85 protein-coding genes and 3 pseudogenes (2 of these 88 only partly in view) are annotated in these 115,343 nt (G+C 59.8%); 42 read left to right on the top strand and 46 right to left on the bottom strand.

Annotation, left to right across the window (positions count from 1 at the left end; translation table 11 throughout):
- Positions 1–266, bottom strand: partial view of a HAMP domain-containing methyl-accepting chemotaxis protein gene (locus PSPTO_RS13535; protein ID WP_046463299.1) — the 5' portion only. It extends 1,660 nt beyond the left edge of the window; 266 of the gene's 1,926 nt are visible here — the first part of the coding sequence; the start codon lies at positions 264–266; the stop codon falls past the left edge of the window.
- A 189-nt stretch (positions 267–455) separates the two neighbouring features.
- Here PSPTO_RS13535 and PSPTO_RS13530 point away from each other — a divergent pair, with 189 nt between their 5' ends.
- Positions 456–953, top strand: coding sequence for a GAF domain-containing protein (locus tag PSPTO_RS13530; RefSeq protein WP_005762795.1), 498 nt, complete (start codon positions 456–458; stop codon positions 951–953).
- A gap of 38 nt (positions 954–991) precedes the next feature.
- On the opposite strand, the gene PSPTO_RS13525 is transcribed toward PSPTO_RS13530, so the two are convergent.
- Positions 992–1,243: a hypothetical protein gene (locus PSPTO_RS13525; protein ID WP_007245964.1), complete on the bottom strand. Its 252-nt coding sequence runs from the start codon at positions 1,241–1,243 to the stop codon at positions 992–994.
- A gap of 90 nt (positions 1,244–1,333) precedes the next feature.
- On the bottom strand, positions 1,334–2,173 hold the full coding sequence (locus tag PSPTO_RS13520; protein ID WP_007245963.1) for a TauD/TfdA dioxygenase family protein: 840 nt from the start codon (positions 2,171–2,173) through the stop codon (positions 1,334–1,336).
- A gap of 300 nt (positions 2,174–2,473) precedes the next feature.
- On the opposite strand from PSPTO_RS13520, the gene PSPTO_RS13515 reads away from it, so the two are divergent.
- The 4 genes from PSPTO_RS13515 to PSPTO_RS13500 all read left to right on the top strand — a co-directional run bounded on the left by PSPTO_RS13515 (position 2,474) and on the right by PSPTO_RS13500 (position 4,952).
- A complete protein-coding gene (locus tag PSPTO_RS13515) occupies positions 2,474–2,923 on the top strand; it encodes a hypothetical protein (RefSeq protein ID WP_005762799.1) in 450 nt (149 codons plus the stop codon).
- 82 nt (positions 2,924–3,005) lie between these two features.
- Positions 3,006–3,509, top strand: coding sequence for a GNAT family N-acetyltransferase (locus PSPTO_RS13510; protein WP_005762801.1), 504 nt, complete (start codon positions 3,006–3,008; stop codon positions 3,507–3,509).
- A 327-nt stretch (positions 3,510–3,836) separates the two neighbouring features.
- Positions 3,837–4,418: an ATP phosphoribosyltransferase regulatory subunit gene (locus tag PSPTO_RS13505; protein ID WP_011104109.1), complete on the top strand. Its 582-nt coding sequence runs from the start codon at positions 3,837–3,839 to the stop codon at positions 4,416–4,418.
- 75 nt (positions 4,419–4,493) lie between these two features.
- Positions 4,494–4,952, top strand: a complete 459-nt coding sequence (locus PSPTO_RS13500; RefSeq protein WP_005762812.1) for a metallophosphoesterase family protein — start codon at positions 4,494–4,496, stop codon at positions 4,950–4,952.
- A gap of 238 nt (positions 4,953–5,190) precedes the next feature.
- On the opposite strand, the gene PSPTO_RS13490 is transcribed toward PSPTO_RS13500, so the two are convergent.
- Complete coding sequence (locus tag PSPTO_RS13490) at positions 5,191–5,685, bottom strand: copper chaperone PCu(A)C (RefSeq protein WP_161797763.1); 495 nt, start codon at positions 5,683–5,685, stop codon at positions 5,191–5,193.
- Positions 5,679–6,284 carry an SCO family protein gene (locus PSPTO_RS13485; RefSeq protein WP_003376950.1) on the bottom strand — a complete coding sequence of 202 codons (606 nt, stop codon included), beginning with the start codon at positions 6,282–6,284 and terminating at the stop codon, positions 5,679–5,681. Before PSPTO_RS13485 ends, PSPTO_RS13490 begins: the two co-directional genes overlap by 7 nt.
- A 393-nt stretch (positions 6,285–6,677) precedes the next feature.
- Here PSPTO_RS13485 and PSPTO_RS13480 point away from each other — a divergent pair, with 393 nt between their 5' ends.
- Positions 6,678–9,176 (top strand): TonB-dependent receptor plug domain-containing protein, encoded by a 2,499-nt coding sequence (locus PSPTO_RS13480; protein WP_005762818.1) that lies wholly within the window; start codon positions 6,678–6,680, stop codon positions 9,174–9,176.
- Here the strand turns inward: PSPTO_RS13480 and PSPTO_RS13475 are convergent.
- Positions 9,173–10,111: a helix-turn-helix transcriptional regulator gene (locus PSPTO_RS13475; RefSeq protein WP_005762820.1), complete on the bottom strand. Its 939-nt coding sequence runs from the start codon at positions 10,109–10,111 to the stop codon at positions 9,173–9,175. The genes PSPTO_RS13480 and PSPTO_RS13475 overlap by 4 nt on opposite strands.
- Positions 10,112–10,257: 146 nt before the next feature.
- On the opposite strand from PSPTO_RS13475, the gene PSPTO_RS13470 reads away from it, so the two are divergent.
- The 11 genes from PSPTO_RS13470 (at position 10,258) to PSPTO_RS13420 (ending at position 38,093) form a co-directional block, all read left to right on the top strand.
- Entirely contained in the window at positions 10,258–12,261 is a 2,004-nt protein-coding gene (locus tag PSPTO_RS13470) for a TonB-dependent receptor (protein ID WP_044389891.1), read from the top strand.
- Between the two features lie 154 nt (positions 12,262–12,415).
- A complete protein-coding gene (locus tag PSPTO_RS13465; RefSeq protein ID WP_005762824.1) occupies positions 12,416–14,197 on the top strand; it encodes an ABC transporter ATP-binding protein in 1,782 nt (593 codons plus the stop codon).
- Positions 14,194–15,939: an ABC transporter ATP-binding protein gene (locus PSPTO_RS13460; protein WP_005762826.1), complete on the top strand. Its 1,746-nt coding sequence runs from the start codon at positions 14,194–14,196 to the stop codon at positions 15,937–15,939. The genes PSPTO_RS13465 and PSPTO_RS13460 overlap by 4 nt, the downstream gene beginning before the upstream one ends.
- A 60-nt stretch (positions 15,940–15,999) precedes the next feature.
- On the top strand, positions 16,000–22,173 hold the full coding sequence (locus PSPTO_RS13455) for a non-ribosomal peptide synthetase (RefSeq protein ID WP_011104107.1): 6,174 nt from the start codon (positions 16,000–16,002) through the stop codon (positions 22,171–22,173).
- Positions 22,170–23,396 carry an MFS transporter gene (locus tag PSPTO_RS13450; protein WP_005762833.1) on the top strand — a complete coding sequence of 409 codons (1,227 nt, stop codon included), beginning with the start codon at positions 22,170–22,172 and terminating at the stop codon, positions 23,394–23,396. Before PSPTO_RS13455 ends, PSPTO_RS13450 begins: the two co-directional genes overlap by 4 nt.
- A complete protein-coding gene (locus PSPTO_RS13445) occupies positions 23,383–32,904 on the top strand; it encodes a type I polyketide synthase (protein ID WP_011104106.1) in 9,522 nt (3,173 codons plus the stop codon). The genes PSPTO_RS13450 and PSPTO_RS13445 overlap by 14 nt, the downstream gene beginning before the upstream one ends.
- Positions 32,901–33,983 (top strand): thiazolinyl imide reductase, encoded by a 1,083-nt coding sequence (locus tag PSPTO_RS13440; protein WP_007245945.1) that lies wholly within the window; start codon positions 32,901–32,903, stop codon positions 33,981–33,983. The genes PSPTO_RS13445 and PSPTO_RS13440 overlap by 4 nt, the downstream gene beginning before the upstream one ends.
- 16 nt (positions 33,984–33,999) lie before the next feature.
- Entirely contained in the window at positions 34,000–34,770 is a 771-nt protein-coding gene (locus tag PSPTO_RS13435; protein WP_046463300.1) for a thioesterase II family protein, read from the top strand.
- 12 nt (positions 34,771–34,782) lie between these two features.
- Positions 34,783–36,351, top strand: coding sequence for a yersiniabactin biosynthesis salycil-AMP ligase YbtE (gene ybtE, locus PSPTO_RS13430; RefSeq protein ID WP_011104104.1), 1,569 nt, complete (start codon positions 34,783–34,785; stop codon positions 36,349–36,351).
- A gap of 15 nt (positions 36,352–36,366) precedes the next feature.
- Positions 36,367–36,687, top strand: coding sequence for an isochorismate lyase (locus PSPTO_RS13425; RefSeq protein ID WP_005762840.1), 321 nt, complete (start codon positions 36,367–36,369; stop codon positions 36,685–36,687).
- A complete protein-coding gene (locus tag PSPTO_RS13420) occupies positions 36,684–38,093 on the top strand; it encodes an isochorismate synthase (protein WP_011104103.1) in 1,410 nt (469 codons plus the stop codon). The genes PSPTO_RS13425 and PSPTO_RS13420 overlap by 4 nt, the downstream gene beginning before the upstream one ends.
- A 36-nt stretch (positions 38,094–38,129) precedes the next feature.
- Here PSPTO_RS13420 and PSPTO_RS13415 read toward each other — a convergent pair whose 3' ends face one another.
- Positions 38,130–38,684: a TetR/AcrR family transcriptional regulator gene (locus tag PSPTO_RS13415; protein ID WP_011104102.1), complete on the bottom strand. Its 555-nt coding sequence runs from the start codon at positions 38,682–38,684 to the stop codon at positions 38,130–38,132.
- Positions 38,685–38,864: 180 nt separating this feature from the next.
- On the opposite strand from PSPTO_RS13415, the gene PSPTO_RS13410 reads away from it, so the two are divergent.
- Together PSPTO_RS13410 and PSPTO_RS13405 are read left to right on the top strand one after the other, a co-directional pair.
- Positions 38,865–40,025 (top strand): efflux RND transporter periplasmic adaptor subunit, encoded by a 1,161-nt coding sequence (locus PSPTO_RS13410; RefSeq protein ID WP_011104101.1) that lies wholly within the window; start codon positions 38,865–38,867, stop codon positions 40,023–40,025.
- A gap of 33 nt (positions 40,026–40,058) precedes the next feature.
- On the top strand, positions 40,059–43,202 hold the full coding sequence (locus PSPTO_RS13405) for an efflux RND transporter permease subunit (protein ID WP_011104100.1): 3,144 nt from the start codon (positions 40,059–40,061) through the stop codon (positions 43,200–43,202).
- A gap of 29 nt (positions 43,203–43,231) precedes the next feature.
- Here PSPTO_RS13405 and PSPTO_RS13400 read toward each other — a convergent pair whose 3' ends face one another.
- Together PSPTO_RS13400 and sfnG are read right to left on the bottom strand one after the other, a co-directional pair.
- The gene (locus PSPTO_RS13400; RefSeq protein WP_011104099.1) at positions 43,232–44,818 is read right to left on the bottom strand and encodes a sensor domain-containing diguanylate cyclase; all 1,587 of its coding nucleotides are present in this window, start codon (positions 44,816–44,818) and stop codon (positions 43,232–43,234) included.
- Positions 44,819–45,140: 322 nt separating this feature from the next.
- A complete protein-coding gene (gene sfnG / locus PSPTO_RS13395) occupies positions 45,141–46,241 on the bottom strand; it encodes a dimethylsulfone monooxygenase SfnG (protein WP_011104098.1) in 1,101 nt (366 codons plus the stop codon).
- A 323-nt stretch (positions 46,242–46,564) separates the two neighbouring features.
- On the opposite strand from sfnG, the gene PSPTO_RS13390 reads away from it, so the two are divergent.
- Positions 46,565–46,900 (top strand): hypothetical protein, encoded by a 336-nt coding sequence (locus PSPTO_RS13390; protein WP_005762856.1) that lies wholly within the window; start codon positions 46,565–46,567, stop codon positions 46,898–46,900.
- A gap of 208 nt (positions 46,901–47,108) precedes the next feature.
- Complete coding sequence (locus tag PSPTO_RS13385; protein WP_005762859.1) at positions 47,109–48,146, top strand: LLM class flavin-dependent oxidoreductase; 1,038 nt, start codon at positions 47,109–47,111, stop codon at positions 48,144–48,146.
- A gap of 574 nt (positions 48,147–48,720) precedes the next feature.
- Here PSPTO_RS13385 and PSPTO_RS13380 read toward each other — a convergent pair.
- The 5 genes and pseudogenes from PSPTO_RS13380 to glnT form a co-directional block, all read right to left on the bottom strand.
- The gene (locus tag PSPTO_RS13380; protein WP_011104096.1) at positions 48,721–50,046 is read right to left on the bottom strand and encodes an ammonium transporter; all 1,326 of its coding nucleotides are present in this window, start codon (positions 50,044–50,046) and stop codon (positions 48,721–48,723) included.
- Positions 50,047–50,579: 533 nt separating this feature from the next.
- Complete coding sequence (locus PSPTO_RS13375) at positions 50,580–51,920, bottom strand: FMN-binding glutamate synthase family protein (protein WP_005762863.1); 1,341 nt, start codon at positions 51,918–51,920, stop codon at positions 50,580–50,582.
- Positions 51,921–51,935: 15 nt separating this feature from the next.
- The gene (locus tag PSPTO_RS13370; RefSeq protein ID WP_005762866.1) at positions 51,936–52,619 is read right to left on the bottom strand and encodes a protein glxC; all 684 of its coding nucleotides are present in this window, start codon (positions 52,617–52,619) and stop codon (positions 51,936–51,938) included.
- Positions 52,616–53,536 carry a class II glutamine amidotransferase gene (locus PSPTO_RS13365; protein WP_005762867.1) on the bottom strand — a complete coding sequence of 307 codons (921 nt, stop codon included), beginning with the start codon at positions 53,534–53,536 and terminating at the stop codon, positions 52,616–52,618. Before PSPTO_RS13365 ends, PSPTO_RS13370 begins: the two co-directional genes overlap by 4 nt.
- 160 nt (positions 53,537–53,696) lie before the next feature.
- Positions 53,697–55,030 (bottom strand): annotated as a pseudogene (glnT, locus tag PSPTO_RS13360) (type III glutamate--ammonia ligase).
- Positions 55,031–55,328: 298 nt separating this feature from the next.
- Here glnT and PSPTO_RS13355 point away from each other — a divergent pair.
- Positions 55,329–55,934, top strand: a complete 606-nt coding sequence (locus tag PSPTO_RS13355) for a helix-turn-helix domain-containing protein (protein ID WP_005762869.1) — start codon at positions 55,329–55,331, stop codon at positions 55,932–55,934.
- Positions 55,935–55,982: 48 nt separating this feature from the next.
- Here PSPTO_RS13355 and PSPTO_RS13350 read toward each other — a convergent pair whose 3' ends face one another.
- From PSPTO_RS13350 to PSPTO_RS13335, 4 genes are all read right to left on the bottom strand, one after another.
- Positions 55,983–57,149, bottom strand: a complete 1,167-nt coding sequence (locus tag PSPTO_RS13350; protein ID WP_011104094.1) for a DUF1624 domain-containing protein — start codon at positions 57,147–57,149, stop codon at positions 55,983–55,985.
- Between the two features lie 51 nt (positions 57,150–57,200).
- On the bottom strand, positions 57,201–57,761 hold the full coding sequence (locus tag PSPTO_RS13345) for a carbonate dehydratase (protein ID WP_005617714.1): 561 nt from the start codon (positions 57,759–57,761) through the stop codon (positions 57,201–57,203).
- A gap of 11 nt (positions 57,762–57,772) precedes the next feature.
- Positions 57,773–58,678 carry a GTP cyclohydrolase FolE2 gene (gene folE2, locus PSPTO_RS13340; RefSeq protein ID WP_011104093.1) on the bottom strand — a complete coding sequence of 302 codons (906 nt, stop codon included), beginning with the start codon at positions 58,676–58,678 and terminating at the stop codon, positions 57,773–57,775.
- Positions 58,679–58,862: 184 nt separating this feature from the next.
- The gene (locus PSPTO_RS13335) at positions 58,863–59,771 is read right to left on the bottom strand and encodes a LysR substrate-binding domain-containing protein (RefSeq protein ID WP_005762877.1); all 909 of its coding nucleotides are present in this window, start codon (positions 59,769–59,771) and stop codon (positions 58,863–58,865) included.
- Positions 59,772–59,967: 196 nt separating this feature from the next.
- Between PSPTO_RS13335 and PSPTO_RS13330 the strand changes: the two genes are divergently transcribed.
- The 8 genes from PSPTO_RS13330 to PSPTO_RS13295 all read left to right on the top strand — a co-directional run bounded on the left by PSPTO_RS13330 (position 59,968) and on the right by PSPTO_RS13295 (position 69,719).
- The gene (locus PSPTO_RS13330) at positions 59,968–61,488 is read left to right on the top strand and encodes an ABC transporter substrate-binding protein (protein WP_005738493.1); all 1,521 of its coding nucleotides are present in this window, start codon (positions 59,968–59,970) and stop codon (positions 61,486–61,488) included.
- A gap of 102 nt (positions 61,489–61,590) precedes the next feature.
- Positions 61,591–62,508 (top strand): ABC transporter permease, encoded by a 918-nt coding sequence (locus PSPTO_RS13325; RefSeq protein ID WP_005617711.1) that lies wholly within the window; start codon positions 61,591–61,593, stop codon positions 62,506–62,508.
- Between the two features lie 8 nt (positions 62,509–62,516).
- Positions 62,517–63,425 (top strand): ABC transporter permease, encoded by a 909-nt coding sequence (locus PSPTO_RS13320; protein ID WP_005762883.1) that lies wholly within the window; start codon positions 62,517–62,519, stop codon positions 63,423–63,425.
- A 16-nt stretch (positions 63,426–63,441) separates the two neighbouring features.
- Positions 63,442–64,443, top strand: coding sequence for an ABC transporter ATP-binding protein (locus PSPTO_RS13315; RefSeq protein ID WP_005762885.1), 1,002 nt, complete (start codon positions 63,442–63,444; stop codon positions 64,441–64,443).
- Positions 64,440–65,453 (top strand): ABC transporter ATP-binding protein, encoded by a 1,014-nt coding sequence (locus tag PSPTO_RS13310; protein WP_005762887.1) that lies wholly within the window; start codon positions 64,440–64,442, stop codon positions 65,451–65,453. Before PSPTO_RS13315 ends, PSPTO_RS13310 begins: the two co-directional genes overlap by 4 nt.
- The gene (locus PSPTO_RS13305; protein WP_005762889.1) at positions 65,450–66,877 is read left to right on the top strand and encodes a M20 family metallopeptidase; all 1,428 of its coding nucleotides are present in this window, start codon (positions 65,450–65,452) and stop codon (positions 66,875–66,877) included. The genes PSPTO_RS13310 and PSPTO_RS13305 overlap by 4 nt, the downstream gene beginning before the upstream one ends.
- A complete protein-coding gene (locus PSPTO_RS13300) occupies positions 66,874–68,025 on the top strand; it encodes a M20 family metallopeptidase (protein WP_011104091.1) in 1,152 nt (383 codons plus the stop codon). Before PSPTO_RS13305 ends, PSPTO_RS13300 begins: the two co-directional genes overlap by 4 nt.
- A 170-nt stretch (positions 68,026–68,195) precedes the next feature.
- Positions 68,196–69,719, top strand: coding sequence for an amidase (locus PSPTO_RS13295; protein ID WP_005762891.1), 1,524 nt, complete (start codon positions 68,196–68,198; stop codon positions 69,717–69,719).
- A gap of 62 nt (positions 69,720–69,781) precedes the next feature.
- Here PSPTO_RS13295 and PSPTO_RS13290 read toward each other — a convergent pair whose 3' ends face one another.
- The 26 genes from PSPTO_RS13290 to PSPTO_RS13165 all read right to left on the bottom strand — a co-directional run bounded on the left by PSPTO_RS13290 (position 69,782) and on the right by PSPTO_RS13165 (position 99,613).
- Positions 69,782–72,148 carry a glucose/quinate/shikimate family membrane-bound PQQ-dependent dehydrogenase gene (locus tag PSPTO_RS13290; RefSeq protein ID WP_011104090.1) on the bottom strand — a complete coding sequence of 789 codons (2,367 nt, stop codon included), beginning with the start codon at positions 72,146–72,148 and terminating at the stop codon, positions 69,782–69,784.
- 154 nt (positions 72,149–72,302) lie between these two features.
- On the bottom strand, positions 72,303–73,052 hold the full coding sequence (phnP, locus tag PSPTO_RS13285) for a phosphonate metabolism protein PhnP (RefSeq protein WP_011104089.1): 750 nt from the start codon (positions 73,050–73,052) through the stop codon (positions 72,303–72,305).
- Positions 73,043–73,609 (bottom strand): phosphonate metabolism protein/1,5-bisphosphokinase (PRPP-forming) PhnN, encoded by a 567-nt coding sequence (gene phnN, locus PSPTO_RS13280; RefSeq protein WP_011104088.1) that lies wholly within the window; start codon positions 73,607–73,609, stop codon positions 73,043–73,045. Before phnN ends, phnP begins: the two co-directional genes overlap by 10 nt.
- Positions 73,609–74,754, bottom strand: a complete 1,146-nt coding sequence (locus PSPTO_RS13275; RefSeq protein WP_011104087.1) for an alpha-D-ribose 1-methylphosphonate 5-triphosphate diphosphatase — start codon at positions 74,752–74,754, stop codon at positions 73,609–73,611. Before PSPTO_RS13275 ends, phnN begins: the two co-directional genes overlap by 1 nt.
- Positions 74,748–75,464, bottom strand: a complete 717-nt coding sequence (gene phnL, locus PSPTO_RS13270; protein WP_011104086.1) for a phosphonate C-P lyase system protein PhnL — start codon at positions 75,462–75,464, stop codon at positions 74,748–74,750. The genes PSPTO_RS13275 and phnL overlap by 7 nt, the downstream gene beginning before the upstream one ends.
- A gap of 32 nt (positions 75,465–75,496) precedes the next feature.
- Complete coding sequence (phnK, locus tag PSPTO_RS13265; protein WP_011104085.1) at positions 75,497–76,318, bottom strand: phosphonate C-P lyase system protein PhnK; 822 nt, start codon at positions 76,316–76,318, stop codon at positions 75,497–75,499.
- The gene (locus tag PSPTO_RS13260) at positions 76,315–77,202 is read right to left on the bottom strand and encodes an alpha-D-ribose 1-methylphosphonate 5-phosphate C-P-lyase PhnJ (RefSeq protein ID WP_011104084.1); all 888 of its coding nucleotides are present in this window, start codon (positions 77,200–77,202) and stop codon (positions 76,315–76,317) included. Before PSPTO_RS13260 ends, phnK begins: the two co-directional genes overlap by 4 nt.
- The gene (locus PSPTO_RS13255) at positions 77,199–78,278 is read right to left on the bottom strand and encodes a carbon-phosphorus lyase complex subunit PhnI (protein WP_011104083.1); all 1,080 of its coding nucleotides are present in this window, start codon (positions 78,276–78,278) and stop codon (positions 77,199–77,201) included. Before PSPTO_RS13255 ends, PSPTO_RS13260 begins: the two co-directional genes overlap by 4 nt.
- A complete protein-coding gene (gene phnH / locus PSPTO_RS13250; protein ID WP_011104082.1) occupies positions 78,278–78,874 on the bottom strand; it encodes a phosphonate C-P lyase system protein PhnH in 597 nt (198 codons plus the stop codon). Before phnH ends, PSPTO_RS13255 begins: the two co-directional genes overlap by 1 nt.
- The gene (gene phnG / locus PSPTO_RS13245; RefSeq protein WP_007246944.1) at positions 78,874–79,338 is read right to left on the bottom strand and encodes a phosphonate C-P lyase system protein PhnG; all 465 of its coding nucleotides are present in this window, start codon (positions 79,336–79,338) and stop codon (positions 78,874–78,876) included. The genes phnH and phnG overlap by 1 nt, the downstream gene beginning before the upstream one ends.
- 14 nt (positions 79,339–79,352) lie before the next feature.
- Entirely contained in the window at positions 79,353–80,072 is a 720-nt protein-coding gene (gene phnF / locus PSPTO_RS13240; RefSeq protein WP_011104081.1) for a phosphonate metabolism transcriptional regulator PhnF, read from the bottom strand.
- A gap of 38 nt (positions 80,073–80,110) precedes the next feature.
- Positions 80,111–80,899, bottom strand: coding sequence for a phosphonate ABC transporter, permease protein PhnE (gene phnE / locus PSPTO_RS13235; protein WP_007246946.1), 789 nt, complete (start codon positions 80,897–80,899; stop codon positions 80,111–80,113).
- A gap of 27 nt (positions 80,900–80,926) precedes the next feature.
- On the bottom strand, positions 80,927–81,937 hold the full coding sequence (gene phnD / locus PSPTO_RS13230) for a phosphonate ABC transporter substrate-binding protein (RefSeq protein ID WP_007246947.1): 1,011 nt from the start codon (positions 81,935–81,937) through the stop codon (positions 80,927–80,929).
- A gap of 37 nt (positions 81,938–81,974) precedes the next feature.
- The gene (gene phnC, locus PSPTO_RS13225) at positions 81,975–82,808 is read right to left on the bottom strand and encodes a phosphonate ABC transporter ATP-binding protein (RefSeq protein ID WP_011104080.1); all 834 of its coding nucleotides are present in this window, start codon (positions 82,806–82,808) and stop codon (positions 81,975–81,977) included.
- 277 nt (positions 82,809–83,085) lie between these two features.
- Complete coding sequence (gene tssM / locus PSPTO_RS13220; RefSeq protein WP_011104079.1) at positions 83,086–86,592, bottom strand: type VI secretion system membrane subunit TssM; 3,507 nt, start codon at positions 86,590–86,592, stop codon at positions 83,086–83,088.
- A gap of 13 nt (positions 86,593–86,605) precedes the next feature.
- The gene (gene icmH, locus PSPTO_RS13215; protein WP_046463302.1) at positions 86,606–87,496 is read right to left on the bottom strand and encodes a type IVB secretion system protein IcmH/DotU; all 891 of its coding nucleotides are present in this window, start codon (positions 87,494–87,496) and stop codon (positions 86,606–86,608) included.
- Complete coding sequence (gene tssK, locus PSPTO_RS13210; protein ID WP_010213774.1) at positions 87,478–88,809, bottom strand: type VI secretion system baseplate subunit TssK; 1,332 nt, start codon at positions 88,807–88,809, stop codon at positions 87,478–87,480. The genes icmH and tssK overlap by 19 nt, the downstream gene beginning before the upstream one ends.
- Entirely contained in the window at positions 88,806–89,297 is a 492-nt protein-coding gene (tssJ, locus tag PSPTO_RS13205) for a type VI secretion system lipoprotein TssJ (protein WP_007246952.1), read from the bottom strand. Before tssJ ends, tssK begins: the two co-directional genes overlap by 4 nt.
- Positions 89,298–89,540: 243 nt before the next feature.
- Positions 89,541–91,070, bottom strand: coding sequence for a sigma-54-dependent Fis family transcriptional regulator (locus PSPTO_RS13200; RefSeq protein ID WP_011104077.1), 1,530 nt, complete (start codon positions 91,068–91,070; stop codon positions 89,541–89,543).
- Position 91,071: 1 nt separating this feature from the next.
- Complete coding sequence (gene tssH / locus PSPTO_RS13195; RefSeq protein WP_011104076.1) at positions 91,072–93,675, bottom strand: type VI secretion system ATPase TssH; 2,604 nt, start codon at positions 93,673–93,675, stop codon at positions 91,072–91,074.
- A gap of 9 nt (positions 93,676–93,684) precedes the next feature.
- Positions 93,685–94,692 carry a type VI secretion system baseplate subunit TssG gene (gene tssG, locus PSPTO_RS13190; RefSeq protein WP_011104075.1) on the bottom strand — a complete coding sequence of 336 codons (1,008 nt, stop codon included), beginning with the start codon at positions 94,690–94,692 and terminating at the stop codon, positions 93,685–93,687.
- Positions 94,656–96,443, bottom strand: coding sequence for a type VI secretion system baseplate subunit TssF (gene tssF, locus PSPTO_RS13185; RefSeq protein ID WP_011104074.1), 1,788 nt, complete (start codon positions 96,441–96,443; stop codon positions 94,656–94,658). Before tssF ends, tssG begins: the two co-directional genes overlap by 37 nt.
- Positions 96,444–96,540: 97 nt before the next feature.
- A complete protein-coding gene (gene tssE / locus PSPTO_RS13180) occupies positions 96,541–96,948 on the bottom strand; it encodes a type VI secretion system baseplate subunit TssE (RefSeq protein ID WP_011104073.1) in 408 nt (135 codons plus the stop codon).
- A gap of 15 nt (positions 96,949–96,963) precedes the next feature.
- Complete coding sequence (gene tssC / locus PSPTO_RS13175) at positions 96,964–98,439, bottom strand: type VI secretion system contractile sheath large subunit (protein WP_011104072.1); 1,476 nt, start codon at positions 98,437–98,439, stop codon at positions 96,964–96,966.
- Between the two features lie 29 nt (positions 98,440–98,468).
- The gene (tssB, locus tag PSPTO_RS13170) at positions 98,469–98,969 is read right to left on the bottom strand and encodes a type VI secretion system contractile sheath small subunit (RefSeq protein ID WP_011104071.1); all 501 of its coding nucleotides are present in this window, start codon (positions 98,967–98,969) and stop codon (positions 98,469–98,471) included.
- 35 nt (positions 98,970–99,004) lie between these two features.
- Positions 99,005–99,613 carry a type VI secretion system domain-containing protein gene (locus tag PSPTO_RS13165; protein ID WP_226992694.1) on the bottom strand — a complete coding sequence of 203 codons (609 nt, stop codon included), beginning with the start codon at positions 99,611–99,613 and terminating at the stop codon, positions 99,005–99,007.
- Positions 99,614–99,645: 32 nt separating this feature from the next.
- Between PSPTO_RS13165 and PSPTO_RS13160 the strand changes: the two genes are divergently transcribed.
- The gene (locus PSPTO_RS13160) at positions 99,646–100,623 is read left to right on the top strand and encodes an IS5-like element ISPssy family transposase (protein ID WP_007247571.1); all 978 of its coding nucleotides are present in this window, start codon (positions 99,646–99,648) and stop codon (positions 100,621–100,623) included.
- A 143-nt stretch (positions 100,624–100,766) separates the two neighbouring features.
- On the opposite strand, the pseudogene tssA reads toward PSPTO_RS13160, so the two are convergent.
- Positions 100,767–101,744: pseudogene (tssA, locus tag PSPTO_RS13155) on the bottom strand (type VI secretion system protein TssA); the annotation flags it as partial.
- Between the two features lie 500 nt (positions 101,745–102,244).
- Here tssA and PSPTO_RS13150 point away from each other — a divergent pair.
- The 6 genes and pseudogenes from PSPTO_RS13150 to PSPTO_RS13125 all read left to right on the top strand — a co-directional run bounded on the left by PSPTO_RS13150 (position 102,245) and on the right by PSPTO_RS13125 (position 110,455).
- Entirely contained in the window at positions 102,245–102,760 is a 516-nt protein-coding gene (locus PSPTO_RS13150; RefSeq protein ID WP_007246961.1) for an Hcp family type VI secretion system effector, read from the top strand.
- A gap of 75 nt (positions 102,761–102,835) precedes the next feature.
- Positions 102,836–104,878, top strand: a complete 2,043-nt coding sequence (gene tssI, locus PSPTO_RS13145) for a type VI secretion system tip protein TssI/VgrG (RefSeq protein WP_011104070.1) — start codon at positions 102,836–102,838, stop codon at positions 104,876–104,878.
- Positions 104,871–105,753, top strand: a pseudogene (locus tag PSPTO_RS30660) (DUF4123 domain-containing protein). Before tssI ends, PSPTO_RS30660 begins: the two are co-directional and overlap by 8 nt.
- On the top strand, positions 105,743–109,141 hold the full coding sequence (locus PSPTO_RS13135) for a toxin VasX (RefSeq protein WP_164923175.1): 3,399 nt from the start codon (positions 105,743–105,745) through the stop codon (positions 109,139–109,141). Before PSPTO_RS30660 ends, PSPTO_RS13135 begins: the two are co-directional and overlap by 11 nt.
- A complete protein-coding gene (locus PSPTO_RS13130; RefSeq protein WP_011104066.1) occupies positions 109,138–109,818 on the top strand; it encodes a hypothetical protein in 681 nt (226 codons plus the stop codon). The genes PSPTO_RS13135 and PSPTO_RS13130 overlap by 4 nt, the downstream gene beginning before the upstream one ends.
- Positions 109,819–109,879: 61 nt before the next feature.
- Positions 109,880–110,455 (top strand): GNAT family N-acetyltransferase, encoded by a 576-nt coding sequence (locus tag PSPTO_RS13125; RefSeq protein ID WP_011104065.1) that lies wholly within the window; start codon positions 109,880–109,882, stop codon positions 110,453–110,455.
- Between the two features lie 69 nt (positions 110,456–110,524).
- Here PSPTO_RS13125 and PSPTO_RS13120 read toward each other — a convergent pair whose 3' ends face one another.
- Positions 110,525–112,093: a TerC family protein gene (locus PSPTO_RS13120; protein WP_011104064.1), complete on the bottom strand. Its 1,569-nt coding sequence runs from the start codon at positions 112,091–112,093 to the stop codon at positions 110,525–110,527.
- 665 nt (positions 112,094–112,758) lie between these two features.
- Between PSPTO_RS13120 and PSPTO_RS13115 the strand changes: the two genes are divergently transcribed.
- The 5 genes from PSPTO_RS13115 to PSPTO_RS13095 all read left to right on the top strand — a co-directional run.
- The gene (locus PSPTO_RS13115; RefSeq protein WP_011104063.1) at positions 112,759–113,043 is read left to right on the top strand and encodes a hypothetical protein; all 285 of its coding nucleotides are present in this window, start codon (positions 112,759–112,761) and stop codon (positions 113,041–113,043) included.
- A gap of 137 nt (positions 113,044–113,180) precedes the next feature.
- The gene (locus PSPTO_RS13110; protein ID WP_007246648.1) at positions 113,181–113,522 is read left to right on the top strand and encodes an FKBP-type peptidyl-prolyl cis-trans isomerase; all 342 of its coding nucleotides are present in this window, start codon (positions 113,181–113,183) and stop codon (positions 113,520–113,522) included.
- A gap of 130 nt (positions 113,523–113,652) precedes the next feature.
- Complete coding sequence (locus PSPTO_RS13105; protein ID WP_003383427.1) at positions 113,653–113,880, top strand: hypothetical protein; 228 nt, start codon at positions 113,653–113,655, stop codon at positions 113,878–113,880.
- A 41-nt stretch (positions 113,881–113,921) separates the two neighbouring features.
- A complete protein-coding gene (locus PSPTO_RS13100) occupies positions 113,922–114,626 on the top strand; it encodes a YoaK family protein (RefSeq protein WP_044393213.1) in 705 nt (234 codons plus the stop codon).
- Between the two features lie 65 nt (positions 114,627–114,691).
- Positions 114,692–115,343: the 5' portion of a class I SAM-dependent methyltransferase gene (locus tag PSPTO_RS13095; protein WP_011104060.1), read on the top strand. It continues 311 nt past the right edge of the window; 652 of the gene's 963 nt are visible here — the first part of the coding sequence; it begins with the start codon at positions 114,692–114,694; its stop codon lies beyond the right edge, outside the window.

The following is a 115,343-nucleotide window of genomic DNA, read 5'->3' as shown; positions in this document are numbered from 1 at the left end:
GCCTTCAACCAATCGCTGGCACGTTCGGCATCGTAGTTAATCCAGTACGCCAGACGTGCGATGCGCACATCGCGAGTCAAGGTGCTCATCTTGCCAATGTCGGCAATCCTTTCGCTTCGTTCGCTCAGCGAAGTGATACCGGTCCAGCCGGTCAGCGCAATCAGCACCGTCAGCACGATGACCAGAGCAAACCCAAGCGCTAGCTTGGACCTGACAGAAATATTGCTCAGAGTGTTTTTCAAAGTAATTTGCTCTTGGTAGGCCAACGAGTGGATATACGAGGCTGATCCCTGCCTATACAACATACGTATGTCGGCAGCCCGATCTCAAACTTTAAACTTGGCGTCAATATTCTTGCTCACAAATAATCCGCAACTGCTTGTAACGCATCTAGCTTTTTCATCCGGGTCAGTTAGCATGGGCAGCCGCACACACAAAGTATTCCGGAGAATGGCATGCAGTTGACAGCCTCAAAAGGCACCTTGACCAACGAGGAGCGTTCTGCAATTGCCGAGATCGAAGCAACCACCAACGTTTTGCGGTTGGTTACCCGTCTGACAGGCATGCGCTTTGCGAGTATTGCGAAGTTTACCGACGAAGACTGGATAGCCTGTTCGGTATATGACCCCACTGACTTTGGGATAGACGAAGGTGAAGTCTTCGCGCTGGAGACAACGCTGTGCGGTGAGTTTTGTATCAACCCCCAGGCGTTGTTCATTCCGCAGATCAGTAAAAGCGGCCGGTACGCGAACTTCCCTGTTGTGAAGCGGTTTGCTATCGAGAGTTATGCTGGCGTGCCGATCTTTCTTCCGGACGGCAGGCTGTATGGCGCGATGTGTGCGCTGGACTCACGCGTGACGCTGTTTGACGATCCGGAACTTGCAGAAACGCTGACCCTGTTCGCGCGGCTGATCGGGTGTATTTTCTTCGCCAACATGAGCGAAGCAGACTAGCCGCAACGGCCAGCAGTTGCGGCGTTGGCCAGGTCAGGTTACGGCCTGGCGGGTTCATCCACCAGCGCGTACATCGGCACGGGTTCGAGCATGGCGCTGGTAAATCGGTTTTCGTCGAACTGCACCCTGTAACGGGAAGAAACAGTCCTAGCCGAGCCCGCTGCGTTCAGCAACGTCTCTGCAGACACATCAATCCCGAAATGAGGGAACGGCTCCTGAGCCACCCAGCCTCCGGCAGCCAGCACCAACAGTAGAAATACACCCGCGATGGGCTCTTTAGGTCCGCACATATCGCTTCTCCACTCAGGTAAAACGATTCGGTTCAAGATGAGCGACCGCTATACAGGCCGGGCCGTCGCTCGCGTGTTGCCACCCTCGGCTCACTCGAAAGGCTCCTCGCCTTGCAGCTTGGTGCGGTGCATCATGCGCCCGCATTCAGGGTCGTACGCCTCTGCGCGGTGCATGGTGCCGGTGTTGTCCCATATCACCAGATCACCCACCTGCCACGTATGGCTGTAACTGAACGCCTCTGCCGTGGCCCACTCGCGCAAACCCACCAGAATCTGCGCGCTCTGCGCCAGACTGTTCCCCACGACATGCTGCGCCGTACACCCCAGAATCAGCGACTTGCGGCCGGAACGGTGCTTCCACACCAGCGGCAGCTCCTTTTCGCCGATAGCCTGCATTGCCTTGAGCATGGCAAGACCAGGTTCCGGATTGTAATAGAGTAACGATGCCCATGGCGCGTGAATAACTCGCAAGCTTTCGTAACGATGTTTGTCAGCATCGCCAAGCGCCTCGTAAGCCGCGTAGGTATTACAAAAGCCGGTGTTGCCTCCCCAACTGGCGGGCACCTTGCAAGACAGCAGCGAGGCTAGAATTGGCGCGTCACTGCTCGTACCGTCGATGTGCCAGTAAAGCGAACCCTTGAGAAACTCGGCTCCCGCCGGGTTCTCTTTTACATCGAGACTGATTTTGGTGATGTTCTGGCCATCGCTGGCTTCCGGGGAAAAAGTCCCGAGCGTGCGAGTGAAAGCGATCTGTTCAGCATCGGAAAAGTGAATCTTCGGGAACACCAGCACGCCTCGCTGCTCCAGCAGTTCTCGGATTGCCCCGGCGAATTGACCCGACAGCAACTCCTGCTTGCTGTTGAAAATACGCGCGCCAATAGCTGGCTTGATGGATTCCTGCGACAGCTGGACGACCGAAGTGGCTAACATGATGCGACCCTCTTCATAAGTGAACACAACGGTACACTTATGAGCAGGCAGAGGCAACTGCTTATTTTTGATGGAGCCGCGCAATCGATGCTGCAGATAATCGCCCGGATGATGGTGTAAATAGAGCGCGAGCAATGCCCCATAAACAGGGCCGCCACGTCCAGTACTTCGGCCTTGAACCATAGCGGCGCCCGTTCACGGAACCGAACTGCCAAGGGCCCGTTGCTTGCAGTCATGGTAATCCGCTGCCAGAGTGGTTCTGAAAAATCGACAGGAATTCCCATTTCCAGCGGAGCAGCAATGAAATACGACGACGCCTCATGGCACTACAACGGCAATTTCCCCAGCGATCTTCCAAGCGCAGCCGGTGCGACGCACATCGGTATGTTCCTGGCCTGGATGCTGCTGAACAAACTTGCCAGCGAGGAACTGCTTGAAGACGCCGAGAGTGAAGTCGCCGCGCTCACAAAACGCGAGCTTACCGGCAGCGCTTTCGTAATATCGATGCTCGACGAGAAGCTCACCGATCAAGAATTCAACGACATCGGCAATGCTTTCGCGCTGGCTTACTACGAGGGTCTGAACAATGACAGCCGCTACATTGACGACTACCTGCTCGCATTCAGCGTGACCCAGGATGAGGTTTACAGCGTTCCCGATACATGGGCCAATTTTGACAAACTGTCCCCGCTCATGGATGCCCGATTTGCCGAGTGGCAAGCAATGGGCAAGCCTGAGTACATCGTCTGACCCGCTTGTCTCGGCTACAAGTCAATGTCGAGAGGCTTTATCTGACATGCTCGACCCGTTTCACTTCAAGGAATGAATCAACGTGCACGCTCCTGCCCCGCAAATCGTCATTCAGCGCATGGCTGAAACCCACCTTGAAGGTGTGACCGCGCTCTACAACGAGCCAGCGGTCTGCCGTCAGGTTTTGCAAATGCCTTATCAGTCCATCGAGGTCTGGCGCCAACGCCTGGCCAACAGCACTGAACGACAGGTAAAACTGGTCGCGCTGAACGGCGGCGAGGTGATCGGCAGCATCGGCCTGGAACAATACTCACGCAGCAGGCAAAGCCATGTCGGCGCGTTCGGCATGGGCGTCGCCTCGGCCTGGCACGGCAAAGGCATTGGCTCGAAGTTGCTGGCAGCGGCGCTGGACGTGGCAGATAACTGGATGAACCTGCACCGGGTAGAACTGACCGTGTATGCCGACAATGAGGCCGCACAAGGTCTCTATCGCAAGTTTGGTTTTGAAGTCGAAGGCCGTCTGCGCAACTACGCGGTACGCGATGGCGCATATGTCGATGCCTTGAGCATGGCGCGCCTGAGATAAGCCCGGGCGATCGATCGCCGCTTGAGCAATAGCTGAAAGCATGCAAGGATCAGCCATGAATCAAATTCCTCATAGCAACCGACATCACCATCACGGCCCCATCTCAAGGTGCTGCGGTTGCTTGTGCTCATCGATTGGTCAGGCTTAGGTTCATGCTCTGACCATCAGTGAAACAGACCAAGGCGCCCACGGCGCCTTTTTTATTGCCTGGTTTTATTGCCCGGTTACTCACCAAAGAATCAGTTACCCGAAAATCAGTGGAGATCACATCTATGACCATGCTACGCGGAACCCGCATCGTGACCGGACCAGAAGCTGCAATTCTGCGTGAAACGGAAAACCGTTTCCGGAGCTATCTTCATCGCAGCGGGCGCTGAGGAAGCAATCGTCCCGGCTTTATGGGGTCAGGACACGTTTATCGAAAAAGCCGGCGGCAGCGAAATCATCGGCCAGATGTGGGCCTTCAACGACAAGGCCGGGCGCGCCTGCTGCCTGATCCCCGAGGCAACTGCGCTGTTTCAGGAGCGCAGCGAATTGCTGTTGAACGGACGATGCGAAGCGCTGTTTTTCTATGTGGCGCGCTGTTACCGGTATGAACGGCCCCAGGCTGGGCGCTATCGGGAATTTACTCAGTTGGGGCTGGAAATTCTTGGCCACTCGCCGCAGCAATCATTACTGCGCAGCCAGGCAATATGCACTGGCTTTCTCGACTTTCTGGGGCTGGATTATCAGCTGAACATTGCCGTCAAACGAGGCCTGAGTTATTACCTGGAAGGCAATGGCTTCGAGGTGCGCTGCCCGAAATTGGGTGCGCAGCAACAGGTGGTGGGTGGCGGGGCCTATCGGGAGGGTGCCGGGTTTGGCATAGGGCTGGAGCGACTGGTGCTGGCGCTTGGGCCTGATCAATAACCATAGTCTTAATCGGTTGGGGGAAACGCAACGGGTTACACTGCGCGCCCACCCTGCCCAGACCCGAGGCATTGCATGAAAGTTGGCGTGATTTCCGACACCCACGGGCTGCTCCGACCCGAAGCCATCGCGGCGCTTGAGGGCTGCGAAGCCATCATCCATGCGGGTGACATCGGCAGCCAGGATATCGTCGAGCAACTCGCCGCCATCGCCCCGTTGCACATCGTGCGCGGCAACAATGATGTAGACGCAGAATGGGCAAAACCCATCGCCGATCATCTGCGCTTCGACATCCAAGGCTGGCAAGTCCTGCTGGTCCACGACATCGCCGACGTTCCTGCGCTGCTGGATGACAGCGTAAAACTGGTCGTTACCGGCCATTCCCACAAACCCCTCATCGAATGGCGCGGGAACACGCTGTACCTTAATCCGGGTAGTGCCGGAAGAAGACGATTCAAGTTGCCGGTAACGCTGGCGCTGCTTGAGGTAAGTTCGGATGCGATGGAGCCGTGGCTGGTGCAGTTGCTGGACTGATCGTTGCCGTTGCGGCGCGATGTACTTCGTCCTACGCGAAACTCGTTGAATCTCGTACCGATGCTCCGCGTCCGATCTTGATTGCGCGGCGTGGCGCAGATCTGTGACGCAGAGCGTCACCCACTGCATTCCTACGCTGGAGCGTAAGGAACGATAGTTGTCTGGGCGACTATCATGCCGACGCTCCGCGTCCGATCTTGAATGCGCGTTTGCTCAGACACACGCACCAGCCAGCACATCAATGACCGCTGTGGTCACCGTGCCCGCCGTGTTCGTCAGTGGTCAGCGATTTGGCCACTGCGGTAACCTGAATCGACTCCTTCACTCCCTTGGCATCTTCAACGATCAGGGTCAGTGGCACCTTGTCGCCCTCTTTGACCTGCGCCAACAGGCCCATGAACATGACGTGGTAGCCGTTGGCATCGAACACCACCGGTTTGCCCGCCGGCAGGTCGACCGAGCTGACACGCTGCATGCTCATCACATCGCCTTTCATGCTCATCTGGTGGATCTGCACGGTTTTGGCAACAGGTGATGTAACGTCCACCAGTTTGCTGTCGGTGCTGGACGTGATGTGCATGAACGCGCCTGTGGCAGGCTGGCCCGGCACGGTGGCACGCACCCAGGCATCATCGACTTTGGTGTCGGCCAGCGCCTGAGCGCTCAGACCGAGCAGCGAAAGGGTCAGCAACAGTGGCTTTACGGCGTTACGAATCAGAACGGTCATCAGCATACTTCCATCAAAGTGAGCAGATCTTCGGTGCATTGTGGGGCGGACAGTCTGTGCGACAAGCCCAGACGCAGGACGCCACGGGTGTCGTAGACGTAACTGGTGGCGGTGTGGGAAATCGTGTAGGTATCGCCCAGCGGGACTTTCTCGAAAAACACGCCGAACTCCTTGGCCGTCGCGACGGTTTCTTCAAGCGTACCGGACAAGGCGACGAAGGTCGGATCGAAAGCCTTTACGTAGGCGTCGATCACATCAGGCGTATCGCGCTCCGGGTCCAGAGTGATGAACACCACCTGGAGCGTCTTGCCCTCCTCGCCCATCAGCTTTCTAATCTGCGCTGCGCGCGCCAGCGCCGTCGGGCAAATGGCCGGGCATTGGGTAAATCCGAAGAAAATCATCGGCATCAGGCCGCGAAAACTCGAAAGCGTCTTGACGTTGCCTTGCGAATCCTTAAGCCGGAAGTTGCGGCCAACAATCTCGTTGCTCATGTCCTTGCCATGCTTGAACGGCAAGGCATTGGAATTGCCGCAGCCAGTCAGCAGGCCAAGGCTCAGCAACGAGAGGCCTGTGACCACCTCGCGGCGGGTCGGTCGGTACGTCATGTCTTACGTCCCCTGGAGGATAAGGCGCGTGGGTTCAGACAAATTCAAAGGCGGCGAATTTACCACTCAAGGGCGGTGGGGAATACCGACAATCCTGTATCAAACCATGAGCAGGCGCGCAAACGTCGGCCTCATGGGCTGCGCTGCACGGTGCGACAAAACAGCACAGGCGGTTCGACAATCACCAAGCCTTCGCAGACGCCACAGGCACGTCTGGCATTAAATGCAAAACATTCATGTAACAGACTTATATAATTCAATACATTTATAATTAACATATAACCAAAAGGCCTTTCCCAGCCTGCTTTCATAACTCTATATTCGCCAGCAGACCGACCCTGACCTGTGGAGGTGCCCAAGACCTTTCTCAATGCTCACAAGGATCACCGTGTTATGGCCCTCCCTGCTCGCGCCATCTGCCACACCCTGCGCACCCCGTTGATCAAAGGCATGGCGCTCGCCAGCCTCGGCCTGATGAATCCGGCTCAGGCCGCCGAAAAATCCACGCAAGAGGAAGCCCGCCTGGAGAAGGTCACGGTGATCTCCACCGGGGTGCGTGGCACGCAGCGCACCGTCACCGACAGCCCGGCCCCGGTAGACATCGTGACCAGCGATCAACTGCTCAAGACCGGCCGCGCCGACCTGACCGAAGCCATCGCCAAACTGCTGCCGTCCTTCAATTACGGCACCAACGTCGCGGGCTATAACTCGACCATCCGCCCGCTGTCCAACCGCAGCCTGGCACCGGCCTACACGCTGGTGCTGGTCAACGGCAAACGTCGCCACAACAGCGCCCTGCCCGCCAATGGCTCGACCGACAGCAGCGGCGCGAACTCGGTGGACATCGACATGATCCCGATCAGCGCGGTGGAGCGAATCGAGGTGCTCAAGGACAGCGCCGCTGCGCAATACGGCTCGGATGCGATTGCCGGGGTGATCAACGTGATTCTCAAATCCGGCGCCGAGGGCGGTCATCTGGGGCTGACATACGGCAAGCTGTACAGCGGCGAAGGCGAAGTCAGCAAGTTTGAAGGCGACACTGGTTTCGAGCTGGGCGATGGCGGCTTTCTGCACCTTTCAGCCGACGCCCGCAAACGTGGTGATGCCAGCTGGAACGACAAAGCCACCAATACCGCCTACTTTCCCGGCGACCCCAGGGAAGCGACGTGGGATCGGGTCGGCGTCAAGAATGGCGACCCGCAGATCAAGGCATTCAACCTGGCCTACAACGCCGAACTGCCGCTGGATGACCAGACAACGCTGTATTCCTACGGCACCTATGGGCAGCGCGACGCCATCATCAATAACTACTTCCGCTACCCCAACGGCAACGCCAACATTCCCGAGCTGTTTGCCGACGGCTATTACCCGCTCAACAACCTGGACGACACTGACTATCAGTACCTGATCGGTGGCAAGGGCCAGGCGCTGGGCTGGAACTGGGACCTGAGCACCACTTACGGGCGCAACAACAATCATCAGTACAGCGACCTGACCATCAACCCGTCGCTGGGACCGGCCTCCCCGACATCATTCGATGACCTGGCGACGTATCGATTCGAGCAATGGGTCAACAACCTCGACATCACCCGCGCCTTCGACGGGCTGTTTGGCGTGCCGCTGCAAGTGTCCGCCGGGCTGGAACATCGGTGGGAGCGTTTTCGGACGTTCTCCGGCGACGCGCAGGCTTATCAGGTGGGCGGTTATCGCTTTCCGGCGAGCCTGCCCAACGGTCAGGCCAGCCCGCTGGCCGGGCAACTGGCATCGATTGCCGCGCAGGCCGCCGCGGTCATCTCGCCGCAGGACGCCACCCGCCTGCAACGCAACAACTATGCGGCCTACGTGGATTTCGGCATCACCCCGATCGAACCGCTGTTTGTCGATCTGGCGCTACGCGCCGAGCACTTCGACGATGACTCGGGCAACACGGTCAGCGCCAAGCTCAACTCGCGCTATGAATTCACCGATACCTTCGCGGTACGCGGCACCGTCGGCACGGGCTTTCGTGCGCCCTCGCTGACCCAGACCGGCTACAGCATCTCGGATAACCGGGTCGGTGCTGCGCCGGATGGCACCATCGTGCCCGCCGTGACGCGCATCGCGCCGGTCAACTCGGCGCTGGCCCAGGCACTTGGCGCGACCACTCTGGACCCGGAAAAATCGCGCAATCTGGGCGTTGGCGTGACCTGGCAACCGGCACCGCGTACCAGCCTGACGGCAGACGCCTACTGGATCGAAATCGCCGACCGCATCGCGCGCACCGAAAGCCTGTACGGCCCGGCGCTGGCACCGACGCTCACTGCACAAGGTGTCGACACCAGCACCTGGACCTCTTATTACGCCAACGCCTTCGACACCCGAACCCGCGGCCTGGACATCGTCCTCGACCACTCCAGTCAGTACGGCGCGTGGGGCGATGTGCGCTGGAGCGCCGGGTTCAACTACAACAAGACCGTCATCACCGACGTCAAAGATGCGCCGGCAGCCTTGCAGGGCCTGGGCAGCAACCCCGGCGGCAGCCTGACCTGGGTCGGCCGCGCCCGCGAAGGCGACCTCACCGACGCACAGCCAAAAACCAAATGGGTGCTGGGCGGCAAATGGACGCTGGGCGATCTGGGTGTGAACCTGCAAACCACCCGCTACGGCAAGGTCAAGACCCTCCAGCAACTGGAAAGCGGCGACCGCAGTTTCGGAGCCAAATGGATTACCGACCTGGATGTGTCGTACACCCTCTACGACAACATCACGTTGAGCCTGGGCGGCACCAATATTTTCGACGTGCGCCCGGACAAACACGCAATCCCTTCCGCCGTCGGGCTGAATCTGTACGGCAACTCACCGTTCTATCCGGGCGGCGGCTTCTGGTACAGCAAGATTGCCTATGATTTTTAGCCTGCGGGCAGGACCACAGCCTGTTCATGGACCTGTTCGGCAGCCATTGCGCTGAAGTGCAGTGGGTTGATGCCGTAGTAGCGGCGAAACACCTTGGCGAAATGGCTGGCACTGGAATAACCCACTGCCGCCGCCACTTCGCTGACCGCCCCCTGTTGCTTCAACAGTTGCGCCGCCCGCTCGATGCGGACTTTCTGCAGATAGCCGTAGACGCCGCTGTCGTAGCTCTGACGAAACCCCTGCTTGAGCTTTTTGGTGTTGAGTTCCACCGACTGGGCCAGTGATTCGATGGTCCAGTCCTGCTCGGGGTGCGCCTCCAGCAGCTTGCGCGCCCGTTCGACGCGCATCAGGTCACGGCCCCCCGCGTTGAGCCCGGTGAAATGGGCCAGGTCCTGAATATGAGCCGTCAGTTGGCCAAGCATTTCATAGGCCTTGCCACGCAGCAGCAAATCCCTGGCGATCCCTTCAAGCTTGCAGCCGAGCATTTCCTGGCCGATCCGTCTTACCACCTGGGGTGCCGGAAACTGCACAAGCCGGGCCGTGCGATCCTGAGAACGGGTGTTTTCCCAAGGCCCCTGATAATCGAACAGTTGCCCGGCCAGATCGAGCATGCCCAATCGGTGCGCGGCAAAACTGATATTCACACCGCGCCAGCAGGTGCCAGCGGGTACGAAACCCTCGCCTCTGACCGGAACCGTCGAATGGAACAGGCAGCAGTGATCTTCACGCCAGCTCAGGGGCGAGGTGTCGGCGAAATAACGCCAACCCGAGCAGTTGGCGTGGTACGAGACGGTCAGCGACGCTTCGCAGAAAGCATCCAGATGCCGGTCTTCGTCGACCTGCCAGTCAATGAGCCGGATATCAAGCTCATCACCCACTTCATCGGTCAGAACCTTGGGCAGCTCGTAGTCAGCGCAATAATGATTGAGGCTCATCGGCATGCACTCGTTTGGGAATCAGACTCAAATGATAACACTTATCAACTAAAGTACCGATTGCGCGCATTTCGACCCTGATCGCACGCGCAATGAAACGGTTAAGTCCAGAGAATACGGCCACTCCCTTTCACCCGAGTCTTTTCATGCAACGTTCCCTACTCAGCCTGGCAATCATGCTCGCGGTTTCCCATCAGGCGCTGGCCGATAATGTAATGACCTTGCCTGACATGCAGGTAACGGCCGGCAAGCGCGTGCAGTCTCAGGACCAGACCGACCTGGCGTTGTCGGTGGCAAGCCAGGCGGATCTGGAACGCGCCAATGTCTATGCCAGCGGCGACCTGGAGAGAGTATTTCCGGAACTATTGATGCGCAACACCGGCGCAAGCGTATTCCCCAGCCTGAGCCTGCGCGGCGTTTCATCTTCTGACCCCTACAATGCGCCTGTCGGCATTTATGTCGATGGTGTGCCGCAATACCTGGGCACCTTCAATCAGCAACTGCTCAACATCGAACACATCGAACTGCTCAAAGGCCCGCAAGGCACGCTTTACGGGCGTAATGCCCACGCCGGGGCACTGAATATCCTCACCCGTCAGCCGGACAACACGCCGACCGCCACGCTGCAAAGCCGCTTCAGCAATCTGCACCAACAAGTATCGGCGACCGGCTCGACGCCGCTGGTGGACGACAAACTGTTCATACAGGGCACCGTGTATCACGACGACACCGACGGCGAGCTGACCCGCAGCGAGCATCACGGCGACAGCGACAACGGGGGCGGCAATGTCGGTCTGACCTTCAAGCCCAACGAAGACTTCAGCCTCAAGCTGGCCTATGCCCGTGATCGCCTGACCTCCTACAACGAGCAGTATCTGGCAGACGCCACGTATGAAAAGCGTCGGGCAAGTGTTCCGCTGCTGGAGTCGGTCTATGTGCGCCGCGTGGAAACCAGCAGTGCAACGCTGGACTGGAACCTCAGCGATGCGCTCAAACTGACCTCCATCACCTCTTTGCAGAACTATCGCCACGAGCGACTGTACGGCGATCTGGGTTTTCACTGGCCCGAAACCCAGCGCACCGTCAGCCAGGAACTGCGTCTTTCCACTCAGGGCGACGACCGTGCCTGGGACGCGGTAGGTGGCCTTTACTGGCAGAAGAGCCGCAGCCACTCAGAGCGCGAAACTGACAGCAGCGCCCCGCTGTTCGGCGTGTATGGCGTGGCCGACAGCCGCATCGATAGTTCCGAGAAAGCAGTGTTTGGCGAATTCACCTGGCACCTGGCACCGCGCTGGGACCTGACACTGGGCGCGCGGCACAGCGTGGAAAAAGCCGAAACCGATTACACCCAGGTCGATGCAGCCTTTACGCCAGGCTTCGTTTACAGCGGTAACGACACGTTCACCAGCACCACGCCCAAGATTGCCCTGGGCTTCCAGGCGACTCCGGACATGCGGCTGTATGCCTCGGTCAGCAAGGGCTATAAGGCCGGTGGCTACAATCGTATTGGCGCCATTACCCCAGGTGCCGTGGCGTATGCGCCGGAAAAATCGCTGAACACGGAGATCGGCGTCAAATCCAGCCTGTTCGATCAGCGCCTGTGGCTCAACGCCGCGCTGTACCGCATCGATATCGACGACGTGCAGCAATTCATCGGCGCCGCTGGCACCGGCACCCAGTCGCTGAGCAACATCGGCAAGGCCCGCAGTGAAGGTGCGGAGCTGTCCATGGACTGGCATGCAGATGAGGCCACCCTGATTCGTCTGGCGGGCACCGTCAACCGCAACCGCATGCTTGACTCCGAACGCCAGGGCAACAGCCTGACCTACACGCCCGGACGCACCTTGCGCGCATCGGCCGAACACAGCTTCTACTTCGACGGCCTGCTGGGCGAGGTGCGACCCAGCGTCGGGATCAGTTACACCGGCAAGCATTATTTCGACGTCGACAACGAGGTGTCGCAGGGCGGCTATAGCCTGGTGGACGCCCGACTGGCATGGCTGCCCACACCTGATCTGGAGGTTGCGCTGTACGGCAACAACCTCGGCGACAAGGACTACCGCACCTATTCCTATCTGTCTGGCGGCGCGCAGTTCAGCCAGCCCGGACAGGGCCGGGAACTGGGGCTGAGTACCAAAATCAGCTTTTGATCTGAACAGACTCGACCAGGCTCGCGCACACGTGCATGAGCCTCATCGAGAAGCCACCGAACCCATTCATCGGCAACAGCGTCGGCCGCCCTTTCGGGTGCTCGTCAGCCGCTGCATGGCGAAATGACCGGTACAGATACCCAAGGAGTGCCCAATGACGCGCAATCATGATGCTGCCGACAGGCCCACAACCCGCCCCCTCAACCATACCGGGCTGCTCAGACTGGCACCGGGCATGTTTGCCCTGGCGATCGGTTGCGCTGTGGTGTCAGCGCTGCTGAGCCTTGTACCGCTGTGGTGCATCTACAAAATCGCGCAGGTCTTGCTGAGCCCCTTGCCTGATGCACATGCGGCATTGGTCTGGGGCCTCTGGGCGTTGGCGGCGGTGCTGCTGCGCTGGTTGATCATGACCCTCAGCCATGTGAGCGCACATCTGGCAGCCTTCGAGCTGCTGCGTCAGTTGCGCAGCCGGATTGCCCGGCATTTGGGCGAAGTGCCACTGAGCTTTTTCAGCCAGCACAGCAGTGCCGACCTGCGTCGCACAATAAGTGACGATGTCGGTGCGCTTGAAGGGTTCTTCGCTCACTCGCTGCCCGACTCTATTTCAGCCGCAATCATGCCGCCGCTGACCCTGGCGGTGCTGTTCATCATTGACTGGCGGCTGGCACTGGCCTGTATCGCCCCGCTGCCGCTGGCGTTTCTTGCACAGATGCTGATGGTGAAGGGCTCGGCCGAGCGCATGGCGCAGTGGCAAGGCATGCAGCAACGTATTTCACAAAGTTTCAGCGAGTATCTGCAAGGCATTCAGGTGGTGAAAAGCTTCGGCCTGACCAGCCTGCGCTTCGGCTCGCTGAGCAACGACATACGCGGTGCGGCAGAGTGGGTGGCCGGGTTTGCCCGCAAGAGTTCGCTGTTCTGGGTGGTGTTCTCAGGGCTGCTGAGCGCCAGCCTGATGATCGTTGCACCGTTGGGCGCCTGGTTGCTGCTCAACGGCACTGTCACGCTGGAAACCCTGCTGTTGTTTCTGCTGCTGGCACCTGCCGCCCTGATGCCCTTGTTGCGCCTGACCTACATGCTCGGCGATCAGGTGCAGCGTAATGCAGCGCTGGCGAGGATCAACAGCGTGCTGCTCAGCCTGCCGCTGAGCGACAACGCCGATGCGCAAAGCCCTGATGCCCCGCTGGACCTGTGCCTGGAAAACGTCTGCCACGGCTATGGCGAAAGACAGGCGCTGGATCACGTCAGTTTCACTGCCCAGGCAGGTCAGTTGACCGCCCTGGTCGGCCCCAGCGGTTCGGGCAAAAGTACCTTGGCGCAACTGGTCAGCCGGTTGTTCGACGCCGACAGCGGCAGCATCACCCTGGGTGGCACCGAGCTGCGCGACTGGCCACTGCAGGCCCTGCTTGATCGGGTCGCGACGGTGTTTCAGCACGTGCACCTGTTTGACGGATCGGTGCTCGACAACCTGCGCCTGGCAAACCCCGACGCCGATCAGGCGAGTGTCGAAGCCGCAGCACGTGCCGCGTGCGCCCATGATTTTATCGAACGCCTGCCGCAGGGTTATCACACAGCCATTGGCGAAGCCGGCGCGCAACTGTCCGGCGGCGAGCGCCAGCGCCTGTCTATAGCCCGCGCCTTGCTGAAAAACGCCCCCGTGCTGATCCTCGATGAAGCCACGGCCTACGCCGACAGCGAAAACGAGGTGCTGATCCAGCAGGCGCTGGCCAATCTGTGCCGGGGCCGAACCGTCCTGATGATTGCCCATCGCCTGCACACCGTCATCGACGCGCAACGCATCGTCGTCCTCGATCAGGGCCGGGTGCTCGGCATCGGCCGCCATGAGCAGTTGCTCGAAAACTGCGAGCTGTATCAACAACTCTGGCAAGACCACACCCGCATTCGCCAATGGCAACTGAGCAGTGGAGAACCCGCATGATTTCCAGTCTGATGCGCGCGGGCGAACGCCTCGCAGGGCAACGCGATCCACGCCTGAGCCAAGGCTTGCGCCTGGCAGTCCTTGAAGGTCTGTTGAGCGCAGCGCCGTACCTGCTGCTGTACTGGCTGCTGGCGAGCCTGTTCGACAATACGCTGCAGGGCTGGAGCCTGATCTGGCTGGCGCTGGGCATGCTTGCCTGTTTGATCGGGCGAATTGTCGTCGGCGCCCTCGGCACACCGCTGATATTCACCGGTGCCTACGCAATGATGGCAAATGCCCGCCTGCGTCTGGTCGACCATTTACAAAAGCTGCCGCTCGGCTGGTTCGCGACTGCCCACAGCGGTGAAATCAGCGCTCAAGTCACCAGTGATCTGGCCATGGTCGAGCACCTGTGGTCGCACTTTCTCGGTGTGTTCGCGCTGTCGCTGGCTGAACTGACGTTTATTCTGCTTCTGCTGTTCTGGCTCGAACCCCTCCTCGCCTGCACGGTGTTGGTCACGTTGCCGCTTGCAGCGCTGGCAATCTACGTGGCAATCCGCAAAACGCTGCTGCACGCCGACCCTATGCTCGCGACCAGCAACCGCACTCAGGCAGCGCTGCAGGAATACATTCAGGGCATTGCAGTGATCCGCAGCTTCGGCCGTTTCGGCAGTGCCCTGAAGCGCTTGAATCGAGCGCTGGACGAGCAACACCGGGCCATGGTCAGTATCGAACTGAAACCGGCAGCATGGGTCGCCCTGTTCGGTCTGGTCATCGAGGCCGGTTTCATCCTCATGGTGCTGCTGGGCTGCAACCTGCTGCTCAACGGACAGATGAGCATTCAGCACCTGATGATCTTCACCGTGCTGGCCTGGCCGCTGTATCGCAAGGCCATCGATCTGGGGTTTTCCATTCTGTTGCTGCGCTTCGGCCACCGCGCGCTGTCGCGCACCGAGCAGTTGCTCGACCAGCAACCGATGCCCGAGCCGGCGCAGCCACGCAGCCCCGGACATTTCGATATCGACCTCAAAGAGGTGTGTTTTAGCTATGCCGGACGCGAAGCGCCGGTTATCGAAGGGCTTTCGTGCCATCTGGCCGCTGGCACCCTGACTGCACTGGTCGGCCCCAGCGGCGCGGGGAAAAGCACCCTGGCGCAGCTGGTCGCCCGCCTGTGGGACATCGACAGCGGTCAGTTACAGATTGGCGGCATCGAGGCGCGAGACATCGGCAGTGATCACCTGCAAAAGCACATATCGATGGTCTTTCAGGACGTCACCCTGTTCTCCGGCACGGTGCTCGACAACCTGCTGGTCGGCAAGCCCGACGCCAGCGAGCAGGAGGTCATTCACGCTGCACGTCTGGCCCATGCTCACACGTTCATTGAGGCGCTGCCCGACGGCTATGCCACGCGCATCGGCGAAGGCGGCGGCTGGCTGTCGGGCGGTGAACGGCAACGCCTTTCCATCGCCCGTGCGCTGCTGAAAAACAGCCCGATCCTGCTGCTCGACGAAGCCACCTCAAGCGTCGATCCGTCTTCGGAAGCCGCCATTCAGCGGGGCCTTGATGCGCTGGTACGTGATCGCACGGTACTGGTCATCGCCCATCGCCTGCACAACATCCAGCACGCCGACCAGATTCTGGTCATGGATCGCGGACGCATCGTGGAACAGGGCCGCCACGATGAACTGTTGGCGCAGCAAGGGCTGTACGCCCGCTTGTGGAACCGCCAGAGCCAGGCTCGGAACTGGCATCTGCACACCTGAACCCCCTGGGCCGCGCCATCCTGAGCGCGGCACGAGTACTTGTCTGGATGGAGTCTCACCATGTACACATCGACCAGAAAAGCCTCGACTGCTCGCGGTACGCCACCTCAAGCTTTCGACCCCGCCCTGCTGGGCGAGGACATCGCCAGGCAACTGCGTCTGTCCCCGGAGCAGCTGGCGGATGACGCCAACCTGTTGAAGCTGGGCATGGACTCGATGCACCTGATGGCCTGGCTCAACCGGTTTCGCCGTCTGGGTTTCAAAGTGACCCTCAGCGACCTCTATGACCAGCCGACACTGCAGGGCTGGCAGCAACTGCTGAGCAGCGCGCCCGTTCAAGTCAACAGCGCCGAGGTCGCCAGCAACGACGAGCCGCTTGCGCTCATGAGCGACGGCCAGCCGTTCGCCCTGACCAGTGTGCAGCATGCTTATCTAGTGGGGCGTTCCAGTGAACAGCCGCTGGGTGGCGTGGGTTGTCATCTTTATCAGGAATTCGACGGTCGCGGCCTGACACCACAGGTGCTGGAAGCCGCCATCTATCAGTTGATCGAACGGCATCCGATGCTCAAGACGCGCTTTCTGGCCGACGGCCGTCAACAGTGGCAAGCGCATTCGACCTGGCCGGGCCTCAAGGTTCATGACCTGCGCGATAGCGATGACACGCTTCGCCAGCAGCGCCTGGGGGACCTGCGCGAACAGCTGGGCCATCGTCGCCTTGACGTCGAAAACGGCGAAACCTTCGACTTCCAGCTGTGCCTGTTGCCCGACGGTGGAAACCGGCTGTTGGTCAACATTGATCTGCTGGTTGCCGACGCAGCCAGCTTCAATCAGTTGTTCGAAGAACTGATCGCGTTGATCGAAGACCGGCCGTTGCCGCCGTCGCCTGTCGATTACGATTTCTGCAGTTACCTGACGCAGGTAAGGCGCAATGATCAGGCCCGCGTCGAGAAGGCCAAAGCCTGGTGGCTGGCACGTCTGGACGACCTGCCACTGGCACCGATTCTGCCGCTGGCGCAAGACCCTGAGCGCATCGCGCAGGTTCGCATCAGCCGCCGTCGCGGACAACTGGACGCAGCGCAATGGCAGGCATTCAAGGACCACGCCGGAACCGCTGGCGTTACGCCGACCATGGCGCTGGCCACGCTGTTCAGTGCAGTGCTGGGTCGCTGGAGCGGGCAACAGTCGCTGCTGCTTAACCTCACCCTGTTTGACCGCCAGCCGCTGAACCCGGCAGTCGCCAGCATGATCGCCGATTTCACCAATATTCTCGCGTTGCCAGTGAGCTGCTGCGGGCAAGCCTTCGCAGAGTTGGCGCAAGCCAATCAGCAGTCGTTTGCCGAAGTTCACGAACACAGTGCGTGGTCGGGGGTCGAGGTGCTGCGCGAATTGAAGAAACGCCAGCGCCACCCGCACGGTGCGCCGCTGGTGTTCACCAGCAATCTGGGCCGCCCGCTGTTTGGCGAAGCCGCAGAGAACACGCTGGGCGCACCCGGCTGGGGCATTTCCCAGACGCCGCAGGTGTGGATCGACCACCTGGCGTTCGAGCATCAGGGGCAGGTCTATCTGCAGTGGGACAGCAATAACCAGTTGTTCCCCGAGGGGCTGACCGACACCTTGTTCGACGTCTATTTCGAACACGTGCTGGCGCTGGTCGCAGACCCCGCGCACTGGTCACACCCCTTGCCCGACCTGATGCCTTCCGCCCAGCGAGCCGTCCGCGAACAGGTCAATGCCACCGCCCGGGCCATTCCTGACGGGCTGCTGCACGACGCCGTTTTCCTCCAGGCCGAACGCACCCCGCAAGCCACCGCACTGATTCAGGACCAGCGCCGTCTGAGCTTCGCCCAACTGGCCGATCAGGCCAGTCGCCTGGCCGGCTGCCTGCAAGCCCTGGGTGTCACAGCGGGCGACACCGTGGCGGTCAGCATGACCAAGGACATCGGCCAGATTGTCAGTGTGCTGGGCATTCTCAAGGCTGGTGCGATCTATGTGCCCGTACCGCCGGACCAGCCATTGGCGCGGCGTATCGGCATTTATCAGGGTGCGCAGGTGAAATGCGTGCTGACCAGCGCCGATGAGCCTGAAGAGCACGACATCGGCACGGTCCTGACCTGGCAGCAGGCAATCCTCAGCGAACCGCTTCAGCACCAGGTCCCGGTCAGCGCACAGCAACCGGCCTATATCATCTACACCTCAGGCTCGACCGGTGAACCCAAGGGCGTGGTGATCAGCCATCAAAGCGCCTTGAACACCTGCGTGGACATCAGCCAGCGCCACGCCGTGAGCCCCGAAGATCGTGTGCTGGCGCTGTCGGCGCTGCATTTTGACCTGTCGGTGTATGACATCTTCGGAGTGCTCGGCGCAGGCGCTTCGCTGGTGCTGGTCAACGACCGGCAACGTCGCGACCCGGCGCTGTGGTGCAGGCTGATCGATGAACACGGCATTACCCTATGGAACAGCGTACCTGCCCTGCTGGACATGTTGCTGACCTACAGCGAAGGCTTTGATCTGCACAGCCCGGCGAGCCTGAGGCTGGTGATGCTGTCCGGCGACTGGATCGGCCTGGACCTGCCGGGGCGCTATCACCAGTACCGCAGCGATGGTCGGTTTGTCGCCATGGGCGGTGCGACGGAAGCGGCCATCTGGTCCAACACCTGCACCGTGAGCCGGGTTGAGCCGCACTGGCGCTCGATCCCCTACGGCACGCCGCTGACCAACCAGCGTTATCGCGTGGTTGACGAAACAGGACGCGATTGCCCGGACTGGGTCGCCGGCGAGCTGTGGATCGGCGGCGCAGGTGTTGCACACGGCTATTTCAACGATGCCGAACGCAGCGCCCGGCAGTTCGTCGAAGTGGCCGGTGAACGCTGGTATCGCACCGGCGACATGGGCTGTTACTGGCCGGACGGAACGCTGGAATTCCTCGGCCGTCGTGACAAGCAGGTCAAGGTCGGTGGCTACCGCATCGAACTGGGTGAAATCGACGCAGCCTTGAACCGCCTGGAAGGTGTCAAGGCAGCCATCAGCATGGCACCGGGCGAACGGGAAAAAAGCCTGGTGGCTTTTGTCGTGCCGCACGGTTCCAGCCTGTGCAGCCGCGTCGAAGCCGACCCGTGCACACCCGCCAGTTACGCCGACTGGCTGACGCCTGTCACTGTCGCGACTGACACAACAGACGGTCTGCTGGCCGATTTCCTGCTTGAGCATCTGGCGTTCAACGGCATACCGTTCAGCCCCTCTCTGACGACCGACCAGGTGTTACAGACCTACGGCAGCGAGGCGCGCTGGCACCCGCTTCTGACGCGCTGGCTGGAGTGGCTCGCAACACAGGATCGCCTGTGCTGCGACGTCGAGGGCGCGTGGCATCTCAATCATTCGAGCACAAAGGCCACGTCGCACGACGTTGCTTGCGATGCACTGACACACGCCCTGCAGGCGCACCACGACGCCCTGCGCGACATACTGTCAGGCAAGCGCAGCCCTCAGACCCTGCTTGAGCATCCGTACTGGGCTCCAGAACAGCTGCTGATGCACGCACCCGGCAGCCGCGAAACGCTCAGTGCACTTGCGACATCGCTGGCGGACCTGAGCAAGCGCTTGCAACGCCCGGTGCGCCTGATCGAAGCCGGTGCCCGCAGCGCTGTCACCGGGGCATTTCTGCTGGGGCGACTTGACGCAGAGCAGTTGCACTACACCGCCCTCGATACGTCACAGGCAATGGTCCTCAAGGCCCGCGAACGCCTCGCAGGTTTTATTCATGGCAGTGCACGCCGCGACACCGACAGCGAGCGCCAGGCGCTTGTTCACAGTGCCGACGTGCTGCTGATCAACAATCAATTACATCGTCTGGATATGCCGCAAGCAGCCTTACAGCAGTGGACGCCACTCTGCGCGCCAGGCGCTGCGGTCTATGTGCTGGAGCTGGCGCAAGCCTCGGCGCTGGCACTGGTCAGCGCCGAGTTGCTCAACGAAGGCCGCAGTGCAGCCGAACAATTGCGTAACAGCGAACACTGGACGGCGCTGCTGATGCAGGCCGGGCTTGGCGCCCCTGAAACGGATCGATCGGGCGCCCTGCAACGCCTGATCCTGCGCGCGCCCGATGTGCTGCAGCGCCCCGACTCTGCCCGGCTTGCCAAGGCGCTGGCCAACGAACTGCCCGGCTACATGATTCCGCAGCGCCTGTATTTTCTCGACGCACTGCCGTTGACCGCCAACGGCAAGATCGATCATCAGGCACTGATGCAGCGGTGCAAACCTGCCGCCACACAAGCCGACCAATGCCAGCCCCCTGAAAACGTCCGCGAACAGGTTCTCGCACAGCTCTGGCAGGAGTTGCTGCAAAGCGGCGCGGTGCACCGCCACAGCCAGTTCTTCCAGCTTGGCGGCGACAGCCTGCTGGCAACCCGCCTGATCGGCGAACTGGCCGGACGTGGCTATCACGCCCGGCTCGACGACCTTTTCAACTTCCCGAGCCTGCACGCCTTCGCGGCGACGCTGGTGGAGCACAATGCTCCGGCAACCGTGCGGCTTGAACACGACCCGGCGGGTCGTTATCAGCCCTTTGCCCTGAGTGAAGTGCAGCAGGCTTATCTGGTCGGGCGTCAGCCAGGATTCGTACTGAGCGGCGTGGGCGCGCATTTCTTTGTCGAGTTCAGCGTCGAACGACTTAATGTCCAGTTGTTTCAAAACGCCTGGCAGCGCCTCATCGAACGTCACGACATTCTGCGTGCTGTGGTCCGTGACGGCATGCTGCAGGTCCTGAAACAGGTCCAGGCCTTCATTCCCCGGCGGCATCGGGTGGCCACGCTGGAGGGCAGCGAAGCCCATGCACTGCGCGAACGGCTTTCCCATCAGGTGCTCGATGCCGGGCAATGGCCACTGTTCGATGCGCAGATCGTCGAAGATGGCAGCCCGCACAGCCGCATTTTCGTCAGCCTCGACAACCTGCTGCTCGACGGCATGAGCATGCAAATACTGTTGGCCGAACTTGAGACGCTGTACCTGCACCCCGAACAGACGCTGGAACCGATCGCTATCGGCTTTCGCGACTACCAGTGCCTGCGCGCCAGCCAGCCGCCCTCGCCCGGCGCTCGGGCGTACTGGCAGCGGCGTATCGACAACCTGCCGCCAGCACCGCGCCTGCCACTGCGCTGCGCCCCAGCCGACGTCGGCATACCACGCTTTGTGCGCCTGGCCGAGCGTCTGCCAGCAGACCGTTGGGAGCGTTTGAAAGCCCAGGCCAATCAGCGCCAGTTGACGCCCTCAGGGCTACTGCTCAGCGCTTTTTCCGCCGTGCTGTCGGCCTGGAGCAGCGCGCCGGAGCTGACCCTCAACCTGACCTTGTTTGACCGTCAGCCGCTGCACACGCATATCGACCGGGTGATGGGCGATTTCACCTCGCTGCTGCTGCTGGCCTGGCACCCCACCGCTGACTGGCTTGGCAGTGCGCAAAATCTACAGCAGCGGCTATGGCGCGATCTGGCCCAGCGCGATCACTCGGCGATCCGGGTCATGCGTGAACTGGCCAGCCGCCATGGCCTGGCTGCCGCGCAGATGCCGGTGGTCTTCACCAGTGCGCTGGGGTTCGACAAGGGCCGCTTCATGGCCCAATCGTCATGGCTCAAACCGGTCTGGGGCATCTCGCAGACGCCGCAGGTCTGGCTGGATCATCAGGTGTATGAGTCCGAAGGTGACCTGTGCCTTAACTGGGACGCGGTCGAGGCGCTGTTCGATCCCGACGTGTTGCGCGCCATGTTCGACCAGTACGTCAGCCTGCTGGAACGGCTGGCCGAAGACCCGCAGGCTTGGGGATTGTCCCTGGCGCAACTGGTTCCCCACGGACATCCTGGCGCTGACGTGGCTCCGTTGCCTCGCCCGCAACCGCTGCCATTACCACTGCCGCACGAGCCCGAACAACAGGCCGATGAACAGCTCGTCGACCAGATCCGGCATGCCTTTCATGAGGTGGTCGGCCTGAAACTGCAGGACTGTCGGCAGAACTTCTTCGACGCAGGCGCCAGTTCGTTGAAACTGGTGCAGTTGCACGTGAAGCTGACCCAGCAGGGCCATCGGCAGTTGCAGGCCACTGACCTGTTCGGCTACCCGAATGCCCGCGCACTGGCGCGGCACTTGAGCCAGACGCAACCGGCAAACGACACGCGGGACCAACCCCGACAGGCGCAACTGACGCAAAGAAACGCCAGAAGATTACGGCGCAACGGAGGTGGCTCATGAGCCGCTACCTGCCTTATTGGTGTTACTACCTGCATCAGGGCATGCTCACCGCGCTTATTTTGCAGGGTGTGGTCGGTTATTTCCGCCATCAAGGGCTGGATCTGGCCAGCCTCAGCCTGCTGTCGCTGACATTCCTGCCCTGGATAGGCAAGTTTCTCTGGGCACCCTGGTGCGAGCGCCACAGCCTTAGACTGCGCGGCAATCACTACTTGGGCAGCCTGGTGCTGCTGCAACTGTGCATGGCGCTGACGCTGCTGGCGATCGGCTTTCTTGCCCCGGAGCACTCGCTCTATCCGATCATGGCCGGGCTGATGCTGCTGGCGCTGTTATCCGCCAGCCATGACATCTATGCCGATGGCATCACGATCACCACCTGCGACGCCGCCAGCCGTCCGTTCGCCAACACCGCACAAGTGGGTGGCAGCTACCTGGGGATCGTGTTCGGCTCGCTGGTGTTCCTGTTTCTGGCCGAGCACTGGGGCTGGCGCACCGGTTTCATCGGTATGGCGACAGTCTCGTTGCTACTGCTGCTGCCGGTCGGGTTGCTGCCGGCCAGCAACAGCATCGACGAACCGGCAGTCAAGCCAAAGCTGGACCGCAGCAGCTTTACCGCGTTGTGGCCCGCCCTGTGCCTGACAGCCATTTACTACCTCGCCATGCGCGGCCTGATGGCCATACAAACCGTGTTGTTGATGGACAACGGAATGAGCCTTGCCCAACTGGGTCTGGCTTCGACGCTGTACAGCACGGTGGCCAGTGCCATCGGCGTGCTGCTCGGCGGCTGGATGGCCAGACGCTTCGGTGCCTGGCGCTGCCTGCTGCCGGCCATGCTGCTGCACGCGCTCATCGCCCTGGCGGCCGCGCTTGGCGCACGCGTCTACGACCTTGCCGCCTGGCTGGTGGTGTTCAGCCTGGTCAACATCGCCGCCGCGATCGGCTTCGTCACCCTTTACAACCTGCTTATGGGCGTGGTCCGCCCGCACCAGCCCGCCTCGGATTACGCCTTGCTGCAATCGGTCGATGCCGCCATTGCCATGCTGGCGTCGATAGCCGCCCTGCAATCGGCCCACTACCTGGGCTACCCGCCACTGCTCGCGGTACTGGCGAGCATTGCCTTTATCTGTCTGTGGCCCGCGTGGCGCCTGTGTCGCCATCTTGAGCGCGCCACGCCCGCCAGCCCGTCATTCACGCCTGCCCACGAGGTCATCCATGCCCACCTTTGAACACACCTACGGCGCCAGCGAGCCCATTGCGGTCATCGGCCTGGCCTGCCGCTTCCCCGGTGCCCGCGACAGCACCGAGTATTGGCAAAACCTGCTGGCCGGTCGCGAGTGCAGCCGTCACTTCAGCCGTGAAGAACTGCTCGCCGCAGGGCTGTCAGCAGAGCTGATCGACAACCCGGACTTCGTCAATGTGGCAGCAATCATCGACGACCCTGACCGCTTTGACGCGGCTCTGTTCGGTTACTCGCGTCAGGAAGCCGAATCCATCGACCCGCAGCAGCGGCTGTTCCTGCAGACCGTCTGGCACGCGCTGGAACACGCCGGTTTCGCGCCTCGCGACGTGGCGCACAAAACCGGTGTGTTTGCCTCGGGGCGCATGAGCACTTATCCGGGGCGAGACGCTATTCGCGTCACCGAAGTGGCGCAGGTCAAGGGCTTGCAGGCGCTGATGGGCAACGACAAGGATTACCTGGCCAGCCGCGCCGCCTACAAACTTAACCTGCGCGGCCCGGCCATGAGCGTGCAGACCGCCTGCTCAAGTTCGCTGGTGGCGGTGCACATGGCCTGCGAAAGCCTGCGCAGTGGCGAGTGCGAAATGGCCGTGGCAGGCGGCGTGGCGGTGTCGTTTCCGCAGCATGCCGGTTACCTGTACCAGCCGGGGATGATTTTCTCACCCGACGGTCGCTGCCGCCCGTTTGACGCCAGTGCCCAGGGCACCTTTGCCGGTAACGGCGTCGGGGCCGTGACCCTGCGTCGCCTGGAGGACGCCTTGCGCGACGGCGACCCGGTATTGGCCGTGTTGCGCGGCAGCGCGATCAATAACGACGGTCATCACAAGGTCGGCTACACAGCGCCCTCGGTGATCGGTCAGCGTGAAGTCATCCAGGATGCGCTGCTGCTGGCCGACATCGATTGCGCCAGCATCGGCATGCTCGAAGCGCATGGTACCGGCACGCCACTGGGCGACCCCATCGAGGTTCAGGCACTGCGTGATGCCTTCGCACACCGCACGGACATCGGTGGCTGCGCGCTGGGCTCGGTGAAGGGCAACCTCGGCCACCTGGACACCGCCGCAGGCATCGCCAGCCTGATCAAGACCGTTCTGGCGGTCAGCCACGGGCGCATTCCGCCCAGCATCAATGTCGAGCGGATCAACCCGGCGCTGCAACTGGAACAGAGCCCGTTTTACGTTCCGATCCAGGACCGTTCATGGCCGGCCGGACCACGCCGCGCCGGTGTGTCGTCATTCGGCATTGGTGGCACCAACTGCCACGTGATTGTCGAGGCGCTGCCCGACGCATTGCGCAGCTCAGGCCCGGTCGCGCAGGCCAGTGCCCTGCTACTCAGTGCTGCCAGCCAGCACTCGTTGCGCCAACTGGCGGGCCGTTACGCTGAACGCCTGCACGCAGCAGACGCTGCCGCCGATCTTGCACACACCGCGTTACAGGCCCGGCAACTGGACCTGCCGTTTCGTCTGGCGGTGCCGTTGCACGAAGAAACCGCCCCGGCGCTGCAGGCGTTTGCCCAAGGCGGCAGCGATGCCTTGCTGTATCAGGGACAGGCAAGCCAGGGCGCGCAGCTATGGCTATGCAGCGGACAAGGCAGCCAGTGGGCCGGAATGGGCAAAAGCCTCTACGGTCAGTCGAAGGCCTTCAGCGAAAGTCTGGACCGCAGCTTTGCAGCCTGTGCCGCGCACCTGCAACCCTCGTTGCAATCGGTCATGTTCGGCGAACATGAAGGGCTGATCGACCGCATGGATTACGCGCAGCCGGCCATCGTCGCCTTTGAAGTGGCGATGGCGGCTCACTGGCGCGAAGCGGGCCTGAGCCCGGACCTGTTGATCGGCCATTCGGTGGGTGAATTCGCTGCCGTGGTCATCGCCGGGATCTATCGACTGGAAGACATTCTGCCGCTGGTGATCATCCGCGGCCGGCTGATGAATCAGTGCGCAGCGCAAGGCTCGATGCTCGCGGTGTTCTGCGACGCGGCAACGCTGCAGCCTCTGGCGCTTGAACACGGCGTGGAAATCGCCGTGCATAACGCAGCGCAGCATCTGGTGGCCTCCGGTGAACGCCACGCCATCCGCGCACTGGCGCAAACGCTGCAACAGCGAAACCTGCGGCATAACCACCTGAGCGTGGCCGGCGCGGCGCACTCGCGCTTGCTGGACCCGATTCTCGATGAATTCCAAAAAGCCAGTGCAGCTTTGCGCCCGGCCCAGGCGAAAATACCGCTGATCTCGACCCTGACTGGCCAACCGCTGAGCCATGCCGAGCTTGAGCGCGGCGATTACTGGCGCAGGCACCTGCGTCAACCGGTGCGCTATCACCAGGCACTGACTCACGCCTTGCAAACCGGCGTGACGATCGCGCTGGAACTGGGTGCCGATGCACCATTGACCGGCATCGGCACGCGCCTGGAACACGCCGGCGTGCACTGGATCGCCAGTGCACGCCGCCATAAACCGGCTACCACCGTCTTGCAGGACAGCCTGCTGCGCCTGTTCGCCGCCGGCGCCGCCTTGCCCTGGCGCACCCTGTTACCCTCGGTCGGCAAGCGCATCCATGCCCCGCTGTATGTTTTCGACGAGCAGCGCTACTGGTGCGATGCGTCACAGCAGCCGAGCACGCAAGCACAGGACCTGTTGCTGGAGGCCGGTCGCAAGGTCGTGTTGCAGGAAGGCGCCAATCTGGACCTGCCACGTCTGGAGCGCCTGTATCACTGCGTGACCCAACTGCATGCCATCTACGTTGACCAGATGGTTCGTCAGTGTGTGCCCGAGAGCATCGATCAGGGTGCCGAACCGCTGAGTATCCTGCGTGGGGGCCGGTTGCTGCCGCGCCATCGGCAACTGCTTGTGCGCCTGCTCAATGCCTGTGTCGAGGATGGCTATTACACCCTAGAACACGGCCGTTACCGCAGCGCCCGGCCCATCCCCTATGAACAACGCCCGGCATTGCTGACTGAGCTGCGCAGTTGCTGTGAAGGGCTGGACGTGATCGCTGACACCGTCGAGCGGGCGGGAGAGCAACTCTTCGCCATGATGAGCGGTGCGGTAGAGCCGGTGTCGGTGATCTTCCCGCAAAGCACCTCCAGCGGTGTTGAAGTGCTGTATCAGCAATTCAGCTTCGGCCGCTATTTCAATCAGATCGCAGCAGGTGTGATCACCGGTCTGATCCAGGCACATCAGCACTCCGGACACGGGCCGCTGCGCATTCTGGAAGTCGGGGGCGGCACCGGTGGCACCACCGCCTGGCTGCTCCCGGAACTGCGCAACGTCGCCGATGTGCGTTATTGCTTCACGGACATTTCCGCGCTGTTCAGCCGCCGCGCCGAAGACAAGTTCAGCGAGTACGATTTTGTCGAGTATGCTCAGTTCGACCTGCAAAAACCCGCCAGCGAGCAGGGTTTCCAGGCCGGGCACTACGACCTGATCGTAGCCGCCAACGTGATCCACGCCACCCAGCACGTGGGCCAGACCCTGCACAACCTGCGCCCGTTGCTCAAGCCGGGCGGCGCGCTATTGATGCGCGAGATTACCCGTCCGATGCGCCTGTTCGATTTTGTCTTCGGTCCGTTGGTATTGCCGCTGCATGACGAGCAAGCGCGCGGCGGCGAACTGTTCCTGTCCACCGCACACTGGCAGCAACAATGCCTGGAAAGCGGCTTTGAACGCCTCGACTGGCTGCCCGACGATGGCAGTGCCACCGCCGGTATCAGCGAACACATCCTGCTGGCACGCACCCAGGCAGCCAACGTTGCGCCAGCCCTGCTCACTGCCGGGCACGACAGCGGCAGCGCGGTGCTGGGCAGGCAACTGGGCGAACACCTTTACCAGCCCGACTGGACAGATTGCGCAGGCCAGCCGCAACGCTGGAAGACACGCTTGCAGGAAGCCTGCGAACAACTGGCCGCACGCCACGGCGATGCTCGCCGCCCTCCCGTATTTAGCCGCGTTGTGCCGTTACCCGAAACCCTGACCGGCCTGGCGCTGCACTGGAGTGCCGAGCCATTTGGAGTGGCCAGCGTCGAGCTCAAGCAGTGCAATGATCAGGGACAATGGCAGCGGCTCGGCAGTGCCGACAACCGTTCCGAGCGCCTCACCACGCTGCCCGCCGCCAACACTGCATCCGGCACCCATTACGTCTGGCAATGGGCGCCAGTGAATGCGCAGGATACCCCGTTGGCAAGGCTGCGCGTCGAGCCGGCCAGCGTCCGGGCGGCATTGGCCGCCGTTGGCGTGGCCCATGACCCAGAGGCTTCGGCGTGCCTGCTGATTGTACAAGGCGGCTCGCTGGCGGAGGTCGCCAGCCAGGTGCTCGATGCAGTGAAGACGGACACCGGGCAGCCTCTGCTGGTGGTCACCCGCAACGCGTGGTCACTGGCTGCCGATCACACGGTAAATCCCGAGCAACGCGCACTGTGGGGCTTGCTGCGGGTTGCCTGCGCCGAACAACCAGAGCGCGCACTGGCTGTCATTGACCTGGATAGCAGCAAGCTCAACGGTAGCGATGACTGGCAGGCGCTGCTGCCGGGCTTGAAGGCGGCGCAAAGCGGTGAACGCTGGATTGCCGTGCGTGACGGCGTCGCGCAGGTGCAGACGCTGAGCGTGCAGCGTCATCAGAGCGCCAGCCTGCCGGCACAAAGCTTCAAGGACACCGGCTGGCACATCGTGACCGGCGCATTCGGCGGCCTGGGTCGCCTGAGCAGCCATTGGCTGGCCGATCAGGGGGCGTCGCGCATCGCCCTGTTCGCGCCGCGCTGCCCGCATGACGGCGAGCAATGGATAGACACCCTGCAACAGCACTACGGCTGTGAAATACGCTGGATGGCCTGTGATATCAGTGATCAGGCTGCGCTGGCGGCCTGCATCGACGCGTTGCGGGCCGAGGGCGGCCTGAGCGGCGCGATCCACAGTGCCGGCTTGCTGGACGACACGCCGCTGAGCAACCTCGACGCCGCGCGCATGCAGCCACTGCTGCAGGTCAAATGCTCGGCAGCCCGCCAACTGCACACGGCGCTGGCGGATCAAGGTCGCTACCTGTTGCTGTACTCCTCGGCTGCCGCCAGCCTCGGCGCAGCGGGCCAGGGAGCTCATGCGCTGGCCAGTGCCTACCTGGACGGGCTGGCCGAATCGCAAACCGACACCCGCCTGCACACGGTCAGTATCGCGTGGGGCGCCTGGGGCGAAACCGGACGTGCCGCCGAGGATCAACTGCATGCGCGACTGGCACTGGGCGGCATGGGTACGCTGGCAACCGGCGAAGGCTTGTGGCACCTGGAACAGGCAGTCATGCGCAATTCGCCGTGGCGTCTGGCGATGCGTATAGACCCTGAGCGCATCGATCCGCGCCGGCGTCTGCTGACCCGGCACATCGAGCAACCCGCGACGCGCGCGCCGGTAAAAAGCACCCGCCACAGCGATGCGCTCCCGGCACCGACCCTGACCGGTGATCCGCAGGCAGATCAACACGCGCTCAGCCAGTGGTTGAGCGCATCGATCTGCCGTCAGTTGCGCCTGAGCCCTGACGCTGCACCTGCGCACAACCAGGACCTGATGCAACTGGGCCTCGACTCGTTACTGTTCCTTGAGCTGAGCAGCGACATCCAGCGCCAATTGGGCGTTCGTCTGGACGCCGAACAGGCCTATCGCGACCTGAGCATTCGTGGCCTGAGCGCACTGTTGCTGTCCAGCACCGAAAAAGCGCCGCTTGCAGCCCGTGACAATTTCATCGTGCCGCAACCCGATAGCCGCTTCGAGCCTTTCCCGCTAACGCCGATCCAGCACGCTTACTGGCTGGGCCGTACCGACCTGATTGATTACGGCGGCGTGGCCTGCCATGTGCTGTTTGAATGGGACAAAGCTTACGCCGACTTTGACCTGACCCGCTTCGAGCAGGCCTGGAACGCGCTGATCGCCCGTCATGACATGCTGCGCATGGTCATCGACAGTGACGGCCGCCAGCGCATTCTGCAAAACACGCCCTGGTATCGCCTGCCGCGTAACGACCTGCGCGAGTTGCCTGCCGAACAACAGCAGCAACGCCTGCTGGACATTCGTGAAGACATGTCCTATCGCGTATTGCCCACCGACTGCTGGCCGCTGTTCGAAGTCACCGTCAGCGAACTCGACGCCGGTCATTGCCGCCTGCACATGAACCTCGACCTGCTGCTGTTCGACGTGCAGAGCTTCAAGGTGATGATGGACGATCTGGCCAGCGCCTACGCCGGCCAGACACTCAAGCCGCTGGAACTGACCTTCCGCGACTACGTGATGGCTGACCTGGCGCAGCGCGACAGCCTGCAATGGCGACAAGCCTGGCGCTACTGGCAGGACACGCTGGAACAATTGCCTGGCGCCCCGCAGTTGCCGCTCGCGGACAACCCGCCCAAGGGCCAGCCACGTTTCCGCACCGTTCAGGGCAAGCTCGACGCGGCGCAATGGAACCGTTTCAAGGCGCACTGTCAGCACGTGGGTGTGACGGCCTCTGCCGCGCTGCTGGCGTTGTTCGCGCAGACACTGGAAAGCGTCAGCCGTACGCCGGAATTCACCCTGAATCTGACTTACTTCAACCGTCGCCCCCTGCACCCGCAGGTTCAGCAACTGATCGGTGACTTCACGTCAGTGTTGTTGATCGATTTCCAGCTGGGGCGTGGTGACAGCCCAGGCCAGGTCATGGCCAACACGCAGGCCAGGCTCTGGCAGCGTCTGGCACACACTGCCGTGAACGGCGTGGAATTGATGCGTGAACTCGGCCGCCGTCAGGGGCAGACGCGTCAGCCGGCCATGCCGGTGGTGTTCACAAGCATGCTCGGCATGTCGCTGGACGGCAAAGCCATCGACCAGGCCATGACCTCAACCCTCGGCGACCCGGTGCACGTCTTCACTCAGACGCCGCAAGTCTGGCTGGACCATCAAGTGATGGAAATCGACGGCGAGCTGGTGTTCAGTTGGTATTGCATGGAAGACGTACTCGCCGACGGCCTGATCGACAGCCTGTTTCAGAGCTACTGCGACCTGTTACAAACGCTGGCCGACCAACCACAGGGCTTCGACAGTCTGCCCGAGTTGCCGCGCCATGACTGGTCGGTGAACCTGGACGGCGAGCGTTTCGACCCGCAGCGGCTCGAGGCGCAGTTGCGTCGTGAGCCGGGCGTGCAGAGCGCGCGCGTCAGCGTGGATCGCGAAGGTCGCACGCTGCTTGGCGAGTTGGTCAGCCAGTCACCGAGTGCGGTCGATGAAGCGTTGCGCGCCCCGCTGCCGCTGCTGCTGCCGCTGAGCGAGTTGCCGCAACTGAGCGACATGCAACGCCAGGAAGTTGACCTGACCTGGCAGGCACTGGAAAGCCGCGCTCGTGAAGGCATTCTGAGCACCCTGCAAAAACACGGGCTGTTCAGCGGCGCCGGACAGCGTCACGACCTGGCACAGGTGATGACCCGACTGGGCGCGCAGCCGCAATTTGCGGGCTTGTTGCGCCAGTGGCTGGCAATGCTCTGCCAGCAAGGCTGCTTGCAGCAGGACGGCCAGCACTATCAGGCCCTGCCCGCGCAGGCGCTTCAAGCCGCTGGCCAGTTGCTCCCCGACGCCGAGTGGAGCCAGACGCTCGGCACGTACCTGGACGCCTGTATCGAACAGCACGCAGAACTGCTGCGCGGTGATTGTTCGCCGTTGAGCCTGTTGTTCGGTCACAGCGATGCCGTCGTTCAGGCCCTCTACAGCAATAACCCGGTGCTGCACTGCCTGAACAGCGCACTGGCGCAAACTGCCAAAGCGCTGGCGGGCACACGTCGCGATCTGCGGGTGCTGGAAGTCGGTGCTGGCACCGGTGCGACAACCCGGCACCTGTTGCCGATGCTTGAAGAACACTTGAGCGAGTACCGCTTCACTGATGTGTCCAATCTGTTTCTCACCCAGGCCCAGGAGCATTTCGCTGCCTGGCCACAACTGACCTGCTCGATGCTCGACGTCAACCAGCCGGTGGATTTCAGTCAGCACCCGGCACAAGGCTACGACCTGGTCGTGGCGGTCAACGTGATGCACGACGCCGCGCATGTCACACGCTCGCTCAAGCGTCTGCACCGCCTGTTACGCAGCGGCGGGCATTTGCTGTTGCTGGAAGCCACCGAACGCGACAGCGCGCTGCAACTGGCGAGCATCGGCTTTATCGAAGGGCTGAGCAACTTTGAAGACGAGCGCAGTGAAGACGACAAGGCCATGCTCGATCTGCCGCGCTGGCGCACTGCCGTGCAGGCATCGGGGTTCAGTTGGGTCATGAACTGGCCACAGCAGGCCGACGACAGCATGCGTCAGCACTTCATGCTCGCCCGGGCCGAAGGCGTCAGCCATCTGGACCTGGCTGCCGTGGCCGGTCACCTGGAGCCACACCCTGCGCGATGGCCACTGGCATTGCGTCAGGTGGAACAAGTGGTTACAGCGCCTGCGGCCAGACAAAATCCGCAACAGACCTGCGACTCCGGGCCGGCCCGGGAGGTTGATCCGGCATTGCTGGAGGCCGTCTCGCAACTCTGGCAGGAACTGCTCGACCAACCTATCGAGGCCGACAGCGACTTCTTCCTCAGCGGCGGCGACAGTCTGATCGCCACTCGCATGATCGCCCGCCTGAACCGCATGGGGCATTCCGGCAGCAGCCTGCGCAACCTGTTCGACAACCCGCGGCTGAGTGATTTCTGCGCCACCCTGCTCGACCACAGCGTGCAGACCGATGACAACCCGCTGGCGCTGGCCAGAGGGCGTAACACGCTGTCGCTGTTTGTGTTCCATGCCTCGGATGGCGAGGTCAGCGCTTATCTGCCGCTGGCCCAGGCCCTGGACATGCAGGTGTTCGGGCTACAAGCGACGAATGCGCTGGGCAGCGCTTCGCTCAAGGCGCTGGCCGCCCAATACGAACAGGCCATTCGTCGCCAGCAGGCCAGCGGGCCTTACGTGCTGCTGGGCTGGTCGTACGGCACCTTCGTCGCCGAAGAAACCGCGCGTCTGCTGCTGCGCCAGGGTGAGCAGGTACGACTGATTCTTCTAGATCCGGTGTGCCGCGCGGACTTGCGCTTCGATGATCGCCCAGGCTTGTTGCGCCTGATGGCCGAGGGCGCAAAAAGCATCGCCCTGCCTGACGACCTCGAACAATTGCCGGCCGCCGAGCAGTTGAACGTGTTTATGAACAACGCCACGCAGGCCGGCGTGCTGAAAAACCCGCCGCAAGCGCAGCAGGCCGAACAGTGGCTGCAGCGCATCGAGCACCTGATGACACTGCTGGCGCAACACTCGCAACCACGACAACTGGACCTGCCCTGCCTGTGGCTGAGCGCCGAAGGCCGCCCGCAGCACTGGCTGCCCGCCGAGCAGGACTGGCAGGAATGGGCCGCTACGGCGCGCCGCGAATCGATGCCGTGCGATCACTGGCAACTGCTGCTCGACAGCGATCAGGTTCAGCGTACTGCGGCGTCGATCAGCGCCTGGCTGGCCGCCACCCACAAGGAGAGTCATCCATGAAAAGGCCATTGAAGGTGCTGGTTGTCGGGGCCAAGTTCGGGGAGCTGTACCTCAACAGTTTTCTGCTCGAACAGCCCGGTTTGCAGCTGGCCGGGCTGCTGGCCAACGGCAGCCCGCGCGCCAGAGCGCTGGCCAACGCGTTCGGCATCGCGCTGTATACCGATATCGAGCAACTGCCGGACGACCTGGACATTGCCTGCGTGGTGGTGCGCTCGGCAGTGGTCGGCGGGGCCGGTGGGCAATTGACCGAGAGCCTGCTGCGCCGAGGGTTGCATGTCATTCAAGAGCACCCGGTGCACCCGGATGAATTGGTTCGGCATCAGCAACTGGCCACCCGGATGGGCTGCCAGTACATCGTCAACAGCTTCTACCCGCACACCGAGGCGGGCCGCTGCTGGGCCGGCACGGCGCAACGCATCTCGCGGCTGCTGGAGGGCCGCAAGCCCAACCTGGCACAGCTGACCACCAGTCGCCAGTTGCTCTACTCGGGCCTGGACCTGCTGTTTCAGGCGCTCGGCTGCGACCTGGCCAGGCAAGTCAGCGTCAGCCTGCTCGACGGCGACGATGACTTTCATACCCTGTCGCTGAACCTGCCGGACAGCCGCGTACTGCTGCGCCTGCAACGCTGGATGGCGGCCGACGATCCGGACCTGCACAGCCTGGTCATGCACCAGCTCAATCTGGCGTGGCCCAGTGGCTACCTTTCGCTGGACGCCACTTACGGCCCGGTCAACTGGACACCTGCGCTGCACGCCGAGGCCCATGACGACGATCGTCAGACCCTCTACACCAGCAACGCCGACTATCTGCAGCACGCAACCGCGATGCCGCTGCACCCGGCAGCCAGTCACTGGCGTAGCGCCCATGAAATCGAAGGGCCTGCCGGTGTCGGCTGGCTGCTGCAACAACTGCTGGCTGTCCTGCAAGGCCGGCCCCGCGCCGACGGCCTGCAGGCTGATTATCAGTTGGCCGTGGCCAGGCTCTGGCAAGACATCCTGCGCTGCGCCGGACCCGCCGAGCAGCGCATGGCCAGCGCGCCGCTTTTCATTGATGCCGCGCAATTGCGGGCGGAGGGTTGATCGCATGGATGTGGGTATGGATGCAGGTATGTTGCGCCCTTTTCTGCGCGCCGATCAGTGCCAGCCGCATGTGCTGCTGTGCCCGTTTGCCGGGGCCAGCGGTGGCGCCTTTCATCACTGGCGCGAGCTCGACGAGCCGGGCCTGAACCTGACGCTGGCGATCTATCCGGGGCGTGACCAGCGCATGCACGAGCCCTGCCTGCGTCAGGTTCAGCCACTCGCCGACAGCCTTGCCGCAGACATTCAGGCCATGCCGGATGCACAACGCCGCCCCCTGATACTGGCCGGGCACAGCATGGGCGCGCAGGTCGCCTTCGAAACCTGTCTGTTGCTGGAACAGGCCGGTACGCCACCCGCAGGGCTGGTGTTATCGGCCTGCCATGCCCCCCACCTGACTGGTAGGCGCCTGCTCAGCCATCTGGATGACCGGCGCTTCATCGAACAACTGGTTGCCATTGGCGGTGTCAGCGACGCCTTGCTGGCGAATCCGGACCTGCTGGCGTTGTTCATGCCCTTGTTGCGGGCCGATTTCCAAGCCACGGAAAGCTATTACCGCCCGCTGCAGGCAGATCGTCAGCGCTTGCAGACACCGACGCTGTTGCTGCACGGCAGTCACGACCCCGAAGCCGATCAGGAGGAAGTCAGCGCCTGGCGGCAATGGCTGTGCGGCGACTGTCGGCAACAGGTCATGGCCGGCGACCACTTCTACCTGACGCAACGCCCCAGAGCCTTCGCTGCACAGGTCCTGAACTTCATCGAACAGAGCATCAGCCCTTTCCATCCGTAACGGGAAACGACCATGCACACCGAACACACGTCTCACGACCCGCTGCACCCCTTCGCCGACCAGACCCTCCCTCAACGCCTGCGTCGCTGGGCGAACCAGTACGGCGCGCACACCGCGCTGGTCGCAGGCGACGTACGCCTGAGCTACGCGCAGCTGGACCAGCGGGTTGATCGCCTGGCCGGGGGCCTTGCAGCGCTGGGCATTACGGCAGGTGACCGGGTCATGCTGCAACTGCCCAACGGTGTCGGCTTTGTCTGCGCATTGTTTGCCGTGATGCGCATCGGCGCGGTACCGGTATTGGCCATGCCCACCCAGCGTGCAGTGGACATTGCAGCGCTGTGCCGGTTGGCCGAACCTGTGGCCTACCTGATCCCCGATCGCCTTCGGGACTTCGATTACCGGGGCATGGCAGCCGGCATCGTCGAGCAGCAGCCCTCACTGGCGCACGTCATTGTCGATGGCGAACCCGGGCCTTTCATCGCCTTGTCGGCGCTGGATGCCCCCTGCCCGACCGATCCGCTGGCCGACCCGCGCGGGCTGGCCTTGCTGCTGCTTTCAGGCGGCACCACCGGCACGCCAAAACTGATCCCGCGCAGCCACGCCGACTACGCCTACAACTTTTCCCACTCGGCCAGGCTCTGTGAACTGGACAGCGATAGCGTGTACCTGGCCGTGTTGCCGACCGCGCACAATTTCACCCTTGCCTGCCCCGGCGTGCTCGGCAGTCTGGCCGCCGGTGCGACGGTGGTAATGGGCGACAGCGCCAGTTGTGATGCGGCCATGCCGTTGATCGAGCGCGAAGGCGTCACCCATGTGGCGCTGGTCCCGCCGCTGGCGCAACTCTGGGCCCAAGGGCGCGACTGGGAGGACAGCGACCTGACCAGCCTGAAGCTGCTGCAAGTCGGCGGCTCGCGACTGGACCCGGCACTGGCAGCCCACCTGCTTGAAGCGCTGGACTGCCAAATACAACAGGTGTTCGGCATGGCCGAGGGCCTGCTGTGCTACACCCGCCCGGACGATCCGCTGGAAGTGGTGCTCAATACGCAGGGCCGTCCATTGTCGCCGTTCGACCAGGTTCGTCTGGTGGACACCGACCTGAATGACGTTGCTCATGGCCAGACCGGCGAACTGCTGACCCGCGGCCCCTACACCATTACCGGGTATTACCGGGCGGCAGATCACACTGCGCGCAGTTTCACCGCCGATGGCTACTACCGCAGCGGCGACCTTGCGCGCTGGACGCCGCAAGGCAACCTGATCGTCGAAGGGCGCATCAAGGAACAGATTCAGCGCAGCGGTGAAAAGATCTCTGCGGCACACATCGAAAATCACCTCACGGCGCTGCCCGACATCGAATCTGCCGTCGTGGTGGCGGTGCCGGATCCGCTGCTGGGCGAACGCATCTGCGCGTTCATTCTGGGCGACCCGCCAACGGGTGCCGGCCAATGCATTCGCGACCAACTGCGTCGGCAGGGGCTGGGTGAAGACAAGCTGCCCGATCAGTTCGAGTGGGTTGCCGCATGGCCGCTGACGGCCGTGGGCAAGATCGACAAACGCCAACTGGCCGCTCTGGCCCAGTGAACCCGGGAGTAACCCATGAATGTTGTGAAGTCTGCACCTGAGTGTGAAAACCTCGGCGACATACGCCAGGGCATCGATGAACTCGACCGGCAGATTGTGCAAATCCTTGCCCGGCGCCTGACCTACGTAAAGGCCGCGACCCGCTTCAAGGCCAGCCAGCAGGCCATTCCGGCACCCGATCGGGTGCGCGCAATGCTCGAAGAGCGACGTCAATGGGCCAATGATGCAGGTTTGCCCGTCGATGAAACAGAGGACTTCTTCAAGGACCTGATCCACTGGTTCATCAACCAGCAGATCACCCATTGGCGAGCGCTGCACCCGGAGGCTCAGCCATGAACCCGCTGCCATCATTCAGCGATCTGCAGGGATGTTTGACGGGAGGCCTGATGGAATGCCTGCACAGCGCGCGGGCGCAGGTCAGCACAGCCCGGCCTCGGGTACTGGCCTCGTTCTCCACGCCTTCACCACACGTGGAGCCGTTCGGGTTGTTCACGGCCAATCGCGAGCAGGTCCAACCGGCCTGTCTGTGGCACGTTCAGGCACAAGGGCAATACCGTTTAGGCCTGGGCCTGGCCCATGAATTCAACGCCGGGCCTGCAGACAGTTGGCAAACACTCGAGAACCGCTGGCGGGACATGGCAGCCACTGCGGTGGTTCGCGGCGACCATCGCCCGACGCTGTTCGGCGGTTTTGCCTTCGACCGTCGGCAGCCCAGAACACGCCTGTGGCGCGACTTTCCCGACGCCGCGTTGACGTTGCCGCGCTTTGAATTTCACGAGTCCGATGGCCAGACCCGGTTGATCGTCAATGTGCTGATTGACGAGCACAGCCAGTGCGCCGCACTGGCAGAAGCGCTGGCTGGCGAATGGGCAGAAATTCTCGCCCGGCCTTTGCCTGGCGCACCGGCAAGCGGCGATCAGTTCGTGCGTTTGTCGATGGCACACCTGTGGAAACAGGACGTGTTTCACGCGGTAAACCGGATCAAGCGTGGCGGGCTGGAAAAGGTCGTCCTGGCCCGCTCGCAGAATGTCGCAGCGGCCAGCCCTCTGGAACAGGTCATGCAGCGCTTGATGCACAAGCAGCCCAATGCCTACCTGTTTGCTTTCGCGCGGGGCAGCAGTTGCTTCATGGGTGCATCACCCGAATGCCTGTTGACCGTGCGCGGTGATCAATTGCACACCATGGCCCTGGCAGGCACCGCACCACGCGGGGCAAACTGCGCTGACGATGCGCGTCTGGGCGAGCAATTGCTGCTGAGCGAGAAAGACAACAGCGAACACGCCATGGTGATCGACTGCATCAGGCATGGCCTGGCTGAGCACTGCCTGGTACTGGACATCGCGTGCCGGCCGCGACTGCACAAACTGCCGCATATCCAGCATCTGCTGACCCCCGTTAAGGGCACCCTTGCTCCGAACGCCAGCCTGCTGGGCATCGCCCAAAGCCTGCACCCGACGCCTGCGGTGGGCGGCCTGCCGCGTAATGAGGCGCTGGACTACATCCGCAGCCATGAACAACTCGACAGAGGCTGGTACGCCGGACCGATCGGCTGGCTTGACGATCAGGGCAACGGCGAGCTCGCTGTCGCCCTGCGCTCGGCATTGCTCAATGGCCATAGGGCCACGCTGTTCGCCGGCTGCGGGCTGGTCAGCGGGTCGGAGCCGGAAAGCGAATACCGGGAAAGCGACCTGAAGATGCAGACGATGAGGGAAGCATTGTCGGGAAGCGGCCTGTCTGGTTAGAAACAGTGAGCCCGCCTCCAGGCTGGTACGGCGCCTTCACGCACCGCTTCGCGCGCCCTGCATGAACATCTGCAGCAACACGGCATCCATTCCCGTGCGCGCAACGCGGCCCCGGCGTTCTGCATCGACCAGCCCGAACAGCAGGGAAGCGAAGGTTTCGGTCAGTACCGGGGCGCTGATGTCGATACGGAACAGGCCTTCACGCTGGCCGCGCAGAAAAAACGCATCCAGAGCGTCTGAATAGGGCAGCCAGCGCAGGCCACCGCAGCTTTCGTCCATGGTGTCCGGACGCCATTGAAAAACCAGAAATACCAGCATTTCACGATGGGTCAGGTGGTTGTCGATCAGACGTTGCAGCGCCTCAAGCGGTGGCGCGTTCTGCAGATCGGCGTCGGCAATCATTTTGTTCATCAGCTCGGAAGCGTGGATGAGCAGGATCTCGATCAGGTTGGCGCGGGTGCCGCAGAAGCGATTGAGCGTGGCCTTGCTCACCCCCGCCGCTTCGGCGATGTCCTTAAAGGTGCCGGTGGAGTGGTCGACCAGCGCAACGGCCAGCGCTTTCAGGAGTTTTTCGTCAGCAGGTACGTCCATCAGGTGCGTCTTTACCTCGTCATAGAGTGCGTGCGGCGCATTGTGCAGAACGCCTGTTTGTTCGCAAAGCATATACACAATTAGTCACGAAAGTCTCATATGAGCCAATATTGACTCAAAGCCGTACAAAAGTGGATCATTCGCGGCTTTAGCGTCTGATGGGCTGCGGCCGGGTGAATGATGAGTAATTTGAGCGATTGGCGTGTGATGCCTGCGATAGCGCTGCTGGCAGCGTTGGGTCTTGCCGGTTGTGAACAGAAGCCGCAGCAGGATCACGCCGCCTCGGCAGCGCCCAAAGAGGTTGAAGCGGTTGCGGTCAAAGCCGAATCGTTCACGGTGGTCGACGAACTGCCCGGCCGTATCGAGCCGGTTCGTGTGGCACAGGTGCGTGCACGGGTGGCTGGCATTGTGCTCACTCGCAATTTCGAGGAAGGCGCCGACGTGAGAGCCGGCGCAGTGCTGTTCCAGATCGACCCGGCGCCCTTCAAGGCGGCATTGTCCAAGGCGCAGGGTGATCTGGCGCGCACCGAAGCCACGTTGTTCGAAACCCAGGCCACGGTCAAACGTTACGAGTCGCTGGTGGAGATCGAAGCGGTCAGCCGCCAGACCTTCGACACCGCCCGCTCCGCACTGCAAAACGCCGCCGCCGCCAAAAAATCGGCCCAGGCTGATGTGGAAACGGCCAGGCTGGACCTGGGCTACGCTACGGTCAGAGCGCCTATTTCAGGGCGCATCGGGCGCGCGATGGTCACCGAAGGCGCGCTGGTCGGTCAGGGCGAAACCACGCTGCTGGCGACCATTCAGCAACTCGACCCGGTCTACGCCGACTTCACCCAACCGGTCGCCGACGCCTTGCAGATGCGCGCCGCCATTCAGGAAGGCCGCTTGCCCAAGGGCGGCGAGGACGCCTTGTCACTGAGCGTCGACGGCACCGACTATCAGAGCAGCGGCACCCTGCTGTTTACCGACGTGGCAGTAGACCGGACCACCGGCCAGGTGTCATTGCGTGCCCGCTTCGCCAACCCCAAAGGCGTGTTGCTGCCGGGCATGTATGTGCGGGTGCGCACGCCGCAGCGGGTCGATGCCAACGCCATTCTTGTCCCTCAGCGTGCCGTGCAGCGCTCCAGTGATGGTGCGGCCCGCGTGCTGATGATCGCTCAGGACGGCACGGCAGAAGCGCGTCCGGTCAAAACCGGCGCCATGCAGGACTCGCGCTGGCAGATCACCGAAGGCCTGAAAGAGGGCGAACAGGTCATCATCGGCAACATGACTGGGCTCAACCCCGGTGACAAGGTCGTGCCCAAATCGCCGTCCGCCCAGCAGCAGGCCAAGGCTCAATAACGCCGCCTTCAGCGCGATCGAGGATCACTGTCCATGTCTCTGTTTTTTATCAAGCGGCCCAACTTTGCCTGGGTGCTGGCCCTGTTCATTCTGCTCGCCGGGCTGATGGCGCTGCCCGCCCTGCCCGTGGCGCAATACCCGAACGTGGCACCGCCACAGATCACCATTACCGCGACTTACCCTGGCGCGTCCGCCAAGGTGCTGGTGGATTCGGTGACCAGCGTCATCGAGGAAGAGCTCAACGGCGCCAAAGGGATGCTGTATTACGAGTCGACCAGCAACTCGACCGGCAGCGCAGAAATCAACGTGACGTTCGTGCCCGGCACTAACCCGGACATGGCCCAGGTCGAGGTTCAGAACCGCATCAAGAAAGCCGAAGCGCGCCTGCCGCAGACCGTGCTCAGCCAGGGTTTGCAGGTCGAACAAGCCAGTTCCGGCTTCCTGATGATCTACACCCTGAGCTACACGGGCGATTCAGCCAACAAGGACACGGTCGCGCTGGCCGACTACGCCGCGCGTAACGTCAACAATGAAATCAGCCGGGTAAACGGCGTCGGCAGGCTGCAATTCTTTGCCGCGGAAGCTGCCATGCGCGTCTGGATCGACCCGCAGAAGCTGGTTGGTTTCGGGCTGTCCATCGATGACGTCAACGCTGCCGTGCGGGCGCAGAACGTGCAGGTCCCGGCAGGCAGTTTCGGCAGCAGCCCGGGCTCGTCGCTGCAGGAGCTGACGGCCACCCTGGCGGTCAAAGGCACGCTGGACAACCCGGAAGAATTTGGCCGCATCGTGTTGCGCGCCAACGAAGACGGCTCGACGGTGCACTTGTCCGACGTCGCGCGGGTGGCCATCGGCAGTCAGGATTACAGTTTTGAATCCCGCCTCAACGGCAAACGTGCGGTGGCCGGTGCGGTTCAGCTGTCACCGGGTGCCAACGCGATTGAAACCGTCAAGGCAGTCAAACAGCGGCTCACCGAACTGTCGGTGAATTTCCCGGAAGGCGTCGAATTTTCCGTGCCGTATGACACCTCACGCTTTGTCGATGTGGCCATCGACAAGGTGATCTACACCCTGATCGAGGCCATGGTGCTGGTGTTTCTGGTGATGTTCCTGTTTCTGCAGAACATCCGCTACACGCTGATCCCGACTATCGTGGTGCCGGTGTGCCTGGCCGGTACGCTGGCGATCATGTACCTGCTGGGCTTCTCAGTGAACATGATGACCATGTTCGGCATGGTGCTGGCCATCGGTATTCTGGTCGACGACGCCATCGTGGTGGTCGAAAACGTCGAGCGCATCATGGCCGAGGAAGGCCTCTCCCCTGCGGCAGCGACCGTGAAGGCGATGCAGCAGGTGTCAGGTGCGATTTTCGGCATCACCCTGGTGTTGGCTGCGGTGTTTCTGCCGCTGGCGTTCATGGGTGGCTCGGTCGGGGTCATCTACCAGCAGTTCTCACTGTCGCTGGCCGTATCGATTCTGTTCTCCGGCTTTCTGGCCCTCACGTTTACCCCGGCGTTGTGCGCCACGCTGCTCAAGCCAATCCCGGCGGGTCATCATGAAAAGCGCGGTTTCTTCGGCGGTTTCAATCGGCTGTTCGGCAAGTTCACCGACCGCTACGAGCGCGTCAGCTCCAGCATGATCAAACGCGCTGGCCGCTACATGCTGCTGTATGTCGGTATCGTCGGCTTGCTGGGCTTTTTCTACCTGCGTCTGCCAGAGTCGTTTGTGCCGGTGGAAGACCAGGGTTATCTGATCATCGACGTGCAGTTGCCGCCGGGAGCCACCCGGGCGCGCACCGACGCCACCGCGCAGTTGCTGGAAATCTACATGTTGTCCCGCGAGGCGACCGGGGCCGTGACCATGCTGCTGGGTTTCAGTTTTTCCGGCATGGGCGAAAACGCCGGTCTGGCGTTCCCGACCCTCAAAGACTGGTCGGTGCGCGGCGACGGGCAATCGGCGGGTGAAGAAGCGGCGGCGTTCAATCAGCATTTTGCCGGTCTCAGCGACGGCACGGTCATGGCCGTGACACCGCCGCCTATCGACGGGCTGGGCACTTCAGGCGGTTTCGCGCTGCGTTTGCAAGACCGTGCAGGTCTGGGCCGCGAAGCCCTGCTTGCGGCGCGCAACGAGTTGCTGGGCAAAGCCAACGGCAACCCGAAGATTCTCTACGCGATGATGGAAGGGCTGGCCGAAGCACCTCAATTACGCCTGAACATCGACCGCGAAAAAGCGCGGGCGCTGGGGGTCAGCTTCGAGTCGATAAGCAACGCGCTGTCCACCGCTTTCGGCTCCTCGGTGATCAGTGATTTCGCCAACGCCGGACGTCAGCAGCGGGTTGTGGTGCAGGCCGAGCAGAGTTCGCGGATGACCCCGGAAAGCGTGCTCAAGCTGTACGTGCCCAACAGCAGCGGCACGCTGGTGCCACTGAGTGCATTCGTTTCCACGCACTGGGAAGAAGGCCCGGTGCAGATCGCCCGTTACAACGGCTACCCCACCTTCAGGATCGCGGGTGACGCACCACCGGGTGTCAGTACCGGCGAAGCGATGGCGGAGATTGAAAGAATCGTCTCCCGGTTGCCACCCGGCATCGGTTACGAATGGACCGGCCTCTCCTACCAGGAAAAAGTAGCCAGCGGCCAGGCGACCGGGCTGTTTGCCCTGGCCTTGCTGGTGGTCTTTCTACTGCTGGTCGCGCTTTATGAAAGCTGGGCGATCCCGCTGGTGGTCATGCTGATTGTGCCGGTGGGCGCACTGGGTTCGGTGCTGGCAGTGACCGCGGTCGGCATGCCGAACGACGTTTACTTCAAGGTGGGGCTGATCACCATCATTGGCCTGGCGGCGAAAAACGCGATTCTGATCGTCGAGTTCGCCAAGGAGCTGTGGGATCAAGGCCATTCGCTGCGTGATGCAGCGCTTCAGGCCGCAAGACTGCGCTTTCGGCCAATTGTCATGACCTCACTGGCGTTCATCCTCGGCGTGGTGCCGTTGACACTGGCGACCGGCGCAGGCGCTGCAAGCCAGCGGGCCATCGGCACCGGAGTGATCGGCGGCATGCTCAGCGCGACGCTGCTGGGGGTGGTTCTGGTGCCGATCTTCTTCGTCTGGGTGCTGTCAGTGCTGCGGCGCAAGCCCCACGAGACGAAACAGCTTGCTGACGCCGAGCAGCCCGACAAAGACTGAACGCGCCGCACATGACGGGCACGCTGGAATCAATCCCGCGTGTCCGCCGTCGGCCCGTAGGGCGGGTCAACAGAGGTATTGACCTGCGTCCAGGCCGGGACCGTGTTGAAGGCGATTTCCGACGCCACATTCACCCGGTTGCGGCCCTGCGACTTGGCCGCGTACAGCGCGCGGTCGGCCAGCTCGATCAGGCCTCGCTGGCTGATCTGGCGGTTACTGCCAACGACCGTTGCAACGCCCAGGCTGACCGTCACGATGCCGAACGGGCTGGCGGGGTGCGTGATCTGCTCGTCACGAATGGCCTGCAGGATATTCTCGGCGACTTGCCGAGCGCTCGCCTCGTCAGTGCCAGGCAACACGACGGCAATCTCCTCACCGCCATAACGAGCAGCAACATCGCCGGGGCGACGGATGCATTGCTCGACCAGCCGAGCGAGCGCCACCAGGCATTCGTCACCGGCCAGATGACCGAAATGGTCGTTGTAACGCTTGAAATGATCGGCATCCATCAGGATCAATGACAGCATGTTGCGCTCGCGTCGGGCGCGTTTGAATTCGACATCCAGAAACTGATCGAAACGTCTGCGATTGGCCAGCCCGGTAAGCTTGTCTTCCGAGGCAATGAACTCCAGATGCTGGTTCAACTGAATGAGGGCTGCCTGGGATTCCAGCAACTGATCCTCTGCACGTATACGGCTGTGTATGTGCTTGATCAGGCGAACGCCAAGCCCGATCACCAGCCCGAGCAGCACCAGCATGACCAGCACCGACTGTTTGGTCTGCCCCAGCCAGTCCAGCATGGCCTCCCTCTGACCCAGCGCGACGACGGTCACAATCGGGTAGACCTCGCTGCGTTTGAACGCATAAAAGCGCGGGATACCGTCGATTCTGGAGACGAACCGGGTGGTGCCGGAGGGTTTGTCACGTTCGGACGTGAAAATCGGCGTCGATGACAAGTCGCGCCCGATTTCCGCCTCAAGATGGGGATAGCGCACACGCAACTGCCCAGCCGCCGATGTCAGGCTGATGATGCCGGTGTCTCCAACCTGAATGCCTGAGTAGAACTTCAGCAGATGCTCGACACCGATGGTCACCACCATCAACCCGGCAAAACTCGAGTCAGGATGATTGATAGGCCGACTGACCGATATCACCCACTCGCCAGAGGCACGACTGCGAATGGTCGGCCCGATGTAAGGCGCGCGGCCAGGCGTCTGCAGGTGGTGCTGGAAAAACTCGCGTTTGACACTGTTGACGCCCACCGCCTTGGGGTTGGTCGAAAAGATGCAAATCCCTTCGACGTTGTACAACGAAACCGTATCGATCTGCGGCAGCGCGCCCATTTCACGGGCAATCACCGACCTCAGACGTTCCACCTGTGCAGGCCCGGTGCCGTCCTTTTCGACACGCTCTGTCAGGCCGATAAGCATCAGCTCGCTCTGTTTGAAGATACCGTCTGTGTAAGTGCTCAGCGCCGCAGCCAGATTCACCGTGCTGGTCTGGATGTTATCCATCGTGTTGCGGCGCGCGGTCCATGCCTGCCAGACCATCAACATCACCACGCAGGCGCACACTACGAAGATCAGCCATGACGCAAGCCGAAGGTCGCGTTTCAAAACTTGCCTCCACAACAGGTGAGAACCAGTGCATCTGGTTTTTCTGAAAACCGGACCTGGTTGCTCAGGGGCCATCGACAATCCTTTCACTATCAATTGCCATTGTCGGCAAGAACTCGGCCATACCTGAGGGCCTGGCATGGGATCAGAGCATGCCAGAGAGTGGCATCATAGTGCCACTTACAGACATCTGTTGGTTGTCAGGGGTTCAACATACGCAGGCAGGCGCACACTGGATCACAGTGGCGCCTGATTTTCTGGCGGGCCCTTAAGCGAAGTGCGCTTAGGGCGTCATGGCGGGGTCAAGCGGGTTGCAGGGTTGTCAGGCCGTGGCGGCGACGGGCTTGCGCTGCGCGGCGGCCTCCAGCTCGCGTACCAGCGGCAGCACATGCTCGCCAAAGTAGGCAACTTCTTCCTGGAAATGCAGAAAAGCGGAAAGCACCAGGTCTACGCCAATCGACTTGAGTCCGACGATTCGCTCGGCAATCTGGCGCGGCGTGCCGATCAGGTTGGTCTTGAAACCATCGTTGTATTGCACCAAGTCCTGAAAAGTCGATTTGGCCCAGTTGCCCTCGCCTTCCGGGCTGGCCTTGCCTGCCTGTTTCGCGGCATCACCAAACGCATTGACGGCCTCGGGATCGGCCTTGTCGACGATCTCGGCCAGCACGGCACGCGCCTCTTCTTCGGTATCGCGGGCAATAATGAAGGCATTGACGCCGATCTTCACCGAATGGCCGTTCGCGGCAGCTTTGGCGCGAATATCATCGACCTGAGCCTTGATACCTTCGACGGTGTTGCCGTTGGTGAAATACCAGTCCGACACACGGGCCGCCATGTCCCGCGCGGCACGCGAGCTGCCGCCCTGGAAGATCTCCGGATGCGGACGCTGAATGGGCTTGGGTTTGAGGGTGTAATCGTGAAAGCGGTAGAAATCGCCCTTGAACGTGAAGTTGTCGGTGGTCCAGATTCCCTTGAGGGCGCGAATGAATTCTTCGGACCGTCGATAGCGCTCGTCGTGTTCCAGCCAGGGTTCACCGATGGCCTGAAATTCGCCCTTGAACCAACCGCTGACAATGTTCACCGCCACACGCCCGGCGGTAAGTTGGTCAATGGTCGCCAGCTGTTTGGCCGCCACCGATGGCGTCCACGGCCCTGGCAAGATAGCCGCGATGACCTTGAGCTTTTCGGTGGCGGCCAACAGCGCGTGGCTGAAGGCCACGGATTCATGCTGAAACTCGGCACCGTAACCAGCGGTGAAGCGGATTTGCGTCAGCGCGTATTCAAAACCGGATTGCTCGGCGATCTGCGCCAGCTTGCGGTTGTAGTCGATGGTCCAACTGGTGCGTTGCTCGATCTTGCTGACGACCAGTCCTCCGCTGACGTTCGGCACCCAGTAGGCAAATTTTATCGATGAATGGCTCATGTCGGCACTCCTCTGACTGCAGGCTCCCGAGCGCGGGAATCGAACGGGGTTACAATTACACAGAGCAGCAACCGTGCCAGCCGCTTAAATCAATACAGATCAATGGGTTAAAAGTGCCACCAGGCAGTGTCAACTGTCCGTGCGCCGTCAAGGTGTCGATGTGCTGTTGGCAGAACAACAGCGATTGCCGGAATCAACCCGCGCCAGGCAAGGTCAGCCAACATGACAACCCGACGAAAGGCCACTGGCACCCGCTAGTCAGAGGCACGCGACTGGAGTAACTTTTGGATCCAATGAAGTCATATTCATCCGCAGGAGCACCGATGAAATTTCATGCCATTTTTCTGGCCTTGATGATCCCCGCCTTCTCGGCGCACGCCGAAGCCAAGGCCATCCCCATCCCCCATGATCCGACCGGGCAGCACGCGCTGGTGGAAAAAAGCGGCAGCGCCCAAGAGCGCGTCGTGGTCACCCGCCGTGATGGTCTGCTGGGGGTGATTTATTCCAAACGCGTCTATAACTGCGCCAATCATACGGTGAACCTGGTAGGCACCGGCTCTACGCTGGAGATCATGGAGCAGGCTCGTGCGGTCAGTGGCATGGGGCCAGTGATTCGCGATTCCACGGCTGAATATATCCAGACGGAAGCCTGCAGTTAATCCCGCTCTGATCTAACACCCTCGCACCTGAGCTACACCCTCCCTGGAAGCGCCTCTCATGAGGCGCTTTTTTCGTTTTGCCTGCATTGTCATGTGCCCGTGTGCGCTGCTAAAAAAAGACTTGCACGGCGAGTATTACGGTATACCATCAGACAAACAACAACTCACCACGCCCGTGCAGGCGTCATGGATCAAGCGAGGTAGCGTCATGAAGTTTTCATTGTTCGTGCACATGGAGCGCTGGGATGAAAGTGTCAGCCATCGCCAGCTTTTCGAAGACCTGACAGAACTGACGCTGATGGCCGAAAACGGTGGCTTCAGTACGGTATGGATCGGCGAACACCATGCGATGGAATACACCATTTCGCCAAGCCCCATGCCGCTGCTGGCTTATCTGGCCGCCAGAACCACCCGTATTCATTTAGGCGCAGGCACGATAATCGCGCCGTTCTGGCACCCGTTGCGGGTGGCCGGAGAATGCGCGCTGCTGGATGTGATCAGCAACGGGCGCATGGAAGTCGGGCTGGCACGCGGTGCCTACCAAGTGGAATTTGACCGGATGGCGGGCGGCATGCCGGCCTCCGAAGGCGGCAAGGCGCTGCGCGAGATGGTGCCGGTGGTGCGCGCTCTGTGGCAGGGCGATTACGCCCACGATGGCGATATCTGGAAATTCCCTACTTCGACGTGCGTGCCAAAACCGATTGGCACCCCGCCGATGTGGATCGCCGCGCGCGACCCGGATTCGCACAATTTCGCGGTGCAGAACGGCTGCAATGTAATGGTCACCCCGTTGATGAAGGGCGACGAGGAAGTGGTCGATCTGAAGAGCAAGTTCGAGGCAGCGCTGGCCAATAACCCTGACGTGCCCCGCCCGCAATTGATGGTGCTGCGCCATACGCATGTGCATGCGGCGGACAATCCTGAAGGCTGGAAAGTGGGCGCGAGCGCCATCGCGAAGTTCTACCGCACGTTTGATGCCTGGTTTGGCAATAAACAGACGCCGGTGAATGGTTTTCTTGCGCCGAGCCCTGAAGAGAAATTCAAGGAGCGCCCGGAGTTCGAGCTGGAGAATATCCGCAAAAATACAATGATCGGCACCCCGGAAGAGATTATTCCGCGTATTCAGTACTATCAGGAACTGGGTGTCGACGAGTTCAGTTTCTGGTGCGACAACAGTTTGCCGCACGCCGAGAAGAAGAAATCGCTTGAGTTATTTATCAAGCACGTAGTGCCGGCGTTTCGTTGAGTGTTCAGATTGTCTGAGAGCACTGAAAAGCGCTGCCCAGACCACGATAATGATCGTTCCACTGTGTGTGACCGGGGCCTTCGGCCAGAATCAAAAGCTGACTTTGATTATCGTGCCGATGCTCCGCGTCGGCAGGCCGTTCTGGACGCTCTGCGTCCTCTGTGTGGCGCTCCTCGCCACAATAGGGTTCTGCGCTGTCAGGTGGATTTATATAATACTCAAGGCACCTTTTCGCCCCTCGGCGAGTGACTTTGACGGATCAAAGTAACCAAAATCCCGGCTCCGTTTCCGGCCCGACTTCGTCGGATTCCTTCGTCTTGACACTGATCCGGGGGCCGCCGCAACGGGCCATCCATGGCCCGGTGCGGCCTGCTCGGCGTCCTGCCTCGCATCCCCCGGATCAGCGCCACGACTCAGCCGTCACTTACGTCGCAATCGGCGTCGTCAGTGCCATCGTGGTAAAAAAGCGCTTTTATGTTCAGTGATTGCGGGTAAGGCATGACATTGCGCTGCAACACAGATGTGACGCAGAGCACTACCTAGCCTATGCAAACGCATTGCCACGACAATCATCTCAGTGGTTGTAAGCCCGCTCATTATGCTCGGCCAGGTCCAGGCCCATCTCTTCTACTGACTCGTGAGCCCGCAGGCCGATCAGTGCGTTGACTGCTTTGAGGATGATCCAGCTGACCGCAAAGCAATACACGGTGGTGAAGAGCACGCCTTTGACCTGTGCAATGACTTGCGCACCCATGGTCACCTCTGGCACCAGCCCGCCCAGTGCCGGTACGCAGAAGACGCCGGTGAGTACCGCGCCGATCATGCCGCCGATGCCGTGCAGGCCGAAGACATCGAGGCTGTCGTCGTAGCCCAGGCGTTTTTTCAGGACGGTCACGCTCAGGTAGCAGAACACTCCGCACAGGACACCAATCGCCAACGCGCCGCCGACGCCGACGTAAGCACAGGCAGGCGTGATGCCGACCAGACCGGCCAGCGCACCACTGGCCAGGCCCAGTGCACTCGGTTTGCCGACCTTGAACCATTCGGTGAACATCCAGCCGAGAATCCCGGCGCAGGCACCCACTTGGGTGTTAAGCATGACGATGCCGGAAGTGCCGCTCAGGCCGCCGCCAGAGCCGATGTTGAAGCCGAACCAGCCGACCCAGAGCATCGCCGCGCCGGCCATGGTCAGGCTCAGATTATGAGCCGGCATGGGTGTGTTCTGATAACCCTTGCGTTTGCCCAGCACCAGACAGGCTGCCAATGCTGCAACACCGGCATTGATGTGCACCGCAGTGCCACCGGCAAAATCCAGCACGCCCCAGTTGTGCATCAACGCACCCGCCCCGCCCCAGACCATGTGCGCGACCGGCGCATACACCAAGGTGAACCAGAGCGCCATGAACAGCAGCGCGGCAGAGAATTTCATGCGCTCGGCAAAGGCTCCGGCAATCAGTGCAGGCGTGATGATGGCGAAGGTCATCTGGAAGGTCACGAACACGCCTTCCGGGATTTCACCGACCAGGCTATCGGGGGTCATGCCCGCCAGAAAGGCGCGACTCAGGCCACCGACGAAGCTGTTGAACGTTACCTGCCCTTCGACCATGTTGCTGGTGTCAACCACCATGCTGTAGCCGTAGATCACCCATAGCACGCCGACTACACCGGCGATGCCAAAACACTGCGTGAACAGCGAGAGCATGTTTTTGGCCCGCACCAGTCCGCCGTAGAACAGTGCCAGCCCCGGAAGGCACATGAACAGCACCAGGACTGCTGCGGTGATCATCCATGCGGTGCTGCCGGTGTTCAGGACTGGCGTTTCGGCCGCCTGCGCCCAGGGCGCCAAGGCACTGAGAGTCAGTAAAGCCAGTAGGGATTTGCCGTGTAGACGATTGACCATGTTCAAAGCTCCCGCGAATGAATGGAAAGTGTCTGGCAGCAAGGAAGGTCATTGAGACAGGCGAGGCTCTTCGGCCTCTTGAGGATTAAGCTCTCGTTCCCACGCTCCGCGTGGTAATGCCTTTCGTGATGCCCTGCGTCACACAGCGGTTCTGCGATGTCAGGTGGATTGGAGTTCGACTCAGGGCACCTTTTCGCCCCTCGGCGAGTGACTTTGAAGGATCAAAGTAACCAAAATCCCGGCTCCGTTTCCGGCCCGACTTCGTCGGGTTCCTTCGTCCTGACACTGATCCGGGGGCCGCCGCAACGGGCCATCCATGGCCCGGTGCGGCTTGCTCGGCGTCCTGCCTCGCATCCCCCGGGTCAGCGCCACGACTCAGCCGTCACTTACGTCGCACTCTGCGTCGTCAGTGATATCGCGGTAAAAAAGCGCTTTCGTTTATGTGCAGTAACTGCGTGCAAGGCAAGACTTTGTGGCGCATTTGAGACCTTTGATGCGAAGCGTCGTGAGACGCGTGCCAATTCACATTGCAATCAATACCCCGACCCCGAACCCGGTATCCACGACGTCCCTGCCAATGGCACGCGCGCCATGGCCGCAGACTCGACGGTCAGTGCCACCAGATCTTCCGGGTCGAGGTTGTGCAGGTGTGATTTGCCGCATGCGCGGGCCATGGTCTGGGCTTCGAGGACCAGAACGCGCAGGTAGTTGGCCAGACGCCGCCCGCCTTCGACCGGGTCGAGGCGCTTGGACAACTCTGGGTCCTGGGTGGTGATACCGGCCGGGTCACGGCCGTTCTGCCAGTCATCGTAGAAACCCGCTGCCGAGCCGATCTTTTTCAGCTCTTCGTCCAGACGTGGATGGTTGTCGCCGAGTGCGATCAGCGCTGCCGTGCCAATCGCTACCGCATCCGCGCCGAGTGCCATGGCCTTGGCGACGTCGGCACCGTTGCGAATCCCGCCGGAGACGATCAGTTGTACCTTGCGGTGCATGCCCATCTCTTGCAGCGCCTGAACCGCTTGCGGGATGGCGGGCAGAATCGGGATGCCGACGTGTTCGATGAACACTTCCTGAGTGGCCGCAGTGCCACCCTGCATGCCGTCGAGCACGATCACGTCTGCACCGGCTTTCACTGCCAGCTTGACGTCGTAGTAAGGACGGCTGGCACCGATTTTCACGTAGATCGGTTTTTCCCAGTCGGTGATTTCACGAATTTCGGCAATTTTGATCGCCAGGTCATCAGGGCCGGTCCAGTCGGGGTGACGGCACGCCGAACGCTGATCGACGCCGACCGGCAAGGTGCGCATGCCAGCCACGCGCTCGGTGACTTTCATGCCCAGCAACATGCCGCCGCCACCGGGTTTGGCGCCCTGCCCCAAGACGATTTCGATGGCATCGGCCTTGCGCAGGTCGTCCGGGTTCATGCCGTAACGCGACGGCAGGTATTGATAGACCAGATGCTGCGACTGGCCGCGCTCTTCCGGGGTCATGCCGCCATCACCGGTGGTGGTGCTGGTGCCCGCGATGGTTGCGCCACGGCCCAGCGCTTCCTTGGCATTGGCCGACAACGCACCGAAGCTCATGCCTGCGATGGTCACCGGGATTTTCAAGTACAGCGGCTTTTTGGCAAACCGATTGCCAAGCACCACATCGGTGCCGCACTTCTCGCGGTAGCCTTCCAGCGGGTAGCGCGACACGCTGGCGCCGAGCAGCAGCAAGTCGTCGAAATGCGGCAGTTTGCGCTTGGTGCCGCCGCCGCGAATGTCGTAGATGCCGGTTTCTGCGGCGCGCTGGATTTCCTGAATGGTCAGGCGATCGAAGGTGGCCGACTCGCGCAGGACTGGAGCTGGTTTGTTGTTTGTTGGGTCGCTCATGGTAGTGCTCCTGGATCAGTACGCGGAGGCGTTATCGACTTTGAAGTTGTACAGCTGGCGAGCCGAGCCGTAGCGCTTGAAATCCTCGGCCTTCTCGTTGAAGCCTGCGCGATTGAGCAGTTCCTGCAACTCTTGCAGGTGCTCGTCGCGCATCTCCTTGGCGATACAGTCGGAGCCCAGCGATTCAACCTTGCCTTTGACGTAGATCCGCGTTTCGTACAGCGAATCGCCCAGCGCATCGCCTGCATCGCCGCACACCACCAATCGACCGGCCTGGCCCATGAAGCAGCTCATGTGGCCGATGCTGCCGCCGACCACGATGTCGATCCCCTTCATGGAAATCCCGCAACGGGCACCGGCATCGCCTTCGATCACCAGCAAACCGCCATGCGCCGTGGCACCTGCAGCCTGTGAGGCGCTGCCCTTGACCCGCACGGCGCCGGACATCATGTTTTCCGCACAACCGACGCCGACGTTGCCGTGCACGGTGATCGAGGCTTTCTGGTTCATGCCCGCGCAGTAATAGCCGGCATGGCCCTGAATATCGATGGAGATGGCTTCGTTGACGCCGACCGCCAGGTTATGGGCGCCGTCGGGATGTGTGACCAGCCATTCACGGTCCTGCAGGTCCTTGACCTGATCGTGCAGGGCCTGATTGAGGTCGCGCACGCTGGCGCTGGAAAGATCGACAGTTTTCATGGGCGTGCTCCCTGCGCTGGTTCGCGTTCCCAGATGTACATAGTGGCCGGGACCGGTTCCCAGACCCTGGCGTTTTCAATCCCCGGCAAGCTGGACAGCGCCTGGTATTCCGAGGCCATGGCAACGTAATCGTCAGTTTCGGCAAGAATCGCCGGCTTGCAGGCTATTGGATCGCGAATCACCGCAAAGCCGTTGCGCGTGCCGATGGCGAAGGTGAAAAAGCCATCGAGGTCTTCCAGCGACTTGTCGAGCGCCTGCTTGAGGCTGTCGCCCTGTTGCAGACGCCAGGCCAGATAACCAGCGGCGACTTCGGTGTCGTTATCCGTCTCGAAATGAATGCCTTCACGGCGCAGGTTCTGACGCAGACGGAAGTGGTTGGACAGCGAGCCGTTGTGCACCAGGCACAGGTCGGAGCCCGTGGAAAACGGGTGACTGCCTTCCATGGTCACCGCACTTTCAGTGGCCATGCGGGTATGGCCAATAATGTGGCTGCCCTTCATGGAAGCGAGACCAAAGCGGGCGGAAATCTCCCTCGGCAGGCCCATGCCCTTGAGAATCTCGATGCTCTGCCCGGCGCTCATGATGCGCACGCTCGGTGCCAGTTCCGCCAGCGCAGCACGCACAGGGGCTTCTTCTGCCTGAATCTTCAGCACCACGGCGCTGGCGTTCTGGAACCAGTCCAGCGGCGCATTCAACGTGCCTTCCAGCGCCGCTATCAGCGCCTTGAAATCATAGTGCTCGGTGGTGGCTTGCAAGGTCAGCTTGACCCAGCCATCCGCCACCTCATCGCCATAAATCGCAAACCCGGCACTGTCTGGTCCACGGTCCGTCATAGCCTCAAGCATCGGCTCGAACAGCTTGCCGAGCTGCGACTCCAGCGCCGGGTTTTTCAGGTACAAACCAACGATTCCGCACATAAGCCTCACCTTGTTCGGGAGCGGCAAGCTTTTAGCTACAAGCTGCAAGCTAGAAACCAACCGCATAGACAGAAAAATCAAATACGCCGCAATCCAGCTTCTGCTTGCCGCTTGAAGCTTGAAGCTTGAAGCTTGAAGCTTGAAACTTGCAGCTGCTCCACTAAAAGAATTCGATATAGCGCTTCACTTCCCAGTCGCTCACGTGGCGGCTGTATTCCACCCATTCCATGCGTTTAAGGCGGATGAACTCGCCAACGATCTCGTTGCCCAGCACTTCGGCGAACAGCGGGTCGGCTTCCAGCGCATCGCAGGCTTCCTTGAGCGACTGCGGCAGGGTCTTGATGCCCCGTGCGGCGATCTCTTCAAGGCTCAGCTTGTAAAGGTTCTCGTTGCAGACGTGATCGATTTCCAGCTGGCGGTCGATGCCGTCCAGCCCGGCGGCGATGATCGCGGCGCTGACCAGATAAGGGTTGCAGCCGGCGTCCGGCAGACGAAATTCCAGGCGGCCATACGGCACACGCACCATCGCCGAGCGGTTGTTGGCGCCGAAGGCGATGAACGCCGGCGCCCAGGTCGCGCCGGACAGCGAATTGCCCACCACCAGGCGCTTGTAGGAGTTGACCGTGGGTGCGGCGAAGGCACACAACGCAGGGCCGTGAGCCAGCAACCCGGCCGCGAAGTGATAGGCCATCTTCGACAGGCCCATGCCACTCGGGTCGCTGGCGTCGTGGAACAGGTTCTTGTTGCTGGCGCTGGCAATCGACAGGTGAAAATGCATGCCGTTGCCCGCTCGCTTGGGATCGGGCTTGGGCATGAACGAGCAGATCATGCCCATGTCATTGGCGATTTCGCCGGCGGCCATGCGGAAGAAGGTAAAGCGGTCCGCCGACTCCATGGCATCGCTGTAGGTGTAATTGATCTCGAACTGGCCGTTGGCGTCTTCGTGGTCAATCTGATAGATGTCGAAACCCACTGGCTGCAAGGCTTCGGTCAGGCGCTCAAGAAACTCCCGGGAGCGCGACAGCCCTTTGTAGTCGTAACACGGCTTGTCGAGGTTATCGCTGGCATCGACCATTTGCAGGCTGCCAGCGGCATCGCGCTTGAACAGGCTGAATTCGGGCTCCAGCCCGGTGTTCAGGGTCCAGCCGCGCTGGCTGAGGCGTTCGACCTGTTTTTGCAGCACGTAGCGGCTGTCATAAGGCCAGGGATGCCTTCCACATGGCCGATGCACACCACTCGCCCATAGCCCGGCTGCCACGGCACCGGCGTCAACGAAGACAGGTCGCCCTTGGCCATGAAGTCCGGGCCGTGAGGCTCCATGCCCATGCCGCAGATCGCGAAACCGGCGAACCCTGCGCCGTCTTCGGCAACCATTGCCAGGCCCGTGACAGGAACCGATTTGGTCTTGGACGAACCATGAATATCCACGAACTGAGCCAGCACGTACTTGATGCCGTGCTGTTCGATCAGACGCTGCGTTTCGGGTGGCAACATGGGACGTGTCTCCTGGCATGCGCAAAAGGTTTCAGGAAGGGACCGCTGTTCACTGCCTGCCGTTTTATTCCGAACAGGAAATTTACTTTCCCTTAGGGAATGCAAAGCGCTTGCCAATCCGCTACGCCAGAAATTGACAACACGTCCAACCGGGCAATCCAGCTGTTTATAAGGGCTGTTTATGTGGGAAGCTTGTTTCCTTGAGGGAATAATCCAGAACCGCAGCTACAGTTACAGGGCTGGAACGCACATTCCCAGTGCGAAATAAAAATTATTGAACGGAAACCGTGCACAGCCGATGAATATGCCGAACGAACCGCATCCCAAATTGAAGCTCGAGCAATACCTGGGCATTCAGATCAAGCGCCAGCGCCAGGCGCAGGAGCTGAAACTGGCCGATGTCGCGCGTATCGCCGGTATCAGTCAGGGCATGTTGAGCAAGATCGAGAACGCGCAGGTGTCCACCAGCCTCGACAACCTCAGCCGTCTTTGCGACGTACTGGGCATGCCCATGTCAAAGCTGTTCAGCCAGTACGACCAGCAAGGCAGCAGCGCGCTGCTGGTCAGGGCCGATGAAGGGCTGGAGGTGGTCCGGCGTGGCACCGAGAAAGGCCACACCTATCACCTGCTCAACCACACCCGTGGGCCGAAGAAGAGTTTCGAGGCGTACATGGTGACTATGGACGATGCCAGCGAGGAGTTTCCCACCTTCTCGCACCCTGGCACCGAGTTTCTTCACTTGCTGGAAGGCGAGCTGATCTACCGGCATGGCAATCAGCTGTACCCGATGCAGGCCGGTGACAGCCTGACTTTCGATGGCGACATCCCCCACGGCCCCGAGCAACTGGTGCAAGTGCCGATCAAGCTGCTGTCGATCATGAACTACGGTGCGCAGGGGGATTGAAATCAGGCGGGAGGCGGCACACCTTTCGGCATGCCGCCTGTGCAGCAGTTACAAGTATTTCAACCAACTGATATCCCGGCGACGCGCCTTGAGTGCGGAGAACCAGCGCACGGCCGGAAACAGCACCACGGCCAGCACGACCGACGTCAGCCAGACGCCCCACATGTGGTCGAAGCCGAAGTATTTGCCCTGGTTCGCCCCCCAGATGGCCAGCGCGATCAGGTACAGAATCTTCAGCACGTACAGGTGCAGCAGGTAGAAAAACATCGGTGCCGAACCCAGCACCACCAATGGTCGCAACCAGCTTTTCTCCTGACTGCGCTCGAACGCGATCAGGATCAGCATGCCGATGCCCAGCGTCAGGCTGATGAACAGCAGCGATGGCGGGTACTTGGTGATGTTGAAAAAGCTCATGACCGTTTGCGTAGCCGTCTCACCAACGCTCCACGGCTTTTCGCCATAGCCGTTGATCATGCGCAGCACCACAAATCCCAACAGCGCGCCCAGCCCGCAGGCCCACAGATTGCTCCGCCGCTTTGCTGCGTCAAAACCTGCCACAAACCATGGCCCGGCAGCGTAGCCCAGCGCAATGATGCCGATCCACGGCAATAACGGATAGGACGTGCGCAAGCGCAGGTTATCGGACACCTCGATCCAGCCGCGATCATGAAGAATCGCCCACGGAATGTGCATGGCAGACTCGACGCCGAAATGCAGTGAGTCCAGCAGGTTGTGCCCGGCAATGATCACCACACCGATGACCACCAACGCCCAGCGCGGCAGGTACACCATCAGCGACAGCGCCACCATGCTCAGGCCGATAGCCCAGATCACTTGCAGGTAGATGACGGTTGGCGGGAACTCGAAGGTCCAGGCGAAGCTCACCAGCGTGAATTCCAGCGCGATCAAAAACAGCCCGCGCTTGAGCAGGAACGCCGAAACGTCGCTTCTGCCCTGATATTTCTCGCCATACAAGTACGCCGAAAGCCCGGTCAGCAGCACGAACAACGGCGCACACAAATGCGCCAGTGTGCGACTGAAAAACAGGGCGGGCTCGGTGCTCGCGATCTCCATTGGGTCGAGGACTTGGCGATGCAGGAAGAACGTTTCCCGCACATGGTCCAGCAACATGAAAAGAATTATCAGCCCGCGCAGAGCATCTATAGAGCGAAGCCGGGATGCCGGCGCGCGGGTTGGTTGAACAACTGCTGTCATGAAAAATCCAGATCCGTAGCCGGAAGTGCAATGAGTCGATTGTGTTCTGTGTCAGAACTCGTTCTGAAGTGCCTTGTAGCCGCGCACCAGGTCAATGTTGGTGTGCGCCACGTCTTCGGAAAACTCCGAAGCCGAAATGCTCACCGGTGGGAATTGCGAAAGATCAGTATTAGGCCCGATCCGGGTAGTGGACGGCACGTAAAAATTCTCCGGCAAATCGCGACCGTCGACCACCGAGTTGTGTCTGACCACACTGCCGTTGCCGACCTGGCAGTTGAACAACACGCTGTTGAAGCCGATGAACACGCGATCTCCGACCATGCAAGGTCCGTGCACGATGGAGCGGTGGGCAATCGAGGTGAACTCGCCAATGGTCACCGCCGCACCGGATTTCGAGTGAATCACCACGCCATCCTGAATATTGGAATTGGCGCCGATGACAATCGGCTCCATGTCGCCACTGGCATCGACTTCGTCGGCGCGGATCACCGCGTACGGGCCGACGAAGACGTTGTCCTTGATGATCACTTTGCCGCAGATGATTGCGGTTTTGTCGATGTAGGCAGACTCGGCAATAACCGGCAAATGGCCGGACGGATTTTTACGGATCACGGTAGGAAGCCTCAGGACAGGTAGCTGGAAGTCTGCGCGGCTGCATCATGAGGATGCAGGCTCTCGAAGTGACGCACGCTGACGCTGGAGGCTGGGTAGCGGCCCTCAAGCGCCTGCTGGATCTTGCGCGCGGCGTCTTCGACGTACATCAGGTTCTGGCCGTTGAGCCTGGCAAAGGCTTGCTCGTCGGCACGCTTGACGGCGGTCTGCACCGGCGTGCCCAGCGCCTGTTCGACCGTATCGATCAGCGCCATCAGGCCCATTTCGGTGGCCTGCTCCGCCACGCGCACCTGCACCGTCGCCACACTGCGCTGGCTGTGCGGCGTGGCATACGAGGCGTTCTCGCGCAGCCAGGCCGCGACCTGCATGGGGTCAACGAACGACTGGCGGCCAAAACGGGCGACAAACGCTTCTTCCAACAGTTGTCGGGACAGTGCCGCCGAGCATGGGCAAGTGGACGAGTAAGTGATATCGGCAGAGACGTCGAGGCACAAACGCCCCGCCCGCCAGACGGCCTCAAGCTTGACCGGATAGGACTTCCAGCCGCTGAGCCCTTCGGTAACCAGCGCCGGACGGCGGCACAACAGGTTGAAGGTCAGCGTGATGCGGGCGCCGCTGGAGTGACAATCGACATGGCTCTCGACCATCGCCTCCAGCAGCGCAGATAACGTCTCGGGCGTGAGCACCTGATGTTCGGCAAAACCGTCAAGCAGCCGGTAAAGCCGCGACATGTGGATGCCCTTGACGCTGGGGTCAGTCAGATCGACCTGCAGGTCTGCGTAGGCATGAACCGGGTGGGTGGCACCCTGCTCGCCCAGCGTCAGCGGCACTTCGACGCCTTGCATGCCGACCCAGTCGAGTGCAATCAGGGCCGAGGACACTTCCGTCAGGGCAACGTCTGGGAGGGGGCTGTTCATGGTGTCGGTCGTCTCGCTGGCGAACCTCGCCACAGGGGGCGAAGCATGATGTTGGCGGCCGGGAACCGCAGAGCGTGCAACCGCAAATTCGTTACACTATAACATCATAATTACCAGCGCCATCAACCCGACATGCAGCGCGCCTTGTACAAACGATATGACGCGGCGAAAAAACAGCCAGCTTTCAGGTTTTTGCCAGTTCTTCAATAAGAAAATCCCGAAATGCCGCGACCGCTGCCGGAAGGTTGCGCCCCGCCATGCTTTGCAGTTCGATCCGTCGCGCTTTCATGCCTTCATCGCTGATCGGCAGCGATTTAAGCTGCTTTTCATGCACCCGCTTGTCCAGGGTCATTTCACTGGACAGGCTGATCCCGCCCTCTTCGCTGACGAACCTCAACAGCGAACCGATGTAGTTACTGGTCAGCACCGGGTCGAACATCAGGCCTTGCACGCCGCAGCAGATGTCGAACAACTGGCGCAACGTCGTGTCGGTGTTGGTCAGCGCGATGGCGTACGGCTGCAGTTCGGCCAGTGCGACCTCCTTGCGTGAGGCCAGCGGGTGGTTGTGGCTGACCACCGCGCAGATCGCGCCGCTGTGAATATGCTCGACCTTGATTTCGTTCTGCGGCGTCAGGCTGAACGTCAGGCACAGGTCGGCATCGCCCGAGCGCACCCGCTCGGTGGCCTGAGCCGGAGCGCAGACCTCCATCGAGAAATGAATCCCCTGATAAAGCCGCCGAAAACGCGCGATGCATTGCGGCAGGAAATCCAGCGCAAAACCCTCCGAGCAGGCAATGCGCACATGGCCGCGCTGCAAGCCTTGCAGCTCGGTGATTTCCAGCACGACCTGCTCGGCCTCCAGCTGGGACTTGCGCGCATAGGCCGCCAGACGAATGCCCGCCTCGCTGAGCATCATGCCGCGCGCCTGGCGCTCGAACAGCAGCGCATCCAGCTCGCGCTCCAGTTTGCTGATCTGCCGACTGACCGCCGACGAGGCGACATTGAGGCGCACCGAGGCCTCGCTGATTGACCCGCAACGCGCCACTTCAAGGAAGTAGCGCAGGGCCGTGGACTGCACACCATAGAGCTGCATCAGTACTCCTGCGTTGCCTTATCGGCAATGAAAGGTTCTAAATATTGTGCTTGTGGCATTGATACGCTTTGCCTAGAGTCGTGTCGAGGCCCGCTACTCGATCAAAAGAAAATCAGAGCCTCGCTGTTACTTCCCTTTTCGCATTTGCGCCCCACTGCCCTTTGATACATCCACTTTGCCTTTTGGAGACGACGGCATGGGAATCAAGGGTTTCGCTCGCAGCATCGCGCTATTGAGCCTGTTCAGCAGTTTTTCCGCCCTGGCCGGCAAGGCCGACGACACACTGGTCTACGCCTCCGACAGCGAACCGGAAAACATCAGCCCCTATCACAACGATTTGCGCGAAGGCGTGATTCTCGGCCGCCTGATCTGGGACAACCTGGTCTACCGCAACCCCGATAACGGCCAATATGAACCCATGCTGGCCACCAGCTGGAAACAGGTCGATGACACCACCATAGACTTCCAGCTGCGTGAGGGCGTGAAGTTCCACAATGGCGACCCGTTCACTGCCGATGACGTGGTGTTCACCCTCAATTACGTGGTGTCGCCCGAGTCCAAGGTGGTCACGGTACAGAACGTCGACTGGATCAAGAGCGCCGAAAAGCTCGGTGACTACAGCGTGCGCCTGCACCTGAAAAAGCCCTTCCCGCCTGCGCTGGAATACCTGTCCAACGCCGTACCGATGTTCCCGAAAAAGTATTTCGAACAAGTCGGCATAGCCGGATTCAGCCGTAAACCGATCGGCACCGGGCCTTACAAGGTCACGGCCATCGCCACCGGCGAAGGCGTGAAGATGGACAAGAACCCCGACTACTTCAAGGACAGCCCACAGGGCCAGCCGAAGATCGGTCATATCAACTTCCGGGTCATCGCCGATGCCGAAACGCGACTGGCCGAGCTGATGACTGGCGGCATCGACTGGACCTGGCGCGTAGCCCCCGACCAAGCGGAAAACCTCAAGGCCATGCCCAACCTGGTGGTCACCAGCGGCGCGACCATGCGCATCGGCTTTCTGATTCTCGACGCGCGTGGCACCTCGAGCGCCGATTCGCCGATGAAACACCTGAAAGTACGGCAGGCGATCAACTACGCAATCAACCGCGACGGCCTCGCCTCGCAACTGGTCGGCGGCGAGAGCAAACCGCTGCAGGTCGCCTGCTACCCTGGCCAGTTCGGCTGTGACACCACGGCCGCCACGGTCTACAACTACGACCCGGCCAAGGCCAAGGCACTGCTCGCCGAAGCCGGTTACCCGAACGGTTTCGAAACCGAAATCTTCGCCTACCGGGACCGCGACTACGTCGAAGCGATCATCGGCAACCTACGCGCCGTGGGCATCAACGCCAAGCTGCGTTACCTGAAATACGCCGCCCTGCGTGACCAGCAGCGTGGCGGCAAGGTGCCGATGTCGTTTCAAGCCTGGGGCTCGTTTTCGATCCTCGACACCTCGGCCTCGGCCGGGACCTGGTTCAAGGGCAACCCCGACGACAACATCAAAGACCCGCAAGTCCAGGGCTGGCTGCAGACCGCCGACAACGCGCTGGACCCGCAAGTGCGCAAGGACAACTACCGCAAGGCCTTGCAGCGCATCAGCGAGCAGGCGTACTGGGCGCCGTTGTTCAACTACTCGATGAACTACGCCTACGTCTCGGACCTGAACTTCAAGCCTTACCCGGACGAGCTGCCACGTTTCGTGCTGTCGAGCTGGAAATAGGCTGATCGCGACGTCAATCGGTGACACCGGCTGCGAGGCACACGATATGCCTTGCAGCATCGGCCACCCACTTGTTACCCCTCGGACACAAGGTCACTTGCCATGTTCGGATTTCTCTTGCGCCGCCTGGGCATTGCCTTGTGCGTAGCGATTACCGTGTCGGTGATCAGCTTTTCCCTGTTGCACCTGTCCGGCGACCTGGCCACGGCCATCGGCGGGCCGGAAGCCAGCAGCGAGCAGATTGAACAGATCCGTGTGCAATACGGCCTCAACAAGCCGTTGGTCACGCAGTATTTCGAATGGCTGGCCGACGTGGTGCGCCTTGATTTTGGCGACTCGTTCTTCTTTCAGGAGTCGGTCTACAACCTGATCGCCTCGCGCCTGTCGATCACCCTCGGGCTGGGCGCAATGGCCCTGAGCATTGCGCTGCTGATCGCCATTCCGCTGGGCGTGCTGGCAGCGGTGAAACGTGACACCTGGGTTGACCGGCTGGCGCTGAGCATCGCGGTGCTGGGCCAGGCGATGCCGAGTTTCTGGTTCGCGCTGATGCTGATCGTGGTGTTCTCGGTCACCCTGAAATGGCTGCCGGTGTCAGGCAACTCGACCTGGGCGCACTTCGTCATGCCGGCGATTGCGCTGGGTTATTACGCCACCCCGGCGATCATGCGCCTGACCCGTGCCGGCATGCTCGACGTGCTCAATTCCGATTACATCCGCACCGCTCGCGCCAAGGGCCTGCGCCCCGCCACCGTGCTGTTCAAGCATGCGCTGCGCAACGCGCTGATTCCGGTGGTGGCACTGGCTGCCGTGGAGTTCGGCTTCATGCTCGGCGGTTCGGTGGTCATTGAAACGGTTTTTTCGCTGCAAGGCATCGGCCAACTGGCCTGGGACGCGATTGCCCGTGACGACTTTCCAGTGGTGCAGGCGGTGGTGCTGTTGATCGCGGTCATCTACATCGTCCTCACGCTGCTGGCCGACGTGCTCAACGCACTGCTCGACCCACGCATCCGCGTGAAATAGGAGGCCCCATGAGCACAACCACCTCATCGCCGCTGATCATCAACGATTATCAGCCACCGGCGCGCAGCGTCTGGCGCACGCTGCGCAACAGCTTCGGTCATCGCGGCTTTGCCATCGGCGCAGTGCTGCTGTCGATCATCCTGTTCGGTGCACTGTTCGCCCCTTGGCTGGCGCCCTACGACCCTTACGCACAAGACGTGATGCTGCGCATGAAACCGCCCGTATGGATGGCCAATGGCACTTGGGATTACGTGCTCGGCACCGACAAACTGGGCCGCGATTACCTGTCGCGCCTGCTCTACGGTGCGCGCATATCATTGTTCATCGGCTTCTCGGCAGCGCTGATCTCTGGCGTCATCGGCACCATCATGGGCTTGTTGGCGGGCTACTTCGGCGGCAAGGCCGACGCGCTGATCAGCTACCTGATCACCACGCGCCTGGCGATGCCGGTGGTGATGGTCGCACTGGCCTCTGCGTCGTTGATCGGCGGTTCGCTGAAAGTCGTGATCATCCTGCTCGGCTGCCTGCTCTGGGACCGCTTCGCCGTGGTGGTGCGCGCTGCCGTACAACAAATTCGCGACGCCGAATACGTGGCCTCGGCGCAGGCATTGGGCTGCTCGACGCTGCGCATTCTGGCCAGCGAAATCCTGCCCAATCTGGTCGGCGCGCTGATCGTCGTCGCCACGCTGGAGATGGCTCACGCGATCCTTCTGGAATCGGCACTGTCGTTCCTCGGCGTCGGCGTGCAGCCACCCATTCCGTCCTGGGGCCTGATGATCGCCGAGGGCAAACCGTACATGTTCTTTTCCCCGTGGGTCATCGCCATTCCCGGCATCGCTCTGATGGTGCTGGTGCTGGGTATCAATCTGGTCGGTGACGGCCTGCGCGACCTGATCCTGCCCGACGGGCGCAACTGACAGAGGAGATCCGCACATGGCGCTGTTGCATGTTGAAAACCTGCGTGTCGAGATCCCGCTCGGGCAAGACACGCTCCACGCAGTGCGCGGCCTTGACTTTGAAGTCGAGCGCGGCGAAATGCTGTGCATAGTCGGCGAATCGGGCTGCGGCAAATCCCTGACCTCGCTGGCGCTCATGGACCTGCTGCCGCGCAAGGCCCGGCGTACCGCGACCACGCTGAGCCTGGACGGCATCGACATGCTGACCCAGAGCGAACGGCAAATGTGCGACCTGCGCGGCAATCGTCTGGCGATGATCTTTCAGGAACCCATGACCTCGCTCAACCCGGCATACAGCATCGGCGATCAGCTCAGCGAAGTGCTGACCCGGCATCGCAAGGTGTCACGCAAGGAAGCCCTGCAGCGTGCAGCGCAGATGTTGGAGAAAGTCGGCATCAGCAACGCCAGCGAGCGCCTGCGCCAATACCCGCACCAGTTGTCGGGCGGCCTGCGTCAGCGGGTGATCATCGCCATGGCGCTGATGTGCGAACCGGACGTGATCATTGCCGACGAGCCCACCACCGCGCTGGACGTGACCATTCAGGCGCAGATCCTGCGCCTGATCCGCGACATCCAGAAAGAGTTCGGTCTGGCGGTGATTTTCATCACCCACGATTTGGGGCTGGTGGCGCGGATTGCCGACCGGGTGGCGGTGATGTACGCCGGGCAAATCGTCGAAACCGCCCCGGCTGTCGAGCTGTTCGAGAACCCGCAGCACCCGTACACGCGCGGCCTGCTGGCGAGCATCCCGATCCCCGGACGCACCCAGCCAGGCCAGCCGTTGGGTTCGATTCCAGGGTTAGTGCCCAGCCTGGTTGGCGAGCAACACGGCTGCGCCTTCCGCAACCGCTGTCCGCAGGCCATCGCGGCGTGCGCCGAAGATGTCCCTCAGGTTCACAGCCATAACCACATGACCCGCTGCCTGTTTGCTTCAGTGGGCGCAGAACCTGTGTTGCAGCGTGAGGGCATGAAGTCATGACTAATCAAGCCCTGAACGCCAGCATCAAAAAAGACATTGCTCTGGAACTGTGCGACATCCGTCGTGAATTCAGCATCAGCCGTGGCTTTTTCAAACCCAACGCCACCTTGAAAGCAGTCGATGGTGTATCGCTGCGTCTGATGCGCGGCGAAACCCTCGGGCTGGTCGGCGAATCCGGTTGCGGCAAAAGCACGCTAGCGAAGATGCTGCTGGGCCTGCTCGCGCCCAGCAGCGGCGATGTGCTGGTCAATGGCAAGCATCTAGCCGGCACCGACCGCAAGGAAATGGCGCGGCGCATCCAGCCGATCTTTCAGGACCCTTACTCATCCCTGAACCCGCGCAAAACCCTGCGCGAAATCGTCACCCTGCCGCTGATCGTGCATGACATCGGCAGCAACGCCGAACGCCGCCAGCGCGTTGAGGCGATGATGGACGTGGTCGGCTTGCCGAAACGCGTCATAGACAGCTATCCCAGCCAGCTTTCCGGTGGCCAGCGCCAGCGCGTGGCGATTGCCCGGGCGCTGGTGATGCGCCCCGACGTGTTGATCTGCGACGAACCAACTTCGGCGCTGGACGTGTCGGTGCAGGCGCAGATTCTCAACCTGTTGCAAGACCTGAAAAAGGAATTCGGCCTGACCTACCTGTTGATCAGCCACAACCTGGCGGTCATCGAGCATCTGGCCGACCGGGTGGCGGTGATGTACCTGGGCCGCATCGTCGAGGAACGCAGCCGGGAATCGCTTTTCGCCCGACCAGGGCATCCCTACACCCAGGCGCTGCTGGACTCGGTACTGACCCCCGACCCGCACCTGGGCATTCCCGATCTGGGCCTGCACGGCACCTTCCCCAACCCCATGTCGCCGCCGTCCGGCTGCGCGTTTCATCCGCGCTGCCCGAGTTGCATGGCGGTGTGCAAGGAAAACTACCCGATCGCTGGCCGCATGGAAGGCGGAACCGTCCGCTGCCACTTGCGCGACACCTCGAAAACCCTGGAGCTGATGCCCTCATGAGTAGCCGTTCGCATGCCATCGAAAACGCCACCGAGCAGTTCGACAACGGCACCTTTTTCGCCCTGCTCGGCGACAGCGTCGCTTATCCCACCCAAAGCCAGGAGGCCGCGAGCCTGCCGGAGCTTTATCGTTATCTGAACGAATTCATCACCCCGCACGTCGAGCGGCTTGGTTTCAGTGTCAAGGTGCACGACAACCCGGTGGCCGGACGCGGGCCCTTGATGATCGCCACCCGCATCGAAGACCCGGCGCTGCCGACCCTGCTCAGCTACGGCCATGGCGATGTGGTGCGCGGCTATGACGCGCAGTGGCAAGCGGGCCTGTCACCGTGGAAAGTCGTTGAGCGCGGTGATCGCTGGTATGGCCGTGGCACGGCGGACAACAAAGGCCAGCACCTGATCAACCTGACCGCCCTGGAACAGACCCTCAAGGCGCGCGACGGCACGCTGGGTTTCAACGTCAAACTGCTGCTGGAAATGGGCGAAGAAGACGGCTCGCCCGGCCTCAGCGCGTTCTGCCAGGCACACGCCGAAGAACTTGCGGCGGATATTTTCATCGCCTCCGACGGCCCACGTCTGGCAGCCGCGCGCCCTACCCTGTTTCTCGGCTCGCGAGGAGTGTTCAACTTCGAGCTGACGGTGAACCTGCGCGAAGGCGCGCACCATTCAGGCAACTGGGGTGGGCTGCTGGCCAACCCCGGCATCATTCTGGCCAATGCCATCGCCAGCATGGTCAATGAGCACGGCCGGGTGAAAGTCGCGGGGCTCATGCCCGCCGCCATTCCCGAAGCGGTTAAAACTGCGCTGGCGGATATCGAGGTCGGCGGCGGCCCCGGTGACCCGGACATCGACCCCGGTTGGGGCGACCCGGCGCTGTCGCTCAGCGAAAAGGTCTTCGGCTGGAACACCCTCGACATCCTTGCCTTCAAGACCGGCAACCCGGACGCCCCGGTACACGCCATTCCCGGCAAAGCGCATGCACTGTGCCATATCCGCTTTGTGGTCGACAGCGACTGCAACGCCTTTATCCCGGCGGTGCGTGCCCATCTGGATGCCAACGGTTTCACTCAGGTAGAGGTCCGGCAGACGCGCATGGATGTGATGCACGCCACGCGTCTGTCACCGGACAGCCCGTGGGTCGGCTGGGCGTTGGAGTCGCTGGCCACCACTACCGGCAAGAAGCCCGCGCTGCTGCCCAATCTGGGCGGTTCACTGCCCAACGATGTGTTCGCTGAAGTGCTGGGCCTGCCGACGGTCTGGGTGCCACACTCGTACCCGGCGTGCTCGCAACACGCACCCGACGAGCATTTGCTGGCGCCGGTGGTCAAAGAGAGTCTGCAAATCATGGCCGGACTGTTCTGGGACCTGGGAAAGGACGGCGCACGGCTGACGCGCGAGCATCGGGCACAGGAGCTGAGTAAATGAATGAGGCACAACGGCAGGCAACCGACTGGCTGAGCGGACAGTTTGAAGCGATGGAAGCGCTGTTGCAGCGCCTCGTCGATACCGACTCCAACAGCTACGACAAGGCCGGTGTCGATGCGGTCGGCGATCTGCTCACTGCGCACTTGAAGGCCGACGGGATCAGCGTCGAGCGCATCCCGGTCGAGGCTTTCGGCGATGTGCTGTTGGCTGAACTGCCCGGCGGCCCCGGCAAGCCGGTATTGCTACTCGGTCATCGCGACACGGTGTTCCCGAAAGGCACGACCGCTATACGCGGCTACACGAACGACAGCGAACTGGCCTATGGCCCTGGCGTGGCCGACATGAAAGGCGGGCTGGTGCTCAACTGCTTTGCCCTTAAGGCACTGAAACGAATCGGCCCGCTGCCGTTTCCGGTGCAGACTCTGTACACCGGCGACGAAGAAATCGGCTCCGCCAGCGCCCGTGTTCACATCGAAAAATACGCCCGTCAGGCGCGCGCGGTACTCAACCCGGAGCCAGGACGCGCCAGCGGCAACGTGGTCAGCGCTCGCAAAGGCGGTGCAACGCTGATCATCGAAGTCAGCGGCCGCGCGGCGCATTCGGGGGTCAACCACGCCGACGGCGCCAGCGCGATTCAGGCCCTGGCGCACAAAGTGATCAAACTGCACGCGCTGACAGATTATGCCGCGGGCATCACCACCAATGTCGGACTGATCTCGGGCGGCACCTCCAGCAATACCGTTGCACCCAGCGCCACGGCCAGGCTTGATGTGCGCTTTGTCGAGCTCAGGCAGTGGGATGAAATTCTCACGGCGGTCCAGACCATCGTCGCCGAAGAGGAACTGCCCGGCACATCCGCCAGGCTGCTGGAAGCCACCACCTTTCTGCCGATGGAAGCCCGGCACAGCACCGAACTGCTGAATATCTATCAGGGCCTCGCGCTGGAACTGGGTTTCAGCGTGGAAGGCGAATTCACCGGCGGCTGCGCCGACTCGGGCTTCACCGCCAGCCTCGGCATCCCGACCCTGTGCGGCCTCGGCCCGGTGGGCGGCAAAGTGCACACCGACCGTGAGTATCTGGAGCTGAACACATTGGTGCCCAGAGGTCAGGCGCTGGTGGCGACGATACTGGCGTTGGGGGATTTTTGAAGAGGATGACATTCGGGAGAACAGTTATCGTGCCCACGCTCCGCGTGGGTATGCAGTTCTGGACGCTCTGCGTCCGATACTGGCTCCGCAGAAGCGCAGAATACGTGTCCAAACAAAGACGCCTGGCGCGATAAGCCGTTCGATTTGTACAGTCCAGTGAGGAACATTCCATGCAAAACCGATCCGAGCTCCTTGGCAAATCCGCCACCGAACTGCGTGCACTGATCGGCAACAAGCAGATCTCGCCAGTGGAATTGCTCGACGCCTGCATCGAGCGCATTGAATCCCTCAATCCGAAAATCAATGCGTTCGCCGCCACCTGCTTTGAGCGCGCCCACGACGAGGCACTGCTGGCCGAGCATGCCGTTCTGCAAGGCAAACCGCTGGGGCTGCTGCACGGCCTGCCCATAGGCATCAAGGACCTGGAAGAAACCGCTGGCGTGCTCACCACCTACGGCTCACAACTGTTTCGCGACAACATTCCCGCTCAGGACAACCTGTTCGTGGCCCGTCTGCGCGCGGCCGGGGCCATTATGGTCGGCAAGACCAATGTCCCGGAACTCGGCGCCGGAGCCAACACCCGCAACGTGGTGTGGGGCGCAACCGGCAACCCGTTCAATCCCGAACTGAATGCCGGCGGCTCCTCAGGTGGCTCGGCCGCCGCGCTGGCGGTAGACATGGTGCCGCTGTGCAGCGGTTCGGACACCGGAGGCTCGCTGCGCATTCCCGCAGCACTTTGCGGCGTCGTCGGCCTGCGCCCTTCGCCGGGCCTGGTGCCGAGCGAGCGCAAGAAACTCGGCTGGACGCCCATCTCCGTCGTCGGCCCGATGGGCCGCAACGTCGCCGACACCCTGCTGCAACTGCGCGCCAGCGCCGGGCTGGCGCAGTCCGACCCATTGAGCTATGCCATCGCCGATGACGAATTCGCGCCGCGCACTGTAGACCTCAGCCAGCTGCGAGTCGGCTACAGTGAAGATTTCGGCACGTGCGCAGTGGACACTCATATTCGTGCGGTCTTCCGGGAAAAAATCAGCGCACTCAAACCGCTGTTCAAGTCCTGCGACGCCATCGACCTGAACCTGACCAGCGCCCACCGCACCTTCGACGTACTGCGCGCCGAAGCCTTCGTCGCCGGCCTACAGGACGCCCACGACCGCGACCCGGACGCGCTGGGCCCCAACACCCGCGCCAACTTCGAAATGGGCGCGGCGATGTCACTGCAAGATTGCGTCAAAGCGCATGGCGAGCAGAGCCGACTGTTTCGAGGCTTCCAGAAACAATTCGAACACTACGACCTGATCCTCGCGCCAACCACACCCGTGTCGCCCTTCCCCTGGAGCGAACTGTACCTGCGCGAAGTCAACGGCGTGCAATTGGACAACTACTACCGCTGGTTGGCGTTGTGCTACACCGTCACCCTGACCACCAACCCCGCCTTGTCACTGCCCTGCGGCACAGATCACCAAGGCATGCCATTCGGGCTACAAGTGATCGGCGGCTTTCGTGGCGACGCAAAACTGCTGGCCTGCGCCGAGGCGCTTGAACAAGCAACGGCGAACGATCCCCGCTTGTCCCGGCCACGCCCTGATCTGCAAAAACTGCTGGCGTCGGCGGTCGATCTGACGCATATCGTCACCCATCCACCGGTTTACGGAGGATCGAAGGGCGGGAAACCGGAGGTGGGGGCGATGTGAGGGTGGCGCAGCCAGCTTCGGAAAGATGAGGGGCAAAACCTGCCCCTCAACGCTGAAGCACGTTACTTGGGTAACGCGTACGCAATCACGTAGTCACCACGGTCAGGCGATTGGCGGGCGCCGCCGGCGGTGAGCAGGATGTACTGCTTGCCGGTCTTGGGCGACACGTAGGTCATCGGGCCGGACTGGCTGCCTACGGGCAGGCGGGCCTTCCAGATTTCGTTGCCGTTGCCGCTGTCGAAGGCGCGCAGGTAGAAGTCCTGGGTGCCTGCGAAGAACAGCAAGCCCGACTGTGTGGACAACGATGCGCCCAGCGTCGGCATGCCGATCGGAATCGGCAGGCCCATGCGGATACCCATCGGGCCGGTGTCTTTTACGGTGCCGACCGGGACCTGCCACATGAGCTTTTTGGTCTTCAGGTCAATCGCCGACATGGTGCCGAACGGCGGTGCCTGGCACGGGATTCCGACAGCTGACAGGAAACGCTGACGCATTGCGCCGAATGGCGTGCCGGTCTGCGGTACGACGCCCATTTCGATGCCGCTGGCACCAGCGGCGATCTTATCGCGCGGGATCATGTAGTTGGCCAGGCCCAGGCGCATGTCGTTGACGAACATGTAGCTGTTGGTCGGGTCGACCGAGACACTGCCCCAGTTCATGCCGCCCAGCGAGCCAGGGAACTGCAACGCAGGGTCCAGGCCTGGTGGCGTATAAACGCCCTCGTGGCGCAGGCCTTTAAAGGCGATGCGGCACATCAGTTGATCGAATGCGGTGGCGCCCCACATGTCGGACTCTTTCAGGGTCTGGTTGCCAATCGACGGCATGTCCACCGAGAACGGCTGAGTCGGCGAATAGCGCTCGCCCGGCACATTACCTTGTGGCACGGCACGCTCTTCGACACGCGAGATCGGCACACCGGTTTCACGGTTGAGGAGGAAAATTTCGCCCTGCTTGGTGACTTGTGCCAGCGCAGGCTGCGTACCGCCCTTGCCGTCCGGAATGTCATACAGCAACGGCTGCGCCGGAATGTCGAAGTCCCACAGGTCGTGGTGGGTCATCTGGAAGTTCCAGCGTACCTGGCCGGTCTTGACGTCTACGGCGACCACTGACGAGGACCATTTGTCATCCAGCTCGGTACGCGTCCCGCCGAAGAAGTCAGGCGTGGCGTTGCCGGTCGGCAGGTAGATCAGGCCAAGTTTTTCGTCGTAGGACATTGCCGACCAGACGTTCGGCGTGCCGCGCGTGTAGGTCTCCCCGGCTGGCGGACGCTTGCTGGTGTTCGGGTTGCCCGGATCCCAGGCCCAGACCAGCTCACCACTGTGCACGTCAAAGGCGCGAACGACGCCCGGTGGCTCGCCGGTAGAGAAGTTGTCGGCGACTCTACCGCCCACTACAACGACATTGCCCGCCACCAGCGGCGTCGAGGTTTGCTGGTAGTAGCCTTCCTTGACTTCGCCCATGTCGGTTTTCAGATCGACGACGCCTTGATTGCCAAAGTCCTTGCAGGTCTCGCCGGTTTTGGCATCCAGTGCGATCAGGCGAGCATCGCCTGTCGGTAGAAACACACGTGTGGCGCAAACAGCAGCCGCCGGCTGAGCAGATACGTCGGCACCTGGCGTGGCGAAGTAGCCCAGGCCTCGGCAGCGTTGCCAGTTGGGTCCGCTGCCCTGCGGGTCGAACTTCCAGCGCTGGGTGCCGGTGTCGGCATCCAGTGCGAAGACTTTGCCGTAGGCGGTGCAGGTGTAGACGGTGTCACCGATCTGCAGTGGCGTGTTCTGGTCTTCCGCACCTGCGCCGGTGCTCTGCGGGATGTCGCCGGTGTGGAAGGTCCAGGCGACCTGCAACTTTTCGACGTTGCCCTTGTTGATCTGATCCAGCGCCGCGAACCGGTTGCCTGCCGGGGTGTTGCCCCAGTGTGCCCAGTCCTTCTGCTCGGCGCCGGGTGCCACCGGAACGACGGCCGGCACGCTGCTGGCGCTAACCACATGGCTTGGGACGAACATGTAACCCATGGTCGCGACAACACCGATGGCCAGCACGCCGGCCAGGCCATAAGCGCCACGACCTGCCTGCGCACCCGAAGCGCGAATCAGCGTCGGGTAAATCAGCGCAACCACCAGGCCGATCACGGCAAAGGTCAATACGCGGGACACCAGCGGCCAGTAATGCAGGCCTGCATCCCAGACCGCCCAGAGCGCAGTCAATATCAAGGCGATGCCATACAGCACTGCGCCCTTGGGTTTGCGGGCTGCGATCAGCGCACCGCTGACCAGCATCGCCAGCCCCATCAGCAGGAAGAACCAACTCCCGCCCAATGTCACCAGGTAGCCGCCGCCACCTGCCAGACCGAGCCCGATCAGAGCGATCAGCACGCCCAACCCGAGCAACAGCAACCTGCTGCCAGCTCCTGTGTCTTGCTTGTTTGTCATTTTTCAAACCTGTCGGATTTTTACAGCCCAACAGAATGTACCAAACGGTTCATAATGACAAATTGTCGCACCCCGCCAAGCGTCTGGAACGGGCTTTTACGGGCGATCAGCGCACAGTTTTTCGTGTGTATGCAGGTGTTTACAGCGCCATCATTTACAGCGTCATGCCGTCCCGGCCAATCAATACATGGCCAGGCAGCCTTTGCGGCGGCTCCATCAACCAGGCATCCAGCGTGTGGCCGATGTGCGTCAAAACCGCCTTAGCCGGGCGCAGTTGGTCGATGCTTTCCAGCGCCAGGGTCAGGTCATTGTGATTACGGGGCGGCTGAGGCTGCGGGGGCATGGAGCAGTCGAGAATCAGCACGTCCAGCGGCTGACGTTGCAGGAATTCGCAGGTCGCGTCCGGCAAGCCGACGGTGTCGGTCAGGTACGCCACGCGTTGCCCGTCGCCTTCCAGCAAATAGCCGAATGTGGGTCTGGAGTGCGCCAGCGGCAGCGCGGTGACGTGCAGTTCGCCCAGCGCACGGGTTTCGAAGGCGGCAAACGGCTGGCTGAAATCAAGAATGCCGGGGTGCTTGTAAAGGTCGGCCAGCCCTTCAGGATCGGCCGGACCGTGGACCGGAATCACCAGCCCCTGGCCCCAGCGCAGGTGCAACAGGCCTTGGGCATGATCGGCGTGGTAGTGGGTCTGCAGAATGCCGTTCAGGCTGCGCGGCGGGAAACGCTCAGTGAGGTCGGTCAGGCCGCTGTCAATCAACCAGCGCTGGCCGGCGCACTCGATCAGCGCGCTGCACGGCAAACGCCGCAGGTCCTGATTGGCCTGCGCCGCCGAACACGCCACGCACTGGCAACCGTAGACCGGCACCTGCCGCGCGTCACCAGTGCCTAGCAGCGTCAGGCGCATGCTTGGCGCTTGTCCATCAACCCTATCAGGGTCGCAACGGTGTGTTGCAAATCTGCGGAATTATCCAGCGCGAAGACCTGTGGGTTGCTGGCCAGCAGGTCCCCGGCGAAGCGCGTGTTGCGCTCCAGACGTTCCTCGATTTCCACGAGGGTTTCCCGATTGCGCGCCAGCAAACGCTGACGCAACACGTCCTGATTGACTGTCAGCAATACGGCCAACAGGTTGGGATAGCGCATCTGCGCTTTCTGCAGATGTGCTCGAGACCCGTTGATCAAGACGTCGTTACCTTCCAGCAACCATTGATCAATCTCGATGGGGATGCCGTAACGCAAGCCATTGGCCTGCCAGCTCAACGCAAACGCACCCCGATCGCGCATGTGCTCGAACTCTTCGACGCTCACGGCCTGCGCCGCCTCACCCACCGCTTCGGCGGAACGGGTGATGACCCGCCGCACCACCCGGCAATTGCGTTGCGTCAACGTTTCCCGGGCGGCATCCAGCAGGCTGTCCTTGCCTGAACCGGACGGCCCGATGAGATAGATCAACCTGCCAACCATCAAAACACCCTCTTCCCTTGTCGCCAGACCTTGTCGATCACCGGCAGGCCTGCATGATTGCGCGCCTGAATCAGATCAGCGCGCAGACCGACGCGAATTTCACCGCGATCCGCCAGCCCCGCCGCAATGGCAGGCGTGCGGCTGACCATATTGATTGCGTGTGGCAGCTCGCAGTCGTTGTCCTGCTCGGCCAGCATGAACGCGGCCTGCAGCAGGCTGGCCGGATAGTAATCACTGGACAGAATGTCCAGCAGCCCGTGCCTGGCCAACGATGCAGCTGCCACGTTACCGGAGTGCGAGCCACCGCGCACGATGTTCGGTGCGCCCATCAACACACTCATGCCCAGTTGCCGACACCCCTGAGCGGCTTCCAGTGTGGTCGGAAACTCGGCGATGTTCATGCCAAAACCCGCCGATTCCTCGACATGGGCCATGGTTGCATCATCGTGGCTGGCAATCGACAGGCCCCGCGCCAGACACAGTTCGACGATTGCCCGCCGGTAGCGATCGGCATATTCGGTGGAGTTGGCGACCTGTTCGACGATGAAGTGATCCATCTCCTCATGGCTCATGTGGTATTTGCCCATGTAGTACTCGCGGTACTTGGACTCCAGCGCAAACTGACGCTGGCCGGGCGCGTGTTCCATCACCGACACCAGTTGCACCAGCGGCTGGCCCACCAGGTCGCGAAACACGTTCAGGGTGTCCGGATGGCTGACTTCGCAACGCAAATGCAGCAGGTGGTCGGCGCGGGTCAGGCCCGCTTCGTTGGCGTCGGCAATCGCCTGAAGCATGGCGGGCAATTGCTGCATGCGCTTGCCCTTGGGGTTGATGTCGCCAATCGACAGCGCGTCGAACACGGTGGTAATACCGGCCGCGACAATCTGCGCATCATGGCTGATGACGGCCGACATCGATGGCCAGTCCACACCCGGACGCGGCGACAGGTGTTTTTCCAGGTTGTCGGTGTGCAATTCCACCAGCCCAGGCAACAGAAAGTCGCCCTCAAGGTCCTGGGCCTGGCTCAACTGACTGCGCCCGGTCTGCACCTCGGCAATCAGGCCATCACGCACCACGACGGTGCCGATAAACACCTGCTCAGCGGTCACCACACGGGCATTACTGAAAATCTGTTCGTTCAGCATTGCAGCAACTCCTTGGCGGTGAGGTCCACCGGGGTCATGTCGAGTTGACGGTCGGCGACCGACTCGCGGGCGTCACGGTCATGGAAAATGCCGATCAGTGCCGCACCGGCCTGTTTGGCCTCAGCGACGAGTTCCAGCACCACCTTGCGGTTGGCGTCGTCCAGCGAAGCAGTCGGCTCGTCGAGCAACAGTACCGGCCACGGCACCATGAACGCCCGGGCAATGTTGATGCGTTGTTGTTCGCCACCCGAGAATGTGCTGGGCGCCAGCGGCCACAGGCGCTGCGGGATGTTCAGACGGGTCAGCAGCAGTTGCGCGCGCGCCTGCGCCTGCTCACGACTCCAGCCTCTTGCCAGCGCGGGCTCCATCAGCACGTCGAGACTCGATACTCGGGGGATGACGCGCAAAAACTGGCTGACATAGCCCAGCGTCTTGCGGCGCACCTCGAGTACCTGGCGCGGGGTCGCCCCGACCAGTTCGGTCCATTCGCCCTCGTGCTGCACGCGAATGCTGCCGGCCGCTGGCAGGTAGTTGCCATACAGCGTGCGCAACAAGGTACTTTTGCCCGCGCCGGACTGCCCGCTAAGCATCAGGCATTCGCCGCTGCGCACCGAGAAGCTGAGCCCGCGCAGCACATTGAGGACCACGCCGTTGTGCTGATGCAGGGTGAAGGTTTTCGACAGGTCGCGGACCTCGATCAATGTCGTCATCGGTTTCACCTCTTCTACCTGGGATGTGCGGCTCATGGCTGCAACACCGAAGAGACCAGCAGTTGTGAGTACGGATGCTGCGGGTCATCGAGAATCTGATCGGTGAGGCCACTTTCAACCACTTCCGAGCGGCGCATGACCATCAGCCGGTCCGCCAGCAGCCGCGCGACCGCCAGGTCGTGGGTGACGATGACCACCGCCAGGTCCAGTTCGCGAACCAGCCCACGCAGCAAATCGAGCAAACGCGCCTGCACTGACACATCCAGCCCGCCAGTGGGCTCGTCCATGAACACCAGCCTGGGGCTGGACACCAGATTGCGGGCGATTTGCAGACGCTGCTGCATGCCGCCGGAAAACGTGCGCGGCAGGTCATCGATGCGCTGCGGGTCGATTTCAACCTGAGTCAGCCAGTCCAGCGCCGCACTGCGCAGTTGCTGGTAATTACGCACGCCCTGCGCCATCAGACGCTCACCGATGTTGGCCCCGGCCGAAACGCCCATGCGCAGGCCATCGCGCGGGTTCTGCTCGACAAAACCCCATTCGGTGCGTAACAAAGTGCGACGCTGCGCCTCGCTGGCGCTGTACAGGTCGAACCAGCTGCCACCCTTGCCTCGGTAGTCGATGTTGCCGCGATCCGGCGGGCAACGTCCGCTCAACAACGACAGCAAGGTGGATTTGCCCGAGCCGGACTCGCCGACAATGCCCAGCACTTCACCGGGGTACAGGTCGAAACTGACGTCCTGACAGCCCTTCTGCACCCCGTACAGACGGGTCAACCCGCGAACCTTGAGCAACGGCTGCGCAGGTTCGGCCTGACGCGCACCTTCGGGATTCAATGACTGTGCACTGATCATCGGGCGTTCTCCTGCTGTTTGACGCGCTGGGCGCAGTAATCGGTGTCGGAACAGACAAAACTCTGTGTTCCGGCGTCATCGAGAATCAGTTCGTCGAGAAACGAATCAGGGCTGCCGCAGATGGCGCAGCACTGTTCCCAGCGCTGCACTTCAAACGGATGGTCTTCAAAATCTAGGCTCACCACCTGGGTGAACGGCGGCACGGCGTACAAGCGTTTTTCGCGTCCGGCACCGAACAGCATCAGCGCCGGGCTCATGTGCAGCTTGGGGTTGTCGAATTTCGGAATCGGCGAGGGGTCCATCACGTAACGCTCATCGACCATCACCGGATAGGCATAGCTGGTAGCGATGTGGCCGAAGGTGGCGATGTCTTCGTAGAGTTTGACGTGCATGACGCCGTAGTCATCCAGCGCGTGCATCGTGCGGGTCTCGGTTTCCGAGGGTTCGATGAAACGCAGCGGCTCGGGGATCGGCACTTGATAGACCATGATCTGATCAGCGTGCAGCGGTGTTTCCGGAATCCGGTGGCGGGTCTGGATGACCGTGGCATCCGGGGTGCGCTCGGTGGTGGCGATACCTGCGGTACGGGCAAAGAAGCGCCGGATCGACACCGCGTTGGTGGTATCGTCAGCGCCCTGATCGATGACTTTGAGCACGTCGTCGTCACCCAGGATCGCCGCCGTCAGCTGCATGCCACCGGTGCCCCAGCCGTAAGGCAACGGCATTTCGCGCCCGCCGAATGGCACCTGATAACCGGGAATCGCGACGGCCTTGAGCAAGGCACGGCGAATCATGCGTTTGGTCTGTTCGTCCAGATACGCGAAGTTGTACGCCTCATCTCGCGCTGGTCGGGTCTGTGCAGCGCTCTTGACTGGAGTGTTCATTGGTCGCTCTCCGGGGTCGGTGCGGACTTGCGCAGCTTGCGGATCAGTTCCAGCTCGGACTGAAAATCCACGTAATGCGGTAACTTGAGATGCGAGACAAAGCCCGCCGCTTCGACGTTGTCGCAGTGCGCCAGCACAAACTCTTCCTGCTGCGCGGGCGAACGGATTTCTTCGCTGAATTCCTCGGCACGTAACGAGCGGTCCACCAGCGCCATGCCCATCGCTTTGCGCTCCGCATTGCCAAAGGCCAGGCCGTAACCCCGGGTGAACTGCGCCGGTTCGCTGGCCGAGCCGACGAACTGGTTGACCATCTCGCATTCAGTGATTTCGATGTCGCCAATCACAATCGCAAAACCCAGCTCTTCGGGCTCGATCCAGACCTCCACGGTACCGACGCGGATCTCTCCGGCGAACGGGTGATTGCGCCCATAGCCACGCTGGGTCGAGTAACCCAGCGCCAGCAGAAAGCCCTCATCGCCACGCGCCAGTGCCTGCAAGCGCTGCGCACGGCTGGAGGGGAATTCCAGCGGTTCACGGGTGATGTCAGCGACGCTTCCACCCTCATCGACTTCCGGCTTCATCAGCCCCTCTTTGGCCAGCAACCCCATTACGCGCGGGCATGGGTCCAGTGTCGCCTGCGCCGCCACGTCGGGCCCTGGATGCTCGCCTTCGGCCAGCAAGGTGAAATCCAGCAGCCGGTGGGTGTAGTCGAACGTCGGCCCCAGCAACTGGCCGCCGGGCACGTCCTTGAAGGTCGCCGACAAACGCCGGTCAAGCTGCATGTTCGAGGTGTCGATGGGCACGCTGGCGCAAAAACGCGTTAGCGTCGTGCGGTAGGCGCGCAGCAGAAAGATCGCTTCGACCAGGTCGCCCGCCGACTGCTTGATCGCCAGCGCGGCCAGTTGCGGGTCGTACAGCGAGCCTTCGCTCATCACCCGCGCCACGGCCAGCGGCAACTGCTGACGGATCTGCTCGACGTCGAGTTCGGCGATGTCTGTATCGCCACGGCGCTTGTTGGCCAGCAGGCGGTGGGCGTTATCGATGGCCTGTTCGCCACCCTTCACGGCAACGTACATCAGGCACACTCCTGCACGCGGGTGCTGCGTGGCAAACCGAGCATCTGCTTGCCGGCCAGAAAGAACACGTCCAGCCCGCAGGGAAATGAGTTACGCGAATCGCGCTCGATCCAGAAACCGGCTTCAAGCGGCAAACTCACTGTTTTTTGCCGTTCGATGCCGGGGCCGCTCCAGCTCAGCGCTGGCCCGCCTTCAAGGTTCGGCAGCTGGATCAGCAAGGTGCAGGACTGGTCCGGGTAACGGTCATTGCCGGTATCAAAGCCGTCCAGATGGTGGGCAGTGGCCAGGTCGAGCAACGCAAAGCGCGCCGCCTGGCGATCACTGACAATCGGGCTGGCGCAATGAAAGGCAATGTTTGCCCGAATGGCCGGGGTATCGAACGCAGGTGCAAGCCAGACCGGCGTGTCCAGGTCCAGCAGCGCCAGGCACAAGGCATGAGTGGCGCTGTCCAGGCCTTGCAAGGCAGGCGGCAGATGCCCGGCGGGCAACGTGTGCGCGATCCCTGGCCCGGCCAGCGCTTTCAAGGCCATGCGAAAGCTGCGTTGCGCATCAAGTACGGGGTCGGTAAAGGCAGGTTGCAGAAGGATGGCGCTCATCAGTCTTCTCCTCGGACCAGGGTAAAGAATTCCACTTTGGTCGCAGCGGTTTCAGCGTCCTTACGGGCCCGGCGCTCGGCTTGTGCACGCGTCAGGGGTTCGATCAGTTCGTTCAGCCACCAGGCCTGCTGCGCGCCCTGCAAGTGGGCGTCGGCCAGTGCAGCCAGTTCAGCGTGGCGCTTGTCGCGTCCGGCCAGATAGCTGTAGCCGGTACGCCCGTCGGCAAGGCGCACCACGCAGCGTGTCACGCTCATTTCGCCCAGATTGAAGGCCGAGCCGGTGCCGCCCATCCGGCCGCGCACCAGGGTCATGCCGATTTCCGGGGCGCGGATCATCTGGTATTCGGTATCGCGCAGTGCGGCTTCATGACGGTTCAACTGTTCGCGGCTCGGCTCATCGACATGGGCGCGGGCCAATACGCCCATCCAGTGCTGGCGCGCGGCTGTTTCGGGACTTGCTGACATGGAACACCTCGACATCATCTGGTTGGAATGGCAGTCGCCACCTGGTACTGGAAGCGGTCGGAGCGGCTGACCGAGCGGGAAAGCTCGACCGGCTGCCCCGCTCCGTCGCAGGAAACGGTCAGCACCGTCAGTGCAGGCATGTGCCGGGGCATCAACAGCAACCCGGCTTCTTCGCGTGACGGCAATCGCGCGCCGATCAGACTTTGCGCGCGACTCAACGGTAGCCCGCACTCAGCCAGGTACTGACGCACCGAGCCGCCCTGATAATCAGCCAGCAACTCGTGGTAAACGGCGCTGTAACGGTGGAAAATCAGGCTTACCGCCTGACCGTCCAATTTGCGCAAGGTCTGCAGCTCGATCACTGGCGCGTGCTCGGCCAGGCCCAGATGCAGCGCGTCTTCATGGCTGGCCTGGCACTCGCGACGCAGCAGCAGAATGGCTTCCACGCCAACGCCCTGCGCCGACAACGACTGGCTGTAGGCACTGTCGGCCTGCATCGGGTAGATCAGCGGACGCTCCAGCACCTGAGTACCCTTGCCCTGACGGCGCAATACGCTGCCTTCACGCACCAGTTCATCGACCGCGCGGCGAATGGTGTGGCGATTGACGCTGAAGCGCTCGGCCAGCTGAAACTCGGCAGGCAGGTAGTCGCCGGGCTGGTAGCCGGCCAGCTCGTCGCGTAGGGTTTCGGCCAGCCCGAGGTATAACGGCTCGTCTTGTCTAGACAACTGCATGGTTAAAAAAAGTGTTCATTGGAACACCCCCTCTTCAATCAAATGAATTGCTTGCGCAGGCGCTGCGACACAATGTCGATCAGGCTTACCACCACGATGATGACCAGCAGCACGGCACTGGTCTGGACGAACGCAAAGGCCCGGATGTTTTCCCAGAGAATCACCCCGATGCCACCCGCACCCACCATGCCAACGACCGTCGCTGAGCGCACATTGGATTCAAACCGGTATAGAGCATAGGAGATCCACAGCGGCATGACCTGCGGAATGACGCCATAGATCACTTCCTGTAGCGCGCTGGCTCCGGTGGCGCGCACCCCTTCGACAGGGCCAGGCTCGATGGCTTCAACGGCCTCGGCAAATAGTTTGGCCAGCACGCCGGTGGTGCTGATCCACAACGCCAGCACCCCGGCGAAAGGCCCGAGACCGACGGCGACCACAAACAGCATGGCGAAGACCATTTCGTTGATCGAACGAAACGCATCCATGCAGCGCCGCAGCGGCAAGTGAATCCACCACGGGGTGATGTTCTCGGCGCAGAGAATACCCAGCGGAATGGAACAGACAATCGCCAGCGCCGTGCCCCACAGGGCGATCTGGATCGTTATCAGCATTTCCTTGAGGTAGCTGCGCCACTCGCGAAAATCGGGCGGAAAGAAGTCTGAGGCGAACGTCGCCATGTTCGATGAATCGCGCACCAGCGCCATCGGGTTCATCTCCGCGCCCTGCCAGGCCCAGGCCAGAGCGGCAAGCAGCAGCCCCCAGCCCAGGTAACGAGCCCCGTTGGGCTTGCCCGCCACCTGAGCGTATGCACCGTGAGTATTCATGTGTATCTCCCGCCGACAGCCTGTCGATCAACCCGCGGTACTGGTCGCGGTTTTCTGGTTAAGCTCGGTAATGCGTTCCTGCAATTTGCTCAGGCTGGCATCGATGTCCTTGAGACGGCTGGCCTTCTCCTCTGCGTTCAGCGTGGTGCTGGCGACGACTTCAGTGCGCTGCTTGAACAGTTCAAGTTGACGAATCGGCAACAACTGGTCATCACTGGACTTGAGGAATTTGCCCATCTGCATGTTCTTGAGGACGGTTTTCTCTTCGTCGGTATCGCCATAGCTGGCGAAGAACTCACGAATCTTCGTCTTGTTTTCGTCCGACAGCGCCTTGCTCCAGACAATCGGGTCGGCTGGAATCAGCGGCGACTTCCAGATCACTTTCAATTGTTCGACCTTGTCCGGCTGCGTCACGGCCAGGCGGTCCCAGCTTTCGGTGTTGAACGTCGCGACATCGAGCTGGCCCTTGGCAACGCTCAATGCGTTGACTTCGTGGCTGGAATTCAAGGTGCGCTTGAACGCCGTGGAGGCGTCCACATGGTTTTTGGCGAACACGTAATAACCGGGCACCAGATAGCCCGAGGTAGAGTTCGGGTCACCGTTGCCGAAGGTCAGGCTCTTGGCGTTCTTGAGCATGTCTTCGACGGAGTTGATCGGGCTGTCCTTGCGCACGATCAGCAGGCTCCAGTAACCGGCGGAACCATCGGCAGCGGCGGTCTGAGCGAAAATCTCGCCGTTGGAACGGTCCACCGCTTCCAGCGCAGCCTTGTTGCCCAGCCACGCCACATCGACCTTGTTGAAGCGCATGCCCTGAATCAGCCCGGCATAGTCCGACGCGAAGCTGGCATTGACCTTGAGGCCGGTTTTCTTGCTCATGTCATCGAGAAACGGCTGCCAGATACTTTTCAGGTTCTGCGACGATTCGGTGGACATGATGCCGAAATTGATGACTTTTTCTTCCGCTGCCTGGACCGTGCCCAATGCACAGGCGGTCAGCAAAGCGGCAGACGCGAGGACGCGACCGATACGGTTGAACATGCAAGCTCTCCTGATTAGAGGGTGATGTTGAGAAGCTTCAGACTTTAGCCAGTACCAGACGCGGCTTTTGCCGGACGCGACGGCTGCGTTCGGTGATCATCAGGCTCGCGTCTTCGTCTGCGCCGTACAGGTCGTTAAGGAACGGCTTGCTGAGGTCCTGCGCCGGACCGTCGTAATGAATGCGCCCGCCTTTAAGGGCCACGGCACGCGGGCAATAGCGCACGGCGTAATCGACCTGATGCAGCGTGACGACGACTGTCTTGCCATCCTGGCGGTTGATGTCGGCAAGAATTTCCATGACCCGACGGGCCGATTCGGGGTCGAGCGAGGCAATCGGTTCATCGGCCAGAATCACTTCGGCGCGTTGTGTCAGCGCACGGGCGATGGCCACCCGTTGCTGCTGGCCACCCGACAGCGTCGAGGCACGCTGAGCGGCCAGATCAGCCAGCCCGACCCGATCCAGTGCGACCATGGCGCGCTGCTTTTCCTCACGATTGAACAACCCCAAGCTGCCACGCCAGCGCGGCATACGGCCCAGGCAACCGATCAGGACGTTGTCCATCACGCTGAGACGATTGACCAGATTGAACTGCTGAAAGATGTAGCCGATGTCGGCGCGCAGGCGCCGTACCTGGCCATTGAGACGCCCGGAAGACTGAACCTCGCGCCCCAGCACCTGAACCTGACCGCCATTGCTGCGATCACAGCACGCCAGCCCCGCAAGGTGGCGTAATAAGGTCGACTTGCCGGAGCCCGAAGCGCCAATCAGGGCAACCATTTCACCGGGTTGTATAGACAACGCCAGATCAAGCAAAGCGCTTTTGTTTGAAAAGGTCTTGTTCAGGCCCTGGACATGAATGGCTGCGTTCATGAGGCTTCTCGGTCTGGGCACGACCCGGGACAGGTCGTATTCGGTGTCAACCAAACTGAACCTGTGTTGTTGCAGCCTCATGAACCGCGAGTGACGAGCTGATAACAGTTTGTCGCAGGGAGTGTTGCAGCGTGTATGACTCAGCGCAGATCTCGGGAGCAGCTACGTGCCGATGCGCCGGCAGGCTGTTCGGGAGGTGCCTGGGCGTAAGCCCGGGTATGACTGCAGACTCCCGGCAGATCGCTAAAGCGCTGGCGGTTCTAAAGATCCCGTGACATCAAAGCTGCGCAGGCATGCGAAAACCGCGCAATGCAGTCATATCGAAAGGATTGGGCGCGCGCAGGCTCGACAAAAGATAATGCGCGCGCATGCCGCCGACATCGGCTTTGAGCAGTAGCACATCACGTCCTTGCAAAGGCTCGGTCTGCATCAGGTCGAAGAGGCGAAACAGCGACCATGGGCCGTTGTTCTTTTCTATGCCCAGCGGCCGTCCGAGCCTACCGTCCATGACCAGACTCGCGCGCCCATTGTCGATGCCTGCCGGCCATTTGAACCCCATCGGCACGATTGGACCGTGGCGATACTCCAGCGACTGATCGCCCAGACGAAATTCCGCGCGGCGCACGCCAGGGTCAAGTGTGTAGGGCTCAAGGGTGAATTGCACCTGCGGCTCCGGTGTGTGAGTGCTGAAGAAGCTTTTGCGGATGTCATGCACGCCGGCCATCTGGTGCAGGTAGGCACGACTCATCGGCAGGCTGTAACCGTCGAGGGTGCGCAAGCGGAGGTTTCCCGGGCTGCCGCTGACAAAAGGCCTCAGGTAGTTATCGAAAAACCGCTCGGCAATGCCTTGTGGCCCGAAGAATTCACGAAAGTCCTCAAGCGCCACGTCGCTGCTGCTGTGGGCATGAAACGGATAGCGTTTGTCGAGAGACTGCTCATAGAAACTGTAAAGCTCGGCCTTGTAGCGTTGGTTCAGATAGTGGTGAGACTGATACAGCACGAAACTCCAGGTGTCTTCAGCCAGCTTGTCAAACCAGCCGCCGACGGGTTGAGGCAACACTGTCGCCGCGCTGCGCAGGTTGTTCAGTGCATCTCGCTGCCCGGACATCCGCCCTTTGGCCATCTCGTAGGCAGCCAGATCAGGTTGACCGGAGCGTGCCAGCGCGGCCATCTGCATCTGCAACTCATTGACGGCGTTCAGCGCAGCCATCAGGTCGGCTGAGGGACCGCTTTCCTCATCCAGCAATCGATGCAGCGCATCAAAACGTCGCTGCAATGATTTCTTGGCTGTCTCGGGCAAACTACTGGCAGCCGACTGTTGCAATTGCTCGCCAAGAGCAACCGCCTGGTCAAGCACTGCAGGGGTTGAAACTGTTTTACCGACTTGTGTTTTCGCAGCGTCAAGGCTGTCCGCAAGCATCGGAAACCGCGTGTTGTCGCGCACCTCGGTCAGCAACCTCAGCAAAGGCGAATGGGCCGCCGCCAGGCCTGCCATTTGCACTGCGCCCTGAGCTGGCCCCTCAAAAGGATGCAATGAAACCCGGCCAATGGCCTCTGCCCAATGGTCGGCGTAATCCCGGAAGTACAGCTTTTCCAGCTCGACCATCAGCGCGCGCAATTGAGTGACGCTGAACGGTGCCCCCTCCCCCAGTACCCAATTGTCACGCATGATTTCAGTCACCAGTCCGGTGCCGTGTGTGACGAAGTACCGCTCGTAACCCTGACGCGTATAAAGCCCTGGAATTCGATAGTCGGCACCTGCCAACACTGCTTCTTGTGGCCCGGTGTGATGAGCCAGGCTGTAATCCGGCAATACCCGGGCTTTTTCACGCAGTACCCGATAAACCACAGTGGCGAGTGATTCATTACGCAACACCTGACGCGCCTGCGCCACCAGAGCATCGTTGGCCGGATAGACAAAAGGCAGCGCAAGCAAGCGCTTGAAATGCTGGTTCAGCTCGCGCTGAGCCTGTGCGTGCCCGGCATAGCGAATTGACCAGTCGGCGGTGGCCCATGTCTCCAGTGCAGAAGGTAACCGGTGCTCTCGCTGAATCAGCATCAGATAGGCGCGAAGGCTGCTCAGCAATTGCTCGCGGTCCCGCAGGCTGTCCAGTATCCGGGCTTCGAACATGCTGACCATTCGTGGCAGCAGTTGCGTCTGCAAACCAGCGTGATAGGCGCGCATAAGTACCTCGTTGGCAGGCTGTCCCTGATAAAGCCCGCTACGTTCGTACAGAGCGACTTCGTCGCTGTCCGGAAATACCCGAGCGGCCTCGTAAAGGGTGTTCAAGCTGGCCAGGATCGTCAGCAGATCATCTTCGGCGGTGAGCGATGACGTCTGCCGCGTCCACTGCTCACCCAGTGTGCGAAGCTTTTCCAGCCTGTCGTGGTTAGCATTGAAGCCGGTCGCCCAGAGCGCACCAGACACCGCCAGAAATAGCAGCGCTGCACAATACATGCCCTTTTGCCGCCACTGGATTTTCTTCCGGGCTTCTTTGCCGAGCATGGCCAGATCGGACTCAGGAAAAATGACATGACGTAACAGATCATGAATAAACCGTGCGCGGCCACCGTGTTGCACAGGAAGACCCGCACCGGTTTCAGGCTCAGGTTGTTGACCGCCCTGCTGCATGACGTGGGGTGCACGGGTCAGGTAAAAGCCACGCAATTGACTGGCTCGCTGATAGCGGTTCCCGGAAAACGCCAACTCGGCAAAAATATTCAGCCGGCGTCCGATGCCCCCAAGCTGATTGGGAAACTCGAGCATTCTCCCCCGACGCTGGCTGTCGCGCTCCTGATGAATACGAGTTATGACCTGACTGCCCAGGCGCTGTAGCAAGGTCTCGAACGCCTGACTGATGACGTCGACATCGGTGCCTCGCTGCCCTTTTTTGAACGTTGTCCCAAGGACCTGCTCACTTTCCTCGCGAGACAATTGATCAAAGAAATCATCGAAACCCGCTATCGAGTCTGCTTTGGTCAGCACCAGGTAAACCGGAACATCAACGTGCAACCGGCGAAAGATCTCGTCCAGACGAACACGTACATCTCCAGCGACTTTCTCCAGACGCTTGTCCAGGCCATCAAGAAGAATATCCACCGGCAATGTCACCAGCACACCGCTGAGCGGCTGCGTTCGCAGACGTCCCTGTAACAGCCCCAACAGCGTCATCCATGCGCCGCCGTCCACTTGGGGATCAGGCTGATCGAAATAGCGGCCCGATGTGTCCAGAAGGATCGCCTGGTGTGTGAAGTACCAGTCGCAACTGCCGGTACTGCTCGTATCGCGAGTCAGTTTGCGAGCCGGTCTGTCGAGGGGGAAATCGAGCCCGGAAAAATCCAGCAGACTGGTCTTGCCACTGCCCTGAGGGCCGATCAATACATACCAGGGCAGCTCCTTGCGGCCGCGAGCGCCCAGTTCTCCAAACAGAGCGGAATCCTTGAGGACGCGCTGGGCATCCGTGAAGCGACTGGCAAGTTCCAGGCGCTCCTTTTCCATCACAACCGACTTGCGCAGGCACTCTTTGCCCGTCTCACTTTCCTCGGCCTGCCTTTTGATCAGGCTACCGCGCCAGTTGGTAAAGACCATCCCCAGCCCCCACACCAGAAACAACACACTGATTGTTATCAACCGTGCGCTGGTGCCTTCCCAGAACCTGTTATCCGACACCGCCAGCAGCGGACCAAAACTCCATATCGATGCCGCCAACAAAAACACCAGCAACAGTGACCAGACCCAGGTTTTACACAACACTTCAATGAGCTTTTTAAAGAGGGATTTCATGACTTTTCTCTTGTCAGGATCGAGGCTCGAGCACTGTCGAAAGTGCTGACCGATAAGGTGTGAGTACAGCCTCACGCTGCTCGCTCAGCACCCAGGCGAACCCCGAATACAGCACTGTCAGACTGGTAAAGGTGAACAGCACAATCAGCCATATCGGCACAATACGCAGCGGACCGTTACGTGATGACTCCGCGCCCTGCCAGTGAGGTGAAAGGGTTCGAGAGACGTCGCCTCTGAGGTGCCTTATCTGCCGGTAAAGGCTGTCCCGGATATCTTCCAGTTCACTGCTATTACGGCGGGTCGAGCGGTATTTCCCTTCAAACCCGAGTGCCAGACACAGGTACATCAACTCAAGCATCGGCAAGTGTTTGAACGGGTTGGTGGAAAGTCTTTCGAGCAATTGAAAGAACTTTTCCCCGCCGAATGTTTCCTTGTGAAAGCGGCTCAGCAGGCTGATCTTCGACCAGTCACTTGCGCTGCCCCAGCGCGTATTCAAAACAGCTTCGTCCACCACCGTGCACAACACATAGCGTGCGGCGAGTAGCTGATCGTTATCGATTGCGCGCTTGCGGGCCTCGGCCTCGAACAGCTTTACCTGGTCCGACAGCTGTACGTTGAGAAAATGAATATCGCCAACTTCGTCTGCAACAGGCAGCCTCGCTACCTGAGCAAGCAGCCCGCTTGCCGCTGCAACCAGCGGATTGACATGAATATTGAAGCGCTCGTCTGTTCTCCCGGAGTTCTGGACCCGTCGCGCCGTTGGGCCCTCAGGGATATTCGTGTCGTTGACGTCGGTAAACAGGTCATCGCCCCGGGCGGCATCAACCCAGCCATAGTCAATAGTGCTGTCTTCGCGACGGCCTTGCTCATCGTTCAATTCGTTCATCAGTTTCTGATCGCCCAAAACTGCAATTCAAGCCCCGAGAACTCGCCTGACACATGAAAGGCGAACCCTCCGGACTTATCGATTCCAATCTGCTCCTGATCGTTGATGTCGAGAACGAAGTAAGTCTTGTTGGCATGAAACGGGATCTGTCGGGGTGCCACGGGCAGCGGCCTGAGCCTGATACCGGGAAGATGCAACGCTACCAGTTCACGGATACTCTCCACAGAACCGACCTTGAGGTGCGACGGCAATCGAACGCGCAGTTCTTCGGCATCGCATTGCGCGCGGGCAGCCAGCACAAATGAGGCGGTTCCCAGCAGCTCACCGTCGATGCGAGGAGAAACCAACACACCGTACTGCCTGGGCTGCAACTCGAGTTCCAGCGCATGCTGTTCAACGACCATCGACAACAATTGTCGAATGGCAAGCATCACACTCCTGAACGTCGCCGCCTGATCTGTATGTTGGTAGCTGCTTTCCAGTCGAGGGCGCCTTGTTTCAGTGCCAAACGTCGCCAGCTCACCCAGTAGCGTCAGCAATAAGCGATACAGCTCTTCAGGGTGAAGATGTCGAGTCTCCAGATAGTGCCGAAGCACCAACGCACTGCGATTGATCAATTGCAACATCATGAAATCACCCACCTCGGCATCGCTGGCCTGGCCGCGCGAACTGATGCGCGCAGCAATGACATCGCCTCGGTGCTGCAACAGGCTTGTGACCTCCTTCAGGCACGACATCAAGTACCGGGAACCGCCGGCATTGACGAATGTGGCAGAGTATTCAGCGTCCAGTGTTATTGCCTTGTCAGGGCTGCAGATCAGGATATGGCACAACTTGAGCATCACGTAGGTGTGCTCGCCTTGTGGTTCACCCAGCAGCAGACGAAACTCGGGGCGCGCGCAGACAACCGGTGTGGAACTGCCCTCTCCAGCGTTGGAATCCGCGACGCTGGCGGCGTAGGCGGTGAAACGCGCGAACACATCCGACTGTTCCTGGCTGCGTGCCTCGATGCAATTACCCGCTACGATCGGCAGTGCTACATAGACCGACAGGTTTGAAGTGTTGGGCGCAATATCCAGCGCCAATGGACGCTCACGGTCACCGATATCGAAGACGCTGCCATCCGGGAATATGCCCGAGGCCTGGTTAAGCACAATCTGCCCAGAGCTCAGAAATTGCCGATCAATTTCCAGCGCCGTGAACCCCCAGTTGAAGGCCCCCGCCAGACGGGTACGGACTTTCAACTGATGATCGTAATAACGGTCGTTATGCTGAAAGTGCTGCGGACGCAGCAGCATGCCTTCCTGCCAGATAACCTTGTGCGAATTCATGTGGGATTTCCTGCGCTGATCGGGCTGTCGACTCGCTGGATGCCAGACTCACCCAGGATGAAAGCAGCATGATTCTGTTGTTCGGGGATTATCTGAATCACATGACGCCAGCGGGTCTCCGGCAGGTTGCGATAAGCCGCCAACAGGCCGACGTAACGACTGCCCTCTTCCAGTTTCAGCTTCAATGCAATGCTCTCGCCGGGACGAAGCTCAAACTCTTCGCTTGCGACAAGGTCTTGCTCCATTACGTGATCCGTACGCTGATACAGTGAAAAGAAATCCATCGATTGAAACGTGACCGGACGTTTGAGTTCCAGCAGTTTCAGAACAACTGGAGACGGCCGGCCATTCAAATCCGGATTGAGCTGATGGTCCGCGCGTAGCGTGATATCCAGACGGGTTTGTGTAGAGTATGGCGAAAGCGCTGAGCAACCGGCGAGCGTGAGCAACAGCAGTAACCGGGCCAGCCGGGTGCAATAAAAAATCATCTAAGTTATTCCTTCAAGTCTGGAGCGAAGGCCATCAACCTTTCGCGTTATTGTTAGTTATCGCGATTGACCGGTTCGGGGCTGCCCAGCGCGCGGTATTGATCATCGCTGAACCGGTAATGGCCGTTGCACCCGCTAATGCACATCAAGGCAAGCAGCATAAAAATCAAAGCAGGCCCACAATGGAAGTTCATTGAAACAGCTCCTCAAAAAAAGAAATGAACAGGCAGTCTGGAGATACGGTTAATCACGCTTTTCATGAGTGGCGCCCATTTTCAAATGAGCCAGACGGTAAAGCAGAGTACGGCGCGATACACCCAATGTGCGGGCTGCACGACTGCGATTACCGTTGCTGTCGCGCAAACACTCCATGAGAACGCCACGCTCGAACTGCTCGATGTGTTCGCGCAGTGTTAAACAGGCCGGATGGCTCACTGAATCGGAGGCAATCGGAAAGTGCTCGGGCCGCAACTTATTGTCTTCGCATAACAGCACTGCGCGCTCGACGAACCCCTTCAACTCCCGAATGTTGCCTGGAAAGGCGTACCCGGATAAAACGCTCAACGCAGCTTCCGACCACTGCACAGGCTCTTTCTGTGATTGGCGGCAGGCCATATCGGAGAAGTGCCTGGCCAGTATTTCTATGTCCTCTACACGTTTACGCAGTGGAGGAAGTTCAATGGGAAACTGGGCCAGCCTGTAGTAAAGGTCTTCACGAAAGCGCCCCTCGGCAATCAGCTTAGGAAGATCCCTATGGGTGGCCGCAATAATTCGTACATCAACCTTGCGCACTTCATTGGAGCCCAGCGGACGAATCTCTCCCTCCTGCAATACGCGTAGCAGCTTTGCCTGCAACAGCATCGGCATATCACCGATTTCATCAAGCAGAAGCGTACCGCCATGAGCCGTATCGAACAGGCCACGTCGATCCCGATCAGCACCGGTGAAAGCGCCCTTGCGATAGCCAAACAGCTCGCTTTCCAGCAGAGCTTCCGGGAATGCAGCACAATTCTGTACGACGAAGGCGTTCAGGCGCCGAGGCCCGTACTCGTGAAGGGCACGAGATACCACTTCCTTGCCTGTCCCGGTTTCACCGGTAAGCAAAATGGTGCAGGTGCTGTCCAGCACTTTGCTGAGAAGATGGGTTGTGCGGCCCAGGGCTGCGCTGTTTCCGGTAAGCCCGAATTGCGCGGGCTTTGCGGCGGGCCTTCGCGGGTGAGACGCGGCGCTGCCAGGCTTGTCCGGTAACGCGAGCAGACCCAACTGAGAAATCACGAACGAGCCCAATGCACCCAGTGAGCCTGCATAGCCGTCCAGCGGTCGGCATTGCCTGCTCGCACAGACCAGCAGCCCGACGGGTATGTTGTCGCGGCTTGGCAGCGGAATGCACAGCAGTGACTGCCATGCATGTTCCTGCACGGGCAAACAGTCTGTTGCGTAGGGGCTGCTGCTGATTTCCGGAATACTGACGACCCGGTTTTGAAGCAGACTGAAACGCAGCAGAGGCAAGTCACAGAAGTCTTCCGGTGATGCCTTCCTGCTGCAGGACCGAATGACGCCTTCTACGATTTGCGCAGCGAGGCCGAGACATTTGTGTTTGCTATCGAGCAGAAACAACTGGCTTGATTCACAGCCGCTGAGTTCGGCAGCCGCTCTGACGAAACCCTCCAGCAGGGATCGCCTTTCATCAGCCTGTGAGAGGATCGAGTAGTGTGAAACCAGCGTTTGCGCATAACTCAGCGGGTCGGGCAGTGCGTTGAACGGTGAGGTCATGTTATTCGAACTCACAGACAATGCCGCCAGAAGCGTCAAGTGTTGCGTGCGCCCTGGAGACGCTGTCACCGCTGCTCGCGGCACTCAGCAGTCGGTCGGCGATGAGCGGCGTCACGCGTGACTCCAGCACGTGATCAATCAACCTCGCACCGCTGTCGCTTTGGGTGCAGCATTCAAGCAGATAGCGAGTCAGATCCGGAGAATAACTGAAGGTCAGCCCGCGGCATTCGAGCCTTTCCCCAAGCCTGCTCAGTTTCAACTCGATCAATTCATGGAGCACCACCCCCGTAACGGGGTAATAAGGCACTACTCGCATCCTGGCCAGTAAAGCAGGCTTGAAATGCGCGGTGAGTAGCGGCTTTATTCTCATAGCCAGCTCGTCGGCATCCGGACGCTCACCCTCTCGGCAGCTCGCATGGATCAGATCACCGCCCAGATTGGAAGTCATCAGAATAAGCGTGTTGCGGAAGTTGATTTCCCGGCCTTCGCCGTCGTTGGCGACACCCTTGTCGAATATCTGATAGAACAGGTTCATTACTTCCGGGTCAGCCTTCTCGACTTCATCAAGCAGAATCACCGAGTACGGCTTCTGTCGAACGGCATCGGTCAACATGCCTCCCTCGCCATAGCCAACGTAGCCCGCAGGCGCGCCGATCAAGCGTGAGACCGTATGCTTTTCCTGAAACTCGGACATATTGATCGTCGTAAGAAAGCGCTCGCCGCCATATAAAAGATCAGCCAGAGCGATAGCGGTTTCGGTCTTGCCCACGCCACTGGGACCCACCAGAAGGAACACGCCAGTAGGTGCATTCGGCGCATTCAAACCTGCCGCCGACGCCTTCACTGCCCTTTCAAGAACCTGCACAGCCTGCTCCTGTCCCCGAATGCGCAGACGCAGGTCAGACGAAAAATCTGCAATGGAAAGGCTGTGTTCCTGGACCAGCTGCGACAGCGGTATGCCGGTCCAGGCATTGACCACTTGCGCGACTAACCTGGGACATACTTCGAAGCTCACCAGACGGTCTTTCAGCTGCGTGCTGAGGATCGTCTGCTGAGCCTGAGCCAATTCGGACTCCAGCGCCTGGGTGGCCTGACAATCACTGTCCAGAGTGGTCAGAGCGTTCTGCTGTATTTTTCGGTGGGCAAGTTGCTGACGCAGATCAAGCACCCGCCTGGCGGTTTTTCGCTGATCAAGCCAGGCGTCTTCAAGCACGATGGCTTCCTTGCGGATACGCGACACACTGGATGCCAGTGTACTCAACACCTTGTCATCCACCGACAAGCCTGCATCGGCATCACGCTGCACGGCCTCAAGGTGTCTCTGCTGCTGAACCATCTCGCTGCGAAGATGCTCAAGGCGCTCAGGCACCGCGACCAGACTGATTTGCACTCGGGCGCAGGCTGTATCAAGCAGATCGATTGCCTTGTCTGGCAGCTGCCGACCGGATATATAGCGTGCCGACAGCCGGGCAGCGGCCACCACCGCATCGTCGCGTAGATAGACGCCATGGCTCTGTTCATACAGTGGAGCGAGCCCGCGCAGGATGGTGACGGCTTGTTCGACCGTGGGCTCAAGCACGCGAACCGGCTGAAAGCGACGTGCAAGCGCCGGATCCTTCTCAAAGTATTGTCGATATTCGGCCCAGGTGGTTGCCGCGATAGTGCGCAGTTCGCCACGTGCCAGTGCTGGCTTCAAAATGTTGGCAGCGTCTGAGCCTCCAGCATTTGCACCTGCGCCGATCAGAGTGTGGGCTTCATCAATGAACAGAATGAAAGAGCCCGGCGAAGACTTGACCTCGTCAATGACGCCCTTCAAGCGACGCTCGAACTCGCCTTTGATACTGGCACCTGCCTGGAGCAGGCCCATATCAAGAGACAACAGTTCGACATCTTTCAATAGGTCAGGAACTTCACCCCGAACGATTCTCAGCGCCAGCCCTTCGACAATTGCAGTTTTGCCAACACCCGCCTCGCCCACCACAATCGGATTGTTCTTGCGGCGGCGAGCCAGTATGTCGACCATCTGCCGCAGGCAGTCGTCCCGGCACAGCACCGGATCAAGCGACCCCTCTCGGGCCTGCTGCGTCAGGTTATGAGTGAAGCGTTCGAGCAGTGAATCAGATTGATGTATCGCTTGCCTTGCTGTGCCGGATGCCTGCCTGGAAAGCACATAGTCCCGAAAGCGTTCAATGTTGATTTTCGCCAGGAGTGGCTGGTAGGGACGATCGGCATAACGCAACGGGTTGCGCAGCAGCGCAAGAATCAGCGCAGCCTGATCAATGTGACTCTGCCCCAAATCCAGCGTGGCAATAAGAAGTGCGTCCTGAAACCATTGAACAAGTTCGGCGGCGAATACCGGGGTTCGGTCGACGCTATGCTCAACAGGCACAAGGATCAGGCCTGCGAATTCGGCAGTCGAGACATCTGCGTCCGATAGCGCACGCATCAGCATTCCATCCGGTCGTTCCAGCAAGCCAGGCAACATATCCTCAACGAGAATCTGGCTACTGCCTCTGGACACGCAACGCCCTGCGGCCCCCTCGAGTTCGTTGCGTGTGGGGGCATCCAGGGCTTTAACGAGTTGCTGCAGGTCTACATCGATCATGGAGAGTCCTTAATGAGTCGGTCTGTTGAGCGTCACGAGGCCCAAGGCGTGCTCGCGCCCTAACCAACTGGTCCAGCCGAGGCGACACGCGTTTGATTGGCCGATGCGCAAATCTCTGATGTCTTCATGCACAAGCTCAAGACAGACGTCGTAATCCAGCGGGTCGCGCAAGGTGAACCGCACGAGCGCACCCAGTGGCGGGTAATCAGGGCCAATGGGCAGAAACTCGTGGAAACGCTTCCAGTCGAGCTGTTTTATGTGAATACGAAACTTGCCGCCCCGATCAGGAACCCGGCTGCCCAGCACTGCGTCATACGCTAACCGGCTATTGGCTCTTCCGAGGCGGTTGAGTTGCGGAGGAGTTATGTCAACCGTTCGCTCAACGCACTGCTCAATGAATAATTGTGCGTGCTTGAAGTAGTAACGAAGCACCGATTCAATCAGCGCAGCAGAATGCGCACGCAAGCTCAACAACCCGAGATAGGGCAATAACCGCTTCCAGTTCAACTCGGTAGTTTCGCGAATGCGCTCCCCATGCAAACCGATCAGGGCGAACAGTTGCTCGGAAAATGGATCGGTTGCGCCGGTGGTAAACGCTGCGTGATAGCGATACTTGCGCCATACAGGCACCATCAGTTTTTGTAAGCGGTGATTGAAAATATCGACAAAGTCTCGCGTGGTATTGGGCTTGTCTCGGTCTTCCAGTGCTTGCTCGGCGTAAAAAGCAGGCAACGGGGACCCTGATCCAGTCAAGCTCATGACATTGAGATCCAGTCGTACATGCACATGACCCTGCTCGTAAAAAAGCGCCATGCAGTCAATATCGCTGCCCGGGAACCCGAGGCCGGGGTTGGCCCGCAGTTCGAGAAAGTCATGAATCCCCTGATCATCGGCATCAGGGTGAATCCCACGCAGCATTTGCAAAATCAGCGGGATGGCCTGATAAATCGAATATTCCCTGATGTCATGACACAGCGCGTTCAGAGCAGCGGTTGCTGCCCCATCCGTGGTTTCCATTGGTAGCCTCCACCCTGTGTGCTCGTGACGTGCAGTTCATGAAAAGAATTCAGGCTCGCGTACAGCGCGAAGAACTCGTTCAGGACAGAAGCAAACAGGAAAAGGCTGCCCTCCCCTGTAAAACCGTCAGGCTGGACCGTCAACTCGGTCTTCACGCCCCTTACCGGCCGACCGTTATGCAGACGATCGACGGGTTGATGACGTATGGATTTCAACCCCTTTAACAGGTGCTGACTGACTTTCTCCGCCCTCGGATCGTAATACCGGGGCAAGTCATAGGTTTCGAGAATGACTTTCAATGCTTCAATATTGGCCAGCGACAAATAATTCAACGACATGTTACTGATGACGCGCCAAAGGAAATCTCGCGTCATGGGCGGCGCGAAACTTCGCGTGGCGGGCATTATGTTTTTAAAGCGCAAGAAATCAGGGGTGCCGTCACACGACTTGCATATGCCACCCACGCTGATCTTTTGCGGAAGTTCATCATTGGTGCACGTCAACTCGATGGACACCGTCTCACGCGCCCGTTCCGCACGCAGATCGAAGCTCAGGAAAGTGTCAAGACCGCTGTGTTGCAGGGAAGCCCGGTGCCTGACGCTGTAGTAAGGCGAGTCACTTTTCACGCTGACAGCAGAATCGTGTTCAAACGACTCAAAGGGCACATAGTGCTGATAACCCAAGCCGCCTGGCTGCCAGCCAGTGACTTTATCGACCGAGTACACACCGCAACTACCGCGTGCATAATGAGCGGGCACCAGCAGATACTCGTCCTGCCTTGAGTCCGCAAGAATAGGCAGCGCGTCTTGCTTGAACAAATTCACGACAGGCGTGCAATACAGTTTCACGTTTTCGACACCTGGACGAAGCCCTTGTATCTCAGCGCTTTCCATATCAAAAACCAGCTGTACACCGCGGGTGTTCTTCAATACATCCTCATCCAGCGAACGAAGTACGTCGACGCCGAAAACATCGACGAAAAGGAATTTCTCCGGAAAGAAGAAATACTCTTGCAGATAGCGATAGCCGCGAAAGGTGTTCAGTGGATAGGGAATCAACGACTCTTCTTCCGCAAACCCGACAGGCTTTACTTGATCAACAGGAATAGCCAGCTCAATCGCCTTTCCCTCGGCCGTCATAATCAAGGCGCCCTGCGCATCCAGGGGTGATAATTTGATAGCGTTAAGTTGACGCATCATCCCCAGATAGAGTGCCTGGCTGATATGGCGCTCGCCCGCGAAGTGCAAACGCAACTGGCTGAACTCCAGATTGCCAACGTGCCCGTCTCCATTTATGTCCAGACGCAACTTCAGCACCGTACCCGCCCCGCCTGCCGAGCAGGACAAACTCACCAGTTTCAGCGGCAGGACACGGGTGGCGAAACACGTACGGAAATGGCACACCATGCCGTTGACGGGTTCACTTTCTACCGGCGTTTCTCGCTCAACGGTCACACCAATTGCCGGGCAGGTCAGCGCTTCAAACTGAAGCATGCTCACCGCGGGCAGCGGCCGCATGTAGTTGGGCCATAACAACTGCATGAGCGAGTGGGTCAACTCAGGCAGGTCATCGTCCAGCTTCTGACGTAAACGACCGGTCAGGAACGCGAACCCTTCCAGTAATCGCTCGACGTCTGGATCCAGACCTACTTGCCCCAGGAAAGGCGCCAGCGCGGGGTTACGCTCAGAGAACTTAACCCCCATTTGGCGGAGAGCCATCAGCTCGTCTTGATAATAGTGATTAAATGACAACGCTCACCTACTCGATCCTGTCATAGACAGACAAAAAAATGACGTGTAAATGCCAGAGTAGAATCGACCCCGACTGACAATGAGCCGCTTGGCTCATTCAATTGAGAATTACGTGCCCGTCCCCCGCTACGGCTATAGAAAAAACAACTGTTTTCTTGACGCCGTTCATATCGAGGGACGCGTCAATAGAAAATGTTCGTTTGAGTACACACCATGAGCTTTCATCAGACATCACATGAACTTCAGACAAGCGCGGTTCATAATCACGAATGGCTTTCTCTATAGCCAGCCGAGACTGCCTCACCGTGTCATGGGCACTCAGACTCGCGTTATTAAGCTCAGGCAGACCATAATCCGGTAGTGTGTTCACGCTCCCGGCACGAGTACCGAGCAGCTTCGCCAGATGCGTCGCTATTGACGCTGTTATGCGCTCCTCTTCGTTGAGGTCGGTTTTTTTTTGCGTCTTGTCGGCAAGCCGCTCGAAAAGGCTACCGTTGAAGTTCATGATCGTCTTCCTCGACTATTCCTTGTCCATCTTGCCGACCAGAGACAAGGTGAAATCAGCGCCCATGTATTTAAAATGAGGACGAACATTCAAACTGACCCGGTACCAGCCAGGATCACCTTCCACGTCACTGACGATGATTTGCGCAGAGCGTAACGGACGCCGTCCACGTACTTCAGAACTTGGATTTTCCTGGTCTGCAATATACTGGCGAATCCATTTATTGAGTTGAGCCTCGAGATCCGCTCGTTCTTTCCAGGAGCCTATCTGTTCCCGCTGCAAGACCTTGAGATAATGCGCCAGTCGGTTGACCACCATCATGTACGGCAGTTGAGTACCCAGCCTGTAATTGAGTTCGGCTGTCTTACCTTCCGGGCTGTTGCCGAAAAACTTCGGCTTCTGCACTGAGCTCGCCGAGAAAAAGGCGGCGTTGTCGCTTCCTTTGCGCATGGTCAATGCAATGAACCCTTCCTCGGCCAGCTCGTACTCACGACGATCAGAGACCAGCACTTCAGTCGGGATCTTGGTCTCGATCTCGCCCATGCTGTGGAAGTGATGCAAAGGAAGATCTTCGACGGCACCGCCGCTCAACGGCCCGATGATGTTAGGACACCAGCGGAATTTGGCGAAGCTGTCTGTCAGCTTCGTCGCGAATGCATACGCCGTGTTCCCCCACAGATAGTGCTCGTGACTGTTCGCAACATTCTCCTTGTAGGCAAACGTTTTAACCGGATTTTCCTCGGGCTCGTAAGGGCTGCGCAAAAGAAAACGTGGCACTGTCAGTGCCAGGTATCGAGCGTCTTCTTGCTGGCGGAAGCTCTGCCATTTGGCGAACTGTGGGCCTTCGAAATGATCTCTCAAGTCTTTGAGGTCAGGCAGACCGGTGAACTGCTCAAGCCCGAAAAAATTGGGCCCCGCCGCCGCGATAAATGGTGCGTGTGCCATACAGGCAACACTTGAAACGTACTGCATGGTCTTGACATCGGGAGCGCTTGGGGAAAAGAAATAGTTGGCAATGATTGCACCAACCGGATTGCCACCAAACTGGCCGTATTCAGCGGTGTAGACGTGCTTGTAAAGTCCCGACTGGACCACTTCGGGGGAGTCCTCAAAATCCTCCAGAAGGTCCTGCCTGGAGATGCTCAACAATTCGATTTTGATATTTTCGCGAAAATCTGTTCGATCAATCAGTAACTGCAGTCCGCGCCAGGACGCCTCCAATGCCTGAAATTCTGCATGGTGAATGATCTCATCCATCTGCTGACTCAGTTTGGCGTCAATTTCCGTGATCATTCGATCGACCAAGGCCTTTTTTACTGGCTCGTTGCTGTTGTGCGGCTTGAGCAGTTCTTCGATAAACGCAGCAACACCACGCTTGGCAATTTCATAGGCATCATCATCCGGGCTCAGCCTGGTTTCTGCGATGATCTGATCAAGGATTCCGTGCTGAAATTCGCTGACAGTACCCTGTTGCATAGCTTTGCTGGTCATACATTAACTCCCTGAAAATACGGTCAACTTCACTGCTGCGCTACTACACCGAGGCCGAGCTCGTCTAGCACCTTCCCACGTGATTCATTGTCAGAAATGACCTTCTCGATAGCCTTGCGAAAAGCAGGCGTATTACCCAAGGGTCCTTTTAACGACATCAACGCATTACGAAGTTCCATCAGTTTTTTCAGTTCGGGAATTTGCTCCACGAGGCTGGCTGGGTTGAAATCTTTCATCGAGGCCACTTTAATGCTGACAGTCAAGTCATCAACCTCACTGTCAGCCTGCAAACGATTAGGCACGATCAACGCAAGTTCCAGCTCTTGCTTGGCCATGAAGTCATCGAAATTATTCTTGTCGATGCTGATCGACTTACGGTCTTCGAGCTTTCGTTCATCGAACCGCTGTGTAAAGTCGCCGAGAACCAGAAGTTTCAGCGGTAGCTCTATTTCTTCCTGCGCGCTCCCGATGGCTGGTTTGAATGTGACGTTGATCCGTTCTTTGGGCGCAACAGAGCCTTCTCTGGCCATCGTGTTTCCTCTCGATTAATCCGAATATATATTGACTAAGCAATTAAACTTTCTAGATCGTAGTGGCACAACCGTTTGTAAACTTCTTCTTTGCGCAACGCTAAACTATTGTTTTGAGGCATTCGCTCGTAGCAGATATGCAGCAAGCGCAACACATCAATAAAAACCTGAGGTTCCCATGCAGGCAAACCTGCGGCTTGAAGCTCCCTGTCAAGAAACTCCAATTGAATGCTGGCAAGATCGTATTTTTTCGCCTGGTGGCATATTCGTGCGAGGCATAGTTTCCAGAAAAACTTTTCCCGGCCGCCCTCGGCATCGCTCATTCGCTGCGTCAATACCTGGACGGCAGCCTTTAAACCGTTGTCTTGCAAGGTCGGAATGAGCTCGTGATACACCGAATCCCACGCCGGTGAGTCATGTTGTAAATCCGTATCACACCTATGCTCGGCGGACGGTGCAGGCGGTACAATGTGCGCCGAAATCCATTGAAGCGTTTGAGCATTGGCAAATGGCGTGCCGTCGTGAAAGCGAAGCTGAATGACATCTGGAATTCTTTTGAGGAGCAAAGCAAATTGCGCCTGTACATCTTGAAGTGCAGCTTCGGCCCCTAGGGAAACTCTGAAAAAGGTTTCCTGATTTGGCAAAATACCCCAACACCTTTCACCGAGCTTCCCTGATGAAACAGATGACCTTCGCCGATGCCGAGTACGCGGGTAAACGTAAGCATACCCGCCGCGAGCGCTTTCTCATCGAGATGGATCAGGTTGTGCCCTGGAAAGGCTTGATTGCCCTTATCGAACCACATTATCCAAAGGGCGAAGGTGGCCGTCCGGCTTATCCGCTGATGGCGATGCTGCGTATTCACCTGATGCAGAACTGGTTTGGTTACAGCGATCCGGCGATGGAGGAAGCACTTTACGAGACAACGATCCTGCGCCAGTTCGCAGGGTTGAGTCTGGATCGAATCGCCGATGAAACCACGATTCTCAACTTCCGGCGTCTGTTGGAAAAGCATGAGTTGGCAGGCGGGATTTTGCAGGTCATCAATGGCTATCTGGGTGATCGAGGTTTGATGCTGCGCCAAGGTACGGTGGTCGATGCGACGATCATTCATGCGCCGAGCTCGACCAAGAACAAGGACGGCAAACGCGATCCCGAAATGCATCAGACGAAGAAAGGAAACCAGTATTTCTTCGGCATGAAAGCGCATATCGGCGTCGATGCCGAGTCGGGTTTAGTCCATAGCCTGGTGGGTACTGCGGCGAATGTGGCGGACGTGACTCAGGTTGATCAATTGCTACATGGTGAGGAAACCTATGTCAGCGGTGATGCGGGCTACACCGGCGTGGACAAGCGTGCGGAGCATCAGGATCGTCAGATGATCTGGTCAATTGCGGCCCGCCCAAGCCGTTATAAAAAGCATGGCGAGAAAAGTTTGATCGCACGGGTCTATCGCAAAATCGAGTTCACGAAAGCCCAGTTACGGGCGAAGGTTGAACATCCGTTTCGCGTGATCAAGCGCCAGTTTGGTTATACGAAAGTCCGGTTTCGCGGGCTGGCTAAAAACACCGCGCAACAGGCTACTCTGTTTGCCTTGTCGAACCTTTGGATGGTGCGAAAACGGCTGCTGGCGATGGGAGAGGTGCGCCTGTAATGCGGAAAAACGCCTTGGAAAGGTGCTGTTTGAAGGAAAATCGATGAGTTAAGAGCGGAAAACGTCTAATTATCTGATCGGGCGAGCTTTTTTTGAACCTCAGGCCATGAGAGCGTCAAAAATCGATGCCTACTTCAGACCTTCCCTAGTGCATTCAGGCAGTTCCATATCAAGTGCTGACCATCGAACCAGAAAGGTGAACTCGCAAGACTGGCCTCAACATCGATGATCAAATCTGCGAATTGACCCTGTTCAAATCGCTCCTGGTAATTTTTCAGTCTGTCTGCAGGCAACCCTTTTAGCTGGGTTACTTTCTGCGCGTTGTACTCGGGAACGCTGTCCACTGCGAGCCATGCCAATGTCCGACCAAGGCGGAAAGCGCGCGGATCCGTCGTTTTTTGCCTCAACCACCATTTACAGAGGCTTTTAACAGTATCTTCATGCTGGCTTAAAACCCGCTGCGCATCTTTTTCGCTTTCAATTTGGGGGCTATTGGAAAATAGCTGAGCGGCGACTTGCTTGACCTGCTCGACAACAGTGACAGGCGCTTTCTCGGCCTGTAGGGCACGCTGAATCATGCGTGCCAGCCGCCTGCGCAAAGGCAGCAGCAAGGGCGCGTTACCGGCAAGGTACTGACTCAACAACTCATCCAGGCTATCAAGGTATTGGATCATCTCTTGAAAGAGCGGAAGCTGACGGGTGATGGAAATGTCCTCCACCAGCAACTTATCGAGCCTGAGTATCAGCCAGCCCATGGCGGCAGAACGGGTTCGTGGCTTTTTGGGAAACAGCACCTGCCAGTGTTCTTCACAAAGGTGATGGATGAGCCCCAAGCCGGCCAGCAAGCCGGGAAAAGACTCGCACTCGTACAACGCCCAGACCAGCCAGCTGGCAACTCGCAGATCCTTGGACTGATTGATGAGAATTTCCTCGGCGCCCGCTCTGATTCTCGACCAGTCGATAGTCAAAGGTCCCAGTAACGATTGCGCGCCGCCCAGTTCACGCTCCAGTTCTTCAAAGGCTACTGAATAGCGTATGTCGCTACCCACATAACTGTGCCCCGCTATCGGATGCCGGGCAATGTTTATATAACGAACGGATAACTCGTTTTTATAACTCATCTCCGCTCCGGCATTATCATTATCATTATCATGGAAAGCCAGAAATTAAACCTGGCAAGAAATTGACCTATACCTTATCCGCCACCTGCCCCATAGACAAGCGAATAAAAACGTCAGTCTAATCTTTCAGAAAAGTCCTACACGTCATGAGAATAAAATGTAGGAAGTACGGCTCTAGATCGCGCCAAAAGACTCCTGTTCTTGCTGCAACCGAAAGCGCAACTTTTGGCACACTACCCTGCCACTAGCCAAGGCAAAAACTCTTTTACGCCTTGCTAAGCAGCACCATTCATGCTGCGCAAGAAGACGCTGGAGCTGCGCAAAAAATTGCGCATATTTCCGATATATAACGCATACAAAATTATTATTTAACGAGCGCATGCGCACCCCATCAAGGGCCCGCAGACGCGCCTCGCGACCTGGCATGATATTTGTTATAGCGATATCCAGCTTCGCACACATCTCGTTGCGTAGCGCTAATAACCTTCCAGGAGAAACCAATGCCTACACCCGCATTTCTATCTGTCACAGGGACCAAACAAGGTCATATTACAGAACAGGCTGGTTCCATTGACTCTTTAGGCGGCCATGGCCAGATAGATCATCCTGACGAATCAATTGTTCACGCATTCAGTCACGAAATCATATCCCCTTACGACGCTCAGTCAGGCGAAATTACTGGTCGACGCAGGCATAACGCAATTTGTATCACAAAAGTATTTGACCGGGCATCGCCATTACTTCTGGAAGCGTTATGCAGGGGCGAAAAACTAACTGACGTTGTGATAAATTGGTACCGCACTAACGACGGCAAGGAGCAAAACTACTATAGAACAACACTTCATGGGGCGCTTATTGTGGCTATAAAAGACCACATGCCAACCTGCGACGATCCAAATAACTCGCATGCCATCCATCTGCAGGATGTGCACTTTACCTACCGTCAAATAAGATGGGATCACGTGATAGCTACTTCATCCGGATCATACGACCTGGACGACTTAGGTCTGGACTGATACTTGTCTTAACCCCCCCATTGCGTTCGATAACCAATGGGGGGGCCACCAGCCTAAGGGTAAACAGAGAACGCCATGCAGTCCGAAATAATCTCGCTCCCCCACTTCAGTCTGAGCCTTTCTGACGCCCACCATGACTTTCAAGTCTTCGCCTTCACCGGTCACGAAGCCATCAGCCAGCCCTTCTGCTTCAAGCTGGATCTGGTCAGCGAGCACACTTCGCTGGATCTTGAAAGTTTGCTGGGGCGCTCAGCGTTCCTAAAGTTTGCACCCGACGGCGGTGGAATCCATGGCCTGATCGATCAGATTGCCCAAGGCGAATCCGGTCGACGTTTGACTCACTATTCGATCACGTTGCGCCCGCACCTGGCCCGGCTTGAGCATCGTACTGATCAGCGTATTTTTCAGGACCTGACGGTGCCCCAGATCATTGAACAGGTACTTGAAAAGCACGGCCTGCTGGCCACCACGTTCAATTTTCATCTAGGAACGAACTACCCGAAACGCGATTACTGCGTGCAATACGGCGAGTCTGACTTGCACTTCATTCAGCGGCTGTGCGAAGAAGAAGGCCTGCACTACCACTTCGAGCACAGCGCTACCGCCCATCAACTGGTGTTTGGTGACGACCAGACAGTGTTCCCGGAACTGGGCCCGGTTATCTACAGACAGGACACCGCCCTGGCGGGCACAAAGCCGGCCATCCAGCACTACAGACTGCGCCTGGAGACGCGCCCCAACAGTCACCATAGCCGCGATTACCATTTCGAGAAGCCGCTGCTGATCACCAAGGGATCGGCCAATGTCAGTCGTCGTATCGAGCTCCAGGAATACGACTACCCGGGCGGCTTCACCAGCCGTGATCGTGGCGATCATCTTGCACAACGCGCGCTGGAGCGCCTCAATCACGATTACCTGTCAGGTGAAGGTCGCAGTAACCAGGCTCGGCTCGTCAGTGGCCATTTTCTGAGGCTGAGCGAACATCCCAACAAGGAATGGAATGATCTGTGGCTGCTGACCGGCGTTCGTCATGAAGGCCGTCAGCCGCGGGTACTTGAGGAGTCCGCATGTGAAATTCAGAACCCCGGCGACTTTCATCAGGGCTACCGCAATACGTTCACTACCACGCCTTGGTACGCCTTGTACCGCTCGCCCCTGCGTCATCCCAAACGAAGAATCTTCGGCAGTCAGACCGCCGTGGTCACAGGCCCGAAAGGTGAGGAAATCCACTGCGACAAACACGGTCGGGTCAAAGTGCAGTTCCACTGGGATCGCGACGCTGAGGCCGATGACCGGAGCAGTTGCTGGTTGCGCGTGTCATCCAGTTGGGCGGGCAATCGTTATGGCGGCATGACCATCCCGCGTGTCGGTATGGAAGTGCTGGTAACGTTTCTTGAGGGCGACCCCGACCGGCCACTGGTCAGTGGCTGCCTGTACCACGCCGAGCACGTACCGCCTTATGACCTGCCCGCCCACCAGACGCGCAGCGTATTCAAGACCTTGAGTAGTCCAGGCGGAGGTGGCTCAAACGAGCTGCGTATCGAAGACAGGGCCGGCCAGGAGCAAATCTATGCTCACGCCCAGCGCAATTGGGACCAAAACATCAAACATGATCAAAAGATCCGAATTGGTCATGAGCGTCATGACCGCGTGGAAGCAAACAGCTACAGCGAGTTCAAGGCTCAGGAACACCGTCTGGTTGATGGCGACCGGCTGACTGAAGCCAAAGCGGACGACCATCTGAGGGTAGGTGGGACTCGGCACCTGAAACTGGGTAATGCACTGCTGGCAGAGGCTGGGCAGGAAATCCATTTGAAGAGTGCCGACAAGATTGTTCTGGAGGCTGGCATGGAGCTGACATTCAAAGTGGCTGGCAGCTTCATAAAGATTGACGCAAGCGGCGTGACGGTGGGAGGGCCTGCCATCCATTTGAACTCCGGGGGAAGCCCGGGCAGTGGCTCCGGCGCAACCCCCTTGCTGCCGGGTCCGACACTGCGAGCTGATACGACCAAGCCTGGGGAGGTTCTTGCACATGCCCAGAGGCGGGCCATGAGGCGCACGCCACGTTGTGAGGTTTGCGAACAACAGGCTGCGAAAAAGAGGTCGCGCAATGGATAAGGCCAACTACCTGTTAATTGACGGGATGTTACGACCCGATGCCATAAAACAGCTGTATCAGCTAAACGAACCTCTTGATATAGCACCTTTATATCTGGGAACACGATGGTCCAAAATCGTGGATATGGGACCTGTGCTTGTGCAGCTACCCAGCCAATCCGCGCTCGTGCGGGAGTGGCATGGGAATGCTGCGCAACGGATCGACGCATGCATTTTTCACAGCAGCGCTTCTTTAAAAGTCGTTGCGGCGCATTTGCGTCAGTACCTCAACCCGGACGACTACCTTGGTAATTCCAGCTTGCTGCGCTTTGCCGATCCGTTGGTACTGCATCACTGGCTTTCAAGCTATAGCCGCGAGCATCTGAGTCAGATACTGGGGCCTATCCAGCAGTTGTGGGTTCAACCTCCCCTGCGCGGCTGGCAGCATGGCAATGCTTCACCCCCTGCCGTTTTTTTTTAACGAGCAGCCCAACACCACCTGGCACCCCCACTTCGCGCTGCTGGGCGAACCGCAGTTAAACGCATTTGAACACTGCTATCGCTGGATTTTCGAAGAGCGCATCCATGACTGGCTCAAGAAGACCGATCCGCTCGCCTTAGCCAAGCAGACTGATGATCAAATCGAATCCTGGCTGAAACAGGCGCTCGATGGCGCAATGGCGTGGGGGTTGACCAGCGAATACGCCTTGGCGACCTGGGCAGACATCTGCCATGAGTGGGGGCTGGATTTCACTGACCAACCACAAGGCCCCTATCAGTCCTGGCGAACGCTGTACCCCGAACATCTGCAGTTATCCCCGGAACTGCGCATCGACGCGCTTGATGAATACCGTCAGAAAACCCATAACACCACGGATGCTCAGCATGACCGATAAAAACGGCACCCATCGACAACGACGTGCTGCACTGTTCCCCAAAACCCCGGCGACCGCCACCAGCCTGTGCCCTTTCAGAGGGCCTAATATCGCCATCGTCCCGGTGCGCTATGCGCTGGATCGCTCGCGCTATGACGCTGACCCCGCGCAACTGAAGCCACTGCCCAAAGACGGCCAATGGGCCCACCTGCCGACGCTGAAAACTCGCAGTTACACCTTACGCCAACTGTACGACGGCTACGTTTACGTGTTCGACGAAACGGCCGGCACGTTGCACGAATACGCAGCCTCAGCCAGCGACGGCCATCTGAGCCGCATCGTCTGGACCGATGCACACATCGGTAACGACCAGCGAAGCGGTGCCGGTGAAGGGCAACCCTTTGTGCTTTACCCGCGTGACCACCGCCTGCACATCGCCTTTTCTCCCCTGCAATGGACATGGCGAATGTGCGAGCACATGCGCTCCCACGCCCCAAGCCGCGCGTTGTGGATGAAGGCGCTGGACCTGGCCAGCTACTGCCTCACCATGGCCGAACCGGACACCCTGCCGCTGGATCGCATCGCCGAGGCCGTGGCGGATATCGACAAAGACTGTGTTGTGGAAGATGGCCGTTTTGCAGATTCGGCGATTCCCAGTGTTCGCCCGCCATCAGAAGGTGCAGAACCCTATCCGTTATGGGCACCGCTGGGCGCCGATGTCTTCTGGCAGGGCAGCGTCTACGATCAGGACAGCTCTCTGGTCATTGCCCTCAATGACCCGCTCGCCGTTTTCAACGACTTGGGCATGCAGCTGGCGGCCGATCAGGCGGCTTTTCGGGAATGGCAAAGCGCCCACGAACACAAGATCCAGATTGCCCAGACCGTCGCCACGCTGTGCGGTGCAGAGAGCGAAGCAGAGAAGCTGCCAGCATCGGTGCGCGGTGATGCGCTGCGCACGCATCAGTACCTGAGCGAGGTCGAAGCCTACTTTGAACAATGCATTCTTGAAGAAGCACAGATCAGCAGTAGCAACGTTCCTGGAGATTTTCTGCTGCTGCCGGACATGTTCAAGAGCCTGGACATGCGCAAATCGATCGAAACACGTTATGGCAGCGCGCCGACCGATGAGGGCGCGCAGGCCTGGAAAGATCGCCACAAATGGCGGCGCGAGGTCGATCTGAGCAGTGCGCGTCAGTACCTTTTGCAGCACCTGCCGACCGGAGACAAACGCCTGCAACAGGTGCGTGACACGCAAAGCGATTTCCAGCACTGGGCGGCACATATAGGCACCGAACCGCTCAAGCTGTTCATCGACACCACACACCCGAAAACCCTGCTGTATTTGCAGACGATCATGCTCAATCTGCAGATCATCTATGCGCAGGACAGCGCCGCAAATGCCTGGCTCGCCGAGCAGGAAGCCAACACCAGCAGCCTGTTTGGCACCCTGCGTTATGGTTTTTCGCCAGCGCTCAAGCACGCCCTGCATCAGGAAGCCGACGCACTGCTGAACGGCCTCGGCGACGTCACTAATCTGGCCACGCGCATCGGTGAACTCAATGGCGTGCTCAACCATCAGGGTTTTGCCGACAAGCCGTGGATGAAGGCGCTGAAACAGCCTGTTCAAGACACCTTCAAAGCCCTCGGCGAACTGGCCAGCGGTGCCGGCAAAGCCAGGTTTGAAAGTGTATTACTGGCATGGGTGCCCATCGACAGCCGCATGGCCCTTGGCAAGCAGCAGAACATCGTTGCGTTGCTTCGCACCCTGCTGATCGGCCAGATATTGCTCGACTCGACAGCACGCGTCGCGATCAATGAGCAGACAGTGACCAAGCTCAAACAGTGGGTAAGTGAGTGGCAAGTCCTCAACAAGCAAATCAGCGAGCTGGTGCGCAGTTGGCAATACCCGAACGCCTACAACACGCGCCAAAGCACCGCTCGCAAATTGCAGGCCCATAAACACAAACTGCGCGTTCACGAACTGAGCATCCCTGCCCTGCTCGACTTTCAGAACAACGAATACGCCAAGCTATTGCAGGACGAGATTCGTCAGTACTTCCAGTCTGGCAAAACCCTCGCCACGGACTGGCTCGCCCGCGCCAAAGGCTGGACCGACCGACTGGGCGGCGTTGCTGGCACGATCACCTGGGGCGTGGTCATGCTTAACCTGATCAATACCGCCTTCCTCTATCGGGACCTTACCCGGGACGGGGATTTCAGTACCAAGGACATTGGCAAGGTGACGTATGGATTGGGGTACAGCTTCAATCTGTTGATGGCGGTGTTTGTGGACGCGCCGTGGAGCATCATAAGGGACGCAACGCCAGCGCTGATCGATGGCAAGAATGTGGCCATTCTGGACAGGTCCAGTGCGTACTGGAAAGCCAAGGGAAATGCAGCGTGGGGTGATGCGATACGTGGGTTCAGGGTTTCGATGGTGGCGATGGGTGGGTTTGGGCTTGCGGCGGTTACGCTTGAATTATTTGATGTTACAGATGATTTTCACGCAGCTAAAACATCAGAAGAAACATATGGAATTGGCATCAAGGGGTTTTCCGTAGTGGTGATGGGATTGGGTGCTGCGGCCCAGCTAATGGCAGGCATTTCTCCCGCTGGCGTTTTTACGATTATCGCAATGAGTCCGTGGTTCAGCGTAGCGCTACTGGCAGCAGGCTTGATTTATCTTTTTGCTACGATGGCCCTTAATTACTTCAAGCAAGACAGTGTCGGCTGGTGGCTACGCAAGTGCTGTTGGTCCATAACCCAAGACTATCGCTATGCTGAGACTGCGGAAGGTAAGCATGACGAAGTGCGCGCGCTGATGGAAATAAAATTATCTCCGCAGGTCCATGTAAAAAGCACCGTGAATTATGAAAACCGTTATCTTGGCAAAAACGATCACTACAGCGTAGCGGTACAAAATGGCGCGGGGGTACAAGTGCGCTTGCCGAATCTTCTACGCGGGCTGTCCGTGCATTTCAATATCGTTAGTAGCAAGAGACCATGGGGCGTGCTGCCCGTAGAAAAAATAGATCAGCCGATACATGAAGCTTTTCTGGACCACGGGCAATTCAGGAAAGTCGAACAGTTCGGGATGTTTACCAACAAGCCTGCTGGCAAGGCGAGTGAAGACTATACCTACCCCCGCATGCCACCTGAAAACGAAGACCTCATCTGGGAAACCTGGGTGCCGCTCGACAAGGACGCAACGTATCTTGAGTTGCAAATCTGGTACCCGGCCAATCTTTTAAATCCTGGCGGAGACGATAGAAGCTATCTGTTTCAGATGGAGCTTGGCACAAAAGGCGATACCGCTATTGACGGCCTGGCTGCAGTGGAACTCGAGGTAAAGGCATCAAGCAGGATTGGCGCTCTGACCCTAGAAGTCGCAGAGGGCACACCTGTATGAATCAGCCGGAAAAAGCTCTGGATCTGCCGAAAGATGAAGACATCCTAAACTGGAAAATAAAAACACTTGCAAGATCACCAAGGGAAATCATGATAGCGCAGTCCATATTTACGGCGATTCATCTGATCGGGAGCTCACTTTTTATTTGGGGAGGCTGGAAAGTATTTTTAAAAAACCCTCATCTGCTGGTGGGTTTGATACTTGCACTTGGAGGGGTTCTGGCTTACTTCACAGGCCTCCTCATCCGCCAAAAAACCATCTACAACTACACCGTCAAAACCGACTGCGCCCATCTGGAGTACTACCTCCACTACCCTGACTTCGCCTCATCCTTCTTCAAAGGCATCGCCATAGCCGTCATCCTGATATTTGTTTTCGTCGCCGTTCTCACCGGATCATTGCTCTTTCTGATCGGCCCGGTTGCAATGGCGTTTATAGCGGCACTAAAACTGCTGAATTGGGAAAACCCCATTCACCACGAACAAAGCCTGCCGTGGGGCGAGTACAACTTCGTTACCGTCGACCGCAAGCGTCTGATGATCATCACGCATCGTACCGACGTCACGCTCGGTTTCGAGGCCCGATTCAAGCATGAGGTGTTGTTCAACAAATACCTGAATTTCCTCCACACCGTGCTGCCCCCAACGGCGGAGTTCACCGAAAAAGCCTGGAAGTGATCGTGCGCTCAAGATAACGTACAGCGCAGAAAATCCAAGCCCACTTCCTCCCAGGCCTTACATGATTCAGATTCGCCCCATGACCCCGGAAGACTTCGACCGCTTCTGGCCTACCTTCCAGGCTGTCGTTGTCGCTCAGGAAACCTACGCTTACGACCCTGCGCTCACTCAAGAGCAGGCGTGTGACGTGTGGCTGAAGCTGCCTTTGCACACGCTGATCGCTGAGGAGGACGGTCAGTTGCTGGGCAGTTACTACCTCAAGGCCAATGCGGCAGGCCCGGGCAATCATGTCTGCAACTGTGGCTATATGGTGACGGACGCAGCCCTGGGCCGTGGTGTGGCGCGGTTGATGTGTGAGCACTCACAGCAACTGGCTCGCGACAGCGGCTTTCTGGCGATGCAGTTCAACTCGGTGGTCGCCAGCAATGAAGTGGCGGTTGCGCTGTGGGCCAAGCTGGGTTTCGAGACGGTTGGGCGCTTGCCCAAGGCTTATCGTCATGCCCGATTGGGGCTGGTGGATTGTCTGGTGATGTTCAAGTGGCTGGCCGACGCGCCAATAGCGGCCGAGCCTGTGCAACCCAAATTGATTGGTCGCAAGAATATCGAGTCAGTGGTGTCGCGTCCGCGTCGCAAATAAGTGTGACGCACAAATAAAAACGGGGCGCGCTCATCATCGAACGGCCCCGTTTTCTTTACTGCTCAGCGCTTACTTACCAGCACTTGCCGCAGGCTGTTTTTGCAGCAACACCCGTGTCACGCGACGTTCTTCCACGCCTACAACCTGCAGGTTCCAACCCTGCCAGCTAAGGCTGTCGCCCGTTGAAGGCAAGCGGTCCAGCAGGCTCATGACCAGCCCGGCCAGGGTCTGATAGTCCTCGGTGGCTTTGGCCTGGAAGCCGGTTCGCTCGCGAATCAGGCTCAGGTTGAGAGCACCCGAAACGACGAAGTCTTCGCCCTGCGCAACGATGTCCGGGCCTTCCACTTCGCTGGCGTCAGGCAACTGGCCGGCGATGGACTCCAGAATGTCGGTCATGCTCAATACGCCGATGAAATCACCGAACTCGTTGACCACGAACGCGATGTGCGTGGACTCCTTGCGCATCTGCTCCAGCGCATTGAGGATCGTGAAGCTTTCCAGCAGGTTAATGGCCTTGCGCGACATTAGCTTCAAGTCGGGCTGATTGCCGGACAACAGTTCCTTGAACAGCTCTTTCTTGTGCACGAAACCCAAGGGCTCATCGATACCACGCTCACCAATCAACGGCAGGCGCGAGTAGGAAGAGTGCATCAGTTTCAGGCGGATCTTCTCGGCATCGTCGTTCAGGTCGATGTAGTCGATCTCGGCCCGCGGAGTCATAACCGTGCGAATCTGCCGCTCTGCCAGTTGCAGCACGCCGCTGATCATCACCCGCTCACGACGATCGAACACCGGTTCGTTGCTTTCGCCTTCCAGCATGTCGGTGATTTCTTCATCGACATCACCGGATTCCAGCCTGCGGCCGCCCAACAGGCGCATCACCGCATGGGCAGCACGCTCGCGGCGCGGCAGGTGGCCGTGGGCAGACTTCTTGTTGCGCTTGCGGGCAATCTGGTTGAACACTTCGATGAGAATCGAGAAGCCGATCGCCGCATACAGATAGCCTTTGGGGATATGGAAACCCAGGCCTTCTGCGGTCAGGCTGAAACCGATCATCATCAAAAAGCCCAGACACAGCATGATCACTGTCGGACGACTATTGACGAACTTGGTCAGCGGCTTGCTGGCGATCATCATCAGGCCAATGGAGAAGATCACCGCGATCATCATCACCGACAAGTGCTCGACCATGCCCACTGCCGTAATAACGGCGTCCAGCGAGAACACCGCGTCAAGCACGACGATCTGCGCCACGATCGGCCAGAACAGTGCATAGCCTGCGTTGCCGGCACGCTGGGCGACATGGCCTTCCAGCCGCTCGTGCAATTCCATGGTGGCCTTGAACAGCAGGAACACACCACCGAACAGCATGATCAGGTCACGTCCGGAAAAGGTCTTGTCGAAAATCTCGAACAACGGCTCGGTCAGCGTGACCATCCAGGAGATGCTCGCCAGCAAGCCGAGGCGCATGATCAGTGCCAGCGACAGGCCGATGACCCGTGCTTTATCACGTTGCTCAGGGGGCAGCTTGTCCGCCAGGATGGCGATGAAAACCAGGTTGTCGATACCCAGCACCAGCTCCAGCACGATGAGGGTCAGCAGGCCAAGCCATGCCGTGGGGTCAGCGATCCATTCCATGGTAGTTATTCAGTCTCACGAGAAAAATGGCAGGGAGCGGCACTGGTCAATGTAGACCAGGCCCTGTGACGAATCGTCAGACACGGCTCTGCAGCTCGACGACGCAGGGGCCTGACGATATCTACACGGTGCATGAGGCTGAATGAATCGATGTTTGAATGGAGCGGGCTACACGGTAAAAGCGATGCTCTCGGCAAAGAGGCTATAACCGGCCAACCATCAACTGTGAAAGGAGGGCAACTCGGAGGCTCCTGGAGGGTATTCATACAGTCCTGAAATTCAATTTGGGAGTGGATCGTACAATACACACAACTGTTTCGCACTTTGAAGAAGTATTACAAGACTTGACCAAATGCAGCGCCCTTCTCGTGCGTCCTGCCAGCGCGGGGCGACGTTTTGCCGCACCTTCAGACACGACCAGTTGTCTGACAACGGCAGAAGCCGGGTAGCTGATGCAGACCATTTGTTTTAAAATGTTTCCATAACGTCAGGCATGTGCAGCGCACTTCGTGGACTGTTCCACAGTACGAACGCACTGTTCGCCTGACCAGAATCATAAAAAGAAAGCCCGTCATAGACGGGCTTTTTTCGTTTTCAGCTTTTGTATTCGGTGCCGCCGAGCATCGCAAGCATTCCGTTTTATTAACATTTGAGGTGATATCCCTATGCTGCGTATTGTTGTCGTTCATCTGTTCCAGTGGTTCAAGCGCCTGTCGTCCGCCCTGCTCTCGCGCGGCCCGAATGATAACTACTCGCGCAGTTTCACACGGGAAAACGATGAGGAAGGAGGCCGCTGGACGTTCGTCTCGATTGCCATCGTGCTGACCCTCAGCCTTTATTGCCTGGCAGGCCTGGGCTACTACGCCAAGACCAACATCTGGGACGGCTTCACTGAGCAGCAGAAAGAGAACATCGCCCAGGCCATGGTGGTCAGTTCGCAGAATCTCTGACACACACCGTGATTGGCCTGCAACGGGGAAGCGAAAGCTTCCCCGTTTTTGTTTGATCAGCTTGTCATCGAATCGCTTTTCTGCGAGAAAGCCTTCCCGCGACATTCACTGAGCACGCTGTACCCGGAAGCCCCGCAATGAGTAAAGCACTACAGATTACCGATCTGCACATCGGTGAAGGCAAAGCAGCGGTCAAGGGTGCGTTGATCACCACTCATTACACCGGAACCCTGGAAGACGGCACAGTGTTCGACTCTTCGCACGAGCGCGGCAAACCGTTCCAGTGCGTGATCGGCACCGGGCGCGTTATCAAAGGCTGGGATCAAGGCCTTATTGGCATGAAGGTGGGCGGCAAGCGCACACTGTTCGTCCCCGCCCATCTGGCCTATGGCGACAGGACCATCGGCGCGCACATCAAGCCGGGCGCTGACCTTAAGTTTGAAATAGAGCTGCTTGAAGTGTTGACGCGCGATGATTGAGCGCCCTGCCTTGTAGATCACCTTGAATCGGCCGATAACTCCAAGGCTCAGGCATCAGCCTGATTGCTTGTTATCGCGGAAAAAGCGATGCTCCGGGTATGGAATTCAAGGTCTTGGCACAGGAACATGTATGGCGCTCAATAAGTCGACCCAGGAGCTGAAGCGGCACTTGAAAGGGACAGCAACCAACCTCGAGAGCACGGCAGAAGAAATTCTCAAGCTCGCTTCACAAATGAAGGATGTTGACGTCACTGCGATCTTGCAGATGGTCAATCGGCTTTACAGCGATGCCGACCAGCTCAAGGCTTACGCAGACGAGGTCAGGGCGAAAAGAATAGTCCGCGCCAAGCCGCTATAAACCGCTGAAGCCGCTGTTTCAACTGGTCCAGAGGACCTGCGATGCTGCCACCTCCCATAAATGCCAGCGCCAGCCCACGGCAGTTGCACCTGCAGAAATGGCGTGGCAGAGTCGGCATGTGCCTGGTGGCGAGCCTGTCGGTGCTGGCAGGCATGACCGATGCCATCGGCTTCATGGCCACCGGCGATTTCGTCTCGTTCATGAGCGGCAACACCACGCGCCTTGCGGTGGCGATCAGTGATGGCGATTTGAGCGTCACACTCCGTCTGGCCCTGGCCATCTTTGCGTTTATTGCCGGCAATGCACTGGGCGTTGTCGTTGCGCGCCTGGGCAACCGGCGCGCCCTGCCCTTACTGCTGGCTATCGCCACGCTGTTGTGTGCCGCTGCGGCGTGGCCGTTGGCGAACAATATGCTTGCCCTGATCTGGGCGATTCTGGCGATGGGCATGCTCAACGCCGCTGTCGAGCAGGTCAACGGGCTGCCGGTGGGCCTGACCTACGTGACCGGCGCGCTGTCGCGACTGGGGCGCGGTCTGGGCCGCTGGATGCTCGGCGAACGCCGGGATGGCTGGCGCATTCAACTGGTCCCGTGGGCCGGGATGTTCATTGGCGCAGTGATCGGCGCGTTGCTTGAACATCGTCTGGGGCTCAATGCCTTGCTGGTCAGCGCCAGCCTGTCAGCGTTAATGGCGCTGGTGTCGCTGAAAATCCCGCATCGCTGGCAACGTCAGTACATGCCGCGCTGAACCTCATGATTCCCATTCGCTGAAATACGTTTACCATACGCCGCCTTTCATAACCGACCTTCGTCATGACCCCTGAAGCACTCGCGATTCTGCAACAGCACCTGCTCGATACCCTGAGCGAGGTACCCGATGAAACCCGCCGCCTGTTCCACGGCCGTGGTCGCGTGTGGCCGGGGCTGGAGCACATTACGGTCGACTGGATGCAGGGCGTGGTGCTGGTTTCGGTGTTCAAGGAGCCGCAAGAGTCCGAACTGGACGCATTGACGCACCAGTTGAACGCGCTGATCGAAACGCCCCAATGGCAAAAAAGCCAGGCTCACACCCTGCTGCTGCAACACCGCTACCTGCCACAAAGCACAACGCAATGGCTGACCGGCGAGGTCGTGGATGAATGGGTCATCAGCGAAAACGGCCTGCGTTACAAGGTTGACTTCGGCAAGAAGCAGAACAGCGGGCTGTTTCTGGACATGCGCTACGGCCGTGAATGGGTGCAGGCCCAGGCAAAGGGCAAGCGCATCCTGAATCTGTTCGCCTACACCTGCGGCTTCTCGGTTGCGGCAATTGCCGGTGGAGCCGACCATGTGGTGAACCTGGACATGGCCCGTGCGGCGCTGAATCGCGGCCGCGAAAACCATAGGCTCAACGACCACGATCTGAGCCGGGTGACGTTTCTGGGGCATGACCTGTTCAAGTCCTGGGCCAAGGTGACTCGCTCGG

The sequence above is a fragment of the Pseudomonas syringae pv. tomato str. DC3000 genome, from assembly GCF_000007805.1.
Lineage (GTDB): Bacteria > Pseudomonadota > Gammaproteobacteria > Pseudomonadales > Pseudomonadaceae > Aquipseudomonas > Aquipseudomonas avellanae.
The sequence above is the reverse complement of the archived record's forward strand: the minus strand, read 5'-3'. Positions and strand labels throughout refer to the sequence as shown.

Coding starts and splice junctions, on each gene's coding strand:
- PSPTO_RS13530 (WP_005762795.1), top strand. CDS start 456: ATGCAGTTGACAGCCTCAAAAGGCACCTTGACCAACGAGGAGCGTTCT.
- PSPTO_RS13525 (WP_007245964.1), bottom strand. CDS start 1,243: ATGTGCGGACCTAAAGAGCCCATCGCGGGTGTATTTCTACTGTTGGTG.
- PSPTO_RS13520 (WP_007245963.1), bottom strand. CDS start 2,173: ATGTTAGCCACTTCGGTCGTCCAGCTGTCGCAGGAATCCATCAAGCCA.
- PSPTO_RS13515 (WP_005762799.1), top strand. CDS start 2,474: ATGAAATACGACGACGCCTCATGGCACTACAACGGCAATTTCCCCAGC.
- PSPTO_RS13500 (WP_005762812.1), top strand. CDS start 4,494: ATGAAAGTTGGCGTGATTTCCGACACCCACGGGCTGCTCCGACCCGAA.
- PSPTO_RS13490 (WP_161797763.1), bottom strand. CDS start 5,685: ATGCTGATGACCGTTCTGATTCGTAACGCCGTAAAGCCACTGTTGCTG.
- PSPTO_RS13485 (WP_003376950.1), bottom strand. CDS start 6,284: ATGACGTACCGACCGACCCGCCGCGAGGTGGTCACAGGCCTCTCGTTG.
- PSPTO_RS13480 (WP_005762818.1), top strand. CDS start 6,678: ATGGCCCTCCCTGCTCGCGCCATCTGCCACACCCTGCGCACCCCGTTG.
- PSPTO_RS13475 (WP_005762820.1), bottom strand. CDS start 10,111: ATGAGCCTCAATCATTATTGCGCTGACTACGAGCTGCCCAAGGTTCTG.
- PSPTO_RS13470 (WP_044389891.1), top strand. CDS start 10,258: ATGCAACGTTCCCTACTCAGCCTGGCAATCATGCTCGCGGTTTCCCAT.
- PSPTO_RS13465 (WP_005762824.1), top strand. CDS start 12,416: ATGACGCGCAATCATGATGCTGCCGACAGGCCCACAACCCGCCCCCTC.
- PSPTO_RS13460 (WP_005762826.1), top strand. CDS start 14,194: ATGATTTCCAGTCTGATGCGCGCGGGCGAACGCCTCGCAGGGCAACGC.
- PSPTO_RS13455 (WP_011104107.1), top strand. CDS start 16,000: ATGTACACATCGACCAGAAAAGCCTCGACTGCTCGCGGTACGCCACCT.
- PSPTO_RS13450 (WP_005762833.1), top strand. CDS start 22,170: ATGAGCCGCTACCTGCCTTATTGGTGTTACTACCTGCATCAGGGCATG.
- PSPTO_RS13445 (WP_011104106.1), top strand. CDS start 23,383: ATGCCCACCTTTGAACACACCTACGGCGCCAGCGAGCCCATTGCGGTC.
- PSPTO_RS13440 (WP_007245945.1), top strand. CDS start 32,901: ATGAAAAGGCCATTGAAGGTGCTGGTTGTCGGGGCCAAGTTCGGGGAG.
- PSPTO_RS13435 (WP_046463300.1), top strand. CDS start 34,000: ATGGATGCAGGTATGTTGCGCCCTTTTCTGCGCGCCGATCAGTGCCAG.
- ybtE (WP_011104104.1), top strand. CDS start 34,783: ATGCACACCGAACACACGTCTCACGACCCGCTGCACCCCTTCGCCGAC.
- PSPTO_RS13425 (WP_005762840.1), top strand. CDS start 36,367: ATGAATGTTGTGAAGTCTGCACCTGAGTGTGAAAACCTCGGCGACATA.
- PSPTO_RS13420 (WP_011104103.1), top strand. CDS start 36,684: ATGAACCCGCTGCCATCATTCAGCGATCTGCAGGGATGTTTGACGGGA.
- PSPTO_RS13415 (WP_011104102.1), bottom strand. CDS start 38,684: ATGGACGTACCTGCTGACGAAAAACTCCTGAAAGCGCTGGCCGTTGCG.
- PSPTO_RS13410 (WP_011104101.1), top strand. CDS start 38,865: ATGAGTAATTTGAGCGATTGGCGTGTGATGCCTGCGATAGCGCTGCTG.
- PSPTO_RS13405 (WP_011104100.1), top strand. CDS start 40,059: ATGTCTCTGTTTTTTATCAAGCGGCCCAACTTTGCCTGGGTGCTGGCC.
- sfnG (WP_011104098.1), bottom strand. CDS start 46,241: ATGAGCCATTCATCGATAAAATTTGCCTACTGGGTGCCGAACGTCAGC.
- PSPTO_RS13390 (WP_005762856.1), top strand. CDS start 46,565: ATGAAATTTCATGCCATTTTTCTGGCCTTGATGATCCCCGCCTTCTCG.
- PSPTO_RS13385 (WP_005762859.1), top strand. CDS start 47,109: ATGAAGTTTTCATTGTTCGTGCACATGGAGCGCTGGGATGAAAGTGTC.
- PSPTO_RS13380 (WP_011104096.1), bottom strand. CDS start 50,046: ATGGTCAATCGTCTACACGGCAAATCCCTACTGGCTTTACTGACTCTC.
- PSPTO_RS13375 (WP_005762863.1), bottom strand. CDS start 51,920: ATGAGCGACCCAACAAACAACAAACCAGCTCCAGTCCTGCGCGAGTCG.
- PSPTO_RS13370 (WP_005762866.1), bottom strand. CDS start 52,619: ATGAAAACTGTCGATCTTTCCAGCGCCAGCGTGCGCGACCTCAATCAG.
- PSPTO_RS13365 (WP_005762867.1), bottom strand. CDS start 53,536: ATGTGCGGAATCGTTGGTTTGTACCTGAAAAACCCGGCGCTGGAGTCG.
- PSPTO_RS13355 (WP_005762869.1), top strand. CDS start 55,329: ATGAATATGCCGAACGAACCGCATCCCAAATTGAAGCTCGAGCAATAC.
- PSPTO_RS13350 (WP_011104094.1), bottom strand. CDS start 57,149: ATGACAGCAGTTGTTCAACCAACCCGCGCGCCGGCATCCCGGCTTCGC.
- folE2 (WP_011104093.1), bottom strand. CDS start 58,678: ATGAACAGCCCCCTCCCAGACGTTGCCCTGACGGAAGTGTCCTCGGCC.
- PSPTO_RS13335 (WP_005762877.1), bottom strand. CDS start 59,771: ATGCAGCTCTATGGTGTGCAGTCCACGGCCCTGCGCTACTTCCTTGAA.
- PSPTO_RS13330 (WP_005738493.1), top strand. CDS start 59,968: ATGGGAATCAAGGGTTTCGCTCGCAGCATCGCGCTATTGAGCCTGTTC.
- PSPTO_RS13325 (WP_005617711.1), top strand. CDS start 61,591: ATGTTCGGATTTCTCTTGCGCCGCCTGGGCATTGCCTTGTGCGTAGCG.
- PSPTO_RS13320 (WP_005762883.1), top strand. CDS start 62,517: ATGAGCACAACCACCTCATCGCCGCTGATCATCAACGATTATCAGCCA.
- PSPTO_RS13315 (WP_005762885.1), top strand. CDS start 63,442: ATGGCGCTGTTGCATGTTGAAAACCTGCGTGTCGAGATCCCGCTCGGG.
- PSPTO_RS13310 (WP_005762887.1), top strand. CDS start 64,440: ATGACTAATCAAGCCCTGAACGCCAGCATCAAAAAAGACATTGCTCTG.
- PSPTO_RS13305 (WP_005762889.1), top strand. CDS start 65,450: ATGAGTAGCCGTTCGCATGCCATCGAAAACGCCACCGAGCAGTTCGAC.
- PSPTO_RS13300 (WP_011104091.1), top strand. CDS start 66,874: ATGAATGAGGCACAACGGCAGGCAACCGACTGGCTGAGCGGACAGTTT.
- PSPTO_RS13295 (WP_005762891.1), top strand. CDS start 68,196: ATGCAAAACCGATCCGAGCTCCTTGGCAAATCCGCCACCGAACTGCGT.
- PSPTO_RS13290 (WP_011104090.1), bottom strand. CDS start 72,148: ATGACAAACAAGCAAGACACAGGAGCTGGCAGCAGGTTGCTGTTGCTC.
- phnP (WP_011104089.1), bottom strand. CDS start 73,052: ATGCGCCTGACGCTGCTAGGCACTGGTGACGCGCGGCAGGTGCCGGTC.
- phnN (WP_011104088.1), bottom strand. CDS start 73,609: ATGGTTGGCAGGTTGATCTATCTCATCGGGCCGTCCGGTTCAGGCAAG.
- PSPTO_RS13275 (WP_011104087.1), bottom strand. CDS start 74,754: ATGCTGAACGAACAGATTTTCAGTAATGCCCGTGTGGTGACCGCTGAG.
- phnL (WP_011104086.1), bottom strand. CDS start 75,464: ATGACGACATTGATCGAGGTCCGCGACCTGTCGAAAACCTTCACCCTG.
- phnK (WP_011104085.1), bottom strand. CDS start 76,318: ATGATCAGTGCACAGTCATTGAATCCCGAAGGTGCGCGTCAGGCCGAA.
- PSPTO_RS13260 (WP_011104084.1), bottom strand. CDS start 77,202: ATGAACACTCCAGTCAAGAGCGCTGCACAGACCCGACCAGCGCGAGAT.
- PSPTO_RS13255 (WP_011104083.1), bottom strand. CDS start 78,278: ATGTACGTTGCCGTGAAGGGTGGCGAACAGGCCATCGATAACGCCCAC.
- phnH (WP_011104082.1), bottom strand. CDS start 78,874: ATGAGCGCCATCCTTCTGCAACCTGCCTTTACCGACCCCGTACTTGAT.
- phnG (WP_007246944.1), bottom strand. CDS start 79,338: ATGTCAGCAAGTCCCGAAACAGCCGCGCGCCAGCACTGGATGGGCGTA.
- phnF (WP_011104081.1), bottom strand. CDS start 80,072: ATGCAGTTGTCTAGACAAGACGAGCCGTTATACCTCGGGCTGGCCGAA.
- phnE (WP_007246946.1), bottom strand. CDS start 80,899: ATGAATACTCACGGTGCATACGCTCAGGTGGCGGGCAAGCCCAACGGG.
- phnD (WP_007246947.1), bottom strand. CDS start 81,937: ATGTTCAACCGTATCGGTCGCGTCCTCGCGTCTGCCGCTTTGCTGACC.
- phnC (WP_011104080.1), bottom strand. CDS start 82,808: ATGAACGCAGCCATTCATGTCCAGGGCCTGAACAAGACCTTTTCAAAC.
- tssM (WP_011104079.1), bottom strand. CDS start 86,592: ATGAAATCCCTCTTTAAAAAGCTCATTGAAGTGTTGTGTAAAACCTGG.
- tssK (WP_010213774.1), bottom strand. CDS start 88,809: ATGAATTCGCACAAGGTTATCTGGCAGGAAGGCATGCTGCTGCGTCCG.
- tssJ (WP_007246952.1), bottom strand. CDS start 89,297: ATGATTTTTTATTGCACCCGGCTGGCCCGGTTACTGCTGTTGCTCACG.
- PSPTO_RS13200 (WP_011104077.1), bottom strand. CDS start 91,070: ATGACCTCACCGTTCAACGCACTGCCCGACCCGCTGAGTTATGCGCAA.
- tssH (WP_011104076.1), bottom strand. CDS start 93,675: ATGATCGATGTAGACCTGCAGCAACTCGTTAAAGCCCTGGATGCCCCC.
- tssG (WP_011104075.1), bottom strand. CDS start 94,692: ATGGAAACCACGGATGGGGCAGCAACCGCTGCTCTGAACGCGCTGTGT.
- tssE (WP_011104073.1), bottom strand. CDS start 96,948: ATGAACTTCAACGGTAGCCTTTTCGAGCGGCTTGCCGACAAGACGCAA.
- tssC (WP_011104072.1), bottom strand. CDS start 98,439: ATGACCAGCAAAGCTATGCAACAGGGTACTGTCAGCGAATTTCAGCAC.
- tssB (WP_011104071.1), bottom strand. CDS start 98,969: ATGGCCAGAGAAGGCTCTGTTGCGCCCAAAGAACGGATCAACGTCACA.
- PSPTO_RS13160 (WP_007247571.1), top strand. CDS start 99,646: ATGAAACAGATGACCTTCGCCGATGCCGAGTACGCGGGTAAACGTAAG.
- PSPTO_RS13150 (WP_007246961.1), top strand. CDS start 102,245: ATGCCTACACCCGCATTTCTATCTGTCACAGGGACCAAACAAGGTCAT.
- tssI (WP_011104070.1), top strand. CDS start 102,836: ATGCAGTCCGAAATAATCTCGCTCCCCCACTTCAGTCTGAGCCTTTCT.
- PSPTO_RS13135 (WP_164923175.1), top strand. CDS start 105,743: ATGACCGATAAAAACGGCACCCATCGACAACGACGTGCTGCACTGTTC.
- PSPTO_RS13130 (WP_011104066.1), top strand. CDS start 109,138: ATGAATCAGCCGGAAAAAGCTCTGGATCTGCCGAAAGATGAAGACATC.
- PSPTO_RS13125 (WP_011104065.1), top strand. CDS start 109,880: ATGATTCAGATTCGCCCCATGACCCCGGAAGACTTCGACCGCTTCTGG.
- PSPTO_RS13120 (WP_011104064.1), bottom strand. CDS start 112,093: ATGGAATGGATCGCTGACCCCACGGCATGGCTTGGCCTGCTGACCCTC.
- PSPTO_RS13115 (WP_011104063.1), top strand. CDS start 112,759: ATGCTGCGTATTGTTGTCGTTCATCTGTTCCAGTGGTTCAAGCGCCTG.
- PSPTO_RS13110 (WP_007246648.1), top strand. CDS start 113,181: ATGAGTAAAGCACTACAGATTACCGATCTGCACATCGGTGAAGGCAAA.
- PSPTO_RS13105 (WP_003383427.1), top strand. CDS start 113,653: ATGGCGCTCAATAAGTCGACCCAGGAGCTGAAGCGGCACTTGAAAGGG.
- PSPTO_RS13100 (WP_044393213.1), top strand. CDS start 113,922: ATGCTGCCACCTCCCATAAATGCCAGCGCCAGCCCACGGCAGTTGCAC.